The following is a 114,051-nucleotide window of genomic DNA, read 5'->3' as shown; positions in this document are numbered from 1 at the left end:
GAAAAATGGTGTCATAACACCAGGTGAACACGAATGCATATACGAGATAGAAAGCGATAAACGCGAAGTCGACGACCAGCGCTTCGACGAGCCCAATATCCATCCACCATGTGATGAACGGAAGGAACACGACAAGAAGTCCCGCTTCAAAACTAAACGCGTGTAATAATCGGGTTTTCAGCGATTTTCGCGTAGAGCCTGTCATTCTCTTCAGCCCATGGTCGAACATCAGGTTGAATGCATAGTTCCAGGCGGTTGCCATGGTTGCTCCGACGATGCCCAATACACTGGTCTTGTCCAGATCAAAACCAAAGATAAACACTGCGAGGGGCACGGAAAGTATAACTCCGAGTGCTTCAAAGGATACTGCCTGACGAATTCTGTCTTTGGTGGTTCTCATGATGTCGGAAAATTTCACTGCGGGTCGTCCCGCGTTCAATTCCCGGGAAGGGTGGGGTCGTCCCCAATAAAGAAAAGGGTCGCGACGTTAATCGCGACCCTTTCGAATATTGGTAGCAAGGGGCGGAGTCGAACCGCCGACCCCAGCATTATGAGTGCTGTGCTCTAACCAACTGAGCTACCTTGCCATTTCGCTTTGGGCATCGCCCCAAACGAGGCGCGTATTTTCAGTATTTGGGCGCTTCCTGTCAAGGCTTGAGGCCCGTTTTTTCCTGAAAAGTTACACGTTGAATCGGAAGTGGATGACGTCGCCGTCCTGAACGATGTAATCCTTGCCTTCCAGGCGCCATTTACCGGCATCCTTGGCGCCGGCTTCGCCGTTGTATTGCACGAAGTCGTCGTAGCTGACGACTTCGGCGCGGATAAAGCCGCGCTCGAAGTCGGTGTGGATAACAGCGGCAGCCTGAGGGGCTGTAGCGCCGATTCTGACGGTCCAGGCGCGGACTTCCTTTACTCCTGCGGTAAAGTAGGTCTGCAGGCCCAGGAGGCTGTATCCGGCACGAATCACGCGGTCCAGGCCGGGCTCTTCCATGCCCATCTCGTCGAGGAACATAGCTTTCTCGTCGTCTTCCAGTTCGGAGATTTCGGCTTCCAGCTTGTTGCAGATAGGCACTACCACGGCGTTTTCCGATTCGGCGATTGCCCTGACGGTGTCCAGGTGCGGGTTGTTCTCGAAGCCGTCTTCATTGACGTTGGCGATGTACATGGTCGGCTTGACAGTCAGCAGGCACAGTTCCCGGATCAGGGCCATCTGGTCCTTGTCGAGGTTCATGCTGCGCACGGGCTTGCCTTCGTTCAGCACTGGCAGCAGTTGCTCGAACATCTCAAGCTGGGCCTTGGCTTCCTTGTCGCCGCTCTTGGCCACCCGTTGAACGCGTTTGATGGCCTTTTCCACGGTTTCCAGGTCGGCCAGAGCCAGTTCGGTGTTGATGACGTCGATGTCGGAGGCCGGATCAATCTTGTTGGCCACGTGGATGACGTTGCCGTCCTCGAAGCAGCGTACAACGTGGGCGATGGCGTCAGTCTGGCGGATGTTGGCCAGGAACTGGTTACCCAGGCCTTCGCCTTTGGAGGCGCCAGCGACCAGGCCGGCGATGTCCACAAACTCCATGGTGGTGGGGACTACCCGCTCCGGTTTGACGATGTCAGCCAACTTGGTGAGGCGTGGGTCGGGCATGGCGACAACACCGGCATTGGGCTCGATGGTGCAGAACGGGAAGTTTTCCGCGCCAATGCCTGATTTGGTCAGTGCGTTGAACAGGGTGGATTTGCCGACGTTGGGAAGGCCGACGATGCCGCAGTTAAATCCCATGGAATGCCTCTGCTGGTGCTGGAAAATTTGGGCGGATTATACCGGTGTATGGTGGCGTAAGCGAGTAAGGGGATGTGTCAGGGGTTTGGCTTGAAGCTGTGCAAACGGTTCATGGCGGCAGGGAGTTTGCCGCTGGCGGCATCGGGAAGCACGCGCATGATTTCGTCAATCACTGCATTCAGCTCTTCCGTTTCCTGTTTGCCCAGGCGGCCGAGTACGTAGCCGGTGACTTTGCGGCTATCGCCGGGATGGCCGATGCCGACTCGCAATCTCAGGAAGTCGTTGGTGCCCAGGTGGGCAATGGTGTCCCGCAGGCCGTTATGTCCGCCGTGTCCGCCCCCTTTTTTGAGCTTGGCGGTGCCGGGAGGGATGTCGAGTTCGTCGTGGGCGACGAGGATCTGTTGGGGCTGAATCTTGAAGAAATCCGCCAGTGCCTTGATGGCCAGGCCGCTGCGGTTCATAAAGGTGGTGGGATTCAGCAGGTGCAGGTCGAGGCCCTGCCACTGGATGCGGGCGTAGAGCCCGTGATATTTGCGTTCGGGGCGGAGCGTCTGACCCGCAGTGCGGGCCAGAGCTTCGACGAACAGGGCGCCGGCGTTATGGCGGGTATTCTCGTAGTCAGTTCCGGGGTTTCCCAGACCAACCACCATGAGGATATCCTGTGCCATCCGCCATTGCCCTCGTCAGTACAGGAGTGATTACTCCTTGCTTTCGCCTTCTTCGCCTTCTTCACCTTCTTCGGCGTCATCAACCTTGGCACCGCGCGGCTTGTGGATAGCCACAACAGGCAGGTCGTGATCTTCGCCCTGGAGCAGAGCGGCAACGCGAACGCCTTTCGGCAGTTTCAGATCGCTCAGGTGGACAACCTTGTCCATGTCCACTTCAGCCATATCGACTTCGATGAACTCAGGCAGGTTCTGCGGCAGACAGATCACTTCTACTTCGGTGATCTGGTGGTTTGCAACGCCGCCCTGAAGTTTGATAGCCGGTGCGCTTTCTTCGTTGATGAAGTGCAGCGGTACGTTAACGTGGATTTCGTGGTCCTTGTCAACGCGCAGGAAGTCGGCGTGAGTCAGCAGCGGCTTGTACGGGTGACGCTGCAGATCCTTCAGGATTACGCTCTCTTTCTTGCCATCGAGTTCGATGGTCAGGACGTGAGAGAAGAAGGCCTCGTTCTCCAGAGCCTTTTTCAGCTCGTTGTGCCAGATGGCAATCGGAGTGGCTTCCTTGTTACCACCGTAAACGATGGCCGGGATTTTACGCTCCTCACGACGCAGGCGGCGGCTCGCACCTCTCCCCTGATCGCCACGAGGAAATGCTTCGATAACAAATTCCTGGGACATGATATGTACCTCAATCGTCACCTGAACTGCCCGCGACCAGGCGTGTGAACAGGTGATGTTTCTGAATAGCCGTTGAAACTTTTCTCCGGCTGACTAAAAGAGTCGGGAGCCTTGCAGGGCTCCCGACTCAAATGCTGTTTCAGCGTATTGTAAACGGCTGAATGGCCTGAATATCTCCGGATTTTCCGGGTCAGGCGTTCTCGAACATGGCGCTGATGGACTCTTCGTTGCTCACGCGACGAATGGACTCCGCCAGCAGGCCTGCCATTCCGAGGGTGCGGATTCTATCACAATTCTTTGCTTTGTCACCCAGCGGGATCGTGTCGCAGACAATCAGCTCGTCCAGTTGGGAGGCATTGATGTTTTCAATGGCCGGGCCCGAGAGAACTGGGTGGGTGATGTAGGCAACCACTTTCGCAGCGCCATGCTCTTTCAGGGCATTGGCGGCTTTGCACAAGGTGCCGGCGGTGTCGATGATGTCATCCACCAGGATGCAGGTTTTGTCTTTTACATCACCAATAATGTGCATGACCTGGGAAACGTTGGCCTTCGGGCGACGCTTGTCGATGATGGCCAGGTCGGCGTCATCCAGTCGCTTGGCGACAGCGCGGGCGCGAACAACGCCACCAACGTCCGGGGAGACAACAACAAAGTTCTCAAAACGTTGCTTCTCGATGTCTTCCAGCATGACTGGCGTGGCGTAGATGTTGTCTACCGGGATATCGAAGAAGCCCTGAATCTGGTCTGCGTGCAGGTCCACGGTCAGCACACGATCCACGCCGATGCTGGAAATCATGTCTGCCACGACCTTGGCGCTGATGGCTACCCGTGTTGAACGAACGCGACGATCCTGGCGGGCGTACCCGTAATAGGGAATGACCGCGGTGATGCGTGTTGCGGAAGCACGGCGAAGTGCGTCGGCCATCACGATCAGTTCCATCAGGTTGTCGTTGGTGGGGTAGCAGGTGGGCTGGATGATGAAGACATCATGGCCCCGGACATTCTCATCGATCTCAACGGTGGTCTCACCATCGCTGAATCGGCCTACAGTGGCCTGACCCATGGGGATGTGGAGTTTCTGGGCAATAGCTTTGGCAAGGTCTGGATTGGCGTTGCCAGCAAAAATCATCAGTTTGGACACGACGGCATCCTTCACGGTATCGGCGTTTGATTCAGAAGAAGCAGGAGAAAGGTGGCTGGGGTGGCAGGATTCGAACCTGCGCATGACGGGATCAAAACCCGTTGCCTTACCACTTGGCGACACCCCAGTATCGTGCTTTTTTGGCATCATGTTAGCTCTGTCAGCTTTGTGTGAAGCGGTGAAATATTCACCCCTTGAGCGACGAACCCCGTGATGCCGGAGGGTTTGCTTTCCCAGATAATCCGGGCTGCGGATTCTGTCGGGAAACGTCCAAAAATGCAAGCCCCGGTTCCGGTTAATCTTGCAGGTCCGAATTGTGAAAGCCATTTCAGGCCTTGGTTAACCTCCGGATACAGTTTGCGAACTACATCCTCACAGTCGTTTCGGTACCTCGAGGCGTCTCCCTCAAAAGCGGGCGCTATTTTGATTCTAGGGGTGTTCCTTGTCAACCCTTGCTCGGAAAAAATCTTTCCTGTGTTTATATCGCAGGCGGGTTTAAGAACCAAAAACCAGTTTTCGGGTGGGTTGGCCGGGGTCAGTCGTTCACCCACGCCTTCGCCCCAGGCGGCGTGGCCGCGAACAAATACCGGTACGTCGGCGCCCAGTTGCAGGCCCAGTTCTGCGAGTTGATCCAGTGTCATGCCCAGTTGCCAGTAATGATTCAGGCCCAGCAGGACGGTCGCTGCATTGGAGCTGCCGCCGCCAAGGCCGCCCCCCATGGGCAGGCGCTTATCGACGGAGAGGATAACGCCTGGCAGCTTTTGGTTCTGGGTGCCGGCCAACAGTCGGGCGGCACGGAGGATCAGGTTCTCTTTGTCCGCGACGCCGGGTATGGAAGGCTCAAGGTGGATGTCATGATTGTCCTCCTCCGCAGGCCGGAAGGTGATGTCGTCGCCATAGTCGAGGAATTGGAACAGTGTCTGCAGCTCGTGATAACCGTCTGGTCTGCGCCCGACGATGTGCAGGCAAAGATTGAGCTTGGCCGGGGAGGGGAGAGTAAAGTCGTTCACCGGGCCGGGTCCGTTGTCTCGTTCCATTGAACGACAACCACTCTGACTCGTTTGTCTTCCTTTACCGCGGTTATGCGCGCCGGCAGTGCGGGGTACCCCGCTATAAACGGTTGCCAGCGATCGTAGCGAATTTCCCAGCCCTCCTGGCGAATCATGGCCAGTTGGTTCTCGTCGTTAAACAGCAGGCGGAAATCGCCGTCGGGTCCGGGCAGTCCGCGAATCCACCACACCAGGCTGTTGAGTGGGAGTTGCCAGCCCGTGGCGGCCGCAATCAGGGCTTCCGGGTCCCCTGAGCGATAGGTCTCGCCATCGGGCAGGGTCAGCGAAATAAAACCGGGAACGCCCTGTAGGCTGGTTCGGCCCATGCCAAGGAAGGATGACGACAGTTCCAGGTCATAGGCGTCCCGTTCCTGGATCCAGTGGTTGATAATGGCAGTCCCGCTGTCGGAAGGCTGTTTCACGGCGAGCTTGCCGCTTAACTCCCAGGACTGGAGGTTTTTCAGGCGTTCGCTGCGCTCGCTCCAGTCAGCCGGTGGCTGGTCCGTCAGGCCTTCCGGCAGGGGTTCCAGTTGAATTGAGGTGCAGGCGCCCAGCGCCAGTGCGCAGGCTGCTGTCAGTAGCAGTCTGGGGAAGAAAAAATTCAAGGTGCCTGTTCTCCTGTCAGCCGCTCAATGGTCTCGATGAGGATCGGATGATCGGGGTCGGCATCAATGCCTTCTTTCCAGATGATACGAGCCTGGTCCTTTGCGCCAGTGGACCACAACGCCTCGCCGTAGTGAGCCGATACCTCGGGGTCGGGGTAGGCGGCCCAGGCTTCTGACAGGTAAGTCAGCGCCTCCCGCGGTTGTCCCTGGAGATAGAGTACCCAGCCCATGCTATCGAGGATGGCCGGGTTCTCGGGGTCGAGCGCGAGTGCGCGTTCTATAAAGGTTTGTGCCTCATCCAAGCGTTCACGCTGGGTGGTAAGAATGTAGCCCAGCGCATTCAGGGCCACCGCATTATCCGGCTCTTCTTCGACGATCTGTCGCAGGTCTTTTTCTGCTTGCTCTGTTGATCCCAAGCTGTCGAACAGCATGGCGCGGGCGTAGCGAATCCGGATGTTCTCCGGAAAGGACGCCAGGGCTTCGGTAGCGGCATCCGCGGCGGCTTCTTCCTGCTCCTGATCGATCAGCAGGTTCACCTCAAGCAGCCAGAAATTTTCAGCTTGATTCGGGTTGGCCTCCCGTAGTTGGCGAATGTCGGCCAGTGCCGTGTCCAATTCGCCCTGTTCGGCAAGGAGCGCACTGGCTCTGGCCAGTGCGGGAAAATAATAGTTGCCTTCCTCTACGCTGCGATAATAACCGATAGCCTGTCGGGGTTTGTTTTCTTCATCGGCTATCCGGCCCAGGTAATAATGGGCTTCACTGGTATGGTGTCCCTGCTGGATAAGGCGGGTAAGGTCCTGTCTGGCCAGATTGGTCTGGCCATTCTCCAGGGCGACCAGGGCATGGGACAGGCGCAGCCCCGGGGTGTTGGGGAAGCGCTGCATCAGTCGGTTGAATTCATCCTGGGCAGCCTGTAGCTCACCTTCGCCAATCAGCATGCGGCCATAGAGCGTGCCCATCTGGCGGTTGGCTGGAAAACGGCGGGTATTCACAAGCAGGAAATCCAGGGCTTCACGGCGTTCGCCGACCTGGTACAGCAGATCACCCTTCAGGATGATGGCGGGCTGGAAGTGCGGCTCATCCTGCAGCAGTGCGTCCACCCGCTCCAGTGCCTGTCCGGGCTTGCCCGTTACCTTGAGCATCAGGGCAATGCTGTAATTGAGCTCGGGTGTCTCGGGATGGCGTTCTGCCATTTGCTCATACAGGTTCAGAAGTTCTTCCTGTTGTTCCGGTGGCAGATTGCCGGCCATGGCTGCAAGGCTGTCGAAATCTGCGTCGCCTCCCAGGTCCATGATCCTTTCCATATGGTTCAGGGCGGATTGCAGCTCATTGCTCCTGATCGCCTGGATGGCTGATACCCGGTGTGCCTGGAGGTTGTCCGGGTCCACTTCCAGCCACAGGCTGGCGAGCTGTCGCTGGGCGTTGTCTCCGTTAAGGGATTGTGCAATGCGCATCGCCCGTTCAATAACTCCCTTGTCACGGGATTGTTTGGCGGCGTTCAGGTAGTTCACAAGGGTTACGTCATAGCGGCCCCGCTGGGCGGCGATTTCGGCTGACAAAAGCAGATAGAGTACTTCCGGCTCGAAATCGGCGTACTGGATTTCCTGTTTCCCGGAACTGGCCGGGGTGTCCCTGGTAGATGCCTGTTCCCCGGTGTCTACCGAGTCGTCCGGTGTCCCGGTCAGTGAGGCGCAGCCAGTGAGTGACAGCCCAAGAAGGCAGGAAAGCAACAACGGTGCGGATCTATGCATGCAACATCCCGTATTCTGTATACAACGCATCTGAAACAGCCACCCCGAAATGGGTATGTGACCAAGCAGTGCCGAGGCTCTATGATGGCACAAGCATTTGATATTGCCCAACCTGTCAGCACTTCCCGAACTCTCTGGGGTTTTGGGTGGCGGCTGGGGCGGCTGGTCGGTAAAATGTCGCTATTAGTCCGTACTCTGGCATAAGGTCACGCAAACCCGAAATGGCTCTGGTTACGCTGGGAATCAATCATCGCACCGCACCGGTCGAACTGCGCGAGCGCGTCGCGTTCACGCCTGAGCGTATGGCGGAGGCCTTTGCCGATCTGCGGGCAATGTGCGGCGCCAGCGAGGCGGCGATCCTCTCTACCTGCAATCGCACCGAACTGTACATCGCCGGTGACGATGCCTGCGCACCGGTGATACTGCGCTGGCTGGCCGGCTTCCACGATCTGGACGCCGCCGAGTTGGAAGAGGTGCTGTACCTGCATCGTGACGGCGATGCCGTCCGTCATATGATGCGCGTCGCAGCCGGGCTTGATTCCATGGTGCTGGGCGAACCGCAGATATTCGGACAGTTGAAGGATGCCTATGCACTTTCCCGGGAGCACGGCGCCTCCGGTACGTTCCTTTCTCGCCTTTTCGAGCACACGTTCTCTGTCGCCAAACGGGTGCGTACCCAGACCGCCATTGGCGAGAATCCGGTATCGGTTGCCTACGCTGCAGTCAGCATGGCACACCACATTTTCGCGGACATGTCCCGGAACAAGGCGTTACTGATTGGTGCCGGCAAGACTATCGAACTGGTTGCCCGTCATCTGGCCGATGCGGGTGTGAAGGATTTCCTGGTTGCCAACCGTACACTGGAGCGTGCTCAGGCACTGGCAGAGTCCCGCGGCGGCAAGGGTATTCTGCTGTCGGACATCCCCGAGCACCTTCAGGATGTAGACATTATCATTTCATCCACGGCCAGTCCGTTACCTATCCTGGGCAAGGGCGCGGTCGAGCGGGCTCTGAAAAAGCGCAAGCATCGGCCCTATTTCATGGTGGATATTGCCGTGCCCAGGGATATTGAGCCGGAAGTGGCTTCACTGGCGGATGTCTACCTGTACACTGTGGACGATCTGCGCCAGGTGATTGAAGAGAATATCCGTTCCCGCGAGGGTGCCGCCCGGGAAGCGGAAAACCTGGTGACCGACGGTGTTCAGGATTTCCTGAGCCAGTTACGGGCACTGGATGCGGTATCCACGCTTAAACAGTTCCGGCAACGCGCCGAAATCCTGCGTGATACAGAAACCGAAAAGGCGCTGCGGACCTTGCGCAACGGTGGTGATCCTGAAACCGTGTTGCGAAGCCTCGCCCGTGGCCTCACCAACAAATTCCTCCACGAACCTTCTATCCAGGTTCGCAAGGCAACAACGGAAGGTCGCAGTGAAGTGACCGAGTGGCTGAGAGAGCTGCATCAGCTTGATGCCCAGGACGACGACGCCACGACCCCGGAAAAACTATGAAAGCATCGATCCAGAACCGCCTCGAGCAATTGTCAGATCGCTTTGAGGAAGTCAGTGCGTTATTGAGCGATTCCAGTGTTATTTCCAATCAGGACAAATTCCGTGATCTTTCCCGGGAGTTTGCCGAGATCGAACCGATTGTTCATTGCTTCCAGGCCTGGAAAAAATCCCTGGCCGATATAGAGGATGCCCGTGAACTGGCTCGCGATGGCGACGCCGATATGCGGGAGATGGCCGAGGAAGAGCTGACGCTGGCCGAGGAAAAAACGGATGAGCTGGACGAAGAGCTCCAGCGCCTGATGCTGCCGAAAGACCCCAATGACGGCAAAAACGTATTTCTGGAAATTCGTGCCGGTACAGGTGGCGACGAAGCCGCCATTTTTGCCGGGGACCTGTTCCGGATGTACCTGCGTTACGCCGAGCGCCATCGCTGGCAGGTGGAAACCATCAGCGAGAATGAAGGTGAGCACGGTGGCTATAAGGAAATAATTGCACGGGTGGCGGGTGCCGGTGTCTACGGTGCCCTGAAATTCGAGTCCGGGGCGCATCGGGTTCAGCGGGTACCGGAAACCGAGTCCCAGGGGCGCATCCATACTTCAGCCTGTACCGTGGCGGTGATCCCGGAAGCGGATGAGGCGGAGGCGATCGAGATCAACAAGGCGGACCTGCGGGTAGATACCTTTCGTGCCTCCGGGGCCGGTGGTCAGCATGTTAACAAGACCGATTCAGCCATTCGCCTCACCCATCTGCCGACGGGGATTGTGGTGGAGTGCCAGGAAGAACGCTCCCAGCATAAGAACCGCGCCAAGGCGATGAGCCTGCTGGCATCGCGACTGCAGAATGCGGAAACCGAGCGTCAGCAGAAATCCATGGCCGCGACCCGCAAGAGCCTGGTGGGCAGTGGTGATCGGTCAGAGCGTATCCGCACCTACAACTTCCCCCAGGGGCGGGTGACCGATCACCGCATCAATCTGACGTTGTACAAGCTCGATGAGGTCATCTCCGGTGACCTCGACGCGGTGGTGGTTCCGTTGCAACAGGAACACCAGGCTGAACTGCTTGCCTCTCTGTCCGATGATTGAGTCATCGATTACCCGTGATGTCCTGCTGCGGAAAGCGACCATCGCCATTGCGGGGGAGTCTCCACGGCTGGATGCGGAGTTGTTGCTCAGCTATGTCACCGGGCTGTCCCGCACCAGTTTTCGTGCCTGGCCGGAACGGCAGGTAACGGCCACCGAGGCACGGCGCTTCGAAGCCCTGGTTGAGCAACGCGCCAATGGACATCCAGTGGCTCACCTGTTGGGTGAACAGGAATTCTGGTCCCTTCCTTTAAAGGTGAACGCCTCTACCCTGATTCCCAGGCCGGATACGGAATGTCTGGTGGAGGTGGCGTTGGTACTACCCCTTCCGGATAACGCGCAAGTGCTGGATCTGGGTACCGGAACCGGTGCCATTGCCCTGGCGCTGGCCAGCGAACGTCACCACTGGCAGGTGCTGGCTTGTGATGCGGTGGCCTCGGCTGTGGAGCTTGCCACGGAAAACGCCCGGCGACTGGGGTTACCGGTTACCGTCGTGTTGAGCCATTGGTTTGATAACCTTCCGGCAGGACGTTTTGACCTGATTGTTTCCAATCCACCCTACATTGCCAGTGGCGATCATCATCTGGGCGAGGGCGATGTGCGGTTTGAACCTGCGTCCGCACTGGTTGCCGGGGGGGATGGTCTGGATGATATCCGGGCGATCGTGGCAACCAGTGCGGATTGGCTGAATGCCGGTGGCTGGCTGGTGGTCGAACATGGTTTCGATCAGGGCGACGCCGTTCGCGCATTGTTCGGGCAAGCTGGCTTGGTTGCGGTGGAGACCCGCAAGGATTACGGCAACCGAGACCGGTTGACGCTTGGTCAGTGGCCGGGCTGAATGGTCTGGACTATGGGTTTTCAAATGGAGGTGGGCGATGCTCAGCGATGAAGAATTGATGCGGTACAGCCGGCAGATTCTGATGCCGTCGTTCGATATCGCCGGTCAGGAGACGTTGAAATCCGCTCGTGTATTGGTGGTGGGTGCCGGCGGTCTGGGATGTCCGGTGGCGCTCTATTTGGGCGCGGCCGGGGTAGGCCATCTCACTCTGGTGGATGATGATGCCATCGAAGTGGCCAATCTTCAGCGCCAGATCGCCTTCAGTCAGGATCAGTTGGAGGCTGCCAAGGCTGAGAGCCTGGCGGATCGGGTTCGCCAGATCAATCCGCTGGTGTCGGTGGAGGCCATCGCCCATCGTCTGGAGAGCGATGAGTTGGTTCGTCAGGTGAGCGAGGCGAGCCTGGTGGTGGATTGTACGGATAACTTCAACACCCGTTTTGCCCTCAACCGGGCCTGTGTCGCGGCGAAGGTGCCGCTGGTGTCCGGCGCGGCGATTCGCGGCGAGGGGCAGTTGTCGGTCTATGATTCCCGTGATCCGGAGAGTCCCTGTTATCACTGTCTGTATCCGGAGCAGGGGAATGAGGATCTGTCCTGTTCGGAGGCTGGTGTTATCGGGCCTTTGGTGGGGATGATCGGTGCCAGTCAGGCGATGGAGGCGGTGAAGGTGATTTCCGGGGTTGGCAAGCCTTTGGTGGGGCGGTTGTTGATTCTGGATGCCTGGCGAATGAAGTGGCGGGAGATGAAGCTGGCGAGGGATCCTGGTTGTCCGGTTTGCTCTGGAACCTGAACTTCGTGGGTGTCACCGTTGGGTAAGGCTTTTCAAAACACGCTGTGAATACCTCCCTGTACGCTCGGCTCCGCCATCCATGGCTCCGCACGGATTTTGAAAAGCCTTACCCAACGGTGACCTCAAGCTTCAGAGGTTAGTCCTTCAACGCCTGAAACTTCGCAATCGCCTCCTTTCTGCTTTCCTTCAGATCCACGATCGGCCGCGGATACCCTTTCGGAATAACGCCCCCCTTACCAGGATTATGGATGCGTTTGTCATCCAGCTTTCGCAGTTCCGGTACCCATTCACGGATGAATTCGCCTTTCGGATCAAAACGCTCACTCTGGGTCACCGGGTTGAAGACCCGGAAGTAAGGGGCGGCGTCGGTGCCGGTGGAGGCGCTCCATTGCCAGCCGCCGTTGTTGGAGGCCAGGAAGCCGTCGACGAGTCTGGACATGAAGTAAGCTTCGCCCAGGCGCCAGTCGATGAACAGGTTTTTGGTCAGGAACATGGCGGTGATCATGCGCAGGCGGTTGTGCATCCAGCCGGTGTGGTTGAGCTGGCGCATGGCGGCGTCGACGATGGGGATGCCGGTGTGCCCGGTTTTCCAGGCTTCGAAGTGTTCCCCCGGGGTGTTCCAGCTGAGGTTTTCGGTTTCGGGTTTGAAGGCCCGGTGCATGCTGACCCGTGGGTAGTGGTAGAGGATGTGGATGTAGAAGTCGCGCCAGGCGATTTCGTTGATCCAGGTGTTCAGGCCTTCCTGGTTGCCTGCTTCGCCCTGGGCCTGGCGGGCGGCGATCAGGCACTGGCGTCCTGACAGTACGCCATTGGCTAGGTACGGGGATAGCTGGCTGGTGCCGTCGATGGCGGGGAAGTCCCGTTGTTCTTTGTAGTTGCCACCCCGTTCCTGGAGAAAAGCGTCGAGCTGGTCGTGGGCGGCATTTTCGCCGGTGTTGACCAGGGCCGGTGGTGCGTCTTCGAAACCGGGCGGTATGGCGTCGAGCTGTTGTGGTTTTATTGCCTCGCCCTTTGGTTCAGGCACCGGGAAGACGGTTGGTTGGCTTTCTTCGATCCAGCTGCGCCAGCGGCGAGAGAAGGGGGTGAAAACCGAATAGGGTTCTTGCTGTTGGGTCAGGATGGCGCCAACCGGGGCCACGGTCTGGTCCCGGTATTTGTTTGCTTTGATGCCGCATGTGGCGAGCTGTTCCCGGACGGTCTTGTCCCGCCGGCGTTCGTTGATGCCGTATTCCTCATTGAAGTGTACGGCGGTGATGTTCTGCTCGCGGCAGTACCGGCTCAACAATTCAATGCTGTCGCTGAATTGGTGTGCTTCGAGGAAAATCAGGGGGATGCCGAGCTTCGCAAGGTTCCTGGCCAGGGCGTTGGCGTGGGCGATGACGAAGTGTACCCGGGCAGGGGACCAGTCGTGTTCCTGCCACTGTTGCGGTGTCACTGTAAAGCAGGCTTTAACGGGGCCCCCGGCCTTGCAGGCTGCGGTCAGGGCCGGGTTGTCGGCCAGGCGGAGGTCGTTGCGGAACCAGACGAGTTGGGTCATCAAACTTCCTGTTTCGGGTTGCTGACAGAGCGGGTAAGGGTAATTACCATCGCCTTGAACGAGTAAATAGCATCATCATGATATTCGCTGGAAGGCATTGATTGGATTATAGTTAAGACTGTTTTACCGTCAGACCGTTCAGGATGCCAATGGCCGATAATAACGACGAATCCGCGCAGCCGCGTGATGGGGCCTGGGCTCACCCCTATACCCTGAAATCGGGGCAGACCCAGTGTCATGAACTCAGCCAGACGCGCCTCTGGGTTACACGACTTGATCTTGAGTGGCAGATTCGGTCGGAAACCGTGAAAGCGGACACCGATCCCATGCGCTGGACCGAGCAGATCAGCCATGTGCTCCCGGGCACGGAGGTTCCCCTGCAGCGTTTCGTGAAGCCGGATGACAGCAATGAGGTGGTCTTTCTTCCTGCGCTGGCGAATCTTCCCACGGTAATCCGCCCCTATCAGCCGCTGACAATCCCCGCGGGTGGCGAGTGCACGATCTATGTTGGTACGGTGGTGTGGATGCAGGTCTGTGTAGGTCTTCAGCGTACGCTACTGGCAGAACTGGCGTTGTCAGAGCCTTCGCAGACCTGGGTCGGGAGAAATACCATGGAAGGAGAGCTGTGCTATTCAGCGCCCAGCTTTGCCCGTCTGGTTCTGGAAGCAGTGCCCAAGCGTCCCTGGCGGGCTATTACACCGGTAAAAATCGTGAATCGCCGTACCGAACCTCTGTTGCTGGAGCGTTTCAGCCTGCCGACGCCTTTGTTATCACTGTATCAGAACGAGCGGGGGCAGCTTTGGACGCCTGCTGTAACGGTCGTCTGTGAAACCGAAATGAATTCCGCCAGCCTGAACGTGGAACAGACTGTGGTAAAGGCAGCAGGCGCCTGCAAGCTGGTGTCGCCAGCGCGTGAGAAGGGCGGTCGCGGACGACTGGTGGGCACCTTCGACAGAATGTTCGGCTGATAATGCGAGAGCCAACAATGGAGTCAGTGGATTGATCGAGGAAATGGAAAGCAGTCTTCAGCAGGTGGCCAGTGGTTTGCCCTGGATGCAGTGGCTGAGCGCCGCGTTCCTGCTGATTCTGGGGATTTTTCTGGGATCCCTGGCAGCACGGAGCGTTTCCCGGGTCATGCAGACAAGGGCATCGCGACACCACACGGTCATGGTTCGCCGGCTGGTGTTCTATATCATCGTCGCTGTATTTGCCATGGCCGCGCTCCGGGAGGCTGGGTTCTCTCTGGACGTTGTGCTTGGGGCTGCGGGTATCCTGACGGTGGCCATTGGTTTTGCTTCCCAGACCTCCGCCTCGAATATGATCAGTGGGCTTTTCCTGTTGGTGGAGCGGCCCTTTGAAATCGGCGATTTTATAGAAGTGGATGCCACGCTGGGGGAGGTTGTCGGCATCGATATGCTCAGTGTGAAACTGAGGACCACCGATAATCTTTATGTGCGGATTCCCAACGAAACCCTGATCAAGACCCCGGTAGTGAATCGTTCCCGTTTTCCGATTCGCCGTCTCGACCTGGCGGTGGGTATTGCCTACGCTGAAGATGTGGAAAAAGTAGAAGCGCTGCTTCTGGAGCTGGCCGAGCGCAATCCGGCCTGTCTGGAGGAGCCACGACCGTTTGTACTGGTCACGTCATTTGGACCATCGTCGGTTGACCTGCAGTTTTCGTTCTGGGTACCAAAAGAGCGGGTACTGGAAAGCCGCAGTAGCATGATGGTGGATATCAAGAAGACGCTGGATCGGAAAGGAATTGAGATTCCGTTTCCCCATACCAGTATTTATGCCGGAAGCCATTCCGCTCCCTTCCGGGTGGAATTGTTGCGACCGGAGAGATCGACCCAAAAGGAACTGCCGGATGCCGACGAAAACGGATAAGCCTACAAAATCTGTCACTTACCCGACGCTTGAGGACAGGATCAATCTTGGCTGGCGGGAGTGGGTGGCGTTGCCCGATCTGGATATTCCCCGGCTCAAGGTGAAAGTAGACACCGGGGCACGTACCTCCTGTCTGCATACGTTTCGCACCGAGCCCTACACGGAGAATGGAGAGCGTCGGGTGCGTTTCTGGGTGCACCCGGTCCAGAACAACCTTCATCACGTAGTGGAGTGTGATGCGGCCGTGCTGGATGAGCGTACGGTGTCGGATTCCGGCGGACACCGGGAATCGCGTTTGGTGATTAGCACCCGGTTGATCATTGGTGAAGCGATCTGGCCAATAGAAATGACGTTAACCAACCGGGATTCCATGCGGTTCCGGATGTTGCTGGGGCGTACCGCGATGTCAGGACGTTCCGTTATTTATCCTGAAGCTTCCTATCTTGCCGGTGAACCGGCTATGAGGACGATCAAATGAAGATAGCGATTCTGTCGCGCAACCGTCACCTTTATTCCACTCGTCGTCTGGTCGAGGAGGGGATCAACCGGGGACATGAGGTGCGGGTTATCGACTGCCTTCACTGCTCCATGAACATCACATCGTCGAAGCCCCAGATTCATTACCATGAGGAGGTGCTGGAGGATTTCGATGTGGCGATACCGCGGATTGGTGCTTCAGTCACCTTTTACGGCACGGCGGTGTTGCGACAATTCGAGATGATGGGCGTGTTCCCCGTTAACGAATCCGTGGCCATTACTCGCTCCAGGGACAAGTTGCGATCGTTGCAGTTGCTGGCCCGCAAGGGCGTGGGCATGCCGGTGACCGGTTTTGCCAACAAACCGGACAACGTGCCCGAGCTGCTGAAGATGGTGGGCGGCGCACCGGTGGTGATCAAACTGTTGCAGGGTACCCAGGGCATTGGCGTGGTGCTGGCGGAAACCCGCAAGGCTGCGGAGAGTGTGATTGAAGCCTTCATGGGTCTTAAGGCGGATATTCTGGTGCAGGAATTCATCAAGGAAGCTGGCGGTGCCGATATTCGCTGTTTCGTTATCGGTGACAAGGTCATTGCGGCGATGAAACGTCAGGGGGCGGAGGGGGAGTTCCGCTCCAACCTGCACCGTGGCGGTACCGCCTCACTGATTCGCATTACACCGGAAGAGCGTCGCACCGCGATCACTGCCGCCAAGGCCATGGGCCTGAACGTGGCGGGCGTGGACCTGTTGCGCTCCAGTCGTGGACCGCTGGTGATGGAGGTGAACTCGTCACCGGGGCTGGAAGGTATCGAGAATGCCACCGGCAAGAACGTTGCCGGCATGATTGTCAGCTGGATCGAGAAAAACCAGAAACCCTGGAAGACCCGCACCAAAGGGAGAGGCTGAGATGGCCAGGGCGCCATTTGTTATCGCCGGTGCAGAAATCAAGGCGGGCACCCGTCAAACGGTGGAAGTACCGGTTGCCAAGCTGTACACCCACACGCCGCTGCATATTCCAGTGGAGGTGGTTCACGGTCGCCGGGACGGGCCGGTGCTGATGGTCTGCGGTGCTATACACGGGGATGAAATCAACGGCGTGGAAATTGTCCGTCGGGTGCTGACCAATTCGGCACTGCGGCACCTGCGCGGTACCCTGCTGGCCGTGCCCATTGTTAATATTTTCGGGTTCGTGCAGCGCACTCGCTACCTGCCTGACCGGCGGGATCTGAACCGGTGTTTCCCGGGAAGTGAGAGCGGCTCTCTGGGTGGTCGTATCGCCTACCTGTTGCGCACCCAGATCATGGAAAATGTCACGCATATCATTGACCTGCACACCGGAGCGATTCACCGGTTCAACCTGCCGCAAATCCGTGCTGAGCTGAAGAACCCTGAAACCATCCGCATGGCGGAAGCTTTTGGCGCACCCATCATCATCAACGCCAGCCTGCGCGAGGGCAGCTTGCGGGCGTACGCGGATTCACTGGATATTCCGGTCGTGACCTATGAGGGTGGAGAAGCTCTGAGATTTGATAATGTGGTGATCACCAGCGGCGTGAAAGGGGTCATCCGGGTGATGCGGGAGCTGGAAATGGTGCCCGCGAAGAAAGGTCCGAAAGCCCCCAGGAAGCGCTCCGAGACTGCTGCCAACTCCCTTTGGGTGCGCGCGGACATCGATGGCATCATGCGCCCTGTGGCCCATCTTGGCCAGAAAGTCCGCAAGGGGCAGAAACTGGCCATGGTGGCGGATCCGTTCGGTGAAACCGAGGCTGCCGTGCTGTCGCCAGTGTCTGGTATCGTGATCTGCGTGAACAACCTGCCATTGGTGAACGAAGGCGAGGCTATTTATCATATCGCCCGCTTTGACGAGCTGGGTGAGGCTGAAAAAGCGATGGACTATTTCCGCAGTTCCTATGAATCGGATGTGGGAGAGGCGGTGGTGCCAGTCCATCCTTGGGACGAGCAGCAGAAGTAACCCGCGACAATCAGGAGAGTTTGCGATGGTCTGTTACTGATCTGCGTCCTGAAATGTCTCGCGGATTTCCAGCACCTCATCCAGATTGTCCATCAACGCATTGGCACATTCCGGGTCAATCCGCTGGCCGGAGAGCGCCCGGATTTCGGTCAGCGATTCCTCAACCGTTCATGCTTCCTTGTAAGGGCGACGGCTGGTCAGTGCATCGAAAATATCCGCCACGGTGACAATTCTGGCTTCCAGGGGAATGGCCTTGCCCGCTAACCCATCCGGATAACCCGAGCCATCAAAGGCTTCGTGGTGGTGGGCAATGATGTTCAACAGCATTGTGGTGTGCCGGATGTCTCCCATGCGGTAGTTTCGGAGCAGCTTTTCTGCCATGGCCTTACCTTTGGAAGTGTGAGTTTTCATAACCTCAAACTCCGCCGCTGTCAGCTTCCCGGGTTTGAACAGGATGCTGTCCGGGATGGCGACTTTACCGATATCGTGGAGCGGCGCGAACAGGTAGACGTACTCGGGAACCTGGTCATCGGTTGCGCTGGTGGAGACGACGTGGCGTGCGATGATTCTGGCGTAGCGGGACATACGCTGGAGATGAGCCCCGGTTTCCGGGTCCCGCGAATAAGTCAGATCCAGTGCAGATTGAACGGTGGAGAGGAGGGTTCGAACCAGACTGAAAGAGTTGAAAATCAGCAGCGCTACCAGATCTGCCACCAGATTCAGCTGACTGATGCAGGCAGGATCGAAGGCATTTTCATGCTCGGTGTTGAAGAAGATGAATCCGAGTAACTCGTCGTCAAAGAACAGTGGCAGTGTATAGCTCCCCCGGTACCCGGCCTGATAGATCTTCTGGGCATGAATGTGAGAGCTGTTGCTGAATACGGACAAGTCCTGTTCAAGTCTTGCGTCTCTGCTTTCGGCCAGCTCCTTGAGCGAGTGGCATCCGGACAACGTTGACTGATAATGGTTGAGCGGTGTTTCCTTGCCGCTGTAGGTAAAGGTTCTGACCTTGTCGGTAGCCTTGTCGTATAACGCAATCGACACTCGCGTTATCTGTGGATGCAGATCCCTGACAACCTGATGTAAATGCACCAGCTTCTCGGCGAGGGAATCAGACTGGTTGAGAGTGATCAATACATCATTCCGGCTGCGCATAGTTGGGTCGTAAAATCAGGGTTGGAGATTGTCTCCAAGCATAGCCAATACTGACGCAGAGCGTTAGGCTAAAACCAGAGTTTGTTGATCGCCACACAAAAAGGTTAACAGTAGATGATCTGGAAGCAGGAATTTATCGAATTGGCGCCCCTTCCCCGTGGGTTCCACCTGGTGACTAACGAGATTGTTGCCCAGGCGCCGGACCTCAGGAACTGTCAGGTTGGGCTTTTGCATCTGTTTATTCAGCACAGTTCCGCGTCATTGGCGATAAACGAGAATGCAGATCCGGACGTGCGGGGTGATCTGGAGCGGCATTTCAATGTGCTGGCCCCGGAAGGGGCGGATTACTATCAGCACACCGCTGAGGGGGTCGATGATATGCCCGCCCATATAAAAAACGTGCTGATTGGCCACTCACTGACAATACCGATTTCCGATGGCCATCTGGCCCTGGGAACCTGGCAGGGAATCTATCTGTGCGAGCACCGGGATCATGCCGGGAGCCGCCGCATTGTGGCGACGCTGCAGGGGCGGTGGTAAGGGGCTGGCAGACCCTCTTGAGGGGATCTGCCAGTATGGCCTGTGTCAGAGTGGGGCTGTCACCTCAAGTTGCTGCTGTCCGTCCTCCGTCAACAGAGGTAGTGAAACACTGCCGCTGACGCTGACTGCGGAAACCGTCAGATCGCGGGAAAAGGCGCCTGCGAATGTCGGGTGCTGACCATAAAGCATCATCACCAGCTGATCCCCGGTGTTCAGTCGCTCTGCAATCCCTGTCAGTTCGATGTCATGCTGGCCGAAGCCGCGAATTGGCTGAACCTGCTCGTCGATCAGCTCGGGAATACTCGTACCTCCGCGGATGACACCCACCCCGACAAACAGGATGGCATCGCAGGTGCCGGTTGCAAACACCGGGTCGGATTCATCCAGACACCGCTCCTCGAGGTCAGACAGGGGGGCTCCGACATTCAGTGTGGCCGTCGGTATTCCGGCGATGACCCCGTCATTCTCCAGGGTTGTCAGAGGAACGATCGTTGGCAATGAACCGGCAGCGCCGGTGAATGTTGTCACCTCGATGTCCTCTCCCAACATATCGTATCTGACCGGGAAGCTGGCGCCGCCAACGGTGACCTCCGGTGCCGCGACCGCGTCACCGGGGGAGAGGGTGTAACATATCTGCTTGCCGGTGGTGATGACGTTATCCGCATCGCCGCGCCCCAGAAGCTTTTCATTGAACCAAGCGACGGCCGCCTGATTGGCGCTGATGTCACCGCAATCCGTCAGCGTGTTGAGACCAGCAGCAGGCAGGTCCGGAAGCGATTCAGCATAGAAACCGAGGTTCGCCAGGGTTTCCTGGATCAGGCCGACGTTCGGAGCGAGGTAGTGGTGGCTGAAGGGGTAAGTGAGCAGGCGCACATCGCCGCCGGCGGCCTTCAGCTCCTTGTAGTTTTCCCAGGCATCGTTGAAGGGAAACAGGCTGTCCCGCATGCCCTGAAACATGAGTACGTCGATCGGGTAAGGATTCATCTGTGGTGTCTTGATAACGTATCGGCCGTCACTGGTGATGGGGACGCGGCCGGTGATCGGGTCCAGCAGGTATTCCTGGCTGTTTCCGCTGTCGAACAGCTCGAGGTTCCGTTCATTCTCCCAGAAATAGCTGGGGCTATGGTAGTGGAAGAAATCCAGTGCCGGCTCGGGGAAACGGTGTTGAACAATACCATCAAGCAGTGATGAACGAAGGTAAGGATCCATGGAGCCGCCGGTCCCGGCATCGCCGGCGAGGGAAAGGAACGCCAGCCAATAGTTCTTGGTGACATTGCCCGGGTTCAGGCTGTAGGTCAGGTCGTGCCAGGTAATGTGCGGCACCATGGCATCCATGCGCTGATCGGGATCCACGTTATACAGCAGGTATTGGAAGCCACCTCCATAGCTGCCGCCGACACCACCCAGCAGCAGGTTGTTGTCACGGTATTTGAGGTAATCCAGATGACTTTCCGCCCAGTCGACTATCTGGACGAGATCTTCGCCTTCAAAGTCCGGATCCATTACCCGGATGGTTCCGCCGCTCTCACCATGACCACGCTGGTCGATGCTGATCACAGTGAAGCCCGCATCCACCAGCGGGGCAATGGGGGCCAGAGGATCATCGCCGGCTTCTGTGGTACGCGTCCCACTGAAGCCGTGGCCCTGGAGGATCAGGGGGTGTTCGGTCTGGCAGTCGAACTGGGTGGGTTCGAAAACCTGGAATACGATCGCGGCACCATCGACGCGGGAAGGCATTTCCACGCGATAACTGCGGCCGCCGGCCAGATCACTGTTCCGGTCACAGGAAGCGTGTACCAGCTCACTGATGCTGTCTGTCAGGGGGCGGGAAATAGGTCGGGTGGTTGCGGGCGGGGTGTTGGTGTCGCGGCTTGCGGTGTCGCCCAGGGTGGCCCCGCCAGGGGAGTCGGAGCTGCCGCCGCTTCCTCCGCATGCCGCCATCAGAGCCACGCTGGTCCCGATAACCAGGGCGTTGGTTAATCTGTTCATGATATCGCCTTATTATGTTTTTGTTGTGATGCATTACAAAACGTGACAAAAGTCACAATAAGGCGGGGCGATATGTGGGGCGATGGCCAGAGTGCCCGGGCACCATGGCACGCAGGTCAAAGCTTCAGGGAGCGTGATCCTTGCTAAAGGTGGTATCGCCTCTCGGGGCGTCCAACGCTGCCGTAGGTCACTTCCGCTCTAAGCTCGCCCTTGCCAACCAGAAACTCCAGATAGCGGCGTGCGGTGGTGCGGGATGCGCCGATGGCATTGCCCAGTTCCTCGGCACTCCAGTGCTGGCCGGATGACAGCACCTCACGAATTTTATCCAGCGTGATGCTGTCGATGCCCTTGGGGAGTCGTTCATCGCGGGTTGGCTGGGGATCCTCGCCGGAACTCCGGGGCAGCAAAGCATCCACTTCTTTTTGCGCCACCTGAACCAGACCTGATAAGTGGCGAAGGTGATCCCGATACCGGCTGACGGCCTCTTCCAGGCGTTCGAACACCAGAGGTTTGAGGATATAGTCGAAAACCCCGCCGCGCAGGGCGCTTCTCAGGGTTTCCACTTCCTTGGCGGCGGTGATGAGGATAACGTCACTACCGCTATCCTTTGCCCGGAGCTCACGGAGCAGTTCCAGTCCGTTGCCGTCGGGGAAATAGATGTCCAGCAGGATCAGGTGGGGCGCCATCACGTCGATTAGGTCCCTTGCGTCTTCCAGGCTGTGGGCGATGCCACACAGTTCAACGTCGTTAAGGCGTTCGACGAATCGTCGCTGTATTTCCGCAATTTTCCGGTCATCTTCAACAATCAGAACGCGAATGGTGGTCAATGATTGTCCCTCCCTTTGCTGGTTTTGGGTAGGTAGAGGGTGAAGCGGCAGCCTTTTCCGGGCAGGTCGTCGACGGTGACCGATCCTCCCCAACGGTTCAGGAACTGGCTTACCAGATGCAGGCCGTAGCCATGGGTATCACCTTTTTTTGTGCTCACGCCTTTCTCGAAAATCTTCTGGCGCGCGTTTTCGGGGATACCCGGCCCCTGGTCTTCCACCTCGAATATCAGTTCGTGTCCGAGATCGGTCATTGATAGCTGAATGCGTCCGCCTTCACCTACCTGCTGGCGGGTTGCTTCAAGGGCATTGTCGATCAGGTTACCGAGTACGCTGACCAGTTGATCTCGCGGCATGTCGGCAGGTATGTCCGTCATCCGGCTTTCCGGATCGATGTGGAGGTGCAGGCCCATTTCCCGCGCCCGGTTGTACTTGCCCAGCAGGCAGCCGGCAATAACCGGATCGGGCACGGCATCCAGCAACAGGTGAATCAGCGCCTGGTGATCACTGACCTCACTACCGATCAGGTTGAGTGCGTCTTCATAAGCCTCGATCTGGATCAGGCCGGCAATGGTATGGAGCTTGTTGGAGTATTCATGGGTCTGGCTTCGTAAGGTGTCGGCATACTGCTGTATCCGCGTGAGTTGCCGGCTGACCTGATCCACTTCGTCCCGAAGCCTGAAACTGGCGACCACGCCAATAATGTCCACGCCCTGGCGGACCGGTAACCGGTTCACGATCATCTGACGGTTCCTCAGCCACACTTCCCGGTCAAAGTCCGGTGTGCCGGACTCAAGCACTGAAAGCAGGTCGCTCTCGGGCAAGATCTCGAGAATGGGGCGGCCTGCCAGAGGTGTGTGCGGGTCCAGTCCGAGGGTTTCCAGGGCGGTCCGGTTCACGGTGGTGATGATGCCGTCGCGGTTGATGGCAATGATCCCCTCCCGGACCGACTGGAGTGTGGCGTCCCGCTCCTGGAACAGGCGTGCAATTTCTTCCGGTTCCAGCCCGAATATAGCGCGTTTGAATCGCCCGGCTATCACTATGGCGATCAGTATGCTGATCAGTAGCGCCAGGCCGACAACGCTGTAAAGCACAATACTGTACCGTTCGATGGTTGCGTTCACCTGATCGACGCCATAGCCGACGGAAACAATGCCGATAATCTCGCCGCTATCCGGTTCAATCACCGGTGCCTTGCCACGCATGGAGTCGCCCAGACTGCCTTCGGCCCTCGCCACGTAGGACTCACCATCAATCAATGCGCGCCGTCCGTCATCACCGTCGTCGTCTGCCATGGAGTGGCCAATTCGCTCAGCGGAGGGATGGGCAAGGCGAACGGCCTGGTGGTCGCCGATCACAATGAACAGGGCTTCGTTGGTGTGCGCCAGACGACTGGCCAACAGGTTGAGGGCTTCAATATCACGCTGGCGGATTCCCTCTATCACGGAGGGTGCCGCGGCAACGGTTTTTGCGACCATCAGTGCCCGTTGCCCGATCTCGTCAAACAGGGAGCCGCTGAGGTAATAGCCAGCGAATACGCCGATCAGGGTAGTTTGCAGGGCACTGACGAACCCGAGCGACAGGATCATTCGGGTTTTAAGTTTGGTTTTTCGGAACACGTTATCTGCAGCGATTGGATTGTTGTCGTTATGTCATCAGGTTAAATCACACGCCCTGCGATTGCCCGTAAATTTTATGAACTTAACGCCCATTAAATTCTTTAAAGGCTTTACGCCCAGAAACTTCTGACGACGTTGATTGCCCTCTAGTCTGTTTTTGCGAGTCTCCTGCCAGCGGCGCCCAGCAATGAGATCTGCCCTGGAAGAGACCATAAAAACAAGAGTGAGGTGACAATCATGACTATCAAACGAACGCTTTCCCTCGTGGCGGCCGCCACTTTCAGCATGTCCGCGTTAGCCTGGCAGCCCTCCGGTAAGGTCGAGTGCATTGCCCCATCCGATCCTGGCGGTGGTTGGGATTTTACCTGCCGTAGCGCCGGCAATGTCCTCAGGGAACTGGGGCTGATTGATGGCACAGTTCAGACCGTGAACATGGCTGGTGCTGGTGGCGGGGTTGCCTTTGCCCACACCGTCAGCAAGCGGGCCGAGGATGACCAGCTGATAGTGGCTGCATCCACTGCCACCACCACACGGTTGGCCCAGAAGCAGTTTCCCGGCCTCAATGCGGATATGGTGAACTGGGTTGGGGCATTGGGGGCAGACTACGGCGTGATTGCTGTGGGCAAAAACTCCGAGTACCAGGACCTGAATCAGCTTCTCGATGCCGTCAATGAGAATCCCAAGTCGGTGAAATTTGCAGGTGGCAGTGCCCGTGGCGGCTGGGATCATCTCAAGGTACTGATCGCGGCAAAGGCCGCTGGCGCCGATCAGCTGCCGTCGATTCCCTATTTGTCCTACAACAACGGCGGCGAAGCCATGACCCAGGTCGTGGGCGGTCAGGTCGATGCTTTTACCGGTGACCTCTCCGAAGTTACCGGCTTTATGGCCTCTGGTGACCTCCGTGTGCTGGCGGTATTGGCGGATGAGCGTCTGCCGGGCGATTTCGCACACATCCCAACCGCCAAAGAGCAGGGGGTTGATGCGGTCGGTCCGAACTGGCGTGGTTTCTACATGCCAAAGGGGGCCTCCCAGGAATCAAAGACCTATTGGGCCAATACGGTCGATACCCTGTACGCCAGCGAGGAATGGAAAAAGATCATGAAGGCCAATGGTCTGATTCCGTTCCACCCACCGGCGGGTGAATTTGACAGCTTTGTTCGTCAGCAGGTGCAGGACATTGAGGCTCTGTCCCGCGAAATAGGACTGCTCAAATGACTGGCTTCGGTGATCGTATCCTTGGTCTTGGCCTTATGGTGCTGGCTGTGGCTTACGGCTGGGTTGCCCAGCAGTGGCCGGAACCGTTCGGAGGTGCCGAAACCGTGGGGCCGGAAACCTTCCCCACCATCCTCGCGGTGGTTCTGGTGGCCGGTGGCATCTATCTGATGATCAAGCCGGATCCCGATGCCCAGTGGCCGCTGGGTAAGTCCGCGCTGGAGCTGGTGGTGTCCCTGCTGGTTCTTGTGGTGTACGCCATGTTGCTGGAACCCTTGGGGTTTGTCATTTCGACAACCCTGGCAGTGGGCGCCTTGAGCTGGCGCATGGGGGCTAACCCCCGAAGCGCATTTGTGACCGGGCTGATCAGTGCGGTGGTGGTGTTTGTGCTGTTCAACTATGGCCTGTCATTGAACCTGCCCGCCGGCCTGATGGAGGTGCACTGATGGAAACGCTCGGTTTTCTGATGGACGGTTTTGCGGTGGCTCTGACGCCTTACAACCTGATGTTTGCCCTGTTTGGCGCCTTTGCCGGTACCCTGATCGGCTGTATGCCGGGCCTCGGTCCTGCCAATGGTGTGGCCATTCTTATTCCCCTGGCGTTCACCCTGGGGCTGCCGCCGGAAACGGCCATGATTCTGCTGACCTCGGTGTACGCGGGGGCCATGTATGGCGGCCGCATATCCTCGATTCTGCTCAATATCCCCGGTGACGAGCCGGCGATGATGACCTGTCTTGATGGTTACCCCATGGCCCGCAAGGGCAGGGCGGCCGATGCACTGGCGATCTCGGCGATCGCATCGTTTTCTGGCGGCCTGATCGGGACGGTTGGCTTGATCATGCTGGCCCCGGTGCTGGCGAAGTTTGCTCTCAGCTTTGGACCGGCGGAGTACTTCGCGCTGTTCCTTCTGGCGTTTGCAACGCTGGGTGGAATTACCGGCAAAAACCCGATGAAAACCGTGATTGCCGCTACTCTGGGAATCATGATCTCCACCGTGGGGATCGATATTTCCACGGGTACCCAGCGCTATACCTTCGGCGTCCTGGAGTTGTACGAGGGGATCGACTTTATTCTTGCCATTGTCGGTCTGTTCGCTATCTCGGAGTTGTTGTTCTTCGTCGAATCACGCATGGGCCATGGCCGCGAAAAAGTGAGTGTCGGTAAGCTGACTCTCAGCTTCCGGGAACTGGTCAGCACCATTCCTACCCAGTTGCGTGGTGGTGTGCTCGGCTTTATATCCGGGGTCTTGCCGGGGGCAGGCGCTTCTCTGGGCAGTTTTATCAGCTACACGCTGGAGAAGCAGGTCCTGGGCAGGAAGGGCAGGTTCGGTGAAGGCGACATCCGCGGTGTGGTTGCCCCTGAAGCGGGCAACAACGGTGCATCATCGGGTGCGCTGGTACCCATGTTGACCCTGGGTGTGCCTGGCAGTGGTACGACAGCGGTTCTGCTGGCGATGTTGATCTCCCTGAACATCACGCCAGGCCCACTTATGTTTACCCAGAATGCCGACATTGTCTGGGGCGTCATCGCAGCCCTGCTTATCGGAAACGTTCTCCTGTTGTTGCTGAACATTCCTTTGGTCGGGGTCTTTGTGCGGTTGTTGTCGGTTCCTCCCATGTACCTGTTGCCGATTGTGACCATGGTTGCCTTCGTGGGTATCTACTCCATCAGCAACAGTACCTTCGATCTGTATTTCATGGTGGCGTTCGGGATTGCTGGTTATTTCCTGCGCAAGCTGGAAATCCCGGTGGTGCCGATCATTCTCGGTTTGTTGTTGGGACCGGAAATGGAGAAGAACCTCGGGCATGCCCTGGTGTTGTCCGATGGCGACTGGAGCATTCTCTGGGCCAGCACCCTGGCCAAGAGCTTCTGGCTGGTCGCTGGGCTGAGCCTGGTGCTGCCGTACCTGGTTGGCCCGCTGCTGCGCCGCCGCATGAACGCTGCCATGAAGGAAAGCCCGGTCAGTGACTGACCGGGCTCCAGTGTGTTCCCGCCAGACGTTTGTCCGGCATGCAGAGCAATAAATACAATTAGCTAAGGAAGAGTGTAATGAGAAAACAAAAAAGATTGGTTTCAAGTATTGCCCTGGTTGTTTGTGGTTTCGCCGCATCAGGTGCGTTTGCCCAGACGGCGGTTTCGAAGCTCTCAGCGGATGCGCCGGTGTCGAATGTTTCCGCGGACGTGTACGGCCAGCTGAACTATGGTCTTCTGTTTGGGGACACTGGCGACGGCAGTGAGCACTTCATTGTCGATAACGACAACAGTGGGAGCCGGATTGGCGCCAAACTGAAAGGCGATCTGAACGATACGGATCTGGTGGTTGGCGCCCACGTGGAGCTGGAATATCAGCAGAATGCCTCTAACAAAGTGACGCTTGAAGAGCGTTCGATAAGCGGCGAATTCAATGAGCGTCAGCTCAATCTGTTTGTCTCCGGCGGGTTTGGCACATTATCACTCGGTCAGGGTGATGGGGCGGCGAACGGTAACATCGAAAGGGATTTGTCGGGCACCAAGGTAATTTCGTATACCAACCCCGGGCTGGTTGGTGGCGGTCTCGAATTTCTGGACGATGCCACCGAGACACGGGTCCGTTTGGGGGCTGCTACGAGCGATCAGGATTTCGAGAGCCGGTACAGCCGTGTGAGGTACGATCTGCCAGCTCTGGGTGTGCTGGAGCCTTCGATAAGTCAGGGCATCAAGGACGGTGACGACGTTTCAGAGATCGGGGTGCGCTTCTCTGGCCAGTTCGCGGGCAAAATCTCCGGTGCTCTGGGTTATTCCATCAAGGACAGTGGTGGGCAAACCGGCGATGTTGAGACCCTGGGTGGTTCATTGTCGTGGTTGCATGATAGCGGCATCAACGTGACCGGCGCCTACTCAACCAGCAGCGATGAGGACGATGCCAATCCGGATTCCGATTTCTACCTGGCAAAGTTGGGATACATAATCGGCAAGCATGCCTTTGATATTCACTATGCCGAAGCGGAAGACCGCGTTCAGAGGGGAGACTCTGCAGAGTCCGTCGGCGTTGGGTATGTGTTTACCCCGATTAAATGGTTCGAGGCTTATGCCGGTTACAACAACCATTCCCTGGAACGTCAGGGTGCGGACTTTGACGACGTGGACACTGTTCTGGTTGGGGGACGGCTTAAGTTCTGATACCTGCTTCTTTGTTGTTGTCCATGGGCAATTGAGCCCGGTTTTGCCGCACCCCGATCAAGGGTGCGGCTTTTTTTGGTGGAAGGTGGTCAGAGATTGGCTTCGGCGTATTCCGCCAGAACCGACCTCGGTACGCCTTGAAGGTGGATGTGCCCACCGTGGCGGAAGCCCTTGAAACGCTCTGTCATGTAGGTAAGGCCGGAGCTCAGGGCGCTTAGGTATGGTGTATCGATCTGCGCCAGGTTGCCCAGGCAGATCACCTTGGAACCGTTGCCCGCGCGGGTGATGATGGTCTTGATCTGGTGCGGTGTCAGGTTCTGGGACTCATCAATGATGATCAGGCTGTGCTGGAAACTCCGCCCACGGATGTAGTTCATGGATTTGAAGTGCAGCGGCACCTTGCTGAGAATGTAGTCCACACTGGCGGTCATGTTCTCGTCGTCTTCATGGAGTGCTTCCAGGTTATCGACGATGGCGCCCAGCCAGGGCTCCATTTTCTCTGCTTCGGTGCCCGGCAGGAAGCCAATGTCCTCGTCCAGGCCCTGGGTGCTGCGTGTGGCGATGATGCGCTTGTACAACTTGCTGGCGACGGTCATCTCGATGCAGGCGGCCAGTGCCAGGATGGTTTTACCCGACCCTGCCGAACCGGTGAGGTTGACCAGGTGAATGTCCGGGTCCAGCAGCAGGTTCAGGGCCAGGGACTGGTAGATGTCCCGGGGGACCAGGCCCCAGACTTCCTCGTTCATCAGGTCGTGCTGATGCAAATCCTGCATGACCAGTTGATCATCGGACAGGTCCACGACCTTGCCGACAAATCCCTGTTCGTCCACCACAAACTCATTGATGTTGAGCTTGGCCAGATCGCCTTCGCGCTTGAGGATATGCTCGGTGATGCCTTCCCGCTGAATGGTCTCCACCTTGGCGATGTTGTCCCAGAAGGAGTTGGGAAACTCCTTGTAGCCCCTGGGGAGCAGGTCGATGTCATCCAGCAGCTGGTCATTGTGATAATCCTGGGCTTCCACACCAAATCCGCGGGCTTTCAGCCGCATGTTGATGTCTTTGCTGACCAGGATGATGTCCCGGGATTTGTGCCTGTCCTGAAGGGCAGCGAGGGTGTTGATGATCTTGTTGTCGTTCAGGTTTTCCGGCAACGAATGATTGTTGTGGTGATCCGTACTCATCAGGATCGACAGCGTGCCGAGGGGCGCGGCTTTCTTGCCGCGAACGATTGGAACGCCTTTCTCGATGTCTTTCGGGACAGCATCGCCCAAGAGTTTGTCGATGTTGCGGATGGCCTGGCGACAATCGGCCGCGACCGCCTGTTTACCGGATTTGAGACTGTCGAGTTCTTCGAGGACGGTCATCGGGATGATGACATCGTGTTCTTCAAAATTGAGGAGAGCGTTCGGGTCGTGAATCAGGACGTTGGTGTCGAGGACATACATTTTTCGGCGAGCTTGCGATGCTCCTGGCATAGGGCGCGTTACCTCTCTGGTGGCTCAGTCGTTTCAGGCACAGCGGCTGGTGAGTTCCTTGTCAGAAATCAGTTTTAGCATGTCGTAAGTGGTGATGATTCCAGTGATTTTCTTGTCTTTCGTGACGAAAATCCGATGCAGGTGTTCACGCATCATGATGTCGGCGATATCGCGAACGGGCGTCTGTTCATCAACGGAAAGAATACTCGGCGTCATGATGTCCCGGACTTCGACGGGAACCTTGCCCATCTCCTCGAAGATGGCCATGCGCAGGCGGCGGGCTTCCTGTTCTTCCTCAGGGGTCAGCCGGGCGTCGTTGTCGTTCCGGTTGGCATTCCAGCGGAATTCAGTGATGTCCTTCAGGGTGGCAATACCGACAATGTCACCGTGTTCATCGGTCACCGGGCTGCCGGTGATTTCGTTGTCGGTAAGGAAGCGGGCCAGTCTCTCCATGGTCCAGGATTGTGGCACCGCCTTGATACTTGGAGTCATGATCTCGTAAGCGAGAACAGTCATTTACCGGGGTCCTGTGCTGTTAAAGGGTCCTTTTCAACAGAGCTTAGCTTGTCCCGTGCGGCTAGTCATCCCCTGATTGTTTCGAAGGCACCACATTGATGAGTTTACCTTCCTCGCCGTACACCAGGGTGTGGTCCTGATAGCGTTCCTCGCGGGTCACCCGCTCAAGTTGCTCCATGGATTTTACCGGAATGTCCACCAGCAGGGTGTTGACCAGCCATCCGGGTATTGCGCCATTGGGCTCGGTGTGCTGGATCCAGACCATTCGGGTCATGTCGCCTTCGGGAATGAAACGGTACAGCGTATCGGAGCGGTCCACCCGGACGAGGCCATCGACCGCTTCGCGGCGATCAGGGACTGCATTGAGTTCCATGACCACCTCGCCAGAGTTCTGTTCGCCTTGGGTGCGAATACGCAGGACGTAGTCACGGTCGGCCACTGGCCATGGCATGTTGTTCACGGAGTAGGCGTAGCGGTCGTGGAAGTGGCCGTCACCAAACGCATGGGATTTGGTGCAATTGTGTACCCACTCAACACAGGATTCCGGGTTGACCATCACCGCCATCAGGTTTTCGATGGACGTATCCATCAGTGCTTCCGCCTTGAATGCCTGGAAACTGGAATCGTCCTGGTCGATGGTGTAGACCTTGATGTTGTCGGTTTCCTTGCGCAGGGTCCAGCCATCGGCATTTGCAGCGGGTAATGCCGCCTGGACCAGTGCCGGCAAGGTGGCGGTGCAGGCCAGAAGAGCAGCCAGGATGCTGGTCATGAGTTTGCCGTGGGCTCTTGGGTAACGCATAGAGTACACTTCCTTGATAGTGGTGCCGCGAGTCTACCATGCACATTTGTGGAGGCGTGGCGTTGAATCCAGGGATTGTGAACTGGGTATCTGCCTTTACATTCACACATTGAATTTGGCCCGAATTGAAGATGACGATAAAGCAGCTGGTTGATGAAAAAGGAAGGGTGCAAACCGGGGTGTTTTCGAGTCCCGTGGAATCGGTCAATTATCTGGACTATGACCTGCGAACGGTGATGGACAGGCCGCGTTCCCGGCTGGCCCGCAAATGGCGATTCAATCAGTTCCAGTTTGTCAGTGTCATGTCGGGGCACTGGGTGTTCGGTCTGGCCATTGTTGACCTGAAACTGGTGAGCAACGGTTTTTTCTACCTTTACGATTTTGCCTCTGGAGAAATGCTCGAACAGACGTTCATGCAGCCGCTTGGCAGGGGCACCGTGATTGAACCGCGCCCAGAGGACGGTGTGGCGAGCTTTCGCAGTAAACGGGCACACCTGAGGATTATTCCGGGCCCGGAAAGTCGAAGCATCAGTGTCACCGCAGGTGATGCCATTCGTGGGATGTTTACGATGTCTGAAGACGTGGATCCCCTGAGGCTGTCGTGTCCGGCTGGCTACAATGGCTGGGTATATACCCGTAAGTCTGCGGGTTTGCCGGTCACCGGTGAAATTCGCTGGGGAGACCGGGTCTGGCGTTGTGACGATCATACCCGAGGCTCGATCGACTGGAGCTGCGGCTTCATGCGCCGTGAAACGGCCTGGAACTGGGCGTGCCTGGCCGGCCAGCTGGCGGACGGTACCTCTGTGGGCCTGAATCTCGCCACCGGGGTGAACGAATCGGGGATGACCGAGAACGCACTTTGGCTTGATGGTCGCTGTATCAAGCTGGATCTGGCCCGGTTCGAGTTTGATCGGTACGACACGTCCGCACCCTGGCGGGTGGCCACCAGCGATGGCAGAGTGGATCTTCGTTTTGTGCCCTCGGGTGTGCGCAAGGAGCGGCTGAATGCACTGGTGCTGGCGTCCAACTTCCGTCAGTACGCGGGCACGTTTGAGGGGGTTGTGATGGATGACAAGGGTAAAAAAATCCCCATAGCAGGGCTACGGGGATTGATGGAAGATCATTTCGCCCGCTGGTGACCGCGGGCGAGGTCGGAGTGTCAGCTTTCCGGCAGGGTGACGTTCAGTTCCAGTACGGAGCAGCTGTCATTGCGATCTACTTCCACCTGAACCATATCGTCACTGATCTGCACGTACTTGCGAATAACCGCCAGCAGTTCCTGCTGCAGCTGGGGCAGGTAATCCGGCTGTTCGCGCTGACCGCGCTCATGGGCAACAATAATCTGCAGTCGCTCTTTGGCAACATTGGCGGTGTTGTTGCTTTTCTTGCTTCTGAAATAATCGAGGAAACTCATCCCTTAGCCCCCCTTGAACATCCGTGAGAGAAAGCCCTTTTTCTGGGCAGACATAAAGCGATGTTCCCGTTCTTCGCCAAGCAGACGGGCCACGGCGTCGTCATAGGCCTGACCGGCATCGCTGTTTTCTTCAAGAATCACCGGTAGTCCCTGGTTGGACGCGTTCAGCACGATCTGGCTTTCCGGGATGACGCCCAGCAGAGGGATGGCAAGAATCTCTTCCACATCGCCGACAGACAGCATTTCGCCCTTTTCCACCCGGGAAGGGTTGTAGCGGGTCAGCAGCAGGTGTTCCTTGACAGGATCCTGGCCCATCTCGGCACGACGGGATTTGCTCTGAAGGATGCCCAGGATGCGATCGGAATCCCGCACCGAGGATACTTCCGGGTTGGTGACCACAACGGCTTCATCCGCATAGTACAGTGCCATCAATGCACCGTGTTCGATGCCGGCCGGGGAATCGCAGACAATGTAGTCAAATGTTTCCGACAGCTCGTTAATGACTTTTTCAACGCCTTCACGGGTCAGAGCTTCTTTTTCCCGGGTTTGCGAGGCTGGCAGGATGTACAGACTCTGGACGCGCTTGTCACGGATGAGTGCCTGGTTCAGCGATGCCTCACCCTGGATGACGTTGACAAAGTCATACACCACCCGGCGTTCGCAGTTCATGATGAGATCGAGGTTGCGCAGGCCCACGTCAAAATCAATGACCACGGTTTTGTGGCCGCGTTTGGCCAGGCCAGTACTGATTGAGGCGCTGGTGGTGGTTTTGCCTACGCCACCTTTTCCTGAGGTAACGACAATGATTCTAGCCAAGGTTGCATTCCTGTTTCACGGTGGATTCGTCATAAATGCCGAATAAATCGGTCGTTATAGTCTTATCAGGCCTTTTCCAGTGGCGTCACCACCAGCAGGTCGTCCCTGAGCTGGATCTGAACGGCGGCTTTCCAGCTTTTCTCCTGAAGATCCTCGGAGATTTTATAGTGTCCGGCGATGGACACAAGCTCCGCTTCCAGTGACTGGCAGAAAACCCGGGCGGACTGCATGCCGTGTATGCCAGCCAGGGCGCGACCACGTAATGGGCCGTAGACGTGAATATTACCTGCCGCCAGTACTTCCGCGCCAGCCTGAACAGGGGCCAGAATGATCAGGTCACCCTCAGGGGCATACACCTGCTGGCCCGAGCGCACCGGTTGGTTGACGATGCGGGCGGGTGCGGGCCCGGATGGCAATTCGGCGGCCGGGCTGGCTTCCGGTTCGCTCACCTGTGCCGGCTCGTTGGCCGCCGCGGCGTTCTGATCGGAGGGGTTGACCTCGCGATCGCGCTGATTGCCTCCGGGCATCAGAGCAAGCGCGGCTCCCCGGGCCAGCCTGCGCTGGTCATCGTTGCCACCGCGCACACCGACAACGTGGATATTGTTGCGACGGCAGGTGCCGATAATCTTGAAGAAATCGAGTTCGCTGCTCAGGCCTTCGTACTTTTCCAGGCTGATGATCAGGGGAATGTCTTTGAAGAACCCCGGGGCCTGGCTGATCTTGTCCCGCAGGGTGTCCTCGAATTCGTCATTGTCGAAGTAATAAAGCTCCAGGGCCGTCATGGACACGCTGGCGCTTTTCAGTTGAAAGCAGTGTTGTACCCCTGAGGTGGCGGTATCGCTCATGAAAGGCTCTCTTCCTTGGGATCGTTCCGGGTGTCGGCAGGGCGAGCACGCAGTGGTTCGCCTTCAATGCGGATGCCGGACCAACCGGTGCTGATGAACTGACGAATGTTACCATGGCTGTCGCCCGAAGGATCATTCAATACCTGTTGGTAATGTTGTGCGAACAGTTGCAGGGTATCCGCTTCGTTGAGGCTGCAGTATTGACCCAGTGCAAATACCTTGGAGGAACCCGCGTTCTCGCCTGCGGCGTTGAGCAGTGGGCCATTGTGGAAACCGGTCGGTTGGTATTCGAAATAGCGGTCAATCAATGCCAGGGTGTCGTCAAAGTCGGCGTGGCCTGCTCTCAGGGAAGCCAGGTGAATCCGCACTGCCTCGGTCACGTTCATTATTTATGATCCTGTTTGGGGCCTTTTTGATAACGGGATTTCCACTCTTCATAGGGCATACCGTAGATGATCTCGCGGGCGTCCGGGTCGGACAATTCAAAGCCCCGCTCGCCGGCTTCGGCGCGATACCACTTGGAAAGGCAGTTTCGACAGAATCCGGCCAGGTTCATCAGGTCCAGGTTCTGGACTTCGGTGTGTTCACGCAGGTGTTGTACCAGGCGCCGGAATGCCGCAGCTTCGATTTCGGTTTGTGACTGCTCGGGAATGGGATTTGTCATGGTTGCTCGCCTGTTGGGCTATAGAGATCCTGACATTCTCTGTATGTTAGCTTAAGATACAAGGCTGTATATATGTACAGATTATCGACCCGAGTTGTTGCCCGATGCCCCAGCGCAAGATCATACATGTGGATTGCGACTGCTTTTATGCCGCCGTGGAGATGCGGGACGATCCCTCGTTAAGGGATGTACCCCTCGCCGTGGGCGGAGAAGGCGGCCGGGGTGTGGTGACGACCTGTAATTACCGCGCCCGCGCGTTCGGGGTACGCTCCGCCATGCCGGGTGGGGAGGCTCGACGCCTGTGTCCCGGATTGGTGACGGTGCCGCCGGACATGGCGCGATACCGTGCCGTGTCGCAGCAGGTCATGGCCATTCTGCGAGAAATGACCGACCTGGTAGAGCCACTATCCCTGGACGAGGCGTTCCTGGACGTCAGTGATGTTGCCGACCACAAGGGCAGTGCCACGTTGATGGCGCAGTACCTTCGCCAGCGTGTGCGGGACGAGGTCGGCATCACGATCTCCGCTGGCGTGGCCCCCAATAAATTCCTCGCAAAAATAGCCAGTGACTGGAAGAAGCCGGACGGCCTGTTCGTGATTCGTCCCCAGGACGTGGAAGGCTTTGTGGCCCGACTGCCCGTGGAAAAGTTATTCGGGGTAGGGCAGGTCACCGCTGGCAAACTTCACGCCCTCGGCGTGAGCACCTGCGGCGACTTGCAGGTGATCGGTGCGGAGGTATTGATCGACCGTTTTGGTAAACAGGGCTACCGGCTGCACGAGATGGCGTTTGGTCGCGATGAGCGCCCGGTGGTGGTGTCCCGCATCGCCAAGTCCCTGAGTGTGGAGCGAACCTTCTCCCAGGACCTGCCTGACAAGTCCGCCTGTGAGTCGGTGATGGCCTCGCTGGTGGCCGACCTGAATCTGCGGCTGAACCGCAAGGCCCGTGACAAACCCATTCATAAGCTGTTCATCAAAATCCGCTACAGCGACTTTTCGACCCACACCCTTGAGCGGGTTAGGGAACAGATACGCGAACCCGGTGTTGAGGATTTCGGCCCTCTACTGGATGAGTTGGTCACGGACAGTGCACGTCCGGTTCGACTGTTGGGGTTGGGCGTTCGTTTTCGCGATGATGATTCGCCGGTAATGCAATTGCGGCTGTTTGAGTGACGGCGGATCACCAAGCCCGGTTGCAAAGCCAGAGTCAGGCGGCGAGCAGAATCCGGAGTGGCTCGGCAAAGCCGTTTACCGCCAGTGCCCCCATGCATCCGCCGATCAGCGCGCCGGCGACGACATCGCTGGGATAATGCAGTCCGAGGACAACCCGTGACGCCGCCACACTCAGGGTAAAAGGTAACAATGGCCAGAACAGTCCCGGAGCCATCATGGCAATGATGGTGGTGAAACAGGCGGCATGGAGGGTGTGGCCGGACGGGAAACTGTAGCGGTCCAGTGGCGGTGTGCCGCAATTGATGCTTGGGAAGGAAATAAACGGTCGCTCCCGGATCAGCCAGCGTTTGAGCAGTTTGTAGGTCACTGTACACGTGAGCCCGGTGGCTGCCATCAGCAGGGCCAGTGTCAGTCCATGGTCAGGGCGGATCAACGGCATGGCGAGAATCAGCGCGTACCACAGCCAGCCGTCACCCAGGCGACTGACCAGCTGAAAATAGCTGTGCACTGGCCGGAAGCGCAGGCTCTGGTTAATGGCCTGACAGAACGCGAATTCGCGCTGGTCCACCAGGTTAAAGAAACGAGATGCTTTGGTTGTCGATGGCATGGTCATTGACCTTTGTGGGCTGATTGAATACCAGCTGTTCAAACTGTTCGATCTGGCTGGTCCAGTTCAGTTCCAGTGCATCCAGGCGTGCCTGGGCGCGGATTCGGTTAAGTAATGTGGGCTGATCGGCAAGGCGAAGGGCGTTGTCCACGAAGCCCTCATCGTCTGTTAACGATGCCTTCATGCCGTTGTCTTCCTGGCGAATATGTTCATTGGCCGCGGCATCGTCGAAGGCCACCACGCCCAGGCCACTCGCCATGGCTTCGGTCACCACGTTGCCAAAGGTGTCGGTTTTGCTGGGGAACAGGAAAATGTCACCGGACGCGTAATGGCGCGCCAGGTCCTCCCCGCGCCGGGTGCCGCAGAAAATGTACTCCGGATGACGTTCTTCCAGTTGTTTGCGCAGAGGGCCATCGCCCACCAGGATGAATCGGGTCTGGGGGTGCAGTCCCCGGATGCGCTCAAAGCAGGCAACGGCCATCTGCAGGTTTTTCTCGGACGCCAGTCGACCCACATACAGAACTCCCCGGTCACTGTCTTTCAGGCCCCATTGCTGACGCAGAGCCTCGTCGCGCTTGTGTGGGCTGAACCGATGGCAATCAACACCCCGGCTCCAGAGTCCCGTTGGCGTGATGCCCATGTCAGCGACCGTGCGCTGCATTTTTCGGGTAGGCACCAGAGTGATGGCGGTGCGATTGTGAAACCAGCGTCCATAGGTGCATAGCAGCTTTTCCAGGAACCCGGCGCCGTAGTATTGGCTGTAGGAATGAAAGTTGGTGTGAAAACCGGAACTGACCGGTATGCCAAGCCGTCTGGCAGCGGTGACGGCGGCCACTCCCAGTGGCCCCTGGGTGGCGACGTAAATGGCGTCCGGGCGTTGCACTTTCCAGAGCCTGGTCAGCGAGCGGGCGCTGGCGATGCCAAACCGCAGGTCGGGGTAGCCGGGTAAGGGCAGTCCTGTCACTACGTGTTCAGCGGAAAACAGTTGATCGCCGGCGCAAGCCACCTCTCCTTTGGTTTCATGCTGCTGGCGGGGACGTACAACATTTACGCTGTGTCCACGTTGCAGCATGCCCTGACACAAGTGTTTCAAGGTATTTGCCACGCCATTGATTTCCGGAGGAAAGGTCTCGGAAACGATGGTAATGTGACTGCTTCGCCTGATGGCCTGCGATGAGTTGGTCACGGTGCGTCCTGTGTTTCCCTGAATCATGTGTCCACTATGGAAAGTCGCTGTGACAGTTGTGCGACAAACCCGTGACAATCTGTTTACCTTTTGATCAGACGAACCGGAGTATCTATGCAGACGCGCAAGCTCGGTAGTACCGATATCAATGTCAGCCTGATTTGCCTCGGCACCATGACCTGGGGCGAGCAGAATACGGAACAGGAAGCGTTCGAACAGCTGGATCTGGCGGTATCAGAAGGCATCAATTTCATTGATGTGGCGGAGATGTACCCGGTGCCGCCACGTGCCGACACCCAGGGGCGGACTGAGCAGTATCTGGGTAACTGGCTGGCTCGCCGCAGCCGCCGGGATGACCTGGTGATCGCGTCCAAGGTAGCGGGGCCGGGTAATGGGCTGAGCTATCTGAGGGATGGGCCTCGCCTGACCCGTGATCATATCCGCCAGGCATGTGATGACAGCCTGAAGCGGCTGCAGACTGATTACATTGATCTCTACCAGGTGCATTGGCCGGACCGGCATACCAACTTTTTTGGCAAGCTGGGTTATGCCCATGACCCGGAGGAGCAGGCGACGCCGATTGAGGAAACCCTTTCGACTCTCGACGAGTTGGTGAAAGAGGGCAAAATCCGTCACATAGGACTGTCCAATGAAACGCCCTGGGGCGCCATGGAATACTTGAGGCTTTCGCGGGAAAGGGGCTGGCCCAGGGCGGTGAGTATCCAGAATCCCTACAATCTGCTGAACCGCTCCTATGAAGTGGGGATGGCGGAAGTGTCGCACCGGGAGCGCGCCGGACTTCTGGCCTATTCGCCCCTGGCGTTTGGCATGTTGTCCGGCAAGTACCTGGATGGGCAGCGACCTCCGAAGTCCCGTCTGACCCTGTTCGAGCGTTTTAGTCGTTATTCTGGCGGTCGGGCCGAGGCAGCGACCCGTGCCTACGTGAACCTGGCCATGGAGTATGACCTGTCACCGGTGCAACTGGCCCTGGCCTGGGTGAACAGCCGGGACTTTGTCGCCAGTAATATCATTGGCGCCACCACCCTGGAGCAGTTGCGGGAAAATATTGGATCGGCCGGTATCACGTTGGATAGTGAAGTCATTGATGCCGTCGAGGTCATACATCAGGAATTCACCTACCCCTGCCCTTGAACGATCTCGCCCGGCCTGACACACGGAAACATTGAGGGATAATATTTTGACATAAAAGGTTTCATTTTGTGACAAAAAATCGGCTACTTTGTGTGCAGATTCACATCTTTCTGGCTCCGAATCATTAGACTTTAGCCTTATACAAACGTAAACTGCTGCTCTAATAAAAAAGGTCGTCAGAAGTATCATGATTATCCGCATTTTTGTCGCGCTGTTAGCTCTCAATATGGTTGCATTCGTCGTCCGTGCCGAGGCCGAGGAACGCGTTATTGCCGATGAAAACGTCGCTGAGGACGTATACGAGCTCCAGGAACGGATGTCAGGTGACTTTGATCGCGATGATGCTGAGGATGCCTGGACCGAAATTGGTTCCCGCCTGCTGAGTCTCAGTCTGTACCGTTCCGAGTCGGGTGGTAAACGCTATGCCTCTGATCGTGCTCGTGCCGACCACGGTGTTGCGCTGCTGGAAGAAGGTGCTGCCCTGAACCTGAAGTGGAATTTCTGACCGCCGCTGTCCTCCTGCACCCTGTTCTGAATTGTCCGTTCCAGTCCCCGAATAATTCGCCAGGCTCATTGCCTGCACACATCTCTCATGTGATGATCCTCTCCGGAACCCTTTACGAAGGCTATGAAGGAGTATGGATATGGTCGCTGACGCCCCGTTAAGACTGAGCGATACCAATGCTTGTGTGGACGTCATTATTGAGCGGGTGGGTAAGGAGATAACCCTTGGATTACCGTTGGGGCTGGGTAAGCCCGTTCGGCTGGTGAATGCCTTGTATCAGCGTGCCAAGGACGATCCTTCTATCAATCTGCATATTGTGACCGCGCTTTCGTTGCTTGCTCCGCAGGGCGGTTCTTCCCTCGAAAAGCGTTTTCTGGGGCCATTCGTTGAACGTCTTTACGGTCGTATCCCGGAGTTGGCCTACGCTCGTGACGTCAGCGCCAATCGCCTGCCGGGCAATGTTCAAGTCTCCGAATTTTTCTTCAAAGCGGGATCGTTTCTTCACAATACCGGCCAGCAGCGCAATTACGTCTGTACCAATTACACCCATGCAGTACGGGATCTGATGGCCCTGGGGGTCAATGTGATCGGGCAGATGGTGGCACCAGGGGATGGCTCGGGCCAGGTCAGCCTTAGCTCCAACCCGGACCTGTCCCTCGATTTGTTGCCTCTCATGCGGGAGCGGGAAGCTGATGGAACGCCGGTAGCCCTCGTAGGTGAGCTCAATGAGCACCTGCCGTTCATGGGGCAGCATGCGGCAATCGGCGAAACTGACTTCGATATTTTACTGGACCACCGCGCCTCCGATTATCCGCTGTTCTCCGCGCCGCAAATGGCGGTGAGTCCGGAGGATCACCTGATCGGTTTTTATGCCAGTGCCCTGCTCAGGGACGGCGGCACCTTGCAGGTGGGAATTGGGTCTCTGGGTGCGGCGCTGGTGCACAGCACTATCCTGAGGCACAAGGACAATGATGACTGGAGGGCGGTGTTCGACCATCTGAAAGTTGAAGGCAAGTTCCCCCTGGTGAATGACGTCGGTGGAGCCGGCCCCTTCCGGCATGGATTATACGGCTGCAGTGAAATGATGGTCGATGGGTTTATATATCTCCTGGAGGCCGGTGTCCTGACTCGTGAGGTATATGACCACGCCGGTCTGCAGACCCTGATCAATAACGGTGATATCGGGCAGGAAGTTTCCCTCGCGACGCTGGACGTGTTGCGTCGGGAAAAACTGATCGATTCCCCGATGCGGGCCCGGGATGTGCGTTGGCTCACCCGCTTTGGTATTTTCCGGGACTCTGTGGAGTTCAAGGGCGGTCGCCTCAGGATAGCGGAGCAATCGCTGGATGCGGATCTGGATAACGCGGACTCCCGGGAGGCCATTCGCACCCTCGCTCTGGGGGACCGGCTGAGCGGCGGCATCGTCATGCATGGTGGCTTCTATGTCGGGCCGGAATCGTTTTATCAGGCGTTGCGGGACTTGTCCGACAAGGACCGCAATCGCATTTGCATGACCAGCGTGAACTACATCAATCATCTCTATGATCACGCCTTTGGTAATCAACGCTTAAAAGCTGCCCAGCGTGTTCACAGTCGGTTTATCAATTCAACGATGATGTACACCCTCAGTGGCGCAGCGGTTTCCGATGGCCTGGAAGACGGTCGTGTGGTCAGTGGTGTGGGTGGACAGTATAACTTTGTTGCCATGGCCCATGAGTTGCCCGGCGCCCGCTCTATTCTGACATTGCGGAGCACCCGCCAGTCCCGCGGTGAGACGGTATCCAATATTGTGTTCAGCTATGGCCATTGCACCATTCCGCGACATCTTCGGGATATTGTGGTGACCGAGTATGGCATTGCTGATCTGCGGGGCCAGTCTGACGAACAGGTCTACCTGAGGCTGATCCGCATTGCCGACTCGCGTTTCCAGCAGGATTTGTTGAAACAGGCCCAGAAGGCAGGCAAGGTGGCGCCGGATTTCACGCTGCCCGCCGACTGGTGCAATAACACGCCGGAGTCCGTGCGTGAGGCGATCAGCAGCAGTGGTAACGACCAATTGTTCCCGGCTTTTCCCTTCGGTCGTGACTTCACCGATGAGGAGCTGACCCTGGGCAAAGCGTTGAAAACCCTGAAGGCCGCAACGTCGACCCGACGTGGTAAACTGGCTACCCTGTGGCGGGCCTTCCGCGAGAAGGATGAGGAAGGTCAATACTCGTCGCTGATACAGCGCATGGGGCTGGAGAATGCCCGGGGGCTGAAGGCCAGGCTGGATCGACGCCTGGTCATCCATGGCTTGCGCATAATTGACACACCATCGAATACGGGAAGCGAAAAGACCTGATGCAAAAACCTGATGTTTTTACCGTTCACTATGTCCTGAAGAACAAGATCGGGGAGCTGGTTGATACGTCGGAGGGCAGTGAACCGCTGCATTTCCTTTACGGCAGTCAGGGGGTGATCACCGGCATTCAGGAGGCGGTAAAGGACCGCAATGCGGGGGATTGTCTGGAAGTGACTGTGCCACCTGCCATGGCCTACGGAGATCACAATCCGGAACTGATTCGTACGGTACCACGCTCCATGTTTGAGGGGGTGGATAATCTTGAAGTCGGTATGAAGTTCCAGACCAACACCGGAGACAGCGCTCAGATCGTGCAGGTGGTGGGTATCGACGGCAATCTGGTGAAGGTCGACGCCAACCATCCGCTGGCGGGTTTTACCCTCTACTTCGATCTGGAGATTGTCGGTCGACGGGAGGCCACGGAAGAAGAAGTGGCGCAGGGGCGTCCGCTATACTGACTGGCGGGTCGGCCGTGCGGTGTCACGCCTGCTGACGCACGGCCTCCTTGCCTTGTTGGTCTTCCTCCATGGCCCTTTCCCGATAGATCTGCTCCACCCCGGCGGCGATCGTTTCCCGTAATTGTTCCGTTGTTTCCGTCAGAGGGCGGTTGGTGTCGACCCGGATGGGCGGGTGAAAGACGATGGTCACATCCACCGCTGGGTGACGAAGCAGTCGCGGCAGGTGGGACTGGAACTCATCATCGCCGATAAACGGTGCCAGGTGGTCGGGTCGTCCATGGCGTGTGTAAGCGATGCTGATGCCTTGCATGGCAACACCGGCATCCGGCGCAGCCTGGAGCAACCGGCTGTGAAACGGAAGCACGGAGAGTCCCGTGCTGGTTGTACCTTCCGGAAAGATCAATACCGATTGCCCACCGCTCAGAGTGGATGTGATTTCCTGCCTGGCTTCCCGGGCCCTGCCGCTGCCGCGGACAATGAACAGGGTGCCTGCCTGTCGCGCAAGCCAACCGATGATTGGCCAGCGGCCAACCTCCGCCTTGGACAGGAACCGAAGAGGCGTGGCTCCGCCGAGGACGGGTATGTCCGACCAGGAGATGTGATTGCTCACCAGCAACACCGGGCCAGAGGCGGGTATGCCTTGCTGACGAACCCGCAGGCCGAGGCAGCGGCTGGCGCCGTGGAAGCAGAAACGGGCGACGGGCGTACGATCAATGGCCCGACGGGTAACGATTTCCACTATTGTGCAGGTGATTGCGATCAGGGCGGTAGCCAGGAGAAAGGCGGAGAACAGTATCAGTCTCAGGATCAGTCGAATCATTCCCACGGCAATCTCCATCCTCAGATCTTGCCCATAAAGTGTCTGCTGTAGCGTGATGCCAGGCGGCTGACTTCCAGCACTACCAGCACGTCGGCGCAGCGAAACTCGGGGTCCCAGCAGGGTTCTCCGCAGACCCGGGCTCCAAGGCGCATATAGGCCTTGATCAGCGCCGGGACGTTCACCGGGGGCTCTTCGGTGACCGGATGGGCCAGGTGGGGCAGCTTCCGTTTCGGAGTCACGCGAAATTCCTCGTCGGACATGAACTCCCGCTGCAGGTAGCGGGCAATGTTCCAGGCTTTCAGCCCGCCGTCCGACATACTGATGCTGGCGCAGCCAATCAGGTAGTCCACCTGGTGCTTGACCAAATACTCTGCCAGAGAGGCCCACAGCAGCGTGATGGTGGCACCGTTGCGGTAATCCGGATGGACGCAGGTTCTGCCCAGTTCAGCCACGGTGCCTGCGAGCTGGTGAAAGGCGTTCAGGTCAAACTCTCCTTCCGAGTAGAAGCCGCCTGCCTTCGCCGCATTACGCTGATGAAGGATGCGGGTGGTGGCGACCAGCTCACCGCTGGATTGGTCGGTGACTATCAGGTGGTCGCACCAGGCGTCGAAACTGTCCGCATCGATACCTGGAGTGGTGGCTCCGAGGTCCGAGTCGTATTCTTCGGAAAACACCCGGTAACGCAGGCGCTGTGCGGCTTCCACGATGGTTGGTTCGGTGGTTATTCCAGCCTTCAACTGTCTGGTGGGGCGGGTGATGCGTGCAGATTGTGCGCTCATAACCTAGTCTCATTGTTGCCGTTTCCAGTCAAGGCTATGAATGCGGTGTGACAGTGGAATGACCGCCCGATGACGGCTTAGTGACAGGCCCATTCAGACAAATCTGGATGTGAAGTATGTCACGAGCTGTAACGAAGTGGCTGTTCCATGTATATTTCTGAATAGCATGTATAATTGCTGTTACAGCAGGTTGCCTGTATTGTCAGGAATGGAATGCTTCTTCTGAAACCGGAATAACAAAACCAGAGATGGACGGCGTGGAACAGACAAACGAAAGTTGGCGAATTCTCATTGTCGAAGATGACGAACGGCTGGCAGAGCTGACTCGGGAATATCTGGAGAGTAACGGTCTGACCGTCTCCCTGGAAACCCATGGTGGTCGCGCAGTCGAGCGTATCCGCAGCGAGCAGCCTGACCTGGTTGTTCTTGATCTCATGTTGCCGGGGGAGGATGGATTGTCCATTTGTCGCCGGGTGAGACCTTTTTTCCAGGGGCCGATCATCATGCTCACAGCCCGTACCGATGACCTTGATCAGGTGCTGGGGCTGGAAATGGGGGCAGACGACTACATTGGCAAACCGGTGCAGCCCAGAGTCTTGCTGGCGAGGATTCGTGCCATGCTGAGGCGGATCACCGAGGGCACCCAGGGCGGGGCTGGAGAGGCCAACGGTGAAGAGCCGGTCCGGCTGCAGTTTAATGATCTGGTGGTGGATCGTTCCATGCGGGAAGCCTGGCTGAGTGATGAGAGTATTGAGTTGACCAGCGCGGAGTTTGATTTGCTCTGGTTGCTGGCCAGCAATGCCGGGCGTGTTCTCAGCCGCGAAGAGATCTTTACCGCCCTGCGGGGAATTGAGTATGACGGTCAGGATCGCTCCATTGATGTGCGGGTGTCACGGATTCGTCCCAAGATTGGTGACGATCCGATACATCCCCGCCGCATCAAGACGGTTCGCAGCAAGGGCTATCTGTTTGTAAAGGAAGCCTGAACCATCAGCCTCTGGCGCTGGTTGTGTCCCTTGTGGGGCAGAGCCAGCGTTCGTTGCCAGGGTTAACGCAATGCCCCTGAAGTTCTTCCTTAAACTCTACGCGCGCCTGATTGGCCTCACCTTTTTGGTTCTTCTGTTGTGCGCAGCCCTGTTCACAGGGATCAATTCGGTTCGCTCACAGTTTTGGAACGAACGCTTTCCTGAGCCGTTAATGCGTTGGCTGGTGGATGCACCAGCTCCTTTCCTGCAGTATCACTGGCTCCAGCCCCTATACGACTTTCAAGTGTCTGCTCCCGGTGATCTGTCACTGTCCAGCGTTACCCTCGAGCGTCTTGGCTATGATCAGGTTGTTGCCAGGAATTCGAGCATCGGTCAGCAGGTCCTGGTTCAGGATGCTGATGGTTCTGTGTTGTCCCTCCGCTTTCGGGACACCTATCGTGACGTGACTGAGGCGATATCGTTGATTGTGCGCCAACATCTTGATCAAGCTGGCCCTGGAGGTCTGGACGAGAGAGTCGCGTGGTTGGAAGAAGCGTTTCGGGTATCCCTGTCACGGGTTGCGAGTCTGGATAGTGTGCCGGATTCCGAGGTGCTGGAGCGTGTGTCGGAGCGGGGCCTGTCGTTATACCAGCAGAACGCCCGCGAGCCTGCCAGTGTACTCATCCGCCTTGAGGACGGCTCCCTGGTTAACCTCACCATGCCGAAACCTTTCGATCCGTGGGCCTGGCCGGTGGTCCTGCTGTTGGCAGTGGTTAGTGGCGGGATATTGGCGCTTGTACTTTACCTGGCATTGCGGGCGGTCGATAACAATCTTCGGGCGGTCGAATCCGTTGCCGTTCGGATTGCCCGGGGAGAAATGGGTGCTCGTGTGGATGCCGGAGACAGTAAGTTGGTATCTCGGCTGGCGGCTGCATTCAATGGTATGGCGGAGCATATCCAGCGGCTGGTAGGGGTTCAGAGGGAGATGATCCATGCAGTATCCCACGAATTGCGTACGCCGGTGGCCCGCATTCGCTTCGGCGTACAGATGATTGAGGGGGCCTCCACGCCAGAAGCCTTGCACAAGCAGTTGGATGGTATTGACGGCGATATCCAGGAGCTGGACGAGCTGATCGATGAGATCCTGACCTACGCCCGCCTGGAGCAGGGCGGCCCGGTATTTGCGTTGCAGGAAGTCTCGGTGACCGACATTGTCCGTCAGGTGGTGGGTGAGCAGCAGTTGATTCGCCCGAATTTGACGATAGTGGCGAGGATAGACGATGAGTCGGAGCGGTGGGGGGTGTCAGATGTAGAGCCGCGCTACATTCACCGGGCGATTCAGAATCTGGTTGGAAATGCTGGTCGGTATGCTAATGGCACGGTGGAGGTATGCTGTCATTTTGATGAGGATAACTGTCGGGTAGATGTCGAAGACGATGGCCCCGGTATTCCGGAAGAGGACTGGGAAAAAGTCTTTACTGCTTTTGCCCGCCTGGACGATAGCCGTACGCGTACCTCTGGTGGTTACGGTCTGGGATTATCCATCGTTCGCCGGATTCTATACTGGCATGGCGGGCAGGCCTTTGTCAGTCGCAGTGATGCACTTGGTGGCGCCAGATTCAGCCTGGTATGGCCCCGAAAGAAACCGGTGGATGCCATAGTGTGAACTGTGTCTCGTTACCTCACCTGATGTAACAATCCGCATACACAACCTTAACTGAATGCCGGCCTTCGCTTGTCCATAATTTGCAGTGTAAGGGATGACTTTTGAGGTTGTAGTTCTTACGAACTTTCCTTGTTTCATTCGTCATTTGAGGGCCGGTTTTTACCGGCCCTTTTTTTTGGTCTACTGTTTTTGGTTTCTTCCTGCCTTCCGCTGTTAGAATCATGAAAAAACAACGGAGTGCCATCCCGATGCCTGACTACCTTCTTGCCATTGACCAGGGAACCACCAGCTCCCGCGCCATCGTGTTCGATGAGACTGGCACCAGCGTTGCCGTCGCGCAGCAGGAGTTTCATCAATACTTTCCCCGGGATGGCTGGGTTGAGCACGATGCTGTGGAAATCTGGGATAGCACACTGACGGTATGTCGCGAAGTGCTGGAGAGGGCAGGAATAGAAGCGGCAGCCCTGGCGGGGATCGGAATTACCAATCAGCGCGAAACGACTATCATCTGGGACCGGGACACCGGCAAGCCTATTCACCATGCAATTGTCTGGCAAGACCGTCGCACTGCTTCAGTCTGCACCAAGTTGAAAACCGACGGCTATGAAAGCTTGGTCGTCGAGCGCACTGGATTGCTGATTGATCCCTACTTTTCCGCCACCAAGATCGCATGGATCCTGGACAACACCGATGGTGCGCGGGCCAGGGCTGAGGCAGGGGAACTGGCATTCGGCACCGTCGACAGCTGGCTGTTGTGGAACCTCACCAGCGGCCGTTCACATCTGACCGATGCCACCAACGCCTCCCGTACAGCGCTGTTCAATATTCATGAGCAGGCCTGGGACGATGAGTTACTCAGGTTGTTCCGCGTGCCAAGGGCATTGCTGCCGGAGGTCCTGGATTGCGCTGCGGACTTTGGAACAACGGATGAAGTGTGCCTGGGGGCGCCGGTGAGGGTTGCAGGTATCGCGGGTGACCAGCATGCCGCGTTGATCGGTCAGGCTTGTTTTGAGCCGGGTATGGCAAAAAGCACCTATGGGACCGGTTGTTTCCTGATGCTCAATACCGGAAAGCAGGCGTTGCGTTCCGAGAACCGCTTGCTGACCACCATGGCTTATCGGCTGGACGGCGTGCCCTGCTATGCCATGGAAGGCAGCATCTTTGTGGCGGGTGCAGCGATGCAGTGGCTGCGTGATGGCCTGAAGCTGATCCGCCATGCCAGCGAATCTGCCGCCTGTGCCGAGCAGGTCGGGGTGGATAACCCGGTGTACCTGGTGCCAGCCTTTACCGGTCTGGGAGCACCGCACTGGGACCCCCACGCTCGAGGTGCGATCATGGGTCTGACCCGGGACACGGGGATCGCCGAGATCGTGACCGCTGGTCTCCAGTCCGTGTGTTACCAGACCAAGGATCTGGTACGTGCCATTCAGAACGATGGCGCCCGTCTGCAGGCGTTGCGGGTTGACGGGGGCATGGCCGTGAACGACTGGGTAATGCAGTTTCTGTCGGATATCCTGAATGTCACGGTCGACCGGCCTCGGGTGACAGAAACCACGGCATTGGGCGCGGCATACCTGGCAGGGCTTCACACCGGCGTTTATAAGAGTCTGGATGAGATTGCACGGTTATGGGAACAGGAGCGGCGATTTGAGCCAGCTATGAAGCCGGCTCTGAGGGAATCGCTATACGCGGGCTGGTTGGATGCGGTGGAGCGGGTTTGCAATAACTGATCGCCGGGGGCGGTCAGGCTGTCCGCTCAAAGGCAATCAGATGGTCAGCTTCCACTCTCACTGGCACATTTTCGCCCAGGTAGAAATCCAGGTGGCTGCGGAACAGGGCTTCGAATTCCGTGTCTTCCGAACAGCGGAAGCGGTACAGGGTTGAGGTGCCCGCAAATGTTTTCTCGACCACCTTGGGTTTGAGGTCGGAATCCGCATCGTACACGATATCGTCCGGTCTGATCAGCACGTCGACCAGGGTGCCCTGGGGCCATTTGTAGGCCCGGTTGCCGTGAATAATCCCCAGCTCCGATTCAATGGTGTCCGGGCCCAGGGCCTTGCCGGGTATGAAGCCCCCCTGACCAACAAAGCCGGCCACAAATCGGTTAGCCGGTTCGTGGTAGAGGTTGTAGGGCACGTCCCACTGTTGAATGCTGCCGTCTTTGAGTACGGCCACCTGGTCGCACATGGCGAAGGCTTCCTGCTGGTCATGGGTGACCAGAATGGCACTGATGCCCAGGGTTTTGAGAATGTCCCTCACATCCAGGCTCAGGCGTCTGCGCAGGTCGGTATCCAGGTTGGAAAAAGGCTCATCCAGCAGGATCAGAGTGGGTTCCGGTGCCAGTGCCCTGGCCAGGGCAACCCGCTGTTGCTGGCCGCCAGACAGCTCGTGAGGGTAATTGTCCGCGAGATCCTGTAGGTGCACCAGGGCCAGCAGTTCCATGACTTTCTGGCGTTTTTCACTGCGGTTCTCTTTGTGCAGACCAAAGCCGACGTTGTCCGCTATGGTCAGGTGCGGAAACAGGGCGTAGTCCTGGAATACCATGCCGATGCGTCGTTTTTCGGGCGCCACCATACGCCCGGGCAGACTGATGGACTGTGATTGCAGTCGGATTTCCCCGGCACTGAGCGGCAGGAATCCCGCCAATGCACGGAGTATGGTGCTTTTACCGCAGCCACTGGGCCCCAGCAGGCAGCCAATGTCGCCGTGGCTCAGCGAAAAGCTGACGTCCTTGACCACCGAGCCATTACCGTACCCGCAGGACAGGTTGTTGACTTCCAGCAGCCAGTCAACGGGGAGGTCCGCGCTTGGGCTCATTCGGTCAGTCCAGTTTGTTGAGGATCAGGAATTCCAGCAGCGCCTTCTGGGCGTGCAGGCGGTTTTCCGCCTCATCCCATACCACCGAACTGGCGTGCTCCATCATATCGGTGGAGATTTCCTCGCCCCGGTGTGCCGGCAGGCAGTGCATGAACAGTGCGTCCTTGTCCGCTACGGACATCAGGTCGGGACTGATCTGGTAGCCCCGGAAGGCTTTCTCGCGAGCTTTCTGCTCATCTTCCTGGCCCATGGAGGCCCATACATCGGTTACCAGCAGGTGCGCACCGCGCGCCGCTTCTGCCGGGTCCCGAATGATGGTTACCCGATCACTGTGTGTCTGCACCAGGGACTCGTTGGGCTCGTAGCCTTCAGGACAGGCAACGCGCAGGTTGAAGCCGAACTGGGTGGCGGCATTGATGTAGGAATGGCACATGTTGTTGCCGTCGCCTACCCAGGTCACCGTGGCACCACGAATGCTGCCCCGGTGTTCACGGTAAGTCTGCATGTCGGCCAATAACTGGCACGGGTGGAAGTCGTCGGTCAGGGCGTTGATGACCGGAACGCGGGACGCACTGGCAAACCGTTCCACCGTATCGTGGGCAAAGGTCCGGATCATCACCGCATCCACCATGCTGGAAATGACAATAGCGGAATCCTCAATCGGTTCGCCCCTGCCTAACTGTGTGTCACGGGGGGACAGGAACAATGCGGCCCCCCCAAGCTGCGTCATCCCGGCCTCGAACGACACCCGGGTGCGAGTGGATGACTTTTCGAAGATCATCGCCAGGACCCGATTCTTCAGGGTGTCCCGAGTAACGCCGCTACGCCATTCATTGCGAAGCTTACTGGCATGGTCCAGCAGGGCTTCAAGCTCGCTGGCTGTCATGTCATTCAATGTCAGAAAGTGTCTTGCTGCCATGTTCTGGACCTTTATCAAACGAAAACCTTGCCGCACCGCAAAACAAAAACACGCCAGATTGCGGAGTAGCCGCACCGGCGGGTGAACGTGACGGGAGTTGCGTTGGCTGCCTGAAAGACAGGGGCTTAAGTCTAGCCCTTCGGACAGGTGAAGACAACGGCGGTGCGGTAGCGGTTGCGCTGGGTCATGCAGGGAGTTTGGTGCCCCCGTTGTGCGACGTGTACAATAAGCGCCAGGTACATTGCCTCCAGGCAATCCCGTTTTCAATCAGAGGTGAGTGTTCATGGACATTAATGAAACCATTAAGAGCCAGCTTGAGGGTAACCCGGTCATTCTGTATATGAAGGGTACTCCGCAGGCTCCCCAGTGCGGTTTCTCTGCAAAAACCGTCCAGGCTTTGATGGCCTGTGGTGAGCGCTTTGCGTTTGTAAACATTCTGGATAATCAGGAATTGCGCGAAGCCCTGAAAGTATACTCCAGCTGGCCGACTTATCCGCAGCTCTATATCAATGGCGAGTTGGTGGGTGGTTGCGACATCATTCTCGAGATGTCAGAGAGCGGTGAACTGGCCAAGGCCGTCAAGGAAGCAGCCAAACAGGCTGAAGCCTGATTCGCTAGTTTTCCAAACGCTCCGGGGAGAACAGTAGTTCAACCCGGTAGCGTTGTTGTCTTCCTTCCTTACCCGGTGGTTCCGGATAGGGGCTGGCTGCCAGCGCCGCCCGGTAAGCCGCACCATCGATAGCCTCCATGCCGCTTGAGCGGTACACGTCTGCCTTGATCAAGGCGCCATTGCTCAACAAATGTAATTCAATCTCCATTGCAACCGGCGCGGTTAAATTCCGCAAAGTCGGGATGCGGCCGTATTTGAGCTCGCGGGCAATGCGGGTGGCGAGACTGATAACATACGCGTCAGATTCTTCAGGTGCTTCTGTTATTTGTGCAATGTCGCGGTGCGACTCGGCTACTGGTGAGCGGGAGGCGGTGCCGGCAGTATTTGATGGCGAAGGAGCGGTCTCTGGAGCGGTCTCGACAGCCTGAGCGGCCTTGATTGCGGGTGGTGCGGGTGTTGGCGTTTGGGAAGGCGAGATTCGGTGTCGCACCTGCGGCGAGTTCACCATCGTCGTGTTGGTGGTCGGCGCTTCAACGCGGGTCTTTTTTTCAGGACTTGCAGTGGCTCTGGGGGCAGCTTCGCTGCCGGCCGGAATCAGTGCGATGGTCATAGTGGGAGTGGGGTGTTCTGTGGGTTCAGACAACAGGGGGATGGCTGACAGGCCAAGTGTATGAAGCAGCAATGCCAGGGATATGGCAAGGGCGATACGATACTGTGCCGGAAGGCTGGTGCTGCTGCCATAGTCCAGCATGGTCTGTCAGGCACTCCTGAAGGGAAAGGGTTGAGGGCCTATCCGGCCCTGTTTCGCAAGTTTCCGACAACGGCATCCAGAGCCCGGTCAATGAGTGCACCCTGTTCCAGTACCGTCATGCGTCCACGTCGCATCTCATGGGCAAGCTCAATGCGACTTTTCTCGATGACCTTGAGCCCCATGCGATTGACGAACACAAAGCAGTCCGCTTCCTCGATGATGGCTGACAGTTTGCAGCGGAAGCTGGCGCCATTGACCAGGTTGAATTCCACCCAGTTGCCGATTTCAATGTTGTCAATCTGGGCTACGTACTCGGCGACGGCCGCTTCTTCAAGCTCCTGTTGCCGCTCTATGGCGGTTGGTGGCGTTTGTTCCGGCTCCCCTGAGTATGCGTCAGGCATGTCTTCAAAGGCTTCCGCCTGCGCATTGGCCCTGAACGCTTCCGTCAGCTCGTGTTTGAGTTCGCCCATCATTTCATCGAGCTTTGAGGAATTGTAGGAAACCTCTTCCAGCCCGGCGCGAAGCGACTTTATCAGTCCGGGTACGACCCGAACCCACTGGTCCCGTTCGTCGTCTTCCAGGTGAGGGTGCAGGCACCAGATCAGATCGTCCACTACCCTGACGGATTCGAGCCAGCGATGCTCAACGTCATCGCGAAGATAGGCCAGGAACATAACCCGGCTCCAGCCGTTAACCAGAATATTGTGAATCGAATCCGGGAGGTGATAGCGCGCCACTTTTTCCCGAAGGACTCGGTCCACGGTTTCCTGAGCCTTCTGGGACTTGATGCGGCCACGCTCCGATTCTCGGGTCCTCTGCTCAACCAGGGAGGCTTTGCGGTTTTCCCTGGCGAGGTATTGGTCAAATTCGTCACTGAGCTTTTCAAACAAGGACACATCACCATCAAACTCGTTCAGTATGTGTTGCACGATGCTGTGGATCTTGTCGTAGAGTTTGTCGCGGGTTTTCTCGTCGCTGTCGCTCCAGCCAATACCCGCACGAGCCAGTGAATTCAGCAGTCGACGTGCCGGGTGCGTTGCCTTGCTGAAGAAACTCTTGTCCTTGATGACCACTTTGAGTATCGGAATCTGCAAGCGGCTGATCAATACCTGGATCGGCGCAGACAGGTTGTAGTCGTCAAGGATGAACTCAAAGAGCATGGAGACGAGGTTGATCAGGTCCTCATCCAGTTCATTCAGCGCGGGCTTTTTGCCGTCCTCGGCGGCATTGCGGGCCAGCAGTTGTTCCACCACCTGCCGTAAATCCACCGTTACCGGCTCGCCAGCGCTCAGATTGTCGGAGTGGGAGGCTGCCAGTTGCTGGGGAAGGGCGCTTAGTAAGCCGATGAGCTCTGCGCCGCCGATTACGTGAATATTGGGGTCTGACGTGCGCGGTGGAATACCGGCATTGGCCCTCTGCAGTGCCAGCATCTGCCGGATCTGGTCGAAAACCGCGCTGTCACCGGCCTGAATGGAATCCTGAGAAGGTTCGCTGACTGCGCTTTCTGAGGATGTTTGCTTGCCGGCCTTGTCCTTGGCGTCCTTATGTTGCTGGCCCGCTTTGCCGTGGTAGCGGAAATTGGGTATGACGCCGGCCTGAATCAGTATCCGGTTGGCTTCGTCCAGTAACATGCCAAGGTTGGACACGACATAGCGATCAAACTGCTTTAGCAGGATGAGTCGCTCCCGAATCTGGATCTCCAGGGCCTGTATGGCTTCAGTAAAGGCGCTGCACAGGTGTTCCGGAGCCATCGGGTTGACCGGCAATTCTTCACTGGCCTCGGGATAGACAACGCTGAAGCGGGTCTGAAGTTGGTGCAGTGGCCCCTGGAAGTGTGCCTTGGCCTTGGTGATCATGGCATTCAGTGCGACTTGCTCTTCCAGGTCATCATTGCCTACCAGCGAAAGACTGTCCGCTGAAGGTTGTGTGGCCTGGCTGTCATCGCTGAAAACACTGCCGCTGCGGGGCGGATTGGCAAAGTTCTGCGCTACGGCATTCTGGAAATGTCGTTCCACGCCTTTGCGCTTGATGCGGATTTCGCGCATCGCTTCAAAATATCGGTTTTGTTCGTTGTTGCTTCGGGCGTTGTTGGCCAGCTCGAACAACGAGTCATCGACCGCGTCAAAGGCACCCTGTAACAGGTCCCCCAGTCCGGCTACAACGGTGTCGCGGATTCTGGTTACCTCTGCAGGTACAGGGCGGGAGCTGCCCGCCTCTCTATGCTCGCGGAGATAATGTATGCCGGACTGCTTGTTCATGGCCGACTCCTGTTTGCGCCTCAACCGGATACATGACCGAGCTTAATGATTAAGTTTCTCGTTATCGGTTAAATCTACCGCATTTTTGCGTGTCGTAACATGACTAAATGATAACAGGCACATGTTGACATAATATTTCAGGGCACCCTGAAGAGTGCCCCATTTATGATTTTTGGCATACATCGTGTTGTGCGGTCAGTTCAGTGGATGTATACCGGCCCAATGCCAACGCTCCAGATCACTACACTGATTGCAAGCAGGGCCACCAGCATGACCAGTCCGACGGTCAATACCGAGGATGCGAACATGAAGCCTCTGTCTTCCGGAATCTTCATCAGGATCGGAAGGCCCTCATAGAGCAGGTATACAGCGTACGTCACGGCTACCAGCCCGACAGCCATATTCACCCAGATATTGGGGTAGGCGGCAAAGACACCGAGCAGGAACATCGGAGTTGCTGTGTAGGCTGCCAGGGTCACGCCACGAGGAGTGCGATCCTTGACTTCGTAGGTTGCGGCAAAGAAATCGATAAATTTGCCGAGTACATAGATGCCTGCCAGCATGGCCGCATAAAACAGAGCGGACAGTTGCAGGCCGCTGGTGACTGTCAAGCGGGTAACGGCGCCGTCTCCAATCTGCCAGCCGACCTGTGTGGTGCCGACAAAACCGGCTACGGCGGGGATCAGGGCCAGAATGAGAATGTGACCGATATACAGTTTGCTAACAGATTCGGAATCCTGGCGGATAGACTCCCATTCGCGATCGGGGTGAGTGAGCAGGCCAACGGTATGTGTCAGGCTCATGGACAGACTCCTAGTGGTTGTTGTTATGTCGCACGCCTAATCAGTCTTGGTGGAATACGTGCGGTGGTCAAGGAGTCGGTTAAATTTTGATCTTCTAACCCGGGGTCAGCTATAACGGTATGATCTAAGGGGCTTGGTGGCTCAGCTTTGAAGATCAGAGCAGGGAGCGCTTCTTTCTGCGGCCGGGGTGGACAATGGCAGCTTTGACTACATTGTCCTTGATCTGCAGAACCTCGACACGATGGCCTGCTACTTTCAGGCAGACATTGGTTTCGGGAATGTTCTCCAGGGTTTCTGTGATCAGGCCATTGAGGGTTTTGGGGCCGTCCGTGGGCATTTTCCAGCCCAGGGTTTTGTTGATGGCCCTGAGAGAGGTCGCGCCATCAATAATGAAGGTACCGTTGTCCTGGGGAATGATGTCGGGGCTGGTCGCTGAATAATCGGTGGTGAACTCACCTATAATCTCTTCGAGAATGTCTTCTAGCGTGGCCAGTCCGAGTACGTCTCCATATTCATCCACGACGATCCCGAAGCGACGCTTTCCTTTCTGGAAGTTGATCAATTGGGTGTTTAGCGGTGTGCTCTCGGGGATAAAGTAAGGCTCGCGGCACAGCTGCATGATCATGGCCTTGTTAATGTCCTCCTGGAGCAGCAGTTTTGAAGCGCTGCGCAGGTGCAGAATGCCCTGAATGTTGTTGATGTCACCTTTGTAGACTGGCAAGCGGGTGTGCTGGCTGCTGCGAAGCTGTCGCAGGATCGTCTCCATCTCATCGTCCAGGTCAATTCCGACAACATCGTTCCTGGGAACCATGATGTCGTTTACCGTCACGTTTTCCAGGTCCAGGATACCGACCAGCATGTCTTTGTGTTTGGCGGGAATAAGCGCACCGGCTTCGTTCACCACTGTACGGAGCTCTTCCCGACTCAGATGGTCGTTGGCGGCATCCTCCGGTGAGATGCGGAGGATTTTCAGGATGGCACCGGTAAAAAGGTTAACTGCCCACACCAGCGGGTAAAGTGCCTTGAGCAACGGTCCCAGTATGTGGCTGGCGGGAAAAGCGATCTTCTCGGGGAATAGTGCAGCAAGCGTTTTCGGGGTCACCTCGGCGAATATCAGGATGACCAGTGTCAGCAGTATGGTGGCAATCGCAATCCCCGCATCGCCCCAGATTCGGATGGCGATGACGGTGGCGATAGCGGAGGCCAGGATGTTGACAAAGTTGTTGCCAATGAGGATGACGCCAATTAACTGGTCGGTTCTCTGGAGAAGTCCCTGAGCACGTTTGGCGCCCTTGTGGCCGGTTTTGGCCATATGCTTCAACCGGTACCGGTTAAGGGACATCATTCCGGTTTCGGAGCTGGAGAAAAAAGCTGACAGAACGATGAGCCCGACCAATACGCTAGAGAGTACGGTGAGAGAGGTTTCATTCATCGGTGGAATACCAGCTCAAGTACAAATTTGCTGCCGTAAAAGGCCAGCATCAGTAGTGCGCAGCCCGCGAGAGTCCAGCGGCTGGCAGTGATGCCTCGCCACCCTTTGGTGTATCGGCCGATCAGCAGGGCGACGAAAACCACCAGCGATAGCAGTGAGAAAAGGGTTTTATGGGCAAGATCCTGGGCAAACAGGTCTTTCACGAACAGTGCGCCGGTAACGATGGCCAGGATCAGCATGATCACACCGGCCCAGACCATCTCGAACAACAGGGATTCCATGGTCTGAAGAGGTGGCAGGTTGCGAACCAGCAGGCTGTTGTAGTTTCGCTTGAGCTGGCGATTCTGGAAGTAAAGCAGTGTGGCCTGAATGGCGGCGAGGGTGAACAGGCTGTAGGCTGTCACTGACAGTGCAATGTGAGACAGCATGCCGTAGCTGTCTTCCGGCACCAGGCGGGAAGGCGTATGGGTGATCAGTGACAGAATGATCGTAAGCCCGGCTAGCGGGTAGGCGCCCAGAAACAGGCTCTGTACTGGCTTGCGAAGGCTGAGTCCGAGGAGTAGAAAGACAATCAGCCAGGAAATCAGTACGGAGCTCTGGAAGAAGCTGAAATCGAAACTGTCTTCCTGGTATACCGTCTGGCCAAGCAGTAAGCCGTGCCCCGTCAGTGCCAATAGCCCAATCAGCATGGTAATGGCAGCATTGGTGTGCACTCGCCCCCTGAAGCTGAGTGCTTGCAGGGCAGTACCGATGCTATACAGAAAAAGAGAGGTGACCGCGAGAATCAGCGTTCCCATGACTTCCTTTAACCACTGTCTGACTGGGGATCGGTGCGGATAGTCACCGATTTGACCGGGTTGGTCGTTTCAGGGCGATAGTCTGGTTATAATGTCGCGATTATGCAACAGGAATCAAGGAGCCGGGTTCCGGCTTTGTGGTTTGTGCACTCAATTTATCCGGGGTACGGAAGAGCAACATGTTTGAAAACCTCCAAGACCGACTTTCCGGTAGCCTGCGCAAGATTTCCGGCCAGGCGCGGCTTACCGATGACAATATCAAGGACACGCTGCGCGAAGTGCGAATGGCGCTGCTGGAGGCGGACGTTGCCCTGCCGGTAGTCAAGGACTTTATCGAGGGTGTCCGCCAGCGGGCCGTTGGCCAGGAAGTGCAACGCAGCCTTACACCGGGGCAGGTGTTTGTAAAGGTCGTCCAGCAAGAGCTTGAGAGGGTCATGGGCGAGGGTAATGAATCCCTCAACCTGGCCGTCCAACCTCCGGCAGTGATCATGATGGCGGGTCTGCAAGGTGCGGGTAAGACCACGACCGTCGCCAAGCTGTCCCGCTTGCTGAAAGACCGTCAGAAAAAGTCGGTGATGGTGGTCAGTGCCGACATCTATCGTCCAGCCGCGATCCGGCAGTTGGAAACCCTGGCGGGTGAAGTCGGGGTGGAATTCTTCCCCAGCTCGTCGGATCAGGATCCGGTGGACATTGCCGAGGGCGCGATTGCAGCAGCCCGGAAAAAGCATATTGATGTGGTGATTCTGGATACCGCCGGTCGTCTGCATGTGGATGAGCAGATGATGGGTGAGATCGGTCGCTTGCATAAGGCGGTCAATCCGGTCGAAACCCTGTTCGTGGTTGATGCCATGACTGGTCAGGATGCGGCCAATACAGCCAAGGCTTTTAATGATGCCCTGCCGCTGACCGGTGTGATACTGACCAAGACCGATGGTGATGCCCGCGGCGGTGCGGCACTTTCTGTGCGCCACATCACCGGAAAGCCCATCAAGTTCCTTGGTATCGGTGAGAAATCCGATGCCCTGGAACCCTTCCACCCGGATCGGGTGGCCTCGCGGATTCTGGGTATGGGGGATGTGCTCTCCCTTATAGAAGAAGCCGAGCGCAAGCTGGACCAGAAGAAAGCCCAGAAACTGACCAGGAAGATCAAGAAGGGCAAGGGGTTCGACCTTGAGGACTTCCGTGATCAGTTGCAGCAGATGAAAAGCATGGGTGGTGTTGCCGGGTTGATGGACAAGCTGCCGGGTATGGGGCAGATGGCGCAAATGGCCCAGCAGCAGGTGAATGACAAGTCCATGGGGCAGATGGAGGCCATCATTTGCTCCATGACGCCGAAAGAGCGTCGTTACCCGGATGTCATCAACAACTCCCGTAAGCGCCGTATAGCGACCGGGTCCGGCACCCAGATCCAGGATGTGAACCGTCTGCTCAAGCAGCACAAGCAGATGCAGAAAATGATGAAGAAGTTCGGTAAAAAAGGCGGTATGGCCAATATGATGCGGGGCCTTGGCGGTATGATGCCGCCCGGTGGAGGCGGCGGTGGTATGCCGCCATTTGGCCGTATGTAGAAAGCCGTACACAGAAAACCGGGTTTCACTGTGTTTCCCTGTTTTCATTGGCGCTTTTTTAGCATAGAATAGCGCCCCTTTCGAGTATGGGTCTTCACGCCGGCCATTGTCTGGCGGGTGTGAATCGTACAAAGTTCGTACAACAGAACAGGATATTGGTTAAATGGTAACAATCCGTTTGGCTCGCGGCGGCTCAAAGAAGCGCCCGTTCTATCACCTGACAGTCACCGACAGCCGCAAATCCCGCGACGGTCGTTTTATTGAGCGTGTCGGCTTTTTCAACCCGGTTGCCCGTGGTCAGGAAGAGCGTCTGCGCGTTGATCGTGATCGTGTTGAGTTCTGGCTGGGCCAGGGTGCTCAGGCCACTGATCGCGTTGCCCAGCTGCTGAAAGGCGCTGAGTAATTACGCTTTAATACCGGGGTTGATGGCATGACACAGCATTCGCAGGAAACTGTGATCGGCCGGATTACCTCGGTGTTTGGGGTTAAGGGATGGCTTAAGGTTTATTCCTACACCGACCCCAGGGAAGGAATACTGAATTACCCTGACTGGACTCTGGTCCTCAACGGTAAGCGTATTCCGGCCAGGCTTGAGGAGGGTCGCCGCCAAGGGCAGGGGATCGTTGTCAGGCTCAAAGGTATTAATGATCGTGATCTGGCTCACACCTATTGTGGTGCAGAGGTCAAGGTTCCGACCGCTGAACTGCCGGCCCTTCCCGAGGGGGAGTACTACTGGCACCAGCTTGAGGGGCTTGATGTCTTCACTGTTGAAGACGAATGTCTGGGTGTGGTGGATCATCTGATCGAGACAGGCTCCAACGACGTTCTGGTGGTGAAGTCCAATAAGGCTTCCATCGACCAGCGCGAACGGCTGATTCCCTATCTTCCGGACCAGGTGGTTCGCGAAGTGGATCTGGTCGCAAAGCGCATGGTTGTTGACTGGGACCCGGAGTTCTGAGGGTGTGGATTGGCGCAGTCAGTCTGTTCCCGGAAATGTTCAGTGCGGTAACCGATTATGGTATTACCGGTAGGGCGGTTCGTGATGGTCTGCTGACTTTCAGGAGCTGGAACCCGCGGGAATTCACCCATGATCGCCACCGCACGGTGGATGACCGGCCCTATGGTGGCGGTCCTGGCATGCTGATGAAAATGCAGCCTCTGCGGGATGCGATCCATGCGGCCAGGGAGTCGGCACCTGGCAAAGCCTGTGTTGTTTATCTCTCGCCACAGGGTGAGACGCTGAATCAATCTGTTGTTGAGTCCCTCGCGGCGGAAGAGCGGTTGATTCTGGTGGCGGGCCGTTACGAGGGGGTCGACGAGCGCCTGATATCGGCGGAAGTCGATCGGGAAGTGTCGCTGGGGGATTTTGTCCTGTCTGGCGGCGAATTGGCAGCCATGGCTGTCATTGATGCGGTTACACGCCTCATCCCCGGAGCGCTGGGTCATGCGCAGTCGGCTGAGCAGGATTCCTTTGCCGACGGTTTGCTGGATTGTCCGCACTACACCCGGCCCGAGGTTTACGAAGGTCAGGCGGTGCCGGATGTTTTGTTAGGCGGTCACCATGATCAGATCCGGCGTTGGCGGCTCAAGCAGTCGCTGAGGCGAACCCGGGAGCGACGCCCCGACCTGCTGGAAAAGCGGGTGTTGACGGACGAAGAGCGTGAGCTGCTGGAAGAGATTTTGAACGAACCGGGTGCCTCTGAATCATCAGGGCATTAAAAGATTGGGTATCAGGAGCATACGATGAGCGGCAAGAACAACATCATCAGTCAACTTGAAGCAGAACAGATGACCAAGGAAATCCCTGCGTTCGCGCCGGGCGACACCGTGGTTATCCAGGTTCGTGTAACTGAAGGCAACCGTGAGCGTCTGCAGGCGTTCGAAGGTGTTGTGATCGGTAAGCGGAACCGTGGCATGAACTCTTCCTTCACTGTGCGTAAGATTTCTTACGGCGTGGGTGTTGAGCGTACTTTCCAGACTCACTCCAAGTTGATCGACAGCATCAACGTGAAGCGTCGTGGTGACGTACGTCAGGCCAAGCTGTACTACCTGCGCGACCTGTCTGGTAAGGCAGCTCGTATCAAGGAGAAGCTGGGCTGATCAGCATTGCGCTGAACAGAGTGCTTCAGAAAAAGGCAGCCGTGGGCTGCCTTTTTTGTGTCTGACTGATATAAACAGGGCTCTTAACCGTTTGCCCCGGAAGCATGCATGGTATCCCAACGCAGATCCCGACCGGAACTCAGACCTGATGACGAAGCGCTGATTGCCCGCTTTACCGACGCCATCTGGCTGGAAGATGGACTCGGCGAGCAAACCCGAATGGCCTATCGTAATGATCTTGAGGGTTTGGCGGCGTGGTTGGCGGATCAACCGGGGCGGCCCTTGTTGAGTGCGGTGCGGCGCACGGATCTTCTCTCGTGGATATCCCGGGGGCTGGCGGACGGTGCAAAAACCTCCACGGCTGCACGTCGATTGTCTGGATTGCGGCGTTTCTATCGATATCTGCTGCGCGAAGGAGTGATCAGTGAAGACCCCACGTTGCAAATTGACAGCCCTCGCCTGCCGCGCCGTTTGCCGGACTCCCTTTCCGAGCAGGATGTCGATGCGTTGCTGGCTGAACCCGATCCGGCAGTGCCGATCGAGTTACGTGACAAGGCGATGATGGAAATTCTCTATGGCTGCGGATTGCGTGTTTCTGAGTTAACGGAACTGCGAGTGGATCAGGTCAACCTCCGCCAGGGCGTGGTGCGAGTTACCGGAAAGGGCAACAAGGAGCGACTGGTGCCCCTTGGGGAAGAGGCGGTGGATTGGCTGGTTCAGTATATGAAGGAAGGGCGTTCTGAATTGCTGAAAGGTCGGTCTTCTGATGCGCTGTTTCCGGGTAATCGTCCTGTGGCGATGACTCGCCAGACGTTCTGGTACCGGATCCGTCATTACGCCGTGCGCGCGGGTATTAACAAGCACTTGTCTCCACATACCCTGCGTCACGCGTTTGCGACGCACCTGCTGAATCATGGAGCGGACCTGCGGGTTGTCCAGATGCTGCTGGGACACTCCGATCTCTCGACAACGCAGATATACACGCACGTAGCCCGGCAGCGCCTTCAGTCGCTGCATCAATCTCATCATCCCCGTGGCTGAGTGGTGTGGTTTCCGGTAAGGTTGGTGGCCGTGAAGTCAGGCCTGAACTTTAACGTCATCAGAGTGTCGCAGTAGTTTGAGCGAGTAGGCCTGGGGAACTTCCAGGCTTGAACAACAACCGAAAGCGGAAGACATTATGTTGGTCAGAAAAATGTTTGAATTCACCCTGGCAGTCGCCTTGGTGGTGGTCGGCGGACAGGTCGCGATGGCCGGGGAGACGGAGGACCGCATCGCCGAGCGGCTCACAACGGCCATCCCGGGCCTTAAAGTGACTGAGGTTCGCGAGTCCGAGGCGCCCGGTCTGTATGAGGTATACAGCAATAACGGTGACACCATCTACACCACCCGGGATGGTGGCTATCTGCTGACAGGGGATCTGTTGCAGGTAACCGATAATGGTATTGCCAACGTGTCGGAAAAGAATCGGGCCATCGTGCGCAAGTCCCAGATGGAAGAGTTTGGTGCCAGGGGAGTGATCAGCTATCCCGCTGATGGTGAAGAAAAGGCGGAAATTGCCGTCTTTACCGATATTGATTGCCCATATTGCCGTAAGCTGCATGCCGAGATGGGCGAGATCAATAGCTACGGCATCACCGTTCACTACTACGGTTTCCCCCGTTCCGGTCCAAACACGCCTTCTTTCAATAAGTACGTGTCGGTCTGGTGCAGTGATGATCAGCAGGCAGCCATGAACGCGGCCAAGACCGGAAAGCCGGTTGATGCCGGTACCTGCGAGAATCCGGTCAGGGATCAGTTCAATCTGGGGGGGCAGGTTGGTGTCACTGGAACGCCTGCTATTGTGCTGGAGGACGGTAACATGGTTCGTGGCTACGTTCCGGCCCGGAAACTGGCTGAAGGGCTAGGCCTGCTATAACACCGCGGATGCCGGAGCATATCCGGCATCCTGAACGAAATGCCATAGCGACGATGCGGGGCTTATTCAGCGTGCCCTTAATCGGTATACTATGGCCTCTCGATACAACCCCAAGAAAACCCATCAGCACCCCCAAGCGGGATCAGAGGTGAAAGTTTGAAAGACGTCAGTGTCGGAATCTGCGGATTGGGAACCGTTGGCGGCGGTACATTCAATGTATTGACCCGAAACGCCAAAATCATTGCGGGCCGTGCCGGCTGCAATATCCGGATTGGCCGGGTGGCGAGCCGTACCCCCCGGGAAGATATTGATATGGGCGGTATTCCGTTCAGCACCGACATTTTCGACGTCATCAACGACCCCGACATCGATGTTGTGGTGGAGTTGATCGGTGGGTATGAAGCGGCCCGGGAGCTGGTGCTGGCTGCCATCAAGAATGGCAAGCACGTGGTCACGGCCAATAAGGCCCTGATTGCTGTCCACGGTAACGAGATTTTTGAGGCGGCTGAAAAGGCCAACGTTATTGTTGCCTATGAAGCGGGCGTTGCAGGTGGCATTCCAGTGATCAAATCGGTTCGCGAGGGCATGGCTGCCAACCGTATCGATTGGATTGCCGGCATCATCAACGGCACCGGCAACTACATCCTGACCGAGATGCGTGCAGGCCGTGAGTTTGCGGAAGTTCTGAAGGAAGCCCAGGATCTGGGGTATGCCGAAGCCGACCCGACCTTTGATGTTGAGGGTATCGACGCCGCACACAAACTGACCATTCTGGCCTCCGCCGGTTTTGGTGTGCCGCTGCAGTTCGAAAGGGCCTATACCGAGGGGATCTCGCAGATCACGCCTTACGATATTGCTCACGCGGAGCTGCTGGGCTATCGGATCAAGCATCTTGGTATTGCGCGTCGCCGTGAGGATGGCATTGAACTGCGTGTGCATCCGACCCTGGTGCCGCGGAGCCACCTGATTGCCCAGGTGGATGGCGTACTCAACGCCGTACTGGTGGATGGCGACGCCGTGGGCCAGACCATGTACTACGGCCCGGGCGCAGGTGACGAGGCAACCGCCTCTGCGGTCATTGCTGATATTGTCGATGTTGCCCGTACCGTGTCATCGGGAAGCTCCCAGCGGGTACCGTACCTTGGCTTTGATCCGTCCGCGCTGGAAGACCTGGGTGTGCTGCCGATGGAGGATATCCAGTCGGCGTATTACCTGCGCATTACCGCAATGGATCACCCGGGGGTGCTGGCCAAGGTTGCCTCGATTCTCAGCGAGCATGGCATCAATATCGAGTCGATCATGCAGAAGGAGTCCGAGCTGAAAGACGGTCGTATTCCGGTGATCATCCTGACCCACACGGTCCAGGAGCGCCAGGTGAATCGCGCTATTGAGGAGCTGGAAGCCCTGACGGACATCGATGGTCAGGTTGTTCGCATCCGCGCCGAAAACTTTAACTGACAGGTACGCACGTGAGATACATCAGTACACGGGGGGAAGCTCCCGCCCTGGGGTTTGAAGACGTTCTGCTGACCGGGCTGGCCACTGATGGTGGCCTGTATGTTCCCGAGTCACTGCCTCATTTCAGTCTGGAAGAAATCCGCAGCTGGCGTGGCCTGTCCTACAGCGAACTGGCGTTCAAGGTAATGTACCCGTTCGTGGACGACGCCATTCCGGAAGATGACTTCCACACGATGTTGGATGAGACCTACAGCGTGTTTGCCCATCAGTCCGTTGCACCGCTGGTTCAGCTCGACACCAATGAATGGGTGTTAGAGCTGTTCCGTGGCCCGACCCTGGCGTTCAAGGATTTTGCCCTGCAACTGTTGGGTCGGCTGCTGGATTACGTGCTGGAGAAACGCAAGCAGCACGTGGTGATCATGGGCGCGACCTCCGGGGATACCGGTTCCGCTGCGATTGAGGGCTGCCGCCGTTGCGAGCATGTCGATATTTTTATCCTGCACCCGCACGAGCGCGTGTCCGAGGTGCAGCGTCGCCAGATGACGACGGTCAAGGGCGACAACATTCATAATATTGCGGTACGTGGCAATTTCGACGACTGTCAGCGTATGGTGAAAGAAAGCTTCGGGAACCAGTCGTTCCTGGGCGGCAAGACCCAGTTGGCGGCGGTGAACTCCATTAACTGGGCGCGAATCATGGCCCAGATCGTCTATTACTTCCAGGCGTCACTGGCGCTGGGCGGTCCGGATCGCAGCATGGCGTTCTCGGTGCCCACGGGTAATTTCGGTGATATTTTCGCTGGCTACCTGGCGAAGAAAATGGGCCTGCCGATTTCCCAACTGGTGATTGCCACCAACCGCAACGATATTCTTCATCGCTTCATGAGCGGCAACAAGTACGAGCAGCACCAGCTCGAGCACACACTGTCGCCGAGCATGGATATCATGGTTTCCAGTAACTTCGAGCGTCTGCTGTTTGATTTGCACGGTCGTGACGGTGCCGCAGTCAAACTGCTCCTGGAAAATGCCGCCAAGGGCCCGGTGAGCATCGAGGAATACCGCTGGAAACACGCGCGCAAGCTGTTCGATAGCGACGCGGTGGATGACAAGACCACCTGCGACACCATTCGCGAAATCTATGAGCAGAATGAATATCTGCTGGATCCACACACCGCCATCGGTGTACGCGCGGCCCGGAACTGTCGCCGTGACAAGGCGGTACCGATGATTACGTTGGGCACCGCCCACCCGGCCAAGTTCCCGGATGCCATTGCGGAATCCGGCTTGACCATCAAGCCTGAACTGCCGGCCCATATGGCGGACCTGTTTGAAAGGGAAGAGCGTTACACGGTGCTGGACAACAACATTGCGGGCGTTCAGGAATTCATCGCCGAGAACTGGAAGAATACCTGACCCGGTATGACACCCAAAAAGATCCTGCGCCGCCCCCAGCCCGATTCCGTTCCGGGTTGGGGGCAAAACCTGCCCCCCTTGCTTCGCCGTCTATACGCCGCACGCGGCGTTACCTCCGACGAACAGCTGAGCTATACCCTGAAACATCTGGCCTCACCGATGGAGTTGCGCGGCATCGACCGGGCGGTGGAGCTGCTGGCTGAAGCGATTGCAGGCGAGCAGCGGGTCATGATTCTGGGCGATTTCGACGCTGACGGCGCCACCAGCACCGCCGTCGCCATGCTCGGTCTCTCCATGCTGGGACTGAAAAGTGTCGACTTCCGGGTGCCTAGCCGGTTTGCTGACGGCTATGGCCTGACTCCCGGCATCATTCATCGGCTGAAAGATGAGGATGAACTCCCGGACCTGATGGTCACCGTAGACAATGGCATTTCGGCCATTGAGGGTGTCCGGGCAGCGAAAGAATTGGGCATCCGGGTGGTCATCACCGATCACCACCTGGCAGGCGAGACCCTGCCGGACGCCGATGCCATCGTGAACCCCAATCAGCCGGGTTGCCCGTTCCTCAGCAAAAACGCCGCCGGTGTGGGCGTGATGTTCTATGTGCTGACGGCATTGCGCAAGCATTTGCGGGAGCAGGGCAGACTGCCGGAGCCGCAGCCCAACCTTGGCACCTTGCTGGATCTGGTGGCGCTGGGGACCGTGGCGGACGTGGTACCGCTGGATCACAACAACCGGATCTTCGTCGAGCAGGGCCTGCGCCGGATTCGTCAGGGCGAGGCCCGCCCGGGGATTCTGGCGCTGCTGGAAGTGGCGGGCCGCGATCACACCGCCATCAGCTCCACCGACCTTGGCTTCGTGGTCGGCCCTCGCCTGAACGCTGCGGGCCGGCTTGATGACATGAGCATCGGCATTGCCTGCCTGTTGGCGGACAGCCCGGATGAAGCGCGCAGGCTGGCCAGGGACCTGGATACCTTCAACCGCGAGCGCCGCACCATCGAAAAGGACATGAAAGCCCAGGCCCAGGATCTTCTGGCGTCCATGTCACTGGATCTGGAAGGCTTGCCCTGGGGGCTGGCGTTGTATGATCCGGAGTGGCATCAGGGTGTCATCGGCATACTCGCCGCCCGTATCCGCGAACAAACCAACCGCCCGACAGTCGCGTTTGCCGCCGATGATAACGGCGAAGAGATTAAAGGCTCCGCCCGCTCCATTCCCGGCCTGCACATCCGCGATGCCCTGGCAGTGGTTGACTCACGTCATCCCGGCCTGATGAAGAAATACGGCGGTCACGCCATGGCTGCCGGCATGACCCTGGCCAGGGAAGATCTGGACACCTTCTGCGAAGCCTTCGACAAAGCCGTGCGGGACACGCTCACCCCAGAAGATCTGGAAGCCGCCATCGTTACCGACGGCCCGCTGAACAGTCAGGAGCTGTGCCTGGACACCGCCACCCTGCTCAAGCGAGCCGGTCCCTGGGGTCAGCACTTTCCCGAGCCGCTGTTCGACGGAGAATTCCGCGTCGTCAGCCAGCGCATCGTCGGCGAAAACCACCTGAAGCTGGTGTTGCAGCCCGCTGATGGCAGTGGGATCGTTGATGGCATTGCCTTCAATACCGGGCCAGAAGTGCCCGACTACACCAAAACCGGGGCCAGGGTAGTTTACAAGCCAGATGCCAATACCTTCAGAGGGCGAACCAACCTCCAACTGTTGGTGGATTATCTGGAGCCACTGAACTCATGATTTCCGGTTGGTTTGTCGGATTAGCAAAGCGTAATCCGACAACCCTGGAGGGCTGGCACAAAAGTCTGCCGGTTCCGGGGTGGGGGTTGCTTTTCTGCAGGGACAAAGGTGTCTGAGCGCAGCGAGTTCTTTTCCCGAAAGAAAAGCGACCCCCACCCCGGAACCAACTCCGAAGCAAACAAATCCCCAGGCTGATTTACAATCAGAATTCCGGTAGAATTCCGCCTCTGTTTTTACTCTCCATTTTCAAGAGCGAGTAAGGGTTTCATGGAAATTAATCCCATTGTGACGAAGATTAAAGACCTTCGTGAGCGCACCGAAGCGCTCAGGGGGTATCTTTGACTACGATCAGCGTAGTGAACGACTGGTCGAAGTAGAACGGGAACTGGAAATGCCCACGGTGTGGGACGATCCCGAGCGCGCTCAGGCACTGGGTAAGGAGCGTTCGGACCTTGAGTTGATCGTGCGCACCATCGACAACCTCACCTCCGGCCTCGAAGACGCCGAAGGCCTGCTGGAAATCGCCGCCGAGGAAGAGGACGAAGGCACCGTTGGCGAAATCGAAGCGGATCTGGAAGGCCTCGACAAAGATCTCGAAAAGCTCGAGTTCCGCCGCATGTTCTCCGGCGAAATGGATGCCAACAACGCCTACCTGGACATCCAGGCCGGCTCAGGCGGCACCGAAGCCCAGGACTGGGGCAACATGTTGTTGCGCATGTACCTGCGCTGGGCGGAACGTCGTGGCTTCAAAGCAGAAATTGTCGAACTGCAGGAAGGGGAAGTGGCAGGCATCAAGAGTGCCACCATCCACATCCAGGGCGACTATGCCTACGGCTGGTTGCGCACCGAGACGGGTGTCCATCGTCTGGTGAGGAAGTCGCCGTTTGATTCCGGCAACCGTCGCCACACCTCCTTCTCTTCCGTGTTTGTATCGCCGGAAGTGGACGACAGTTTTGAAATAGAAATTAACCCGTCTGATCTGCGCGTTGACGTATACCGTGCGTCCGGTGCGGGTGGTCAGCACGTAAACCGGACCGAGTCCGCGGTACGTCTGACCCACAATCCCACCGGGATTGTGGTGGCCTGTCAGGCCGGGCGCAGTCAGCATCAGAACAAAGACCAGGCCATGAAGCAGCTCAAGGCCAAACTCTTTGAACGTGAGATGCAGGAACGCAACGCCGAAAAGCAGAAAGCCGAAGATGCCAAAGCCGATATCGGCTGGGGTAGCCAGATCCGCTCCTACGTGCTCGACGACAGTCGCATCAAGGATCTGCGCACCAAGGTCGAAACCAGCAATACCCAGTCGGTGCTGGACGGTGACATCGACAAATTTATCGAAGCCAGCCTGAAGATGGCGCTGTAATCAGCGCCTTCGCCACGCTAACCCGGACAACTCCCGATTTTTAGTGAGCCAACATGACTGAACAAACCCAGAATGCACCGCACGAGGACAACAAGCTGATTGCCGAGCGTCGCGCCAAGCTGTCGGACTTGCGTGAGCAGGGCAATGCTTTCCCTAATGACTTCCGCCGTGATGCCACTGCCGCCGAACTGCAGGCCAAGTACGGGGACAAAAGCAAGGAAGAGCTGGCGGAGATGGGTATCCAGGTGGCCATCGCCGGCCGCATGATGCTGGATCGCAAGGCGTTCAAGGTGGTTCAGGACATGACTGGCCGTATCCAGATCTACGCCTCCAAGGATGTCCAGAAAGACACCAAACACTGGGATCTCGGGGATATCGTCGGCGTGCGTGGCATCTTGTGCAAGTCCGGCAAGGGCGACCTGTACGTGAGCATGGACGAGTACACACTGCTCACCAAGTCCCTGCGCCCGCTGCCGGAAAAACACAAAGGGCTGACCGACACTGAAGCCCGCTACCGTCACCGCTACGTCGACCTGATGGTAAACGAGGACAGTCGCCGGGTATTCTACGCGCGCTCGAAAATCATAAGCGCCATGCGTCAGTATTTCACCGACCGGGATTACATGGAAGTGGAGACCCCGATGCTGCAGGTAATTCCCGGTGGCGCGACGGCACGGCCTTTCGTGACCCATCACAATGCGCTGGGCATCGACATGTACCTGCGTATCGCGCCTGAGCTGTTCCTCAAGCGCCTGGTGGTTGGTGGTTTCGAGCGAGTGTTTGAAATCAACCGTAACTTCCGTAATGAGGGGCTTTCCACCCGTCATAATCCGGAATTCACCATGGTCGAGTTTTACCAGGCATACGCTGATTACAACGATCTGATGGACCTGACCGAAGATATGCTGCGCACCATCACCGACAAGGTGTTGGGGACGACGACGGTAGTGAATACCCGCACTCTGAAAGATGGTCAGGAAGAAACCATCGAATACGATTTTGGCAAGCCGTTCGATCGTCTGACGGTGGTTGACGCGATTCTGCGCTACAACCCCGACATCAAGGCCGAGCAGCTGGCGAACGAAGAGAGCGCCCGCCAGGTTGCAAAGGACTTGGGAATTCACCTCAAGGATGGCTGGGGTCTGGGCAAGGTACAGATCGAGATCTTCGAGGCGACGGCGGAGCACCGTCTGATGCAGCCCACGTTCATTACCGAATACCCGAAAGAAGTGTCGCCGCTGGCCCGGTGCAAGGACAGCGATCCGTTCGTCACCGAACGCTTCGAGTTCTTCGTCGGTGGCCGCGAAATCGCCAACGGCTTCTCCGAGCTTAACGACGCCGAGGACCAGGCCGAGCGATTCCAGGCCCAGGTTGCCGAGAAAGACGCCGGCGACGACGAAGCCATGTTCTACGACGAAGACTACGTCATGGCCCTGGAATACGGCCTGCCGCCCACCGCGGGTGAGGGTATCGGTATCGATCGCCTGGCCATGCTGCTGACCGACTCACCGTCCATCCGCGACGTCATCCTGTTCCCTGCCATGCGCCCGGAGCACAAGGCAGAAGCCCGGAAGGGCGAGGAGTAACCCATGTCCCCGGTGGAGGTACTGGCCAGCCAGCTCAGGCCCGACCGGGGCTGGAGCGAGCATCTCTCACAGGAATTCCGCCAGCCCTACATGCAGAAGCTGGCGGAGTTCCTGGCCACCGAAGAACAGGCCGGCAAAACCCTGTTTCCGGCCAGCCATCATTGCTTCAATGCCCTCAACAGCACGCCGCTGGACAAGGTGCGTGTGGTCATTCTCGGACAGGATCCCTACCACGGCCCCGGCCAGGCCCATGGCCTGTGCTTTTCCGTCCGCCCGAACGTGCCGCCGCCACCATCGCTGGTAAACATCTTCAAGGAAATCCGCGAAGACCTGGGCATCGAGCCGCCGGACCACGGCTGCCTGCAGCCTTGGGCGGAGCAGGGTGTGTTGCTGCTTAACAGTGTCCTGACGGTGGTTCAGGGGCAGGCCGGCGCCCATCAGGGCAAAGGCTGGGAAGCCTTCACCGACAAGGTCATCGAAACCATCAACCGGGAACGACAAGGCGTCGTGTTCCTGCTCTGGGGAAGCTACGCTAAAAAGAAAGGTCAGCACATCGATCGCAGCCGCCATCATGTGCTGGATGGTCCTCACCCCTCACCACTGAGCGCCTACCGTGGTTTCTTCGGCTGCAAGCATTTCTCTCGTGCTAACGACTGGTTGAAGCAGGAAGGCCTGCAGCCCGTGGACTGGTCGCTACCAACAAAATCCGACCTGCTTGAACGCTACTCCAAAAAAGAATCTTAGCCAGGAACAGAGATTCTTGCGCACGGACAGCGTAGGAAAGAGTCAGATCGGTCACGGGGCCGGGGTACTTTTTCTGACAGGATAAAGGTGTCTGAGCGAAGCGAGTTCTTTTCCCGAAGAAAAAGTACCCCGGCCCCGGGACCAGCCTCGAAAGCCAGAAGTTACTGAAGCAAAGCCATCGCCGCTTCCATCTGAGCGTTGAGATCTTCCTCCTCGCTCATGTCCACCTCGGGATCAAGCCCCAGCCGGTCAAAAGCAGAAATGCTCTTCCAGTCCATCTCGGTCCAGGGATGATCCGAGCCGGCCACCAACTGCAGATTGGCCACCATGACCAGATCAGCGTAATCCGCGGCCGGTACCTCACGCTGGAAATTGGCGTATTCCAGCGGCACGGATTGGAGATCCGCCGGGAAATCCCATTTCTTCAGGATCAGATTCCCGATACGAGGATGCAGCTGATCAACGACATTGTCGAGCATGATACTGCTGATCTGAATATCACGATCTTCAACGTACCGCAGGATTGGCAAAACACCGATCAGATGGACAAGGCCGGCCAATGTGGCCTGGTCCGGCTTCAGCCGGGTGTAGTGCTGGGCCAGAACGTGACACACACCGGCCACTTCAGTACTGGTCTGCCAGGTTGCCCTCAGGCGCTTGTCGATCATGTCAGAGGTGGCCTGGAACATCTGCTCCATGGCAAGCCCCATCGCCAGATTACTGGTATAGGCCATGCCCAGGCGGCCGACCGCCATGTTGAGGTTCTCAATAGCACGACTGCCACGGAACAGCGGGCTGTTGCACACCCGGATGATACGGGCAGACAAGGCCGTGTCGTTGCTAATGACTTTGACCAGATCCAGAATGGCGGAGTCCTCTGACTCGGCAATCTCCCGTACCTGCAGGGCCACTTCCGGAAGTGTTGGCAGGACCAGATTGTCATTTTCGATCGCACTGATCAGATCATTTTTGATGGTTTCAACAATGTTCGACATGGTCAGTTGAGGTCCGTCGTCTTTAAGTATTCATAATATGAAGTACTTTATAGCAAAAACTCGCCGGAAAGCCTGTCAACTTATGTATCTGTCGTATCGGATTGTTGCTGCTCCGGCACCGAATAAGGGAGGGGCAGTCGCTCCAGTGTGATGTCCGGATGGTTGTCGAGGTGTAGCGGGCCCGCGACGGCATTGTGCCGGACAACGGCCAGGCACTGTACGGACGTGTCTGCCAGACGAACGGAGTTGACCACCTCGCCGACGGTTTTATCACCGACCCTGATAGCGGTTCCGCACTCAGGGGCAGTATCCACGCCGGCGCCGGAAAAGCGAAACAGGCTTTTTTTGAGTTGGCCGAGGAAATGCATTCGGGCAATGACTTCCTGACCCGTATAGCAGCCTTTCTTGAAGTGAACACCCTGTACGTGTTGCCAGTTCAGCATTTGGGGAACGTAGGCTTCCAGGGAGCTGGGGGTGAGTCTGGCAATGCCGGCCGCGATTTCCGATGCCTGCCAGTTGACCTGGTTGGTTTGCTCAGAGGACTCGAAGGCCTCCGCCTGCGCTGGCGAAAGGTCACCCAATTGCCAGAGTTCAAATCGGGGCAATTTGTCAGCGGTATCCTGGGTCCTGATCAGGTGGTGTTGGCCGACCACAACACTGTCGCCCGGGGTATTAAGCTGACTGGCGATATCTTCACCAAGCTGCCGGGGCAACCCGTCACCCAGAATGCCCAGGATGCGGCCATTGTCGACAACCTCCATGGACGTACCACGAAACAGCATCAGGTATTTACGCAATTGACTGGTGATGTGATCTGTCAGGTCTTCCGGCAGTGCGAGCAGCACGTCATCCCCGTCACGCACCATGCGTGTCAGGCAATAGGCTCTGCCTTTCGGGGTGCTGGCCGCAGCGCGGGGTGAAAAAGATGGGGTGACATCCTCCAGGTTCTGGCTGAACTGGCCCTGGAGAAACTTGTCGGTACCCGGGCCAGTTATGCGGAGGATACGCTGATCCTCAAGTATTGCCCATGCTGAAGCCGGCAGCGGTTGGCTGGCGACCAGGGTCGAAGGGTCTGTCATTGAGCGCTCCCGGTTTTAGGTGTTGCTGACGAGGGGACGGTTGCTTTGGCCTAGTCTTAGCCACATCCGCAAACGACGGAATTCAGTCGGATCGACATTGCGAAATTCCGGGCCAAAGTTGGCCAAAACCACCAGGCGTGAACCAGATCTGGTGTCGGATGCACGAATTTTCAAGAGTGTCAGCCGGGGACCGATGCGGCTTTCGCCCGTGACGAAAACCGGATAACTGATTCCTGAGTCGAAGTAGGCGTGGAGTTGATCCTGTTCCAGGGTGAGTTCCGCAACGGAGTTGACCCCCCGCAGTATGCTTCGCAGCCATTGGTGGGTAGCTGAAGGCCGAAGGCGCAGCTTAATCCGGTTGGACACGATTCAGGATCATATCCACGATGCGCTGAAGGTCGGGATCTTCGGGACGGCTGCGCTGCATGAACCATTCAAACATGTCGGTGTCTTCGCAGGTCAGCAGTTTTTCATAACGTGCCTGGTCTTCTGCAGACAGTTCGGGATATGCCTCTTCCACGAAAGGAATCAGCAAAACGTCCAGTTCGAGCATTCCGCGGCGGCTATGCCACCACAGCCGTTTGTATTCGGTGTTGTCAGACATTCAGTTTCTCTTTCCGCTGGTCGGATGTGTCAGGGTGATAGCGTTCTGTATGTTGTCGGAACCAATAACGTGTCCCGCGGTTCGTTGAGCAATCCCGGGTAATCCAGGGTGTAATGAAGACCGCGACTCTCTTTGCGCTGAAGCGCCGAGCAGATGATCAGGTCCGATACGGTGACCAGGTTGCGCAGTTCAAGCAAGTCATTGGTGACCCGGTAATTGCTGTAGAACTCACCAATTTCCCTGGAAAGCAGATCAACGCGATGCTTCGCCCGTTGCAGGCGCTTGGTGGTCCTTACAATACCAACGTAATCCCACATGAAGTGTCGCAGTTCATCCCAGTTGTGGGAGATTACCACGTCTTCGTCGGAATCCCTCACCTGACTTTCATCCCAGTCAGGCACCGGAGGTGGTGGCGGGATGTGTGCCTCCCGTCGGGCGATATCTTCGGCGGCTGCGCGACCATAAACCAGACACTCCAGCAGGGAGTTGCTGGCCATGCGGTTGGCGCCATGCAAACCGGTAAATGCGGCTTCACCAACTACGTAAAGCTGGTTGATATCGGTGCGGGCTCGTTCATCACTGACAATTCCGCCACACGTGTAATGTGCCGCTGGCACCACGGGGATAGGTTGTGTGGTGATGTCGATTCCGAACTCAAGACATTTTTCGTAAATCGTCGGGAAGTGATGCTTGATGAAATCAGCCGGTTTGTGGCTGATGTCCAGGTAAAGGTGATCGGCACCCAGGCGTTTCATCTCATGGTCGATGGCACGGGCAACGATATCCCTGGGGGCCAGTTCACCGCGCTTGTCGAACCGGTCCATGAACCGGCTGCCGTCCGGAAGCTTGAGCACGCCACCTTCCCCCCGCACCGCTTCGGTGATAAGGAAGGATTTGGCATGAGGGTGGTAAAGGCACGTCGGGTGGAACTGGTTGAACTCCATGTTGGAGACCCTGCAGCCCGCGCGCCAGGCCATAGCGATGCCGTCGCCGGATGCGCCGTCCGGGTTTGTGGTATAGCGATAGGCCTTGCTGGCACCGCCGGTGGCAATCACGGTAAAGCGGGCCCGGACCAGCTCGACGTGGTTGTCTTCCACATTGAGAACGTAGGCCCCAACGCAGCGATTGCCCGGTAGTGACAGTTTTCGATTAGTGATAAGGTCCACCGCCACCCGACCGGATATCAGGGTGATATTGGTGCGCGATTGAGCCTGGGACGCCAGGGTCGTTGAAACCGCGTGTCCGGTGGCATCCGCTGCATGGATGATACGTCGATGGCTATGCCCGCCCTCGCGGGTCAGGTGATACTGGGCGTGTTCGTCACGGGTGAAATCCACGCCCGATTCGATTAACCAGTTGATGCTTTCCTTGCCATGCTCTACGGTGAACCGCACGGCGTCCTCATGACACAAGCCGCCGCCGGCACTCAACGTATCCTGAATATGGTTTTCCAGAGAATCGTTGTCATCCAGCACCGCCGCAATACCGCCCTGTGCCCAGAGCGTTGCTCCGCTGCTGATGTCGGCCTTGCTAACGACGCAGACATTCAGGTGTTCCGGCAGGTTAAGGGCGACAGTCAGTCCGGCTGCGCCGCTACCGATAATCAGTACATCGTATTCATGAGATTGTGGCATTGGGTCGTTATCGCGGGCCATAATGTGGATGTGTATTGAACTAAACTTTACGCTTGCTGTCTATTTGCCCTGACGAGGGCAGGGCCAGAATGGCCAATGCCCGCTCTTGACGTGGACACCGGACAGCATCATGACGAAAACCAAATCGAGGCAGGCAGGCCAGCTGGCCATCGACTATGAACGCCCCGGCAATCCGTCCATGACACCGGATACTGATCAATACAAGGGAGAGATCCCCGACAGCCAGACCGACCTCCAGCTCGTACGTAAGGTGCGTCATGGTGACCGGGCGGCGTTTGATCTCCTGGTCGTCAAGTATCAGTCCCGCGTGGCCTCGATCATCAGTCGGTATGTCTACGACAGCCAGGAAGTGCTGGACCTGACCCAGGAGACCTTTGTGAAGGCCTTTCGGGCGATGGAGCGGTTTCGTGGTGACAGCGCATTCTATACCTGGCTTTACCGCATTGCTGTCAACACGGCAAAGAACTTCCTGGAGTCCCGTGGGCGCCGCCCTCAAGGCAGCGCCGACGTGACCGAAGCTGAGAATTTCGAGGATGGTTCCAGGCTTCGGGATAACGCATCGCCGGAGAAGCTGCTCCAGCGAGAACAGCTGCAACAGGAGCTGGGCAGGGCGATATCAAACCTTCCCGAGGAACTCCGATCGGCTTTTCTGCTCAGAGAATATGATGGCCTGAGTTATGAGGATATCGCACGCATACTGGAGTGCCCCATTGGCACTGTCCGGTCCCGTATTTTCAGAGCCCGGGATGCTGTAGACCGACAGCTCGGGCCATTGCTTAATAATTCCCTGACGTGAATGAGGTTGCATCCCATGGATGATCGTCTCAGAGAAACACTGTCGGCCATGATGGATGACGAAGCGGATGAGCTTTCAGTCCGGCGGCTGTTGTCCCATGGTGAGCAGAACGATGTGCGCTCCCAGTGGCAGCGATGGCAACAGGTGAGAGATGTTATGCACCGGCGCCAGGTTCCGGAAGATGTGATTGATGTCAGTGTTGGTGTGAGGCGCGTGCTTGAAAGCGGCGAAACCACCGGTTCCGAAAACAGGGCGGTGGAAATCAAGCCCTCTGGGAGCTGGCGCTGGCCGGCGGTGGCTATGGTTAGCCTGGCCCTTATTGTGGGGTTTGGTGTTGGTGCCGGCTGGGACTCATCTGCACCGGAACGGCAGGTTGCCGGTGGTCTCAGTTCCGGCGCACCTGAGGTGTCTGAAAGTGCGGAAGACAAAGTGCAGGAAGTTGCCCTGCAAGGTCTGGATGAGGAACAGTGGGAGCATTTGAGTCGATACCTTCTTGAACATGCACAGCATAATAGCGTCGGGGCTGGGCGGGGATCCGTTGGCTACGCCCGGTTAGTCAGTGCATCTGAGCCGGCTTACTAGTATTCAGGAGTGAAAGGGTTGATGTTGAATTGGCTGGCACTTACCCGCTACTCGAAGGGGCACAGATTCTGTTTTCTGGTGGTCGCTACCTTTTTTCTGACCTGGTCGGCGGTTGCAGTCAGTGAGGAATCTTCAGCCTCTGCCGGGAATCTTCCTCAATCTGCTGAACAGTGGCTGGCTCATTTGGGACCGGCCCTCAACATGACGTCCTATCGCGGCGTGTTTGTCTATGCCCGTGGTGATCAGGTCAGCTCCCTTAAAATTGCCCATCGGTACCGCGATGGAGTCGTTGAGGAACGCTTGGTGCTTCAGGATGGTGGCAGTGGTGAAATCGTTCGTAAGGGCATGCGGGTGGTTTGCGTGTTGCCCGACCAGGGGCGGGTCCAGCTGGATCAGGTGATTCCCTCCGGTCCTTTTGCCGAGGCATTTTCAAGCCAGCTGATGCCGGTAATCCGCTGGTACAGTCCGGAGTTGATGGGAGAAGACCGGGTGGCCGGTTACGATGTGGTCAAAATTGCGCTCAGGGCGCGAGATGAACATCGCTACAGTCACCGGCTATGGCTTGAGAAATCGACCGGGCTGTTGGTAAAGAGCCATGTGCGGTCGGTTACCGATGAGGTTCTGGAGCATTTTCAGTTCACCAGCCTGGAAATTACTGACCGCTTGCCGGACAGTGAATTTGAAGTGCAGTCACAGGGCAAAGAGGTGGAGCGCACATTGGGTGATTCTGCTCAGTCCTCCCAGTCGCCGAGGATGGATGGTTGGGTGCTGCGCTGGCACCCTGAGGGCTTTGTGCCAGCGGCTGCACCACGTTCCGGCAATGGTCAGGCTGTGGCTTTTTCAGACGGTCTGGCAGCCTTCTCCGTATTTGTTGAACCGGCGGGGCGAATTTCCATGCCCACAGGTGCATCGCGGATCGGAGCCACGACCGTATATATCAACCAGTTTACTGTAGAGGGTCGTCTATTCATGGTGACGGTTGTCGGTGAAGTGCCCCCTGCAACAGCGAAAAAAGTCGCGGAATCCGTAGAGGTAAATGATGCCAAGGCGTATGAGACGGCCAGACGATGATTACTGAAAACGGAAAAGTGGTTGCAATTGACGGTGATCGGGCCTGGGTGCAGACGATACGTAACAGTGCCTGTCAGAGCTGTGCTGCGCGGCATGGGTGCGGTCAGCGTGCACTGGCAGGTGCGACGGGTGGTCGTGCCAATCAGGTTTTGGTGACCAACGAGCTGGAAGCGCGGGTGGGTGACGAGGTGACTTTGGCGATTGATGAGGCGGCCCTGTTACGGGCGTCTCTGCTGGTCTATGCCGTGCCACTGTTATTGATGGTGGCAGGAGCCATTCTGGGTCACGGCGCCGGTGGGCAGGATCTTATGGCCATCGCCGGCGCCCTTATCGGTCTGGTGGGGGGGTTTACCCTGGTTCGTTGGTTGCAGCGCCGATCCATTCATCGTTTCGAGCCCCGGCTGATCCGGATTATCCCTGGCATTGATGAGAACGTGCCTACAAACCCTACCGTTTTGTAAGTTGAAAATCGCGGTTCTGATCGCAGTATGTATGTAAAGTTCTGATAAGCAGGGGGTTCTAGATGTTAATAACAAAACAGGAGTACAGAACGCTGGTCACGACCTCCGGTGGCTGGTCCAAGGCTACGGTGTGCGTTCTGTGCCTCTTGGTGTTTTTGTTCTGGGTCCAGGGAGCCAATGCGCGCAGCCTTCCGGATTTTACCGAGCTGGTGGAAGATAACTCCAGCGCGGTGGTCAATATAAGTACCACGAGCAAGCCGTCCCGTCGTGGGAGCGGTTATCCGGGGGCTCCGTTTGACGAGCGCCAACTGGAGCAGTTGCCGGAATTTTTTCAGGAATTTTTCCGGGGCCCGCAATCGCCCTACGGTAACCGTCCTGGCCCCGCCCAGCCCCGACAGTCCATGGGATCTGGCTTTATTGTCTCGAAAGACGGTTACGTGTTGACCAATAATCACGTCATTGAAGGGGCCGACGAGATTGTCGTACGCCTGAGCGATCGTCGGGAGTTGCCGGCGACCCTGGTGGGCACGGATCCCCGCTCCGATATGGCGGTCCTCAAGATTGAGAACGGTGATGACCTGCCAGTCGTCAAGATTGGTCGCTCCCGTAACCTGGAAGTGGGGGAGTGGGTACTGGCCATCGGTTCTCCCTTCGGTTTTGACTACACAGTGACGGCCGGCATAGTCAGTGCCCTTGGTCGCTCGTTGCCAACCGAGAACTACGTCCCGTTTATCCAGACGGATGTGGCCATTAATCCGGGGAACTCGGGCGGCCCCTTGTTCAACCTTGATGGCGAAGTGGTTGGCATCAACTCCCAGATTTATACCCGTTCGGGCGGGTTCATGGGCGTTTCCTTCGCCATCCCCATTGATGACGCCATGAATGTATTTAATCAGATTCGCGACAAAGGCTTTGTTGCCCGTGGCTGGCTGGGTGTTCTGATTCAGGAGGTTAATCGTGATCTGGCTGAATCGTTCGGGCTCAAGCGTCCCAGGGGGGCATTGATCGCCGAGGTAATGAGCGGGTCGCCGGCCGAAGACGCGGGTCTGGAAGCGGGTGATATCGTGCTTGAATATGACGGAGACAGTGTAGAGCTGTCGTCGGATCTGCCGCCGATGGTAGGGCGTACTTCCGTGGGTGAAACCGCAACGCTGACGGTGCTCCGCGAAGGCCGGGAGATGGAGCTGGACGTTGAAATTGGCAAGCTCCCGGAGCAGGGTAACGAACAGGCAGTTGCACCGGGTCCTGATCAGGGCGGTCCATCGCCTGCCCCCTTGGGTTTGGCAGTTGAGCCACTGCCCGCAGAGTTTGCCGATTCGATGGACCTGGACTCAGGTGTTCTGGTTACCAACGTTGGCCCGGGGCCTGCGCTGAACGCAGGTATTCGTCCGAGGGATGTGATCACCGAGATTCATCGCCAACCGGTACGGACCGTTGAGGAATTTCGTGACGTTGTGTCTTCTCTGCCGGATGATCGCGCCGTGTCCGTACGTGTTGTGCGTCAGGGGCGAGCCATCTATCTTGTAATGAAGCCCTGATCCACGTTGCGCGGTAAAGCCCCGGGAGTCCACTCAGGGACATATCCCGGGGCTTTTGTTACACTGGAAAGATAAACAAGAACGTCGGCCACGGATCGGACCTGCCCGCATGATGAATAAAAAGGAACTTCCCCTCAGGACACTTCTCACCTTCCGTAATGCCTGGGTCGCCTGGCTCTTGCTGGCGGCTTCTATCGCTATCACGTTGTTGCTGTGGCAGCTTTCGATCCATCTGGTTGAGGATCGCACCGAGGCCCGTTTTCGTACACAGTCGCTTCAGCTCAAAACCGCCATTGAAGAACGGCTGCTGAATCATGAGCAGGTTCTGGCTGGTAGCGCTGGCCTGTTTGCCGTTGCTGGGAGCGTGAGTCGTGAGCAATGGCAGGAGTACGTGGACAAAGTCGACATTGATCGTTACTACCCGGGTATTCAGGGGATCGGTTATGTGGAACGTATTGGTGTCCGGAGTATGGCGGATCACATCTCATCCGTTCGCGCCGAAGGTGTTCACAATTACCTGGTGACACCGCTGGGATCCGGGCCGGATTACTACCCGATGGTGTACCTGGAACCTGGCACTGATCGTAATCGCAGGGCGCTGGGGTATGATGCTTTCAGCGATCCCATCCATCGCAGAGCGATGGAAGAAGCTCGCGATGGAGCGAAGCCAACAGTCACCGGGAAAGTGATCCTGATCCAGGAAGAAGTTGCGGAAGACCAGGCCAGTTTCCTGATGTATTACCCCGTGTATCAGGGTGGGGACGTTCCGGAACTTCGTGTCGAGCGCCGCATGATGCTGGCAGGCTTCGTGTTCAGCGCGTTTCGTATGAACAACCTGCTTGACGGTATCGTCGGCCTGATCTCGCCTTTCCTCGACGTGCGTATTTACGATGGTGATCAGGTTTCCCGCGACACACGGATGTATGGTTCCAATCTGGGGTCACTGGATAACGACTTCAGCTTTGAGATGAGCCAGACCATTCGCCATGGCGGCAGAAACTGGTTGTTGCAGACCCGCTCGACCCCCGCCTTTGATTTTCTGGCTTCCGATCCCCGGCCACCGATTGTATTGGGCGCCGGTATTGTTATCAGCTTCCTGCTGTTCCTGTCCGCCCTCACGCTGATCCGCTCTCGCATTCTGGCGCAGGTGGGCGCGGGCCGCTACCGCGCTATTACTGAAGGTGCGGCTAACGTCACCCTGGTGCTGAGCGGTGGCGGCGAGCCGCAATACGCGAGTCCTTCGAGTAAGGACATACTGGGCTTTGATCCTGAAAGACTGCAGGAGCTGGATTTTGAATCAATCGTCCATGGTGATGACTGGCCTCAGTTAGTGGCGGGATTTGAAGAGTCCGTTGGAGCTCCGGGTAAGCAAATGCCGGTTATAAGGGCCCGGATTCGTGACGCTGACGGTCAGTGGCGGGATATGGAGGGAACGTATACCGCGATGTTGAATGTGCCGGGTGTAAACGGCGTGGTATTGAGTTTGCGTGATCTGACTCAGTTGAAAGCAGCGCAGTCAGAGCTGCACCGCCTGGCATTCTATGACCCCCTGACCGGCCTGGCCAACCGGCAGTTGTTCCGCGACCGACTGAATCACGTGGTTCGTCGCAGTCGCCGCAGTGGTGAGCCGGCAGCGTTGATGTTTCTGGATCTCGACGGGTTCAAACGGATCAACGACACCTTGGGCCACGATTCCGGGGATGAGCTGCTGAAGCATGTTGCTCAGTGGCTTACAGGTTGTGTGAGAGAGGAAGATTCTGTTGCTCGTCTGGGTGGTGACGAGTTTGTGGTATTGCTATCGCGTATCAGCAGCCCGGACGCTGCTGGCAAAGTGGCAGAAACCATCCTGCGGCGCCTGTGTCAGCGCATCCGATTGAATGAGCACGAAGTGGGTATTACGGTCAGTATCGGTATTACCATGATTCCGCACGACAGTGAGGAGTCCGGCACTTTGATGAAGTACGCCGACCTTGCCATGTACCGTGCCAAGGAAATGGGCAGAAATACCTACCAGTTCTTTACTCCGGCGATGAATATCCAGGCGGCCCGTCGCCTGTTGCAGCAGGAAGAGTTAGCCACAGCGCTGGACGGTGACCGCTTTGTGTTGCATTACCAGCCCAAGGTGGATCTGGAGACCGAGCGGGTCATTGGCGTTGAAGCGTTCCTGCGTTGGCACCATCCGGAGAAGGGGTTGGTGTCGGCTCAACAGTTTATCGGGCTCGCCGAAGAAACCGGTTTGATCGTTCGTCTGGGCGAGTTGGCTTTGCGGCAGGCTTGTATCCAGGTCCAGGCCCTTGAGCGGGCCGGGTTCGAGTCCCTGAAGATGGCGGTCAATCTCTCGGTGCGCCAGCTGACTGACTCCGGATTTCTGGATATGGTGCGACAAGTGATCACCGAAACCGGGGTGTCACCGGAGCGCCTCGAGCTGGAAATGCCGGCCGAGTTGCTTAATGAAGACCCCCGCATGTTGCGGGATTTGCTGGTTTCCCTGCATGATCTGGGCGTCTGCCTGATTCTCGACGACTTTGGTACGGGTTCGTGTTCGCTGGTTGCGCTACAGCAACTGCCGTTGAATGTTATTAAAATCGATCACCGGTTTATTCGCGATATCCCCTATAACGTCAGCGCTACTGATGTGGCATCCGCTGTGATTGCCCTGGCAAGAAAGCTGCACCTGACGGTTGTGGCCGAGGGTGTGGAGACCCCACAACAGCTCAGCTTCCTTAAGACCGCCGGATGCGCCCAGTGCCAGGGCAATCTGTTCAGCTATCCGTTGGACGAGGATGCCCTGATTGGCTTCCTGATTCGGCAGTATGAGCGGCCGCTTATTTCCTGATCATGGCAATGGCGGCTAGTAACCGGTAAAATCACGCCGTTCCCGGACTGCGGTAGCGGCCCCTCCGGGCTCAATCCTTCGTCTTATATGAGTATTCATTGTCTGTGACTGAACTGAGCCGAATTCGTAACTTTTCCATCATCGCCCACATCGACCATGGTAAATCCACACTCGCGGACCGTTTTATCCAGGTTTGCGGTGGCCTGACCGACCGTGAAATGGCCGAGCAGGTCCTGGACTCCATGGACCTCGAGCGTGAGCGCGGGATTACCATCAAGGCCCAGAGCGTCACGCTCAACTACAAGGCCCGGGATGGTCAGGAATACAAGCTGAATTTTATCGATACCCCGGGACACGTGGATTTTTCCTACGAAGTGTCGCGCTCTCTGTACGCCTGTGAGGGGGCGCTGCTGGTGGTGGATGCCGGGCAGGGCGTGGAAGCCCAGTCCGTGGCTAACTGTTATACCGCCATAGAGCAGGGTCTCGAAGTGGTGCCGGTGCTCAATAAAATGGATCTGCCTCAGGCAGAGCCGGAGCGTGTGGCCGCCGAGATTGAGGATATTATCGGAATTGAGGCGTCTGATGCCGTGCGTTGCAGTGCCAAGAGTGGGCTGGGCGTTGAAGACGTACTGGAAGACCTGATCCGGAAGATTCCTCCTCCCAAGGGTGACCGGGGCGCTCCGTTGCAGGCACTGATTATTGACTCATGGTTTGATAATTACCTCGGTGTGGTCTCCCTGGTTCGAGTCACAGAGGGAACCCTGAAAAAGGGCGACAAGATAGTAATCAAGTCCACAGGCAAGGCCTGGAATGCGGACAAGGTGGGTATTTTCAACCCGAAGCCAAAGGATACCGATATTCTCGAAGCCGGTGATGTGGGCTTCGTGGTAGCGGGCATCAAGGATATTCATGGTGCACCGGTAGGGGACACGATCGTTCACCAGAAATTTGCCCAGGAAACCCCCATGCTGCCGGGGTTCAAAAAGGTGAAACCCCAGGTGTATGCGGGACTGTTTCCGGTCAGTGCGGATGATTATGACGATTTCCGGGATGCGCTGGAGAAGCTGACCCTGAACGATGCCTCGCTGTTTTTCGAGCCGGAGAACTCCGATGCTCTGGGCTTCGGGTTCCGTTGCGGTTTCCTCGGCATGCTCCACATGGAAATTATCCAGGAACGGCTGGAGCGGGAATACGACATTGACCTTATTACCACGGCTCCGACGGTCATTTATGAGGTTCTGAACAAGCAGAATGAGACCCTGTCGGTGGATAACCCTTCACGGCTTCCGGATGTTGGTTCCATTGAGGAAATGCGCGAGCCCATCGTTGAGGCCAACATTCTGGTGCCCCAAGAGCACCTGGGTAATGTCATCGCCCTGTGCGAAGAGAAGCGGGGTGTCCAGAAGCACATGCACTTCATGTCGACTCAGGTGCAGCTCACCTATGAGTTGCCCATGGCCGAAGTGGTGATGGATTTCTTTGATCGCATCAAGTCCGCGAGCCGAGGTTTCGCGTCTCTGGACTATCACTTTACTCGCTTCCAGACGGCTAATCTGGTGCGTCTGGATGTTTTGATCAATGGCGAGCGGGTGGACGCCCTTGCGCTGATCGTCCATAAAGAGCAGGCCCACTACAAGGGCCGCCAACTGATTGAAAAGATGAAGGAACTGATCCCGCGTCAGATGTTTGATATAGCCATTCAGGCAGCCATCGGCAATCAGGTGGTGTCGCGGGTCACGGTGAAGGCGCTACGCAAGAACGTAACCGCCAAGTGTTACGGTGGTGATGTGAGTCGTAAGAAAAAACTGCTGCAGAAGCAGAAGGAAGGTAAAAAACGCATGAAGCAACTGGGCAACGTTGAGGTGCCTCAGGAAGCTTTCCTTGCCGTATTGAAAGTGGACAAATAAAAGGCACCTGAATGGATATTGATTTTCCCCTGGTCCTGGTTGTATTGACGTTCGCAACAGGCCTTATCTGGCTGGCAGACAGGCTGTTTCTCCGCAAGCGCAGAATGGCCTCAGTTCCTGCCGGTGACAGTTCACAGGACAGTGAAGCTGAGGCCCCCAAAGAGCCCTACCTGGTGGACCTGAGCCGGTCTTTCTTTCCTGTGTTGGCGATTGTCCTGGTGCTGCGTTCGTTCCTGGTGGAGCCTTTCCAGATACCTTCAGGATCCATGCTGCCCACGCTGGAGGTTGGCGACTTTATCCTGGTGAACAAGTTTGCCTATGGTATGCGTCTGCCCGTAGCCGGCACCAAGATACTTGAGGTTGATGATCCGGAACGCGGCGATGTGATGGTCTTCCGTTACCCCGAAGATGGGCATACCAACTACATCAAGCGCGTTGTCGGGTTACCAGGAGATCATATTCGCTACCGCAATAAGGAACTGTTTATTAATGGCGACAAGGTGGACTCCCGGTTTGTGGCGCGGTTGCCACCTCTGGAACTCCGTCGTGAGACCTTGGGGGCAACGGATCATGATCTGTTCCTGACCCTGGGGCGCCCTGGTGGCTCTGGTGAAGGGGAGTGGACAGTTCCCCAGGGGCATTACTTTGTAATGGGGGATAATCGTGACAACAGTAACGACAGTCGTTACTGGGGAACGGTGCCCGACGAGCTGATTGTAGGTAAGGCGTTTGCCATCTGGATGCACTGGAAATCGCTCACCAGTCTGCCATCCTTTGATCGTGTCGGCGGCATTGATTAATTCTCAAGGAGTGCAGTTTTCATGAAGAAGAATAATTTCTCCTCAATTGGGCGTCAGGGCGGTGCTTCGGCTCTCACCATGCTGGTGATGGTGCTGTTTTTTGGCAGCCTGCTGACACTGGTTATCAAGCTGGGGCCGGTCTATCTCGATGACATTACCATCCAGGAGGCCCTGGAAGGCCTGGAGGGTACGGAAGGCCTTTCGACCATGGGACCTCCTCAGGTACGCAGCCTGATCAACAAAAGGTTGAGTGTGAACAACGTCCGTGGTTTTGATGCCAAACAGATCAGCGTTGAGAAAAATGGTGAATTTGTGGTGATCAAGGTGGACTATGAAGTGCGTAACAATCTGTTCCGCAATGTGGATACCGTTATTCACTTCAAACACGAATACGAGATGAAGGGCAAGTGAGTTCGCAACCGGATCTGGACCAGTTACAACGTCGAATAGGGTATCAGTTCAAGGCGCCGGAGCGCCTGTTGCTGGCACTCACCCACCGCAGTTATGGCAATCAGAACAATGAACGGCTGGAGTTCCTGGGGGACTCCATCGTTAACATGGTGATAGCTGAACACCTTTATCTGCAGTTCGAAAAGGCCCGGGAAGGCCAGTTGAGCCGTTTGCGTGCCCGTATGGTCAAAGGTGTGACTCTGGCAGAAATTGGCCGTGAATTTGAGTTGGGAAAATATCTCAGGCTGGGTTCCGGCGAGCTGAAAAGCGGTGGATTTCGCCGGGAATCGATTCTCGCCGATGCTGTGGAATCCATCATCGGCGCTATCTACCTCGACAGTGATTTTGATACCTGCCGGCAGCAAGTGCTGCGTTGGTTTGATCAGCGCCTGAAGAGCCTGGATCTTCAGGACACCCAGAAGGATCCGAAAACCCGGCTCCAGGAATACCTGCAGTCCCGCCAATTCCCGCTGCCGAGATACGATGTTATCTCGGTGGATGGAGAGGCCCATGCACAGACTTTCCATGTTTCCTGCGCTTTGCCGTCTTTGGGTCGTAAAACGACCGGTGTCGGCAGCAGTCGTCGTATTGCCGAGCAGCAGGCCGCCCGTAATGCCCTGAAGGAACTGGGCGTGGAGAACGATTAATGAATGATATTACCCGTCCGGACGATCCGGAAAGCCGTTGTGGCTTTGTTGCCATTGTTGGCCGTCCAAACGTGGGCAAGTCCACGTTGTTGAATCATATACTTGGCCAGAAACTGAGCATAACCTCCCGCAAGCCCCAGACTACGCGTCACCAGGTTCTGGGTATCAAAACCATGGGGCCGGTGCAGGCGATCTATGTCGATACCCCGGGCATGCACGAGGAAGAACCCAGAGCGCTGAACCGCTACATGAATAAGGCGGCGACGTCGGCACTCATTGATGTGGATGTGGTGGTGTTCGTGGTTGACCAGATGGCCTGGACCACCGCCGACGAGCTGGTTCTTGAAAAACTGTCCAGACTCACATGTCCGGTGATCCTGGCAGTCAACAAGGTCGACAAGATCGAAAAACGTGAAACGTTGTTGCCGCATCTGGACATGCTCTCGAAGAAGCGCGAGTTTACCGAGATCATTCCACTGTCAGCCCTCAAGGAGATGAACCTGCAGCCGCTGGAAGAAACCGTTGGCCGCTACCTCCCGCAGAGCGTGCATTTCTATCCGGATGACCAGGTGACCGATCGCAGTGAGCGGTTTATGGCAGCCGAGATGGTCCGGGAGAAAATTACCCGGCAACTGGGCGCGGAACTGCCGTATTCCGTCGCGGTTGAAATAGAAGAGTTTCGCCGGGATGGCAAGACCCTGCATATTTCCGCGCTTATTCTGGTTGAACGGGAAGGCCAGAAGAAAATCATCATTGGCGACAAGGGTGAGCGTATGCGCAGTATTGGCCAGGACGCCCGTACCGACATGGAGAGGCTGTTTGACAGTAAGGTGATGCTCCGTCTTTGGGTCAAGGTCAAGCGGGGTTGGGCTGATAGCGACCGGGCCCTGAAGAGCCTGGGCATGAACGATTTCTGAGAACGGTATGGCCGGGTCAGTGCAGCAGGAGCCGGCGTATGTCCTCCATCGCCGTCTCTGGCGGGAAACCAGCCTGCAGGTCGACGTATTCACGCTGAACGCCGGCAGGGTGTCGTTGATCGCTCGTGGCGCCAACAGCGCCAAAAGTCCGCTCAAGGCCCAGTTGCAGCCATTCCAGCCCCTGATGCTGGATTGGACCGGGCGCGGTAACCTGAAAACTCTGACCCAGACCGACGTCCGTAGCGGGCCGTCACTCAGTCGCACGACGGCTCTTTACAGTGGACTCTATATCAATGAGTTGCTGCAGAGGGTTTTGCCGGCGGCAGATCCTCATCCTTCCCTGTTTGCCGCCTACATTCAAGTGATTACCGAACTCTCGGAAACGGACGATGTTGAGCCAGTGTTGCGTCGGTTCGAATGTTCATTCGCTGAGGCACTGGGGTACCGTTTTGCCTGGGACATTGCGACGGATTCCGGAGCCGGGGTCGAGGCGGGTCAGAGCTACTGCTATGATCCAGAGCGGGGCATTTTGCTGTGCCCGGACGAAAATGTACGGTTAAGAAACTTGTCGGGAGACACGCTGATGGCCCTGGCGTCCGGCGATCTGGAATCACCGGATTGCCGTCGCACAGCCAAGCGGGTTATGCGAGTGTTGGTGGACTACCTGTTACAGGGCAAGCCGCTACACAGTAGAAGCCTTTTCAGTCATGGTCGGAGAGAACCGAATGAATCCTAGAGTGTTACTTGGTGTGAACATTGATCACGTGGCAACCCTCCGTCAGGCTCGGGGTACCCGTTATCCGGACCCGGTGCAGGCGGCCCTGATGGCCGAGGAGGCTGGAGCGGACGGTATTACCATTCATCCCCGAGAGGATCGCCGTCATATTCAGGACCGCGATGTGCTGATGCTCAAGGAGACTCTGCAGACTAAAATGAATCTGGAGATGGCTGTTACCGACGCCATGCTGGCGTTTGCGGAACAGGTCCGGCCGGAGTGCGTGTGCCTTGTGCCAGAAAAGCGGGAGGAGCTCACCACTGAGGGTGGACTGGACGTCGACGGTCAGGAAGCCCGGGTGGCCAAGGCCTGTGAGCGTCTGGCGAAAATTGGTACCGAGGTATCACTGTTTATTGATCCGGATCCGGTGCAGATAGACGCCGCTGTCCGCTGCGGTGCCCCGGTGGTGGAATTGCATACCGGGGAATACGCCGAGGCTGACGATCCAGAGGCAGTTGAAGCTGCGTTCAAGGTTCTGGCCGATGCAGTCGCTTACGCGCGTAAAAAAGGTCTTGTAGTGAATGCGGGCCATGGCCTGCATTATCACAATACCGAACGTGTCGCGGCTATTCCCGGTATTAACGAGCTCAACATCGGTCACGCCATTATTGCCCGGGCGGTCTTTACCGGCCTGAAAGAGGCAGTGCGTGACATGAAATCCATTCTCGAGAGCGCACGCCTGGGCAGTTAAATGTCCTCAGCCCAAGGTGTTCCCCGATCCGGCGGTGCCCGTTTCCGATTGCTGGCGGAACTGCGCCTGCCAGTCGGTCTGGTCGCCCCATACCTGCAGTCTCTCGATTGCCGCCAGCAACTGATCTTTATGATAGGCCATGTCTGATGACGAGCACTTGAGTGCGGTTTCGAACTGGTTTGCCGCCGCTCTCAGTTCTGGCACTCCGCAGTAGCGGGTTGCCCCGTGCAGCTTATGTACGCAGTCCAGAAGCGGGTCGAGGTTGCCTTCTTTCCAGAAGCTCTGAACCTTGTCCGCATCCGACGACAACTGTTCCAGAAGCATGCTGAACAATTCCTCGGCGAGGTCCGCCTTGCCAGCCGCCAGTTGAATGCTCTCTTCGACGCTGACGCATTGCTGTTGAAGCTTGCGGGTTGATGGCCTCAGCGCCTTACTGGTATCCCTGATCTCAGGCACCCGGATGGGATGGGGTTGTGGTGAGATCTCGCAGGAATAGCCAGTGTATTCCCGGATCGTTTCAACCAACTGGCCGCTGCTGATCGGTTTTGCGAGATAACCGTCGAATCCCTGGCGAGCCAGCCGATCCTGCTCATCAGCGAGAGCGTGGGCAGTGAGCGCAATAACCGGGGTGCGATGAGTCTTGTTATCCATGGCGCGCAATCGTGCCGTGGTCTCGACACCATCCATACCTGGCATCTGGAGATCCATAAAGACCAGGTCAAAGGGATTGTTGCGAGCCTTGCTGATGGCTTCAAAACCACTGGAAGCGCCTTCCGCGTTGACCTGGCAGTCGTTCAGCAAGGTCATGACCAGTTTCAGGTTGGCCTCGTTGTCGTCTACTGCCAGCACCCTCGGGACGGTGCCAGTCGGTTGCCAGAAAGGCATGGCCTGCTGTTCGTGCAGCGGTTGTTGTCTGTCATTGATACCGTGAACCAGTAACAGTAATTCGTCATACAGGGCATTACGGCACACCGGCTTCGTAATGTGCCCGCTGGCCAGTCCGGACAGGGGGGTATCGTGGGTGTCGAGGGTTGGTGTCAGCAGCAGTGTACGGCAGTCGCGCTCCAGTTCCAGGTTGCGTGCCAGGGCACAGTACTGGCTGGAGTTCAGCAGGTGCCGGGTAATGCCAATAATGGCGAGGGCATAGCCGGCTTGGCTTCTCTGGGCTTCTTCCACCTGTTCCTGCATGGCACCGGGAGAAGCGACCACATCCACCGTCATTCCCCATTCTTTCAGCATATGCTCCACCGCCAGGCCGGTGGTCTTCTGATGTTCCAGGTAAATGACACGCTCTCCGCGGAGGGTATCCTGGGGGGCGCTTGTATCGCCAGAGCTGGACAGTTCGGAGGTCAGCGTGAACCAGAATGTGGACCCCTTGCCAAGCTCGCTTTGCAGGCCGATCTTGCCCCCCATTTCTTCCACCAGTCGCTTGGATATGGCCAGGCCGAGCCCGGTCCCGCCATATTGGCGGGCAGTGGAGGCATCCGCCTGGTTGAAGGCATTGAACAGGGATTGTTGCTGCGCCCGGGAAAGGCCAACCCCGGAATCGGTTATGCTGATGCGCAGGGTCACCTTGTTGTTTTCCTGATCCTCGTCTTCAAGGCTAGCGCGGAGGACCACTTCACCAGTCTGTGTAAACTTGATGGCATTGTTGACCAGATTGGTAATGACCTGCTTGACCCGCAAGGGATCACCCATGATGTTGTCGGGCACGTCATTATAGACCAGAGGCACCAGGTCGAGATTTTTGCCGTGGGCTGCAGGCGCCAGCATCACCATGACATCCTCAACGATGTCCCGGAGCTGGAATGGAACCCGGTCGAGGATCAGTTTGCCGGCCTCAATTTTTGAGAAATCCAGGATGTCATTGATGATAGTCAGCAGAATTTCCGAGGATTTTCGGATCGTGCTCAGGTGGTCCCTTTGCTGTCGCGGCAGTGGGCTCTTCATCAGCAATTCGGTGAAGCCAATAATGCCGTTCAGTGGTGTACGTATTTCATGGGACATGTTGGCGAGGAATTCGGATTTGATCCGGCTGGCCTCCAGTGCTTCCTTGCGGGCGAAATCCAGTTCGATGTTCTGAATTTCGATGGTCTCCAGGGTTTCTCTCAAATCCTCGGTGGCCTGGTCAATGTTCTGCTGCATTTCCGCCTGCGCCATGCTCAGCTCCTCCGCCATGGCGTTGAGGCCGGATTCCAGCTGTTCGAACTCCGGGCCGGCAGAGGTGTATACGCGGGTATCCAGTTTGCCTTCCTTGAGCTTGGCTACCGCTTCGTTCAGTTCGAAGACCGGATCGGTAAAGGCGCGACTGAGGCGCATGGCGATGATGAGGCTGAGAATGACGCCACCGAGCACCAGTATCAATGAGATCAGCAGGGCTTTATAGGTTTCCTTTTCCGTGCGGATATGGGACATCTCAACCGCAGCCCAACCCAAGGGCTCTTGTACGCCGTTGACAGGTTGTCCGGCACCCTGGTCCAGCATGCTCTCGATCATCAGGTCCTGAAGGAATACGGGGGTGACAAACAGTGTGCTGTCACCGCGGAATATGCGCCAGGGGCCCTCTGCTGCGAGATCATTAGGGGAAATGGCATCTGCGCTTCCCGGCCCGGTATGCAGGAGTCGCTTGCGCTCACCATTGAAAAAAGTGATGGAGCGCACGTCCTGTTCCTCCAGGAGGGCGTTGGACAGGCTGTTCAGCAGGCTTCGGTTGGCAGTAAACAGGCCATATTCGGACCCTGCTGCCAGCTGTCGCGACAGGGACTGACCACGATCCTGTAGCAGACTTTCAATATTGTTGACCCAGCTGTAGGTAAAGAACAGCCCGAGTAAAATTGTGGTCAGAAGGGTGGGGACCAGCGTCACCACCAGTACTTTTTTGCGAATGCCCCAACGCCGCATATCGTGTTCCTGATGTTATCGTTGCCAGCCAGATAGTCTGGCTTTACTTCCCTGTCAGAATAGATGATCCGGAAACCCGGTGCCGTACTGCCCGCCCGGTTTTGTCCCGGATATAGCCACCGGTCATGGATATAGCGAGAAGCTGTATTGGGAGACGACGGCTATAACGCGTATCATGCGAATCCGGAAGTGTACCACAGGCGATTGTCAGCTTGGTTGTCTGGCATGCCGGGAAACGGCAGATTTGAGAAAGGTTCCCATATGAATTTTCCCACCATAGAAGACTATGTCGGGCATACACCGCTGGTGCGTTTACAGCGCCTGCCGGGCGAAACCAGCAATGTGATTCTCGCCAAGCTCGAAGGCAATAACCCGGCCGGATCGGTCAAGGATCGCCCGGCCGTGAGCATGATTCAGGAAGCTGAGCGCCGGGGCGAAATCCGTCCGGGTGATACGCTGATCGAGGCCACCAGTGGCAATACCGGTATCGCCCTGGCCATGGCTGCAGCCATCAAGGGTTACCGGATGGTGCTGATCATGCCAGAGAACATGAGCGAAGAACGTCGGGCATCCATGCGGGCCTATGGTGCGGAAATTGTCACGGTGTCGAAGGAAGAGGGTATGGAAACAGCCCGAGACCTGGCCCTGCAAATGGAGGCAGAGGGTAAAGGCAAGGTACTGGATCAGTTCAGCAATGCCGACAACCCGCTGGCTCACTATCGCACCACCGGCCCTGAGATCTGGGAACAGACCGGCGGGCGGGTGACCCACTTTGTCAGTTCCATGGGGACCACCGGTACTATTATGGGAGTATCCCGGTACCTGAAGGAGCGCAATCCCGATGTCCGTATCATTGGACTGCAGCCGAAGGAGGGGGCGTCTATTCCCGGTATTCGTCGCTGGCCGGAGGCTTATCTTCCGAAAATCTATGAGGCCAGCCGGGTCGACCAGGTACTGGACATTGGTCAGCAGGAAGCAGAAGACACCATGCGGGCCCTGGCCCGAGAGGAAGGCATTTTTTGCGGTGTTTCTTCTGGTGGCTCGATTGCCGCGGCCCTGCAACTGTCGAAGCAGGTTGAAAACGCCGTGATCGTGGCCATTATCTGTGATCGTGGCGACCGCTACCTTTCTACTGGCGTCTTTCCGGGCGCCTGAACCGCAGCAAGAGATTTCAGTATGAGCAGAAGACGCAGGAAGGCGCTTCCGAAAGAGCCTGTCCATTGTGTAGTTGAAACCCTGAGTCACGATGGCCGGGGTATCGCCCGTCAGGACGGCAAGACCCAGTTTGTTGATGGTGCCTTGCCCGGCGAGACCGTGATGGCGAAAGTTGTCGGTTCCCGTAGCAAGTTCGATGAACTGCGAACGCTCGAGGTACTGGAGGCTGCTCCCGCGCGGGTGACTCCTCCCTGCGAGTACGCGGATCTGTGCGGTGGTTGTAGCCTCCAGCATATGGGGCCCGATGCCCAGATCCAGTTCAAGGAAGACACACTCCGGGAAAACTTTGCCCATTTCGGGGGCATCGAGCCCGAAGAATGGGTGGCGCCGATGTTGTCGCCGGAAACGCTGGGCTATCGTCGCAAGGCACGTCTCGGCGTTCGTTATGTCCAGGCCAGGGATTCCGTGCTGGTGGGCTTCCGTGAAAAACGTAACAGCTTCCTGACGGATATTGGCCGCTGCGCAGTGCTGGATCCGCGAATTGGAGAGCGTATTTCACCGCTGCGTGACATGCTGTACAAGCTGGATGCCTACAGTCGCATTGCCCAAGTGGAAGTCGCCTGTGGCGACGATGCCGCTGTGATGGTGTTCCGTAACATGGACGAACTCAGTGATTCAGACCGGGCTGCCTTGATTGCGTTTGGCCAGGCCCATGATTTGCATATTTACCTGCAGCCGAAAGGACCGGATACCGTCCATCGGATCTGGCCCGAAGATGGCGAGGAGCGTCTGGGGTACCGTCTTGAAGAATTTGACCTGACCATGAAGTTTCATCCCATGGACTTTACCCAGGTCAATGCAGGCATCAATGGCACCATGGTACACAGGGCAGTGGAATGGCTGGATATCCAGCCGAACGAACGGGTACTGGACCTGTTCTGTGGCCTTGGCAACTTTACTCTGCCTTTGGCACGTAAGGCAGGGCAGGTGGTGGGCGTTGAAGGCGATGACGCCATGGTAGTCCGTGGTCGGGAAAATGCGGAACTCAACGGCTTGAACAATGTCACTTTCCACGGTGCCGATTTGCAGGCGGATTTCACATCCCAGCCGTGGGCTGGTGAAGGGTTCGACAAGATCCTGATAGATCCGCCCCGGTCTGGCGCCCAGGAAGTGTGTGAATACCTGACAGCGTTTGGCGCGAAACGTATTGTGTATGTTTCCTGTAACCCCGCCACGCTGGCCAGGGACGCGGGTGTGATGGTGCGCAACGGTTACCGCCTGGTGAGGGCGGGAGTGATGGACATGTTTCCGCACACCACCCATGTGGAGTCCATTGCGCTGTTTGAGCGTGACGATCAGTGACAGATTAACCAGCCGGTCAGGGATGGCCGGGTGAATAACCGGGAATAATAAAGCCGATATGGTAAAAGTTCGCGAAGATTACGCAATCACCGGCGATGGTCAGGTGGATATCGGGCGCTGGGTGCGCCAGATCGAATCACAAACGCGACTGGAGAATGTGGACCAGTTTCGCCGCGCCTGTGAGAAAGCTGCAGAGATTGATTTGCAGGCCTTTCGCGAGGATCGCCTGTGGACCGAGGGGGCCAGCAGCTTCCGCACCGGCATTGAAATGGCACAGGTGTTGGTGGAACTTCACCTTGACCAGGCCAGTCTGGTTGCAGCGATACTTTACCGTGCGGTGCGCGAGGAGCGTGTACCCCTTGAGGAAATCCGCAAGGAGTTTGGTGATGAGGTTGCCGGACTGATCAATGGCGTTCAGCAGATGGCTGCTATTTCCTCAATCCATCACCCGCTGAAGGGCAATGTGCTGGGGCAGAGTGAAGGTCAGCTCGACAATGTCCGCAAGATGCTGGTGACCATGATTGACGATGTTCGCGTGGCGCTGATCAAACTCGCGGAACGAACCTGTGCCATTCGGGCGGTCAAGAACGCCTCCGAAGAAAAGCGTATGCGGGTGGCCCGCGAGGTGTTTGATATCTATGCGCCACTGGCTCACAGGCTGGGCATCGGGCACATCAAGTGGGAGCTGGAAGATTTGTCCTTCCGGTACCTCCATGGCTCGGCTTACAAGAAAATTGCCAAGCTCCTGGACGAGAAACGTCTTGACCGTGAGGGCTATATCCGCCGTGTACTCGACACCCTGAAAACCGAGCTCAAGAACTTCGGCATCGAGGGTGAGTTATCGGGTCGCGCCAAGCACATCTACAGTATTTGGCGGAAGATGCGCCGCAAGGGCATCGATTTTTCCCAGGTCTATGACGTCCGGGCGGTGCGGGTGCTGGTGCCTGAAGTGCGGGACTGCTATGCGGCACTGGGTATCGTGCACACGTTATGGCGGCACATTCCCAACGAATTTGACGACTACATCGCCAATCCCAAGGAAAATGGCTACCAGTCCCTGCACACCGCCGTGATTGGCCCTGAGGGGAAGGTCATGGAGGTGCAGATCCGTACCCACAAGATGCACGAAGAAGCGGAGCTGGGTGTGTGTGCCCATTGGCTTTACAAGGGGACGGACAAAGGTAATCGCTCTACCGGATACGACGCCAAGATCAACTGGTTACGTCAGGTTCTGGAATGGCAGGAAGAATTGGGTGATCTGTCAGGGCTGGCCGACCATCTGAAAAGCGATGTGGCGTCCGATCGGGTATACGTCTTCACACCCGAAGGGCATGTGGTGGACCTGCCCCAGGGGGCCACTCCGGTGGACTTTGCCTACCGGGTCCATACCGAGATTGGCCACGCCTGTCGTGGGGCCCGGGTCAACAGTCGGATTGTGCCTCTGACCTATCCGCTTAAAACCGGCGATCAGGTGTTTATCCTGACCTCCAACAACCCGGCGCCAAGCCGTGACTGGCTGAATCCAAGTCTGGGCTATATCCAGACATCCCGGGCCCGGGCGAAAGTGACTCACTGGTTCAAGGAGCAGGATCGCGATCGTAATGTCCTGGACGGACGAGCCATTCTCGAGGATGAGTTCCGCCGCCTGTCCCTCTACGATGTTGATCTCGGGGACCTTGCCCGCAAGGTTAATTGCCATGATGCGGAGGATATGTTCGCGGCGGTTGGTGCTGGAGACCTGCGCCCTACCCACGTGGCCAACGTCGCACAGCAGATGCTGGAGCCCAAGTCCCATCAGTTGGATCTCAAGCTCAGCGGTCAGCGTCGCCGCCCCTACGATACCGAGTCCGATATCCGGATCCTTGGTGTGGGCAAGCTCAAGACCCAGGTGGCAAAGTGCTGCAAGCCGTTACCAGGGGACGATATCGGGGGCTACATAACCGTCGGCCGCGGAGTGACCGTACACCGGCAGGACTGCATCACCTTCCTGAACCTTCGGGATGTGGAGCCGAACCGGATCATTGAGGTGAGCTGGGGTGGCCAGCCAGCTTCGGTCTATCCGGTGGACATTGAAATCCAGGCTTATGATCGTTCGGGGCTGTTGCGGGATATCACCCAGGTGTTGTCGTCTTCCAAGAGCGATGTGTTGTCCCTGAACACGCTCAGCAACAAAGATGAAAACACCGCAACAATGACCGTCACCGTCGAGATCTCCAGTCTTGAACAATTGGCGAAGTTATTGGCCCAGATACGCAACCTGCCCAACATTATTGACGTGAGGCGCAAGCGAGGATGAGTTACTCGATTGAGGACCTGAAAACCCTGATGGCCCGATTGCGGGACCCCGAGACCGGTTGTCCCTGGGATACCAGGCAGACCTTTAAAACCATCGTTCCTCACACTCTGGAAGAAGCCTACGAAGTGGCGGATGCCATAGAGCGAGCCGATTACCCCCACCTTGAAGACGAGTTGGGGGACCTGCTGTTTCAGGTGATTTTCTACACCCAGATGGGCCGGGAGCAGGGGCACTTTGATTTCAATTCGGTGGTGGACAACCTGGTGCGCAAGCTGGTGCGTCGCCATCCCCATGTTTTCCCTGATGGCACCCTTGAGAGTCGTGTGGACCCCGATAATCGGCCTGGTGAGGCTGAAATCAAGGCAAGCTGGGAGCGAATCAAGGCGGAAGAGCGAGCGCTGAATCCCAAGCCGGAAGCCAGCGGCAGCAGTCGGCTGGACGGTATTGCCCGGACCCTGCCGGCCATGGCCCGTGCGGAAAAACTGCAGAAGCGGGCTGCCAACCATGGCTTTGACTGGCCGGATATTGAACCGGTATTCGACAAGCTTCACGAGGAAATCGATGAGCTCAAGGAGGCCTGGTACGCGGCCGAAAACCGCTCCGGTGCCCGGGATGCAGTTGAAGATGAACTGGGAGACCTGCTGTTTGTCTGCGTTAACCTGGCACGGTTCATGAAAGTGAATCCTGAGCAGGCGCTGAATCGAACCAATCACAAATTTGATGCACGTTTTCGTGCCATTGAGCGGCGCCTGGAGGATGAAGGTCGTAATCTGGACAATGAAACCCTGGACGCTCTGGATGCCATCTGGCAGCAGGTAAAGGGCGTGGAAAAACTCTGAAAACAGAAGCAGGTAGGTACAATCCGTTACCAATTTGTTGTCCCTGCGTGCGTTTCCTTCGTCTACACTTCCTGAAACGGATGCACTTAATCAGTGCGCCGTAGGCCGCAGAGAAGATGCAGGAGTGAAGGCACATGAAAATCAAAGATCTGGTCAATTACTGGGATAAGCATGCACGGGGACGTCTGACCCGGGATGCCTATTTTATGGAGTTGTCTGACCAGCATCATAAGCGACTGGAAAAGCTCGCCGCGCTTTATCCGATGAAGTCATCCCAGGACCTGATGCGAGACCTGATTTCCGCCTCCCTGGATGAGCTGGAGACCAGTTTCCCGTATGTTGAGGGAACCAAGGTGGTGGCTTACGATGAGGACGGTTTTGAGATTTACGAGGATCAGGGGATGACCCCACGCTTCGTCAGTCTTAGCCAGAAGCACATCCAGCGTCTGAAGGCCCGTCAGCTGGAGTCTGTCGCCTGACCACGCAGCTTCGCTGAACGCTGGCTTCTCCCGTCGGGGTGGTTGCGCCACCCCGAATCAAAGCCTTCTGCGCTACTTTTCTTTCCCTTCGAGTTTATCCTTTAGCGGACTCTGCCTGACCAGATCATCCAGAGCGGCCCCGATCATATCATTGAGGATGTCGCTCTCCGACCGGTCCGGATAGAGTTCCGCCAGAGCTGCGATCCGTGCGGCATCTTCCAGCGGCAGTCGCAGGTTGTAGTCGTGGGTCCGTTCGACGTCTTCTTTCTTGTTTTCCCAGTGTTTTGGCAGATCAGTAACTTTCATGAATTCTCCTTGCGACTACGGGCTTTAATCGTTATTAGTATCGTTAGTTTACTTCGCCTCCGTCAATTTAAAAGGACGTCAATGTGACTGAGTTACATCCCGACCTTCGAGAAAATGTGCGCATGCTGGGTGAATTGCTGGGTCAGAGCATCCAGCGTTACCCGGGGCACGACTGTTATGAACTGATCGAGGAAATTCGTACTGCCGCCAAAGCCGATCGGCGACATGAAAGTGGCTCCGGGCAGCGCCTCGTCAACCTGTTGGGCAAATTGGGGGATGAGGAGCTTCTTCCTGTTACCCGGGCATTCAACCAGTTCCTGAACCTGGCCAACCTTGCGGAACAGTATCACGGTATTCGTCGTAAGCGCGGGCATGAATCCGACCTGATGGTGGAGTCCCTGCAACAGGTGTTTGAGCGTCTCACGTCGTCGGGAATCAGTGCCGACGAGCTGCACCGGCGGGTAGCGGATCTGAGTATCGAATTCGTGATGACGGCACACCCTACCGAGGTGGCCCGCCGCACGCTGATCATGAAATACGATGAAATGTCTGACTGCCTGGCCCGGCTGGATCATGACGACCTGTTGCCGGCCGAGCGGGATGAGATCGTCAGCCGACTGGCACAGCTGATATCGGAAGCCTGGCACACCGATGAAATCCGTCACGAACGGCCGACCGCGGTAGACGAGGCCAAGTGGGGGTTCGCCGTTATCGAGAACAGTCTCTGGCAGGCATTGCCAAAGTTCCTCAGAAGCCTTGATCTGTCGCTATCGGAAGTGACTGGTCAGGGATTGCCCCTGGATGCGGCGCCCATTCGCATTGCTTCCTGGATGGGTGGGGACCGGGACGGCAACCCCAACGTCACCCATCAGGTGACCCGGAAGGTGTTTCTGCTGGGACGCTGGATGGCCGCCGATCTTTATCTGCGTGATATCCAGGCACTGCGTGCCGAGTTGTCCATGTGGCAGGCCAACGATGAACTGACGGCACTGGCCGGGGACAGCCGCGAACCTTATCGTCACGTATTGGCAGGACTGCGGGACCGGCTGGTCAGGACCCGTGACTGGGCAGAAGCCTGTGTTAATGGAGAGGCCGGGGACGCCACGGATATTCTGTTTGAAAACCGGGACTTCATCGAACCGCTGGAGATGTGTTACCGCTCGCTGCTGGACTGTGGTCTCGAGAGTATTGCCGATGGTCCCCTGCTGGATACCATTCGACGTGCTCATACGTTTGGTCTTACGCTTATTCGCCTGGATATCCGTCAGGAAGCATCCCGGCATGCCCAGGCAGTGGCAGAAATGGTGGATTACCTCGAGCTGGGCGATTACCTGTCCTGGAATGAGGAGCAGCGGCAGCAATTCCTGCTAAAGGAACTGCAGGGGCGCCGCCCTCTGGTGCCAAGACATTGGGAGCCCTCGGAAGAGGTGAGGGAAGTGCTCGCCACCTGTGAAGTGATTGCGCAGCAGACGCCTGAGGCCCTGGGATCCTATGTCATTTCCATGGCCAGCAAACCCTCCGACGTACTCAGTGTGATCCTGTTGCTGCGTGAATCCGGCATGACTTTCCCGATGCGGGTAGTCCCACTATTCGAGACACTGGACGATTTGACCGGTGCACCGGAGAGCATGGCGGCCCTGTACGAAGTGGACTGGTACCGGGAGTATTGCGGCGGCCGTCAGGAAGTGATGATTGGGTATTCCGATTCGTCCAAGGACGCCGGCCAGTTGATGGCTGCCTGGGCGCAATACCAGGCTCAGGAGAAGCTTACCGCAGTTGCTGCCATTTACGGGGTTCACCTGACCCTGTTTCATGGTCGTGGAGGCACTGTCGGCCGGGGTGGTGGCCCTGCCAATCGGGCCATTCTGTCCCAACCTCCGGGATCTGTGAATGGCAGTTTCCGTATCACCGAACAGGGCGAGATGATCCGATTCAAGTTTGGTTTACCACGTCTCGCGGAACAGAGCCTGACGTTGTATACCACGGCCGTCATTGAGGCGACGCTGGCTCCACCGCCCGAACCGGAGCCGCAATGGCGTGAAACCATGGACTGGCTGACAGAGCGGTCACTCAAGGCCTATAGGGAGGTGGTGAGGGATGATCCTGATTTCGTACCCTACTTCCGCCAGGTTACTCCTGAACAGGCATTGGGCAAATTGGCTCTGGGAAGTCGTCCGGCTCGTCGGAAGCCGACGGGCGGTGTGGAAAGCCTGCGGGCCATCCCGTGGATCTTCGCCTGGACCCAGATGCGGCTGATGCTGCCAAGCTGGCTCGGCAGCGACGTGGCCCTTGAGGAGGCGGCTCGAAATGACCGGCTGCCGGTACTGAGGGAGATGATGCAAGGGTGGCCATTCTTTCGTACCTATGTGGACATGCTGGAAATGGTGTTGGCGAAGGCCGATCTGCGAATTGCCAGTTACTACGAGCAGACGCTGGTTGAGGATGAAAGCCTGAAAAAACTTGGTGGAAGTCTCCGTGACCGGCTGAAAGGCTGCATCGAGCGACTGCTGGAACTGAAAGGGCAAGAGACCCTGCTGGAAGGCGAGCCGGTATTTGCCCATTCCATGCGGGTACGGAACCCGTATACTGACCCCTTGCATTACCTGCAGGCGGAACTGCTCAAGCGGGATCGGGAAAATGAGGGCAAGGACGACGTTCCGGAGATGGTCGGCCGGGCCCTGAAGGTAACCATGGCGGGTATTGCCGCCGGTATGCGTAATACCGGCTGATGAGGCCCGGTGATGTATGGCTGGCCGAGTGCCGGTCAGTAAGGACAACAGGAGTAACACCGTGGCTGTAGCTGCGCGACTGGAACATTTTCTGGCCCGTAAGGGGATCTCTTACACGGAGCAGCCCGTTGATCAGGTGATAAATCTGGATGCGGCCGTGATTGCATCGGGACATTCGCAGGATCAGTTCATCCGTGCCACCCTGCTCATCGATATCAACGGTGTGGTGATGGCGGTTCACGGTTTTAACAGTTCTCTCGATATGGATGCGGTGCAGCAGTTGACAGGGCGTCGTCTGCAGCCCCTGACCGCCCGTCAGAGCAATCGCCTGTTTGCGGATTGTGATCCAGGGTTCCAGCCTCCGATTGGCGGGGCCTATGATATTCCGGTACTGGTCGATGAAGATGTACTGTCGTATCCCCGCGCTCTGATGACCAGTGGTAACGACCATACCCTGATCGAAATGGATGGGCGGGCGCTGCGTCTGGCACTGGCGGGTTCTCGTGGTGGACACCTGGTGATCCGTGGTCAGGCGACAGCCGAGCGGGACGCCTTGACCCTCGAGGAAGTTGCCGACAAGTTGCAGAAGCTCTATCGTCTTCCACCGATGCCTGCCCTTGCCCTGAAGATCCTGAAGTTGACCGCCAATACCGAAGCCACGGCCAGGGAACTGGCGGAGCTGATTGAGTTCGACCCCAGTTTGACGGCACAGATCATGCGCTATGCGCGATCAGCCCTGTTCAATTATCCGGGTCAGATAAACTCGGTACAGGAAGCCGTGACCCGGGTACTGGGATTTGATCGTGTGGCTCACATCGCTCTGGGCATTGCTTCGGTTCGGGCCTTTGATGTTCCCCGCGAGGGCATGCTGGGAATGGATAAATTCTGGCGCCACTCCCTCTACTGTGCTTTTCTGTGTCAGCGCATTGCTTCCCAGTGCAACGAAGACAAGAGTCTGGCGTATCTGTGCGGCCTGTTGCACAACTTTGGCTTGTTGTTGGTGGGGCACCTCTTCCCCAGTGAGTTTGAAGAGTTGAACACGCTGCGGGAAGCGAATCCCGAAGTCAGCATGCACTCCCTCGAACAGCAGGTATTCGGAGCGGGTAGTGGTCAGGATGTTCTGGCAGTTGGCCACGGAGCCATTGGTGGCATCCTGCATAAACTGTGGCAATTGCCAGATCCGGTGATCAAGGCTGCCGGGATGCATCAGCAATCCGGATACCATGGCGAGCATGAAAACTATGTGCTCATGGTGCAACTGGCCAATGGATTGCTGAAAGAGCGTGGTATAGGTGACGAGTTCAACCCGGATGACGTCCCGGCGCTGGCCGGTGCCCTGGGGTTGGGGGAGGATGCTGTCGCAGCCATCGGCGCCAATATCGATGAGATGGCGGGTGAGCTGGACGCACTGGCGGTGTCCCTGTCAACCTGATCCCTTCTGGTATTTCCGGGTATTCTGTGTCCCCTAATGGTGCATGATACGGAGGTCGACTTTCTCTAAGGCGGCTGACTTCGTATAATGCGCCTTCGCCGGTTCCGGCTCGCCCCCGTTCCTGGTCGAGAGGCTTTCGCAAAGGCAGACGTTTTTGCCATAGCTTTTCAAACGATAATGACTAAATCTTATGGGAGCACAGCGTTATGCGAATCATTATGTTAGGCGCACCGGGCGCAGGTAAGGGGACACAGGCCCAGTTCATTACCGAGCGTTATGAGATTCCCCAGATCTCTACCGGCGATATGCTACGGGCAGCGGTCAAGGCCGAGTCCGAGCTGGGCAAGCAGGTTAAGGAAGTGATGGCGACCGGTGGCCTGGTGTCTGACGATATCATCATTGCGCTGATTGAGGAGCGTATCCAGCAGCCGGACTGCAAGAACGGTTTCCTGCTGGATGGGTTTCCCCGCACCATTCCCCAGGCTGAGGCACTGAAAGACCAGGGTATCGGCATCGACTACGTGGTTGAGATCGCCGTGGATGACGAGGAAATTGTCAGCCGTCTGTCCGGTCGTCGGGTCCACGAAGGTAGTGGCCGTATCTACCACGTCAAGTACGATCCGCCCAAGCAGGAAGGCAAGGACGACGAAACTGGCGAGCCGCTGGTTCAGCGCGAAGATGACAAGGAAGAGACCGTACGTAAGCGCCTGTCCATCTACCATGAACAGACAGCACCGCTGATTGGCTATTATCAGGGCTGGGCAGAGAAGGACGCCAGTGCCGCACCGAAGTACGTGCGCGTGGAAGGTGTTGGTAGCCTGGACTCGATTCGCGACCAGATCCTCCAGGAACTGAAGTAATCCGCACAATCTCGAGGCAACGGCAGCATCCGTGAAGTTACTGGCACTGGATACCTCATCGGAAGGTTGCTCGGCGGCGCTGCTGGTCAACGGCAGCGTCACCGAGCGCTTTGACCTGGCCCCCCGTGGTCATACCCGCCTGCTGATGCCAATGATCCGCGAGTTGCTGGCCGAGCAGAACCTGGCCCCGATGGATCTGGACGCGCTGGCCTTTGCCCGTGGCCCGGGATCCTTCACCGGGCTTCGTATCGCCACAGGTGTGATTCAGGGGCTGGCATGGGGGCTGGAAATACCGGTCATTCCTGTGTCTTCCCTGGCCACTGTGGCTCTGGGTGCCATTGAGAACTTCAACGTTGCCGAGGGAGACGGCATTGCTGTCGCCTTTGATGCGCGTATGGGGGAGGTCTACTGGGGCTGTTTCCAGTCCCGTGAAGGCTTGCCAGTGCCAGTAGCGGCCGAGCGCGTCTGCTCCCCGGTGGCTGTCAGCTTACCGCCTTTGGACGGCTGCTGGTTTGGCGGCGGTCAAGGTTGGCAGTTGCGGGAGCAGATGCCGCAATCCCTGGTGTCTGCTGTATCTCAAATTGACGACACCCTCGTGCCGAGGGCCCGTTGTGTGGCCCGTCTCGCCCATCATGATCTGACTGCAGGCGGTGGTGTGTCCGCTGCCGAGGCACAACCCGTATATGTTCGTGACGAAGTGACCTGGAAGAAGCTGCCAGGTCGCTGATCAATCCTTACCTGTTTTCGGAACGTTTGCCGATGGAATTGTGGCACATCATTGCCCTGGCCGTTATTCAGGGACTGACGGAATTTCTCCCGATCAGCAGCTCTGCTCACCTGATCCTGCCTTCGCAGATCCTTGGCTGGCCTGATCAGGGTCTGGCTTTCGATGTTGCCGTACATGTGGGCACCTTGGCAGCGGTGATGTGGTATTTTCGCCGCGAAGTGTATCGGCTCACCGTGGCCTGGGCGGGGGATACCGCTCGTGGGCGCATAGGCGAGGACAGTGGCCTGGCCTGGGCCGTGATCGTGGGCACCATACCTGCGGGGCTGGCGGGCCTGTTACTGAATGACTTTATTGAGACGGAACTGAGATCCGGCCTGGTCATTGCTGCCACCACTGTTGGTTTCGGACTGGTGCTGTGGTGGTCGGATGCCGTTGGGCGTCGGTCGAGGGATTTGCCGGCTCTGACCATCAAAGACGCTATCGTTGTCGGTCTGGCGCAGGCCCTGGCGCTGATTCCAGGCACCTCCCGCTCGGGGATTACCATCACCGCTGCGTTGTTCCTCGGTTTAAAGCGGGAAGCGGCCGCCAGATTTTCATTCCTGTTGTCCATTCCCCTGATCCTGGCGGCCGGGTTGTTGAAGACGCTGGAGCTGGTCGAGCAGGGCGGTGCGACCGACTGGGCTGCCATTTGGCTGGGCACTCTGGTGTCGTTCGTGAGTGCGGTTATCTGTATTCACCTGTTCCTGAAGTTTCTTGAGCGCCTGGGCATGATGCCATTCGTGATCTACCGCTTGCTGCTGGGACTGTTGCTTGTTGTCATGTTGTGGTGAGTTGGTTAAAAACTGTTCGTCGGGCTTTGAATTTACCTGATGATATTCCATACTCGGAATCCATCCATTTTTCCGGTTTTCATTCATGATCGGCGGCGTTAATCCCAACAATAACTACCCGTTCCAGTCTGGCAACAGCAATCCAGTCCGGGAACGTAGTGATGTTGCGCGAACGCCTGCGTCCTCACCTGACCGGAGCGCCGAGGGGGTACGCCGTGACCTGGCTGAGGGTCGATCGGAGACCGCCCCCAGCCAGGTCACGACAGAGTCCTTGCAGCGCAGGGTAGAGGCGCGACGGGCTGCGGAAGATGCCCGCCTGGAACGTTTTCGCGCAGATGAGTTGCCGCTGTCCACATCCCGTGCTTTGGCCACATTTACCGATATCGCGGCTCGCGACGATAACGGAGAGAGTGGCCTGGTCGGTATTGATATCCTGGTCTGATGTCTCCTGAACCTCCGACTTCAGAACTCTCCCTTGCTGTTGCCTGCAGTCCGCTGGGTGATGCATCGCAGGCCCGTGAATTGGCCGAGCAATTGGCTATTCCTTTTCTGGGGGCGGTCAAACCCAAACTGATTACCGATTTTCCCGTGCTGTTGTTGTTCAATGAGCAGGGTCTGTGCCTGCAAGTGACCGGGAAGGGCGCACCCGGACCGGTGCGGGCGGAGTTTGTATCAGGTAAGGCCGGCTACCGTCGTGAACACGGCGGTGGTACCGGGCAACTGGTTGCCAAGGCCATTGGTTTACAAAAGACCCGTGTCCCGTTGCATGTGGTGGATGCCACGGCCGGCCTGGGTCAGGATGCGTTTGTACTGGCGGGGTTGGGGTGCCGCGTCACGCTTTTTGAGCGTAATCCGGTCATTCACGCCCTGCTGGCAGACGGTCTGGCCCGGGCAGCGCTGAATACAGACTGTGCCCCCATCATTGCCAGGATGACTCTGCGGGCTGGTAGCAGCAGGGCGTGGCTGGAGAGTCTGGGGGAAAGCGAAGGTGAAGCCGCGGCAGATATTGTATACCTGGATCCGATGTTTCCACATCGGGACAAGTCTGCGCTGGTGAAAAAGGAAATGCAGGTGTTTCGCACGGTGGTGGGGGACGATGACGATGCCGGGGAGCTTCTGGCCGCCGCGTTGAGAGCTGCCACCTACCGGGTGGTGGTCAAACGTCCTCGTAAGGCGCCGCCCATTGATGGGCCTGAGCCGGCCACACGCATTGAAGGCAAAAGTAGCCGATACGACATATACCCGATCAAAGCGCTACCGAGTGGTAGCGCCTGATCGGATCAGGATCAGGCACCGAGCATGGTGACCTGCTGGATAGCCTGGCGCTTTTCAACACTCAGAACCAGGCGGGCATCTTCCGCCACCTCGTCTAATCCTTCAGTATAACTGAGCAGGCCGTTGTCATCCGTGGTGATGACGCCGTTCTTCTGCATATTGGCAATAAAGTTGCGGAACAGGCTCTTGTCGAAGAACTCGGGGGCGTTTAATCCAAACAGAATCGACATACGCTCCGCGAGCAGTGTGCTTTGTTCTTCAAGCTCGGCAGCGCTGATCCGACCGGAACCGTACTTGCGCAGAATGCCAATGGCAATGTGGTAGCGCTCCAGGGTCTGAATGATAAACCGCGACAGTACCCGCAGGCGCAACATGGCGTCGGTGCCTTCTTCCGGACGGTAGATCCGGCCGTCTTCTTCAACCATCAGACCCTGTTCAATCATCAGGTCAATCCATTGATTGATGACACCTTCCACCTCATCGGGATCGTATTTCAGGAACAGCTCGGACTGAAAATAGGGATAGGCAACGCTGGCCAGGAAAACGATCTTGTCCCGCTGAAGTGAATCCTTGTTCTCAAACAGGCTGGCAATCAGCGAGGGCAAAGCGAACAGATGCTGGATGTTGTTGCGATAGTAGGTCATCAGGATGGCATTGCTGCCTTCCAGGGCGATGATGTCCCCCAGTTTCTGGGGCTGGCGGGTCACCAGTCCCATCGTTTCGCAGTAGGCCACCCAATCCTTACCACTGCCCTCGGGCATGGTAACGGTATCGGCATAGGGGAACGCCTTCAGCAGGTTGGCGTACTGATCCATCAGGCGGATAAGCTGGCTTTCGTCCATGGCCAGCCGGTCGGTGCCCAGCAGCACGGTGGCTGTCATGCCAATAGGGTTCACCGCCACTGAGGCATTGATATTGGCCGCTACGCGGGTGGCAAGCCTGTCCACCGCATCTGGCAACCAGGACGGACGATACTCAGCGTCAAAAGCTTCGTTGCGCCAGCTTGGGTGGGTCTCGTTCAGGACATCCTCAAGGGGAATGGCCTCGCCAAAATTCACGGCGACCCTGCCAAAGGAGTTGCTGAGCTTGCGTACGGTCTTGGCCAGGCCAAAAACGCTTTCTTTCTGTTTTTTCTTGCCCCGAAGCTCGCCGAGGTAGGAGCGACCTTCCATGACTTTCTCATAACCCACGTACACCGGCACGAACACAATGGGTTTGCGGTGGTTGCGCAGGAAACTGCGGACGGTCATCGCCAGCATTCCGGGTCGTGGTTGGAGCATGCGGCCGGTGCGGCTGCGGCCGCCTTCCACGAAATATTCCACCGAGTACCCCCGGGTGAACATGACGTGCATGTATTCGTTGAATACTGTGGCGTAGAGCGGATTGTCCTTGAAGCTCCGGCGCATGAAGAAAGCGCCGCCCCGGCGCAGTATGGGACCGACTATGGGCATGTTGAGGTTAATGCCAGCGGCTATATGTGGTGGCATCAGACCGTTCTTGTAGAGCACGTAGGACAGCAGCAAGTAGTCAATGTGGGAACGGTGGCAGGGCACATACACCACGGCATTGTCCTGGGCGACTTCCTTGGCAACCCGAATGTTGTTGACGGCGATGCCGTTGTAGATGCGATTCCATAGCCAGGACAGAACCACCTCCAGGAAGCGTATGGTAACAATGGACATGCTGGCGGCGATTTCATCAGCGTACTTGTAGGCCTTCGCCCGGACCTTCTCCGGCGGGATGTCGTCCTGGCGGGCGGTTTCCCGGATGGCTTCCTTTACCGCCTGGGTACGCACCAGCCCTTCCACCAGCGTGCGGCGGTGGGACAGATCCGGACCAAGTACGGCCTGGCGAACACGGCGGAAGTGTGTGCGGAGAATGCGAGCCAGTTTACGGTTGGCTCGTTCTTCACTGTGGCGGTATTCCTCAATTACCTGTTTCAGGGACAGCGGCTGATTGAACTGGACATAGGTGTTACGGCCGTGAAGCATGATGATCAGCAGCTTCTGGAGACGACCGGCTACGGACCAGGTGTCGGATAACAGCAGCTTGACCAGGGATTTTTCCTTGTCCGGTGATCGTCCCCAGAACAGGGATACCGGTACGATCTGGACATCGGTTTCCGGATGCTCAAGTCCGAATCGGACCAGTGCCTTGAATTCCGAGGTCGGTACCGGGGTTTGTCGTTTCTGGAAGAGGCCGCCAATGCGTCGATAGAGGAAGAAAAACGAATGCACCGGCCCATTCTTGACGGGCAGTGATGCTTCAGCACCCGGCAGATTGCCTCGCAAAACCTCCTGTTCGAGGACCAGACGACTGGACATGGAACTGTATTGCAGCACATAGCAGACAGGCTTGTCGGGATCGAGCCCGAGAGCTTCGCGGCTGTTACCACTGACATCCGTTCTGACCCACAGAAACAGAATCTTGCGGAAAAAAGTCAGAATCAGGCTGCGAAGGGCCTGTAAAATTCGCATAAAGTGTTGCTCCAGTCTACAAAACAGGCGCTAAGTTTACTTGGTTGTGTGCGGGGCGGAAAGACGTGCCGGCGTTCTGCTGTGGTGTTCTGTGTGATACATTTTCCGCTGTTAGAATGCGCCGGAAAACCGCAAAATCCACCTTCTGCTTCAGGATTCTTTATGACGACGTGGCTGCCAGGCTGGTTAACTACGCCCCCGGGATCTGATGATCTGGTGCTGGCGATTACTGGAAACAGTGTGGTGAGAAGTGAGGGCCACTGGCTGGTACGTTGGCAGGAGGTTGAATCATTTGCGATCACGGGGTGTGCCCCGGTAAGCCTTGGCCAGTGGGGTGGGGAGCCGCTTTATGTGGTTGAGCTTGATGCCGATCGTCTGCCGGAAACAGTAGAAATAATCCCCCTGCGGGACGCGATTCTGATCATGGAAGATGCTCCCGCGGAGATGCTTGGCACCGGATTTCAGGTCTGGCAATGGTGGCGGGACCACCGCTATTGTGGTCGATGTGGTGACGTCACCGGTCTCCATCCGCTGGAGCGTGCCAAGTGGTGCGAGGCCTGTGGTATTCCCTGGTATCCGCGGGTTGCTCCCTGTGTCATCGTGGTCATTCGCAGGGAAAATCGTATGCTTTTGGCCCGATCGTCCCGGGTCAAGCGTCACTTTTACAGTCTGATCGCCGGCTTTGTGGAGCCTGGAGAAAGTCTGGAGCAGGCGGTTGTCCGTGAAGTAAAGGAAGAAACCGGCCTGGATGTGACCAATATCCGATATCGCTCATCTCAGCCCTGGCCTTTTCCTCATCAGTTGATGGTTGGATTTTTTGCGGATTACCGTAGTGGCGACCTGGTTCTCCAGGAAGATGAACTGGCAGACGCAGACTGGTATGGCCCGGAAGATTTACCGCCGATTCCCCCGGCAACCACCATTGCCGGACGGTTGATCCGGGATATGGCGCGGGAACTGAGCCAGCAGCGGGAAGACCAATGAAGTGTCAGATAAGGGTGTTATGACAGTGCCACGTATCTTGGTGTTTGACTCCGGTGTCGGTGGCTTGAGTGTGTCCGCCTGTATCCGGCAGCGTCTGCCTTTCGCCGAACAGGTGTATGTGGCGGATAACGCCGGTTTTCCTTACGGTGACCAGCCTGAATCCGTAGTCACCCAGCGTTGTCAGCGGTTGATTGCTGAGGCGCTGCGCCGGTTTCCCTGTGATGTCATTGTGGTGGCCTGTAACACCGCCAGTACCGTGGTGCTGCCCGATTTGCGATCGATGACATCGATACCCGTGGTTGGCGTTGTTCCGGCGGTAAAGCCAGCAGCTGCCTGCAGTCAGAACCGCCGTATTGGCATTCTGGCCACGCCCGCAACCATTCGCCGCCCTTATCTGGAAAAATTGATCCGGGAATTCGCGGCTGATTGTCAGGTTGAACGAATCGGCCACCCGCAACTTGTGCGGTGGATTGAGGATTCGGTCGCCGGGGATGAGCTTCCACTACAGTTGCTATGCGAGGCCTTGCAGCCTTTTAAACAGGCGGGTGTCGATACCGTTGTGCTCGGTTGCACCCACTACCCGCTGATTCGGGAAGAGCTTCAGGCGTGCCTGCCTGAGGTGCGCTTCTGGGTGGATTCCGGGGACGCGATTGCCCGCCGCACCGAGTGGCTGCTTGGGCAGCAGGGCAATTCCGCCGCCGCCTCGCAAGTGATGCCGGACCGTCCAGTGCGTGCAGCCCTGTTTTCCGGGGAAGTGCCCAGTGGCCTGAGACGCTATATGAAACAGTCAGGGTTGGCCCCGAATGAAGTCCGCGGTCATTGGCCCGGTGACGAAGGGGTTACAAAAGCCGGGTCAGCTTGAACATGGCCAGGAACTCCAGGGCTGGAATGGTTCTTCGGTGGCAGCAGTAAGTTTTGAAATTGTCACCACGGAAACGGGATTTGGTAAACTCCAGTCCTTTGAAGTTATACAGGAAGTTTCCGTGTTCGTAGAGACTGTGGAATATGCGTTTGAGCAGGCGGCTTTCCTGATGTTCGGTCGCCGGGTCCAGTGACAGCGGAATCAGTCCGAGATCCAGATAGGGCACGCCTTCCGACCGGAACACGTCCATGGCGTGGGCCATCAGCGTATAGAAGATACCCTGTCTGAAATCAGCGTTAGCGCGGGAAATATTGGGAACATAGCTGACAATGTTGTTGTTGCGGTAAACCGGATCAAAATAGATAAAACCCACCGCCTTGCCGTCCTGGTAAGCATAGAAGTGACGTTCATTCTCCCGGTATTCCATTTCCATGGGACGAATCAGGAACCGGATCTCCTTGCTTTTGCACTTGCGGGTTCGAATCCAGGCGTCCGAGATTTCTCGGGTATGGTCGTCACTGAACCGCTCTTGCACGGTGATCCCGTTTTTTTCAGCCTGATTCAGGGCTGTACGCAGCACCTGCTTTTTCTTGCCACTCAGAGTCCAGTGTTTCAGGTCAATGCGGGACTCACTGCCGAACTGAGTGCCAAATAATCCAAAACGCATGTGCAGGAAGTCCACAACCGGTTTGGATACCTGAATGTAGCAGGCGTTCGGAAAGCGATTGTGGAACCGTTCCAGTATCTGGGCGAAGTGTTCCGGGGCGCAGACCGGGTCAGACAATACGAACGTGCCACCCCATTTGCGCATGTAGGCGATGTAGCCGATACCGGCCATGTCGAAATACTTCATGCCCGGCTGAAGCGTGGAGAAAGATTGGGAATGGTCCCCGAATTTTTTCAGGTAGCCCACCCGCTCAGGAAAGCTGAACGTGCCTTCCTCCAGTGAGCGAATATCATCGAGCGCTAGGATCTGGTCTGACATAGTCATGCTCCCCCGGTTTTTTCTTGTTCAGAGTGTGTCTGAGGGTTCCTGTTCAAGCCTGTTTCTGACCCAGGATCGACCAGTAGCAGTTCATGTTCAGCAACTTGAAATGTTTCTTCTCGGTGACGTGCAGACCGAGGCGTTGCATGTGCTCGGGGTAGTTGTAAATCTTGTGGAAGGCATTGTTGGCGAAGAGCCAGAAAATGAAGACAGCCATGTACCAGTACATCTTCTTGAACAACCGGGCGACGAGATTGCCAGTGGGATAGCAGAAATCGCCCACTACCACCTTCGCGTCCGGCTTGCCCAGTCGGATCAGGTGCTCCAGCACCCGCACCATCATGTCTTCGTCAAACACGTTGAGAAAGAAATTGGCAACGACCATGTCGTATTGCTCGAATTCCTCGACCTTCATGATATCGCTGTGGATACAGCGGATAGTCAGGTGGGGGGCTTCTTTCTCCTGGGCTTCACCGAACTTGCGCAGCATAGTTTCGGACAGGTCAACCACCGTCACCTGCGCGCCCAGTTCCGCGGCGCGAATGGCATCCCGTCCATGGCCAACGCCAGCGAAAAGGATGTGCGATCCGGGACGTACGGTTTCTACATCCAGCATGGCGGTTTTGCACCGGTGGATGTTCTTGCCGCTGTATAGGTTGCTGAGGAAGTCGTAAACGGGACCAATATATTTGTACTTGTCGCGCATGATCACTGCTGCCTGTCCATATCCTGGGTATGCTGTCACCGTTGTTGTGATTGTTGGCTCGACTGCCCGTCGGCTATTCGGCGACAACGCCTTGTGGAAGTCACTCTAGGGAAGAGGCTGGGGGAATTATGTGCAGCACCGCGCATTTCCGGATACACAAAGTAACGCAATGAAATGCTTTGCAAACCAAGTCAACATTTATAATAGGAATGTCGGACAATGTCTGGATAGAGGAAGAATCAAGGCGGGGGATTCAGGCTGCGATCAGAGCATGGCAGCCTTGGCAGGGAGATGTCCCAGGCAGTTTTCAATTGCCTCGGCGGGCTGGGCCGCCCCGTGGATAAAACCCTGGATCTGATGACAGCCAAGACGCTTCAGATACGTCAGCTGTTCAGTCGTCTCAACACCTTCGGCGATGATCTCCAGCCTGAGGCCATGGGCCATGGCGATGATGGCGTTGACGATACAGGCACCTTCTTCGCCGCTGCGAATGGCTTTGACGAAGGATTGATCCACTTTGAGGGTGTGAATGGGCAGGCGGTGGATGTAATTGAGAGACGAATAGCCAGTGCCAAAATCATCAATGGCAATTCGAATGCCGAAATCGGCCAGTTCCCGGAGCTTCTGGCTGATCTGCTCAAGATCATTCATGATCAGGTTTTCGGTAATCTCGATTTCCAGGTTTCGTGGCGGGAAATGACTGGCGCGCAACTGTTTCATCAGAGTTTCCACGAACTTCGGGTGTTCTACCTGTATGGGCGATAGGTTCACCGCCAGACGAAGGTCCTGCTGGCCGGAACGAATCCAGTGTCCTACATCCTGAAAAGCCTGGTTCATCACCCATTCGCTGACCTGGGTGATCAATCTGGTTTCCTCTGCCAGCGGCAGGAAGTCGCGGGGGTAAAGCAGGCCCCGAACCGGGTGCTGCCACCGCACCAGCGCCTCCAGCCCAACCACCTGGTTGGTGGCCGCGCAAACCTGGGGCTGGTAGAACACCCGTAATTCTTCTCGTTCCAGGGCCAACCGCAGGTCCCGTTCAAGTATTAGGCGGTTTGCCGAGTCAATACTCATGCTCGCCGAATAAAATCGATAGCCGTCTTTGCCCCTGGCTTTAACGTGGTACATGGCTATGTCCGCGTTCTGTATCAGGTGGTCCATGTTTTCCCCGGCTTCCGGGAAAATGGAAATGCCAATACTGACCCCGACAAACACTTCATGGTCACCGAGTTGGAACGGGTTACGGAGCGCCTTGATCAGCTTTTTCGCGATCATTCGGGCATCTTCGTGGCTGTGGATTGATGGCAGCAATAGCGTGAACTCGTCTCCACCGAATCGTGACAGGGTGTCGCCCTTGCGCAGGCAACGCTCAAGACGATGGGTGACGGCCTGGAGCAAGCGATCTCCCATGGCATGGCCCAGGGTGTCGTTGATGACCTTGAAGCGATCGAGATCCAGAAACATCACCGCAAGCTTCTGGTTCTCTCTCCGGGCGTGGGTAATGGCCAGTTCCAGCCGGTCCTTGAACAGGGCGCGGTTTGGTAGACGGGTCAGCAGATCGTGGTAGGCCTGGAAATTGATAAACGCTTCTGCTTCCTTGCGCTCAGTCACATCACGGGCGGTGCCATAGTACCGGGCTTCCCGGTGCTTGCCATGTTCGTCGGCACCCGCCTGCGGCCAGGTTTCCGGGTCTATCGGGAAGGCCGTGATTTCAAAGTAGCGATTGGCACGGCGGCTGCCGCGGGTTTTCAGACGGACTTCCAGCGTACGGGGGTTATCCGCAGAAATATTGGGCGCGTTGAGGGCATAGGTGCCCCGGGCTACATCCCGGTCATCAATGATGTGGCGGAAATGGCGACCACGAAGCTCCTGCGGATGATATCCCAGCATACATTCGACCTTGCTGTTCACAAAGCAGAAGTGGCCGTCGCCATCAAGCATGAAGACGATATCCGGTGAGCTGTTGACGATATAACGGTGCAACGCCTCAGACTTTTCAAGGCGTCCGCGGATATGCTCATGGGCGCGCAACAGGGCCCGTTTCTCCAGCACGCTCTCAACGGTGGCGAGGAGTTCGTCCGGATCAAAGGGTTTGCGAATATAATCCAGGGCGCCACGGCGCAGGGCGCGGCTTACTGCGTCAAAGGAACTCTCACCGCTGACGACGACAACGCCGCAATCCGGTTGTCGGGAGGCGATGTGCCGCATGACGTCGAACCCGTCGATTCCGGGCATGCGTAAATCCAGCATTGCCAGGTCGAATGTCTGGCTGTCGATCAGCTGGCATGCGCCGTGACCATCTGCGGCTTCTGTGACACTGTATTCCTGGCTGCGAAGCAGGGAGCAAAGGCT

General features: G+C 57.1%; 107 protein-coding genes and 2 tRNA genes (2 of these 109 running past the window's edge). 64 read left to right on the top strand and 45 right to left on the bottom strand.

The window, feature by feature from the left end; genetic code table 11:
- The 10 genes from MARLIPOL_RS14105 to MARLIPOL_RS14060 form a co-directional block, all read right to left on the bottom strand.
- Nucleotides 1-418, bottom strand: partial view of a PACE efflux transporter gene (locus MARLIPOL_RS14105; RefSeq protein WP_012138896.1) — the 5' portion only. The gene continues 38 nt to the left of window position 1, outside the view; 418 of the gene's 456 nt are visible here — the first part of the coding sequence; the start codon lies at nt 416-418; its stop codon lies off the left edge, out of view.
- Nucleotides 419-510: 92 nt separating this feature from the next.
- Nucleotides 511-587 (bottom strand) — tRNA-Met (locus MARLIPOL_RS14100).
- A 92-nt stretch (nt 588-679) separates the two neighbouring features.
- Nucleotides 680-1,771 (bottom strand): redox-regulated ATPase YchF, encoded by a 1,092-nt coding sequence (gene ychF / locus MARLIPOL_RS14095; protein ID WP_012138895.1) that lies wholly within the window; start codon nt 1,769-1,771, stop codon nt 680-682.
- A gap of 77 nt (nt 1,772-1,848) precedes the next feature.
- Nucleotides 1,849-2,439 (bottom strand): aminoacyl-tRNA hydrolase, encoded by a 591-nt coding sequence (gene pth / locus MARLIPOL_RS14090; RefSeq protein WP_012138893.1) that lies wholly within the window; start codon nt 2,437-2,439, stop codon nt 1,849-1,851.
- Nucleotides 2,440-2,469: 30 nt separating this feature from the next.
- A complete protein-coding gene (locus MARLIPOL_RS14085) occupies nt 2,470-3,114 on the bottom strand; it encodes a 50S ribosomal protein L25/general stress protein Ctc (protein ID WP_012138891.1) in 645 nt (214 codons plus the stop codon).
- 190 nt (nt 3,115-3,304) lie between these two features.
- Nucleotides 3,305-4,255 carry a ribose-phosphate diphosphokinase gene (locus MARLIPOL_RS14080; protein ID WP_012138890.1) on the bottom strand — a complete coding sequence of 317 codons (951 nt, stop codon included), beginning with the start codon at nt 4,253-4,255 and terminating at the stop codon, nt 3,305-3,307.
- Between the two features lie 52 nt (nt 4,256-4,307).
- Nucleotides 4,308-4,382, bottom strand: a tRNA-Gln gene (locus tag MARLIPOL_RS14075).
- A gap of 19 nt (nt 4,383-4,401) precedes the next feature.
- Entirely contained in the window at nt 4,402-5,292 is an 891-nt protein-coding gene (gene ispE / locus MARLIPOL_RS14070) for a 4-(cytidine 5'-diphospho)-2-C-methyl-D-erythritol kinase (RefSeq protein WP_012138889.1), read from the bottom strand.
- Nucleotides 5,262-5,909, bottom strand: a complete 648-nt coding sequence (gene lolB / locus MARLIPOL_RS14065) for a lipoprotein insertase outer membrane protein LolB (RefSeq protein WP_012138888.1) — start codon at nt 5,907-5,909, stop codon at nt 5,262-5,264. The genes ispE and lolB overlap by 31 nt, the downstream gene beginning before the upstream one ends.
- Complete coding sequence (locus MARLIPOL_RS14060; protein ID WP_012138887.1) at nt 5,906-7,660, bottom strand: tetratricopeptide repeat protein; 1,755 nt, start codon at nt 7,658-7,660, stop codon at nt 5,906-5,908. The genes lolB and MARLIPOL_RS14060 overlap by 4 nt, the downstream gene beginning before the upstream one ends.
- Nucleotides 7,661-7,881: 221 nt before the next feature.
- On the opposite strand from MARLIPOL_RS14060, the gene hemA reads away from it, so the two are divergent.
- Genes hemA through MARLIPOL_RS14040 form a run of 4 tightly spaced genes read left to right on the top strand, consistent with a single transcriptional unit; the run spans nt 7,882 to nt 11,872 of the window.
- Nucleotides 7,882-9,168: a glutamyl-tRNA reductase gene (gene hemA, locus MARLIPOL_RS14055; protein WP_012138886.1), complete on the top strand. Its 1,287-nt coding sequence runs from the start codon at nt 7,882-7,884 to the stop codon at nt 9,166-9,168.
- Nucleotides 9,165-10,250 carry a peptide chain release factor 1 gene (gene prfA / locus MARLIPOL_RS14050; protein WP_012138885.1) on the top strand — a complete coding sequence of 362 codons (1,086 nt, stop codon included), beginning with the start codon at nt 9,165-9,167 and terminating at the stop codon, nt 10,248-10,250. The genes hemA and prfA overlap by 4 nt, the downstream gene beginning before the upstream one ends.
- Complete coding sequence (prmC, locus tag MARLIPOL_RS14045) at nt 10,243-11,085, top strand: peptide chain release factor N(5)-glutamine methyltransferase (protein ID WP_012138884.1); 843 nt, start codon at nt 10,243-10,245, stop codon at nt 11,083-11,085. The genes prfA and prmC overlap by 8 nt, the downstream gene beginning before the upstream one ends.
- A gap of 37 nt (nt 11,086-11,122) precedes the next feature.
- Entirely contained in the window at nt 11,123-11,872 is a 750-nt protein-coding gene (locus MARLIPOL_RS14040) for a molybdopterin-synthase adenylyltransferase MoeB (RefSeq protein ID WP_012138882.1), read from the top strand.
- A 136-nt stretch (nt 11,873-12,008) separates the two neighbouring features.
- On the opposite strand, the gene phrB is transcribed toward MARLIPOL_RS14040, so the two are convergent.
- Entirely contained in the window at nt 12,009-13,409 is a 1,401-nt protein-coding gene (phrB, locus tag MARLIPOL_RS14035) for a deoxyribodipyrimidine photo-lyase (RefSeq protein WP_012138880.1), read from the bottom strand.
- Between the two features lie 149 nt (nt 13,410-13,558).
- On the opposite strand from phrB, the gene MARLIPOL_RS14030 reads away from it, so the two are divergent.
- From MARLIPOL_RS14030 to MARLIPOL_RS14010, 5 genes are read left to right on the top strand one after another with little or no spacing between them, the layout of a single operon-like run.
- Nucleotides 13,559-14,377 (top strand): hypothetical protein, encoded by an 819-nt coding sequence (locus MARLIPOL_RS14030; RefSeq protein WP_012138878.1) that lies wholly within the window; start codon nt 13,559-13,561, stop codon nt 14,375-14,377.
- Between the two features lie 43 nt (nt 14,378-14,420).
- Nucleotides 14,421-15,296: a mechanosensitive ion channel family protein gene (locus tag MARLIPOL_RS14025; RefSeq protein WP_036191889.1), complete on the top strand. Its 876-nt coding sequence runs from the start codon at nt 14,421-14,423 to the stop codon at nt 15,294-15,296.
- A complete protein-coding gene (locus MARLIPOL_RS14020) occupies nt 15,277-15,774 on the top strand; it encodes an ATP-dependent zinc protease family protein (protein WP_012138874.1) in 498 nt (165 codons plus the stop codon). Before MARLIPOL_RS14025 ends, MARLIPOL_RS14020 begins: the two co-directional genes overlap by 20 nt.
- Nucleotides 15,771-16,676: a 30S ribosomal protein S6--L-glutamate ligase gene (gene rimK / locus MARLIPOL_RS14015; protein ID WP_012138872.1), complete on the top strand. Its 906-nt coding sequence runs from the start codon at nt 15,771-15,773 to the stop codon at nt 16,674-16,676. The genes MARLIPOL_RS14020 and rimK overlap by 4 nt, the downstream gene beginning before the upstream one ends.
- A gap of 1 nt (nt 16,677) precedes the next feature.
- Nucleotides 16,678-17,742: a succinylglutamate desuccinylase/aspartoacylase family protein gene (locus MARLIPOL_RS14010; RefSeq protein WP_012138871.1), complete on the top strand. Its 1,065-nt coding sequence runs from the start codon at nt 16,678-16,680 to the stop codon at nt 17,740-17,742.
- A 168-nt stretch (nt 17,743-17,910) separates the two neighbouring features.
- Here MARLIPOL_RS14010 and MARLIPOL_RS14005 read toward each other — a convergent pair whose 3' ends face one another.
- Nucleotides 17,911-18,897, bottom strand: coding sequence for an HD domain-containing phosphohydrolase (locus MARLIPOL_RS14005; protein WP_228677623.1), 987 nt, complete (start codon nt 18,895-18,897; stop codon nt 17,911-17,913).
- 114 nt (nt 18,898-19,011) lie between these two features.
- Between MARLIPOL_RS14005 and MARLIPOL_RS14000 the strand changes: the two genes are divergently transcribed.
- On the top strand, nt 19,012-19,437 hold the full coding sequence (locus MARLIPOL_RS14000) for a secondary thiamine-phosphate synthase enzyme YjbQ (RefSeq protein WP_012138869.1): 426 nt from the start codon (nt 19,012-19,014) through the stop codon (nt 19,435-19,437).
- A 45-nt stretch (nt 19,438-19,482) separates the two neighbouring features.
- Here the strand turns inward: MARLIPOL_RS14000 and MARLIPOL_RS13995 are convergent, their stop codons facing one another.
- The 3 genes from MARLIPOL_RS13995 to MARLIPOL_RS13985 form a co-directional block, all read right to left on the bottom strand.
- The gene (locus tag MARLIPOL_RS13995; RefSeq protein ID WP_012138868.1) at nt 19,483-21,426 is read right to left on the bottom strand and encodes an alpha/beta hydrolase; all 1,944 of its coding nucleotides are present in this window, start codon (nt 21,424-21,426) and stop codon (nt 19,483-19,485) included.
- A gap of 143 nt (nt 21,427-21,569) precedes the next feature.
- Nucleotides 21,570-22,253, bottom strand: coding sequence for a response regulator (locus MARLIPOL_RS13990; protein WP_012138867.1), 684 nt, complete (start codon nt 22,251-22,253; stop codon nt 21,570-21,572).
- The gene (locus tag MARLIPOL_RS13985) at nt 22,250-23,869 is read right to left on the bottom strand and encodes a sensor histidine kinase (RefSeq protein WP_036191706.1); all 1,620 of its coding nucleotides are present in this window, start codon (nt 23,867-23,869) and stop codon (nt 22,250-22,252) included. The genes MARLIPOL_RS13990 and MARLIPOL_RS13985 overlap by 4 nt, the downstream gene beginning before the upstream one ends.
- Before the next feature lie 237 nt (nt 23,870-24,106).
- Here MARLIPOL_RS13985 and MARLIPOL_RS13980 point away from each other — a divergent pair, with 237 nt between their 5' ends.
- From MARLIPOL_RS13980 to MARLIPOL_RS13965, 4 genes are all read left to right on the top strand, one after another.
- A complete protein-coding gene (locus tag MARLIPOL_RS13980) occupies nt 24,107-25,084 on the top strand; it encodes a Bug family tripartite tricarboxylate transporter substrate binding protein (protein ID WP_012138864.1) in 978 nt (325 codons plus the stop codon).
- Entirely contained in the window at nt 25,081-25,527 is a 447-nt protein-coding gene (locus tag MARLIPOL_RS13975) for a tripartite tricarboxylate transporter TctB family protein (RefSeq protein WP_012138863.1), read from the top strand. Before MARLIPOL_RS13980 ends, MARLIPOL_RS13975 begins: the two co-directional genes overlap by 4 nt.
- A complete protein-coding gene (locus MARLIPOL_RS13970) occupies nt 25,527-27,053 on the top strand; it encodes a tripartite tricarboxylate transporter permease (protein ID WP_012138862.1) in 1,527 nt (508 codons plus the stop codon). Before MARLIPOL_RS13975 ends, MARLIPOL_RS13970 begins: the two co-directional genes overlap by 1 nt.
- A 77-nt stretch (nt 27,054-27,130) precedes the next feature.
- Entirely contained in the window at nt 27,131-28,240 is a 1,110-nt protein-coding gene (locus MARLIPOL_RS13965; protein WP_012138861.1) for a porin, read from the top strand.
- A gap of 89 nt (nt 28,241-28,329) precedes the next feature.
- Here the strand turns inward: MARLIPOL_RS13965 and MARLIPOL_RS13960 are convergent, their stop codons facing one another.
- The 3 genes from MARLIPOL_RS13960 to MARLIPOL_RS13950 all read right to left on the bottom strand — a co-directional run bounded on the left by MARLIPOL_RS13960 (nt 28,330) and on the right by MARLIPOL_RS13950 (nt 31,030).
- On the bottom strand, nt 28,330-29,685 hold the full coding sequence (locus MARLIPOL_RS13960) for a PhoH family protein (protein WP_012138860.1): 1,356 nt from the start codon (nt 29,683-29,685) through the stop codon (nt 28,330-28,332).
- A gap of 63 nt (nt 29,686-29,748) precedes the next feature.
- On the bottom strand, nt 29,749-30,231 hold the full coding sequence (locus MARLIPOL_RS13955; protein WP_012138859.1) for a CBS domain-containing protein: 483 nt from the start codon (nt 30,229-30,231) through the stop codon (nt 29,749-29,751).
- Nucleotides 30,232-30,292: 61 nt separating this feature from the next.
- Nucleotides 30,293-31,030 carry an START domain-containing protein gene (locus MARLIPOL_RS13950; protein WP_012138858.1) on the bottom strand — a complete coding sequence of 246 codons (738 nt, stop codon included), beginning with the start codon at nt 31,028-31,030 and terminating at the stop codon, nt 30,293-30,295.
- A gap of 131 nt (nt 31,031-31,161) precedes the next feature.
- Between MARLIPOL_RS13950 and MARLIPOL_RS13945 the strand changes: the two genes are divergently transcribed.
- Entirely contained in the window at nt 31,162-32,169 is a 1,008-nt protein-coding gene (locus MARLIPOL_RS13945) for a DUF2804 domain-containing protein (protein ID WP_012138857.1), read from the top strand.
- A 20-nt stretch (nt 32,170-32,189) separates the two neighbouring features.
- On the opposite strand, the gene minE is transcribed toward MARLIPOL_RS13945, so the two are convergent.
- The 5 genes from minE to MARLIPOL_RS13920 all read right to left on the bottom strand — a co-directional run bounded on the left by minE (nt 32,190) and on the right by MARLIPOL_RS13920 (nt 34,769).
- The gene (gene minE / locus MARLIPOL_RS13940; protein WP_012138855.1) at nt 32,190-32,444 is read right to left on the bottom strand and encodes a cell division topological specificity factor MinE; all 255 of its coding nucleotides are present in this window, start codon (nt 32,442-32,444) and stop codon (nt 32,190-32,192) included.
- Between the two features lie 3 nt (nt 32,445-32,447).
- The gene (minD, locus tag MARLIPOL_RS13935; RefSeq protein ID WP_012138854.1) at nt 32,448-33,260 is read right to left on the bottom strand and encodes a septum site-determining protein MinD; all 813 of its coding nucleotides are present in this window, start codon (nt 33,258-33,260) and stop codon (nt 32,448-32,450) included.
- Between the two features lie 65 nt (nt 33,261-33,325).
- On the bottom strand, nt 33,326-34,105 hold the full coding sequence (minC, locus tag MARLIPOL_RS13930; RefSeq protein ID WP_012138853.1) for a septum site-determining protein MinC: 780 nt from the start codon (nt 34,103-34,105) through the stop codon (nt 33,326-33,328).
- On the bottom strand, nt 34,102-34,491 hold the full coding sequence (locus MARLIPOL_RS13925) for a HopJ type III effector protein (RefSeq protein ID WP_012138852.1): 390 nt from the start codon (nt 34,489-34,491) through the stop codon (nt 34,102-34,104). Before MARLIPOL_RS13925 ends, minC begins: the two co-directional genes overlap by 4 nt.
- The gene (locus MARLIPOL_RS13920) at nt 34,491-34,769 is read right to left on the bottom strand and encodes a DUF1244 domain-containing protein (protein WP_012138851.1); all 279 of its coding nucleotides are present in this window, start codon (nt 34,767-34,769) and stop codon (nt 34,491-34,493) included. Before MARLIPOL_RS13920 ends, MARLIPOL_RS13925 begins: the two co-directional genes overlap by 1 nt.
- A gap of 104 nt (nt 34,770-34,873) precedes the next feature.
- Here MARLIPOL_RS13920 and dinB point away from each other — a divergent pair, with 104 nt between their 5' ends.
- On the top strand, nt 34,874-35,938 hold the full coding sequence (dinB, locus tag MARLIPOL_RS13915) for a DNA polymerase IV (protein ID WP_012138850.1): 1,065 nt from the start codon (nt 34,874-34,876) through the stop codon (nt 35,936-35,938).
- A gap of 34 nt (nt 35,939-35,972) precedes the next feature.
- Here the strand turns inward: dinB and MARLIPOL_RS13910 are convergent, their stop codons facing one another.
- Both MARLIPOL_RS13910 and MARLIPOL_RS13905 read right to left on the bottom strand, forming a co-directional pair.
- A complete protein-coding gene (locus MARLIPOL_RS13910; RefSeq protein ID WP_012138849.1) occupies nt 35,973-36,545 on the bottom strand; it encodes a phosphatase PAP2 family protein in 573 nt (190 codons plus the stop codon).
- The gene (locus MARLIPOL_RS13905; RefSeq protein ID WP_012138848.1) at nt 36,511-37,758 is read right to left on the bottom strand and encodes a glycosyltransferase family 4 protein; all 1,248 of its coding nucleotides are present in this window, start codon (nt 37,756-37,758) and stop codon (nt 36,511-36,513) included. The genes MARLIPOL_RS13910 and MARLIPOL_RS13905 overlap by 35 nt, the downstream gene beginning before the upstream one ends.
- Nucleotides 37,759-37,845: 87 nt before the next feature.
- Here MARLIPOL_RS13905 and MARLIPOL_RS13900 point away from each other — a divergent pair, with 87 nt between their 5' ends.
- The 4 genes from MARLIPOL_RS13900 to MARLIPOL_RS13885 all read left to right on the top strand — a co-directional run bounded on the left by MARLIPOL_RS13900 (nt 37,846) and on the right by MARLIPOL_RS13885 (nt 42,187).
- Nucleotides 37,846-38,883 carry an NADP(H)-dependent aldo-keto reductase gene (locus MARLIPOL_RS13900; RefSeq protein ID WP_012138847.1) on the top strand — a complete coding sequence of 346 codons (1,038 nt, stop codon included), beginning with the start codon at nt 37,846-37,848 and terminating at the stop codon, nt 38,881-38,883.
- A gap of 187 nt (nt 38,884-39,070) precedes the next feature.
- Nucleotides 39,071-39,388, top strand: coding sequence for a hypothetical protein (locus MARLIPOL_RS13895; RefSeq protein ID WP_012138846.1), 318 nt, complete (start codon nt 39,071-39,073; stop codon nt 39,386-39,388).
- Between the two features lie 139 nt (nt 39,389-39,527).
- Nucleotides 39,528-41,729 (top strand): acetyl-CoA hydrolase/transferase C-terminal domain-containing protein, encoded by a 2,202-nt coding sequence (locus MARLIPOL_RS13890; RefSeq protein WP_012138845.1) that lies wholly within the window; start codon nt 39,528-39,530, stop codon nt 41,727-41,729.
- Nucleotides 41,729-42,187: an FKBP-type peptidyl-prolyl cis-trans isomerase gene (locus MARLIPOL_RS13885; protein WP_012138844.1), complete on the top strand. Its 459-nt coding sequence runs from the start codon at nt 41,729-41,731 to the stop codon at nt 42,185-42,187. Before MARLIPOL_RS13890 ends, MARLIPOL_RS13885 begins: the two co-directional genes overlap by 1 nt.
- Before the next feature lie 22 nt (nt 42,188-42,209).
- Here MARLIPOL_RS13885 and MARLIPOL_RS13880 read toward each other — a convergent pair whose 3' ends face one another.
- The gene (locus tag MARLIPOL_RS13880; RefSeq protein WP_036191883.1) at nt 42,210-43,007 is read right to left on the bottom strand and encodes a lysophospholipid acyltransferase family protein; all 798 of its coding nucleotides are present in this window, start codon (nt 43,005-43,007) and stop codon (nt 42,210-42,212) included.
- A gap of 20 nt (nt 43,008-43,027) precedes the next feature.
- Nucleotides 43,028-43,786, bottom strand: coding sequence for a GNAT family N-acetyltransferase (locus tag MARLIPOL_RS13875; protein ID WP_012138842.1), 759 nt, complete (start codon nt 43,784-43,786; stop codon nt 43,028-43,030).
- Nucleotides 43,787-44,034: 248 nt separating this feature from the next.
- Here MARLIPOL_RS13875 and MARLIPOL_RS13870 point away from each other — a divergent pair, with 248 nt between their 5' ends.
- The 3 genes from MARLIPOL_RS13870 (at nt 44,035) to glpK (ending at nt 48,147) form a co-directional block, all read left to right on the top strand.
- Nucleotides 44,035-44,772 (top strand): response regulator, encoded by a 738-nt coding sequence (locus tag MARLIPOL_RS13870; RefSeq protein WP_036191697.1) that lies wholly within the window; start codon nt 44,035-44,037, stop codon nt 44,770-44,772.
- A gap of 70 nt (nt 44,773-44,842) precedes the next feature.
- Nucleotides 44,843-46,417 (top strand): ATP-binding protein, encoded by a 1,575-nt coding sequence (locus MARLIPOL_RS13865; RefSeq protein WP_012138840.1) that lies wholly within the window; start codon nt 44,843-44,845, stop codon nt 46,415-46,417.
- 248 nt (nt 46,418-46,665) lie between these two features.
- Nucleotides 46,666-48,147: a glycerol kinase GlpK gene (glpK, locus tag MARLIPOL_RS13860; RefSeq protein ID WP_012138839.1), complete on the top strand. Its 1,482-nt coding sequence runs from the start codon at nt 46,666-46,668 to the stop codon at nt 48,145-48,147.
- A 13-nt stretch (nt 48,148-48,160) separates the two neighbouring features.
- Here the strand turns inward: glpK and MARLIPOL_RS13855 are convergent, their stop codons facing one another.
- Nucleotides 48,161-49,234 (bottom strand): ABC transporter ATP-binding protein, encoded by a 1,074-nt coding sequence (locus MARLIPOL_RS13855; protein ID WP_012138837.1) that lies wholly within the window; start codon nt 49,232-49,234, stop codon nt 48,161-48,163.
- A 4-nt stretch (nt 49,235-49,238) separates the two neighbouring features.
- Nucleotides 49,239-50,153 (bottom strand): ornithine carbamoyltransferase, encoded by a 915-nt coding sequence (gene argF, locus MARLIPOL_RS13850; RefSeq protein WP_012138836.1) that lies wholly within the window; start codon nt 50,151-50,153, stop codon nt 49,239-49,241.
- 283 nt (nt 50,154-50,436) lie between these two features.
- Here argF and grxD point away from each other — a divergent pair, with 283 nt between their 5' ends.
- Nucleotides 50,437-50,763, top strand: coding sequence for a Grx4 family monothiol glutaredoxin (gene grxD, locus MARLIPOL_RS13845; protein ID WP_012138835.1), 327 nt, complete (start codon nt 50,437-50,439; stop codon nt 50,761-50,763).
- A gap of 4 nt (nt 50,764-50,767) precedes the next feature.
- Here the strand turns inward: grxD and MARLIPOL_RS13840 are convergent, their stop codons facing one another.
- The 5 genes from MARLIPOL_RS13840 to MARLIPOL_RS13820 all read right to left on the bottom strand — a co-directional run bounded on the left by MARLIPOL_RS13840 (nt 50,768) and on the right by MARLIPOL_RS13820 (nt 56,804).
- A complete protein-coding gene (locus tag MARLIPOL_RS13840) occupies nt 50,768-51,514 on the bottom strand; it encodes a TonB family protein (protein WP_012138834.1) in 747 nt (248 codons plus the stop codon).
- A 38-nt stretch (nt 51,515-51,552) separates the two neighbouring features.
- Nucleotides 51,553-53,772, bottom strand: coding sequence for a DUF1631 domain-containing protein (locus tag MARLIPOL_RS13835; RefSeq protein ID WP_012138833.1), 2,220 nt, complete (start codon nt 53,770-53,772; stop codon nt 51,553-51,555).
- Between the two features lie 200 nt (nt 53,773-53,972).
- Nucleotides 53,973-54,575 (bottom strand): Yip1 family protein, encoded by a 603-nt coding sequence (locus MARLIPOL_RS13830; RefSeq protein ID WP_012138832.1) that lies wholly within the window; start codon nt 54,573-54,575, stop codon nt 53,973-53,975.
- A gap of 154 nt (nt 54,576-54,729) precedes the next feature.
- A complete protein-coding gene (locus MARLIPOL_RS13825) occupies nt 54,730-56,007 on the bottom strand; it encodes an HlyC/CorC family transporter (RefSeq protein ID WP_012138831.1) in 1,278 nt (425 codons plus the stop codon).
- Nucleotides 56,004-56,804 (bottom strand): cytochrome C assembly family protein, encoded by an 801-nt coding sequence (locus MARLIPOL_RS13820; RefSeq protein ID WP_012138830.1) that lies wholly within the window; start codon nt 56,802-56,804, stop codon nt 56,004-56,006. Before MARLIPOL_RS13820 ends, MARLIPOL_RS13825 begins: the two co-directional genes overlap by 4 nt.
- 179 nt (nt 56,805-56,983) lie before the next feature.
- Between MARLIPOL_RS13820 and ffh the strand changes: the two genes are divergently transcribed.
- The 13 genes from ffh to ung all read left to right on the top strand — a co-directional run bounded on the left by ffh (nt 56,984) and on the right by ung (nt 70,693).
- Nucleotides 56,984-58,372, top strand: a complete 1,389-nt coding sequence (ffh, locus tag MARLIPOL_RS13815; RefSeq protein ID WP_012138829.1) for a signal recognition particle protein — start codon at nt 56,984-56,986, stop codon at nt 58,370-58,372.
- Between the two features lie 163 nt (nt 58,373-58,535).
- The gene (gene rpsP, locus MARLIPOL_RS13810) at nt 58,536-58,775 is read left to right on the top strand and encodes a 30S ribosomal protein S16 (RefSeq protein WP_012138828.1); all 240 of its coding nucleotides are present in this window, start codon (nt 58,536-58,538) and stop codon (nt 58,773-58,775) included.
- Between the two features lie 27 nt (nt 58,776-58,802).
- Nucleotides 58,803-59,330: a ribosome maturation factor RimM gene (gene rimM, locus MARLIPOL_RS13805; protein ID WP_012138827.1), complete on the top strand. Its 528-nt coding sequence runs from the start codon at nt 58,803-58,805 to the stop codon at nt 59,328-59,330.
- 2 nt (nt 59,331-59,332) lie between these two features.
- The gene (gene trmD, locus MARLIPOL_RS13800) at nt 59,333-60,091 is read left to right on the top strand and encodes a tRNA (guanosine(37)-N1)-methyltransferase TrmD (protein ID WP_012138826.1); all 759 of its coding nucleotides are present in this window, start codon (nt 59,333-59,335) and stop codon (nt 60,089-60,091) included.
- A 24-nt stretch (nt 60,092-60,115) separates the two neighbouring features.
- Nucleotides 60,116-60,472 (top strand): 50S ribosomal protein L19, encoded by a 357-nt coding sequence (gene rplS / locus MARLIPOL_RS13795; protein WP_012138825.1) that lies wholly within the window; start codon nt 60,116-60,118, stop codon nt 60,470-60,472.
- Between the two features lie 108 nt (nt 60,473-60,580).
- Complete coding sequence (gene xerD, locus MARLIPOL_RS13790; protein WP_012138824.1) at nt 60,581-61,513, top strand: site-specific tyrosine recombinase XerD; 933 nt, start codon at nt 60,581-60,583, stop codon at nt 61,511-61,513.
- A gap of 151 nt (nt 61,514-61,664) precedes the next feature.
- Entirely contained in the window at nt 61,665-62,387 is a 723-nt protein-coding gene (locus MARLIPOL_RS13785) for a DsbC family protein (protein ID WP_036191880.1), read from the top strand.
- A gap of 156 nt (nt 62,388-62,543) precedes the next feature.
- On the top strand, nt 62,544-63,845 hold the full coding sequence (locus tag MARLIPOL_RS13780) for a homoserine dehydrogenase (protein WP_012138821.1): 1,302 nt from the start codon (nt 62,544-62,546) through the stop codon (nt 63,843-63,845).
- An 11-nt stretch (nt 63,846-63,856) separates the two neighbouring features.
- On the top strand, nt 63,857-65,257 hold the full coding sequence (thrC, locus tag MARLIPOL_RS13775) for a threonine synthase (RefSeq protein WP_012138820.1): 1,401 nt from the start codon (nt 63,857-63,859) through the stop codon (nt 65,255-65,257).
- A 6-nt stretch (nt 65,258-65,263) separates the two neighbouring features.
- Nucleotides 65,264-67,000 (top strand): single-stranded-DNA-specific exonuclease RecJ, encoded by a 1,737-nt coding sequence (gene recJ / locus MARLIPOL_RS13770; protein WP_012138819.1) that lies wholly within the window; start codon nt 65,264-65,266, stop codon nt 66,998-67,000.
- Between the two features lie 267 nt (nt 67,001-67,267).
- A protein-coding gene (gene prfB / locus MARLIPOL_RS13765) for a peptide chain release factor 2 (RefSeq protein WP_145768790.1) occupies nt 67,268-68,363 on the top strand; the annotation gives its coding sequence in 2 pieces (ribosomal slippage) (nt 67,268-67,339 and nt 67,341-68,363; 1,095 coding nt in all).
- A 53-nt stretch (nt 68,364-68,416) separates the two neighbouring features.
- Nucleotides 68,417-69,949, top strand: coding sequence for a lysine--tRNA ligase (lysS, locus tag MARLIPOL_RS13760; protein ID WP_012138816.1), 1,533 nt, complete (start codon nt 68,417-68,419; stop codon nt 69,947-69,949).
- Nucleotides 69,950-69,952: 3 nt separating this feature from the next.
- Nucleotides 69,953-70,693 carry a uracil-DNA glycosylase gene (gene ung, locus MARLIPOL_RS13755; protein WP_012138814.1) on the top strand — a complete coding sequence of 247 codons (741 nt, stop codon included), beginning with the start codon at nt 69,953-69,955 and terminating at the stop codon, nt 70,691-70,693.
- A 161-nt stretch (nt 70,694-70,854) separates the two neighbouring features.
- Here ung and MARLIPOL_RS13750 read toward each other — a convergent pair whose 3' ends face one another.
- The 5 genes from MARLIPOL_RS13750 to nadB form a co-directional block, all read right to left on the bottom strand.
- Nucleotides 70,855-71,688 carry an HDOD domain-containing protein gene (locus MARLIPOL_RS13750; RefSeq protein ID WP_012138813.1) on the bottom strand — a complete coding sequence of 278 codons (834 nt, stop codon included), beginning with the start codon at nt 71,686-71,688 and terminating at the stop codon, nt 70,855-70,857.
- Between the two features lie 80 nt (nt 71,689-71,768).
- Nucleotides 71,769-72,767: a CAF17-like 4Fe-4S cluster assembly/insertion protein YgfZ gene (gene ygfZ / locus MARLIPOL_RS13745; protein WP_012138812.1), complete on the bottom strand. Its 999-nt coding sequence runs from the start codon at nt 72,765-72,767 to the stop codon at nt 71,769-71,771.
- A gap of 15 nt (nt 72,768-72,782) precedes the next feature.
- Nucleotides 72,783-73,133 carry a hypothetical protein gene (locus tag MARLIPOL_RS13740; protein ID WP_012138811.1) on the bottom strand — a complete coding sequence of 117 codons (351 nt, stop codon included), beginning with the start codon at nt 73,131-73,133 and terminating at the stop codon, nt 72,783-72,785.
- A complete protein-coding gene (locus tag MARLIPOL_RS13735) occupies nt 73,117-73,371 on the bottom strand; it encodes an FAD assembly factor SdhE (protein ID WP_012138810.1) in 255 nt (84 codons plus the stop codon). The genes MARLIPOL_RS13740 and MARLIPOL_RS13735 overlap by 17 nt, the downstream gene beginning before the upstream one ends.
- Nucleotides 73,372-73,400: 29 nt before the next feature.
- Nucleotides 73,401-75,005 carry an L-aspartate oxidase gene (nadB, locus tag MARLIPOL_RS13730; RefSeq protein WP_012138809.1) on the bottom strand — a complete coding sequence of 535 codons (1,605 nt, stop codon included), beginning with the start codon at nt 75,003-75,005 and terminating at the stop codon, nt 73,401-73,403.
- Nucleotides 75,006-75,135: 130 nt separating this feature from the next.
- Here nadB and rpoE point away from each other — a divergent pair, with 130 nt between their 5' ends.
- The 13 genes from rpoE to pdxJ all read left to right on the top strand — a co-directional run bounded on the left by rpoE (nt 75,136) and on the right by pdxJ (nt 88,497).
- The gene (rpoE, locus tag MARLIPOL_RS13725; RefSeq protein WP_012138808.1) at nt 75,136-75,822 is read left to right on the top strand and encodes an RNA polymerase sigma factor RpoE; all 687 of its coding nucleotides are present in this window, start codon (nt 75,136-75,138) and stop codon (nt 75,820-75,822) included.
- 15 nt (nt 75,823-75,837) lie between these two features.
- Entirely contained in the window at nt 75,838-76,404 is a 567-nt protein-coding gene (locus MARLIPOL_RS13720) for a sigma-E factor negative regulatory protein (RefSeq protein WP_012138807.1), read from the top strand.
- 21 nt (nt 76,405-76,425) lie between these two features.
- Nucleotides 76,426-77,475, top strand: a complete 1,050-nt coding sequence (locus MARLIPOL_RS13715) for a MucB/RseB C-terminal domain-containing protein (RefSeq protein WP_012138806.1) — start codon at nt 76,426-76,428, stop codon at nt 77,473-77,475.
- Nucleotides 77,472-77,936, top strand: a complete 465-nt coding sequence (locus MARLIPOL_RS13710; RefSeq protein WP_012138805.1) for a SoxR reducing system RseC family protein — start codon at nt 77,472-77,474, stop codon at nt 77,934-77,936. Before MARLIPOL_RS13715 ends, MARLIPOL_RS13710 begins: the two co-directional genes overlap by 4 nt.
- 62 nt (nt 77,937-77,998) lie before the next feature.
- Entirely contained in the window at nt 77,999-79,474 is a 1,476-nt protein-coding gene (locus MARLIPOL_RS13705; protein ID WP_012138804.1) for a DegQ family serine endoprotease, read from the top strand.
- Between the two features lie 109 nt (nt 79,475-79,583).
- Nucleotides 79,584-82,310, top strand: a complete 2,727-nt coding sequence (locus MARLIPOL_RS13700; RefSeq protein WP_012138803.1) for a bifunctional diguanylate cyclase/phosphodiesterase — start codon at nt 79,584-79,586, stop codon at nt 82,308-82,310.
- Nucleotides 82,311-82,414: 104 nt separating this feature from the next.
- Complete coding sequence (gene lepA / locus MARLIPOL_RS13695; RefSeq protein ID WP_012138802.1) at nt 82,415-84,217, top strand: translation elongation factor 4; 1,803 nt, start codon at nt 82,415-82,417, stop codon at nt 84,215-84,217.
- Between the two features lie 11 nt (nt 84,218-84,228).
- Nucleotides 84,229-85,017 (top strand): signal peptidase I, encoded by a 789-nt coding sequence (gene lepB, locus MARLIPOL_RS13690; protein WP_012138801.1) that lies wholly within the window; start codon nt 84,229-84,231, stop codon nt 85,015-85,017.
- A 21-nt stretch (nt 85,018-85,038) separates the two neighbouring features.
- The gene (locus MARLIPOL_RS13685) at nt 85,039-85,428 is read left to right on the top strand and encodes a DUF4845 domain-containing protein (protein WP_012138800.1); all 390 of its coding nucleotides are present in this window, start codon (nt 85,039-85,041) and stop codon (nt 85,426-85,428) included.
- Nucleotides 85,425-86,114, top strand: a complete 690-nt coding sequence (gene rnc, locus MARLIPOL_RS13680) for a ribonuclease III (RefSeq protein ID WP_012138799.1) — start codon at nt 85,425-85,427, stop codon at nt 86,112-86,114. The genes MARLIPOL_RS13685 and rnc overlap by 4 nt, the downstream gene beginning before the upstream one ends.
- Nucleotides 86,114-87,031, top strand: a complete 918-nt coding sequence (gene era, locus MARLIPOL_RS13675) for a GTPase Era (RefSeq protein ID WP_012138797.1) — start codon at nt 86,114-86,116, stop codon at nt 87,029-87,031. Before rnc ends, era begins: the two co-directional genes overlap by 1 nt.
- Nucleotides 87,032-87,038: 7 nt before the next feature.
- The gene (gene recO / locus MARLIPOL_RS13670; protein WP_012138796.1) at nt 87,039-87,767 is read left to right on the top strand and encodes a DNA repair protein RecO; all 729 of its coding nucleotides are present in this window, start codon (nt 87,039-87,041) and stop codon (nt 87,765-87,767) included.
- A complete protein-coding gene (pdxJ, locus tag MARLIPOL_RS13665; RefSeq protein WP_012138795.1) occupies nt 87,757-88,497 on the top strand; it encodes a pyridoxine 5'-phosphate synthase in 741 nt (246 codons plus the stop codon). Before recO ends, pdxJ begins: the two co-directional genes overlap by 11 nt.
- 6 nt (nt 88,498-88,503) lie before the next feature.
- Here pdxJ and MARLIPOL_RS13660 read toward each other — a convergent pair whose 3' ends face one another.
- A complete protein-coding gene (locus tag MARLIPOL_RS13660; RefSeq protein ID WP_012138794.1) occupies nt 88,504-91,398 on the bottom strand; it encodes an ATP-binding protein in 2,895 nt (964 codons plus the stop codon).
- 261 nt (nt 91,399-91,659) lie between these two features.
- On the opposite strand from MARLIPOL_RS13660, the gene cysM reads away from it, so the two are divergent.
- From cysM to MARLIPOL_RS13635, 5 genes are all read left to right on the top strand, one after another.
- A complete protein-coding gene (gene cysM, locus MARLIPOL_RS13655; RefSeq protein ID WP_012138793.1) occupies nt 91,660-92,553 on the top strand; it encodes a cysteine synthase CysM in 894 nt (297 codons plus the stop codon).
- A 21-nt stretch (nt 92,554-92,574) separates the two neighbouring features.
- Nucleotides 92,575-93,915: a 23S rRNA (uracil(1939)-C(5))-methyltransferase RlmD gene (gene rlmD / locus MARLIPOL_RS13650; RefSeq protein WP_012138792.1), complete on the top strand. Its 1,341-nt coding sequence runs from the start codon at nt 92,575-92,577 to the stop codon at nt 93,913-93,915.
- A gap of 58 nt (nt 93,916-93,973) precedes the next feature.
- Nucleotides 93,974-96,211, top strand: coding sequence for a GTP diphosphokinase (relA, locus tag MARLIPOL_RS13645; protein WP_012138791.1), 2,238 nt, complete (start codon nt 93,974-93,976; stop codon nt 96,209-96,211).
- On the top strand, nt 96,208-97,050 hold the full coding sequence (gene mazG, locus MARLIPOL_RS13640) for a nucleoside triphosphate pyrophosphohydrolase (RefSeq protein ID WP_012138790.1): 843 nt from the start codon (nt 96,208-96,210) through the stop codon (nt 97,048-97,050). Before relA ends, mazG begins: the two co-directional genes overlap by 4 nt.
- 134 nt (nt 97,051-97,184) lie before the next feature.
- The gene (locus tag MARLIPOL_RS13635) at nt 97,185-97,529 is read left to right on the top strand and encodes a hypothetical protein (protein WP_012138789.1); all 345 of its coding nucleotides are present in this window, start codon (nt 97,185-97,187) and stop codon (nt 97,527-97,529) included.
- A 72-nt stretch (nt 97,530-97,601) separates the two neighbouring features.
- Here MARLIPOL_RS13635 and MARLIPOL_RS13630 read toward each other — a convergent pair whose 3' ends face one another.
- Nucleotides 97,602-97,835, bottom strand: coding sequence for a hypothetical protein (locus MARLIPOL_RS13630; RefSeq protein ID WP_012138788.1), 234 nt, complete (start codon nt 97,833-97,835; stop codon nt 97,602-97,604).
- 83 nt (nt 97,836-97,918) lie between these two features.
- On the opposite strand from MARLIPOL_RS13630, the gene ppc reads away from it, so the two are divergent.
- From ppc to MARLIPOL_RS13595, 7 genes are all read left to right on the top strand, one after another.
- Complete coding sequence (gene ppc, locus MARLIPOL_RS13625; RefSeq protein ID WP_082446187.1) at nt 97,919-100,564, top strand: phosphoenolpyruvate carboxylase; 2,646 nt, start codon at nt 97,919-97,921, stop codon at nt 100,562-100,564.
- A gap of 61 nt (nt 100,565-100,625) precedes the next feature.
- Nucleotides 100,626-101,996 (top strand): HDOD domain-containing protein, encoded by a 1,371-nt coding sequence (locus MARLIPOL_RS13620; protein WP_012138786.1) that lies wholly within the window; start codon nt 100,626-100,628, stop codon nt 101,994-101,996.
- Between the two features lie 206 nt (nt 101,997-102,202).
- A complete protein-coding gene (gene adk / locus MARLIPOL_RS13615; protein WP_012138785.1) occupies nt 102,203-102,856 on the top strand; it encodes an adenylate kinase in 654 nt (217 codons plus the stop codon).
- 31 nt (nt 102,857-102,887) lie between these two features.
- On the top strand, nt 102,888-103,583 hold the full coding sequence (gene tsaB / locus MARLIPOL_RS13610) for a tRNA (adenosine(37)-N6)-threonylcarbamoyltransferase complex dimerization subunit type 1 TsaB (protein WP_012138784.1): 696 nt from the start codon (nt 102,888-102,890) through the stop codon (nt 103,581-103,583).
- Between the two features lie 32 nt (nt 103,584-103,615).
- A complete protein-coding gene (locus tag MARLIPOL_RS13605) occupies nt 103,616-104,413 on the top strand; it encodes an undecaprenyl-diphosphate phosphatase (protein WP_012138783.1) in 798 nt (265 codons plus the stop codon).
- Between the two features lie 85 nt (nt 104,414-104,498).
- Nucleotides 104,499-104,855: a hypothetical protein gene (locus MARLIPOL_RS13600; protein WP_012138782.1), complete on the top strand. Its 357-nt coding sequence runs from the start codon at nt 104,499-104,501 to the stop codon at nt 104,853-104,855.
- On the top strand, nt 104,855-105,688 hold the full coding sequence (locus MARLIPOL_RS13595) for a class I SAM-dependent methyltransferase (RefSeq protein WP_012138781.1): 834 nt from the start codon (nt 104,855-104,857) through the stop codon (nt 105,686-105,688). The genes MARLIPOL_RS13600 and MARLIPOL_RS13595 overlap by 1 nt, the downstream gene beginning before the upstream one ends.
- 11 nt (nt 105,689-105,699) lie before the next feature.
- On the opposite strand, the gene plsB is transcribed toward MARLIPOL_RS13595, so the two are convergent.
- Nucleotides 105,700-108,165 (bottom strand): glycerol-3-phosphate 1-O-acyltransferase PlsB, encoded by a 2,466-nt coding sequence (gene plsB / locus MARLIPOL_RS13590; RefSeq protein WP_012138780.1) that lies wholly within the window; start codon nt 108,163-108,165, stop codon nt 105,700-105,702.
- Between the two features lie 162 nt (nt 108,166-108,327).
- On the opposite strand from plsB, the gene nudC reads away from it, so the two are divergent.
- Together nudC and murI are read left to right on the top strand one after the other, a co-directional pair.
- Nucleotides 108,328-109,149: an NAD(+) diphosphatase gene (gene nudC, locus MARLIPOL_RS13585; protein WP_012138779.1), complete on the top strand. Its 822-nt coding sequence runs from the start codon at nt 108,328-108,330 to the stop codon at nt 109,147-109,149.
- Between the two features lie 19 nt (nt 109,150-109,168).
- The gene (murI, locus tag MARLIPOL_RS13580; RefSeq protein WP_012138778.1) at nt 109,169-110,011 is read left to right on the top strand and encodes a glutamate racemase; all 843 of its coding nucleotides are present in this window, start codon (nt 109,169-109,171) and stop codon (nt 110,009-110,011) included.
- On the opposite strand, the gene MARLIPOL_RS13575 is transcribed toward murI, so the two are convergent.
- From MARLIPOL_RS13575 to MARLIPOL_RS13565, 3 genes are all read right to left on the bottom strand, one after another.
- Entirely contained in the window at nt 109,989-110,996 is a 1,008-nt protein-coding gene (locus tag MARLIPOL_RS13575; RefSeq protein WP_012138777.1) for a DUF2156 domain-containing protein, read from the bottom strand. The genes murI and MARLIPOL_RS13575 overlap by 23 nt on opposite strands.
- Nucleotides 110,997-111,048: 52 nt before the next feature.
- Nucleotides 111,049-111,702 carry a class I SAM-dependent methyltransferase gene (locus tag MARLIPOL_RS13570; protein WP_012138776.1) on the bottom strand — a complete coding sequence of 218 codons (654 nt, stop codon included), beginning with the start codon at nt 111,700-111,702 and terminating at the stop codon, nt 111,049-111,051.
- A 264-nt stretch (nt 111,703-111,966) separates the two neighbouring features.
- Nucleotides 111,967-114,051 carry the 3' portion of a putative bifunctional diguanylate cyclase/phosphodiesterase gene (locus MARLIPOL_RS13565; protein ID WP_012138775.1) on the bottom strand. The gene runs 87 nt beyond the window's last position, so the window shows 2,085 of its 2,172 coding nt (coding positions 88-2,172); its start codon lies off the right edge, out of view; its stop codon occupies nt 111,967-111,969.

The organism is Marinobacter lipolyticus SM19, from assembly GCF_000397065.2.
GTDB classification, from domain to species: domain Bacteria; phylum Pseudomonadota; class Gammaproteobacteria; order Pseudomonadales; family Oleiphilaceae; genus Marinobacter; species Marinobacter lipolyticus.
This window is presented reverse-complemented; position numbering and strand designations above follow the sequence as displayed.

Bases quoted from the DNA above. Each gene is read 5' to 3' on its own strand.
- ychF (WP_012138895.1), bottom strand. From the start codon at position 1,771: ATGGGATTTAACTGCGGCATCGTCGGCCTTCCCAACGTCGGCAAATCC.
- pth (WP_012138893.1), bottom strand. From the start codon at position 2,439: ATGGCACAGGATATCCTCATGGTGGTTGGTCTGGGAAACCCCGGAACT.
- MARLIPOL_RS14085 (WP_012138891.1), bottom strand. From the start codon at position 3,114: ATGTCCCAGGAATTTGTTATCGAAGCATTTCCTCGTGGCGATCAGGGG.
- ispE (WP_012138889.1), bottom strand. From the start codon at position 5,292: ATGGAACGAGACAACGGACCCGGCCCGGTGAACGACTTTACTCTCCCC.
- MARLIPOL_RS14060 (WP_012138887.1), bottom strand. From the start codon at position 7,660: ATGCATAGATCCGCACCGTTGTTGCTTTCCTGCCTTCTTGGGCTGTCA.
- hemA (WP_012138886.1), top strand. From the start codon at position 7,882: ATGGCTCTGGTTACGCTGGGAATCAATCATCGCACCGCACCGGTCGAA.
- prfA (WP_012138885.1), top strand. From the start codon at position 9,165: ATGAAAGCATCGATCCAGAACCGCCTCGAGCAATTGTCAGATCGCTTT.
- prmC (WP_012138884.1), top strand. From the start codon at position 10,243: ATGATTGAGTCATCGATTACCCGTGATGTCCTGCTGCGGAAAGCGACC.
- MARLIPOL_RS14040 (WP_012138882.1), top strand. From the start codon at position 11,123: ATGCTCAGCGATGAAGAATTGATGCGGTACAGCCGGCAGATTCTGATG.
- phrB (WP_012138880.1), bottom strand. From the start codon at position 13,409: ATGACCCAACTCGTCTGGTTCCGCAACGACCTCCGCCTGGCCGACAAC.
- MARLIPOL_RS14030 (WP_012138878.1), top strand. From the start codon at position 13,559: ATGGCCGATAATAACGACGAATCCGCGCAGCCGCGTGATGGGGCCTGG.
- MARLIPOL_RS14025 (WP_036191889.1), top strand. From the start codon at position 14,421: ATGGAAAGCAGTCTTCAGCAGGTGGCCAGTGGTTTGCCCTGGATGCAG.
- MARLIPOL_RS14020 (WP_012138874.1), top strand. From the start codon at position 15,277: ATGCCGACGAAAACGGATAAGCCTACAAAATCTGTCACTTACCCGACG.
- rimK (WP_012138872.1), top strand. From the start codon at position 15,771: ATGAAGATAGCGATTCTGTCGCGCAACCGTCACCTTTATTCCACTCGT.
- MARLIPOL_RS14010 (WP_012138871.1), top strand. From the start codon at position 16,678: ATGGCCAGGGCGCCATTTGTTATCGCCGGTGCAGAAATCAAGGCGGGC.
- MARLIPOL_RS14005 (WP_228677623.1), bottom strand. From the start codon at position 18,897: ATGCGCAGCCGGAATGATGTATTGATCACTCTCAACCAGTCTGATTCC.
- MARLIPOL_RS14000 (WP_012138869.1), top strand. From the start codon at position 19,012: ATGATCTGGAAGCAGGAATTTATCGAATTGGCGCCCCTTCCCCGTGGG.
- MARLIPOL_RS13995 (WP_012138868.1), bottom strand. From the start codon at position 21,426: ATGAACAGATTAACCAACGCCCTGGTTATCGGGACCAGCGTGGCTCTG.
- MARLIPOL_RS13980 (WP_012138864.1), top strand. From the start codon at position 24,107: ATGACTATCAAACGAACGCTTTCCCTCGTGGCGGCCGCCACTTTCAGC.
- MARLIPOL_RS13975 (WP_012138863.1), top strand. From the start codon at position 25,081: ATGACTGGCTTCGGTGATCGTATCCTTGGTCTTGGCCTTATGGTGCTG.
- MARLIPOL_RS13970 (WP_012138862.1), top strand. From the start codon at position 25,527: ATGGAAACGCTCGGTTTTCTGATGGACGGTTTTGCGGTGGCTCTGACG.
- MARLIPOL_RS13965 (WP_012138861.1), top strand. From the start codon at position 27,131: ATGAGAAAACAAAAAAGATTGGTTTCAAGTATTGCCCTGGTTGTTTGT.
- MARLIPOL_RS13960 (WP_012138860.1), bottom strand. From the start codon at position 29,685: ATGTATGTCCTCGACACCAACGTCCTGATTCACGACCCGAACGCTCTC.
- MARLIPOL_RS13955 (WP_012138859.1), bottom strand. From the start codon at position 30,231: ATGACTGTTCTCGCTTACGAGATCATGACTCCAAGTATCAAGGCGGTG.
- MARLIPOL_RS13950 (WP_012138858.1), bottom strand. From the start codon at position 31,030: ATGCGTTACCCAAGAGCCCACGGCAAACTCATGACCAGCATCCTGGCT.
- MARLIPOL_RS13945 (WP_012138857.1), top strand. From the start codon at position 31,162: ATGACGATAAAGCAGCTGGTTGATGAAAAAGGAAGGGTGCAAACCGGG.
- minE (WP_012138855.1), bottom strand. From the start codon at position 32,444: ATGAGTTTCCTCGATTATTTCAGAAGCAAGAAAAGCAACAACACCGCC.
- minC (WP_012138853.1), bottom strand. From the start codon at position 34,105: ATGAGCGATACCGCCACCTCAGGGGTACAACACTGCTTTCAACTGAAA.
- MARLIPOL_RS13925 (WP_012138852.1), bottom strand. From the start codon at position 34,491: ATGAACGTGACCGAGGCAGTGCGGATTCACCTGGCTTCCCTGAGAGCA.
- MARLIPOL_RS13920 (WP_012138851.1), bottom strand. From the start codon at position 34,769: ATGACAAATCCCATTCCCGAGCAGTCACAAACCGAAATCGAAGCTGCG.
- dinB (WP_012138850.1), top strand. From the start codon at position 34,874: ATGCCCCAGCGCAAGATCATACATGTGGATTGCGACTGCTTTTATGCC.
- MARLIPOL_RS13910 (WP_012138849.1), bottom strand. From the start codon at position 36,545: ATGCCATCGACAACCAAAGCATCTCGTTTCTTTAACCTGGTGGACCAG.
- MARLIPOL_RS13905 (WP_012138848.1), bottom strand. From the start codon at position 37,758: ATGATTCAGGGAAACACAGGACGCACCGTGACCAACTCATCGCAGGCC.
- MARLIPOL_RS13900 (WP_012138847.1), top strand. From the start codon at position 37,846: ATGCAGACGCGCAAGCTCGGTAGTACCGATATCAATGTCAGCCTGATT.
- MARLIPOL_RS13895 (WP_012138846.1), top strand. From the start codon at position 39,071: ATGATTATCCGCATTTTTGTCGCGCTGTTAGCTCTCAATATGGTTGCA.
- MARLIPOL_RS13890 (WP_012138845.1), top strand. From the start codon at position 39,528: ATGGTCGCTGACGCCCCGTTAAGACTGAGCGATACCAATGCTTGTGTG.
- MARLIPOL_RS13885 (WP_012138844.1), top strand. From the start codon at position 41,729: ATGCAAAAACCTGATGTTTTTACCGTTCACTATGTCCTGAAGAACAAG.
- MARLIPOL_RS13880 (WP_036191883.1), bottom strand. From the start codon at position 43,007: ATGATTCGACTGATCCTGAGACTGATACTGTTCTCCGCCTTTCTCCTG.
- MARLIPOL_RS13875 (WP_012138842.1), bottom strand. From the start codon at position 43,786: ATGAGCGCACAATCTGCACGCATCACCCGCCCCACCAGACAGTTGAAG.
- MARLIPOL_RS13870 (WP_036191697.1), top strand. From the start codon at position 44,035: ATGGACGGCGTGGAACAGACAAACGAAAGTTGGCGAATTCTCATTGTC.
- MARLIPOL_RS13865 (WP_012138840.1), top strand. From the start codon at position 44,843: ATGCCCCTGAAGTTCTTCCTTAAACTCTACGCGCGCCTGATTGGCCTC.
- glpK (WP_012138839.1), top strand. From the start codon at position 46,666: ATGCCTGACTACCTTCTTGCCATTGACCAGGGAACCACCAGCTCCCGC.
- MARLIPOL_RS13855 (WP_012138837.1), bottom strand. From the start codon at position 49,234: ATGAGCCCAAGCGCGGACCTCCCCGTTGACTGGCTGCTGGAAGTCAAC.
- argF (WP_012138836.1), bottom strand. From the start codon at position 50,153: ATGGCAGCAAGACACTTTCTGACATTGAATGACATGACAGCCAGCGAG.
- grxD (WP_012138835.1), top strand. From the start codon at position 50,437: ATGGACATTAATGAAACCATTAAGAGCCAGCTTGAGGGTAACCCGGTC.
- MARLIPOL_RS13840 (WP_012138834.1), bottom strand. From the start codon at position 51,514: ATGCTGGACTATGGCAGCAGCACCAGCCTTCCGGCACAGTATCGTATC.
- MARLIPOL_RS13835 (WP_012138833.1), bottom strand. From the start codon at position 53,772: ATGAACAAGCAGTCCGGCATACATTATCTCCGCGAGCATAGAGAGGCG.
- MARLIPOL_RS13830 (WP_012138832.1), bottom strand. From the start codon at position 54,575: ATGAGCCTGACACATACCGTTGGCCTGCTCACTCACCCCGATCGCGAA.
- MARLIPOL_RS13825 (WP_012138831.1), bottom strand. From the start codon at position 56,007: ATGAATGAAACCTCTCTCACCGTACTCTCTAGCGTATTGGTCGGGCTC.
- MARLIPOL_RS13820 (WP_012138830.1), bottom strand. From the start codon at position 56,804: ATGGGAACGCTGATTCTCGCGGTCACCTCTCTTTTTCTGTATAGCATC.
- ffh (WP_012138829.1), top strand. From the start codon at position 56,984: ATGTTTGAAAACCTCCAAGACCGACTTTCCGGTAGCCTGCGCAAGATT.
- rpsP (WP_012138828.1), top strand. From the start codon at position 58,536: ATGGTAACAATCCGTTTGGCTCGCGGCGGCTCAAAGAAGCGCCCGTTC.
- rimM (WP_012138827.1), top strand. From the start codon at position 58,803: ATGACACAGCATTCGCAGGAAACTGTGATCGGCCGGATTACCTCGGTG.
- rplS (WP_012138825.1), top strand. From the start codon at position 60,116: ATGAGCGGCAAGAACAACATCATCAGTCAACTTGAAGCAGAACAGATG.
- xerD (WP_012138824.1), top strand. From the start codon at position 60,581: ATGGTATCCCAACGCAGATCCCGACCGGAACTCAGACCTGATGACGAA.
- MARLIPOL_RS13785 (WP_036191880.1), top strand. From the start codon at position 61,665: ATGTTTGAATTCACCCTGGCAGTCGCCTTGGTGGTGGTCGGCGGACAG.
- recJ (WP_012138819.1), top strand. From the start codon at position 65,264: ATGACACCCAAAAAGATCCTGCGCCGCCCCCAGCCCGATTCCGTTCCG.
- lysS (WP_012138816.1), top strand. From the start codon at position 68,417: ATGACTGAACAAACCCAGAATGCACCGCACGAGGACAACAAGCTGATT.
- ung (WP_012138814.1), top strand. From the start codon at position 69,953: ATGTCCCCGGTGGAGGTACTGGCCAGCCAGCTCAGGCCCGACCGGGGC.
- MARLIPOL_RS13750 (WP_012138813.1), bottom strand. From the start codon at position 71,688: ATGTCGAACATTGTTGAAACCATCAAAAATGATCTGATCAGTGCGATC.
- ygfZ (WP_012138812.1), bottom strand. From the start codon at position 72,767: ATGACAGACCCTTCGACCCTGGTCGCCAGCCAACCGCTGCCGGCTTCA.
- MARLIPOL_RS13735 (WP_012138810.1), bottom strand. From the start codon at position 73,371: ATGTCTGACAACACCGAATACAAACGGCTGTGGTGGCATAGCCGCCGC.
- nadB (WP_012138809.1), bottom strand. From the start codon at position 75,005: ATGCCACAATCTCATGAATACGATGTACTGATTATCGGTAGCGGCGCA.
- rpoE (WP_012138808.1), top strand. From the start codon at position 75,136: ATGACGAAAACCAAATCGAGGCAGGCAGGCCAGCTGGCCATCGACTAT.
- MARLIPOL_RS13720 (WP_012138807.1), top strand. From the start codon at position 75,838: ATGGATGATCGTCTCAGAGAAACACTGTCGGCCATGATGGATGACGAA.
- MARLIPOL_RS13715 (WP_012138806.1), top strand. From the start codon at position 76,426: ATGTTGAATTGGCTGGCACTTACCCGCTACTCGAAGGGGCACAGATTC.
- MARLIPOL_RS13710 (WP_012138805.1), top strand. From the start codon at position 77,472: ATGATTACTGAAAACGGAAAAGTGGTTGCAATTGACGGTGATCGGGCC.
- MARLIPOL_RS13705 (WP_012138804.1), top strand. From the start codon at position 77,999: ATGTTAATAACAAAACAGGAGTACAGAACGCTGGTCACGACCTCCGGT.
- MARLIPOL_RS13700 (WP_012138803.1), top strand. From the start codon at position 79,584: ATGATGAATAAAAAGGAACTTCCCCTCAGGACACTTCTCACCTTCCGT.
- lepB (WP_012138801.1), top strand. From the start codon at position 84,229: ATGGATATTGATTTTCCCCTGGTCCTGGTTGTATTGACGTTCGCAACA.
- MARLIPOL_RS13685 (WP_012138800.1), top strand. From the start codon at position 85,039: ATGAAGAAGAATAATTTCTCCTCAATTGGGCGTCAGGGCGGTGCTTCG.
- era (WP_012138797.1), top strand. From the start codon at position 86,114: ATGAATGATATTACCCGTCCGGACGATCCGGAAAGCCGTTGTGGCTTT.
- recO (WP_012138796.1), top strand. From the start codon at position 87,039: ATGGCCGGGTCAGTGCAGCAGGAGCCGGCGTATGTCCTCCATCGCCGT.
- pdxJ (WP_012138795.1), top strand. From the start codon at position 87,757: ATGAATCCTAGAGTGTTACTTGGTGTGAACATTGATCACGTGGCAACC.
- MARLIPOL_RS13660 (WP_012138794.1), bottom strand. From the start codon at position 91,398: ATGCGGCGTTGGGGCATTCGCAAAAAAGTACTGGTGGTGACGCTGGTC.
- cysM (WP_012138793.1), top strand. From the start codon at position 91,660: ATGAATTTTCCCACCATAGAAGACTATGTCGGGCATACACCGCTGGTG.
- rlmD (WP_012138792.1), top strand. From the start codon at position 92,575: ATGAGCAGAAGACGCAGGAAGGCGCTTCCGAAAGAGCCTGTCCATTGT.
- relA (WP_012138791.1), top strand. From the start codon at position 93,974: ATGGTAAAAGTTCGCGAAGATTACGCAATCACCGGCGATGGTCAGGTG.
- mazG (WP_012138790.1), top strand. From the start codon at position 96,208: ATGAGTTACTCGATTGAGGACCTGAAAACCCTGATGGCCCGATTGCGG.
- MARLIPOL_RS13635 (WP_012138789.1), top strand. From the start codon at position 97,185: ATGAAAATCAAAGATCTGGTCAATTACTGGGATAAGCATGCACGGGGA.
- MARLIPOL_RS13630 (WP_012138788.1), bottom strand. From the start codon at position 97,835: ATGAAAGTTACTGATCTGCCAAAACACTGGGAAAACAAGAAAGAAGAC.
- adk (WP_012138785.1), top strand. From the start codon at position 102,203: ATGCGAATCATTATGTTAGGCGCACCGGGCGCAGGTAAGGGGACACAG.
- MARLIPOL_RS13605 (WP_012138783.1), top strand. From the start codon at position 103,616: ATGGAATTGTGGCACATCATTGCCCTGGCCGTTATTCAGGGACTGACG.
- MARLIPOL_RS13600 (WP_012138782.1), top strand. From the start codon at position 104,499: ATGATCGGCGGCGTTAATCCCAACAATAACTACCCGTTCCAGTCTGGC.
- MARLIPOL_RS13595 (WP_012138781.1), top strand. From the start codon at position 104,855: ATGTCTCCTGAACCTCCGACTTCAGAACTCTCCCTTGCTGTTGCCTGC.
- plsB (WP_012138780.1), bottom strand. From the start codon at position 108,165: ATGCGAATTTTACAGGCCCTTCGCAGCCTGATTCTGACTTTTTTCCGC.
- nudC (WP_012138779.1), top strand. From the start codon at position 108,328: ATGACGACGTGGCTGCCAGGCTGGTTAACTACGCCCCCGGGATCTGAT.
- murI (WP_012138778.1), top strand. From the start codon at position 109,169: ATGACAGTGCCACGTATCTTGGTGTTTGACTCCGGTGTCGGTGGCTTG.
- MARLIPOL_RS13575 (WP_012138777.1), bottom strand. From the start codon at position 110,996: ATGTCAGACCAGATCCTAGCGCTCGATGATATTCGCTCACTGGAGGAA.
- MARLIPOL_RS13570 (WP_012138776.1), bottom strand. From the start codon at position 111,702: ATGCGCGACAAGTACAAATATATTGGTCCCGTTTACGACTTCCTCAGC.